A 115,343-nucleotide genomic window follows, 5' to 3' on the forward strand; every position below is an offset into this window, starting at 1 on the left:
GTTCTACATCCGGAAACAACTGACGAAACTGATTGGCAGCCAACCAGTGAGTAGCACACTTTCTGCCTTTTAACAAACCTGTAGAAGCTAGCAGAAAAGCTCCCAGACACAAACTTGCAACTTCTGCGCCTTGTGTATATTGCTCTTTAATCCAGGGAATAAAATCCTTGTTCTTTTCCAATGCTTCCTGAATATCGCCATCCAGAGCTGGAATAATAATCAGATCAGTCTTTTTCACATCGCTAAAAGTCATATCTGCATTGGCTGTAAATAATCCGCCACTTAAGGGTGTTTCCTTTGATAACCCCACTAACTGAACATGAAACAAAGGCTTTGCGCCTCTGGCTTTCATAAATGTATTTACTTGTGTAAGTAGCTGGCGAGAACCTTCCAGACTACCCAGAATGGCTCCCTGTGGTACTAATATCGATATGTGTTTCATACAATAAAAATACAAAAAAGCACTATTGAGACCAACTCTTTCTTTCCCAAAGGAAACTTGTTTTATGAGGTTTTACTCTTCTTTTCTTTTTCAATTTATTTTCTCTTTTGTATATAGCCTTCTACGTTTACATTAACTCTTTTTTTGGAATAAATAGCACAAAACATATTGTTACTTTATGCCAAAAACTCTACTACTACTTTTGACTCTACTATCTTATATTACAACAAGTGCATGCGCCAACGAATACCATGTGCTCTTAAATGGTCAAAAAATCGAGACAAGCGGTATAGAAATAGCAAATGGATATGACCTTACGAATCCAGAGCAAATCAAGCAGTTTGAAACAGATTTAATAAAGCTTGACAGTATTTGGAAATATATACATGAGATAAAAGCCTATTCCGATTATGGTGTTACACTTATGTATTTAGGAAGATACAATGAAGCTAAAGATGTATTTACTGCTATAGAAAAGACACATCTTGATTTATACACAACAGCTTCCAATTTAGGAACAGTCTATGAATTGCTTGGAAAGAACGACTCAGCTTACTACTGGATACAGAAAGATATTACACTTAACCCGAAATCACATAATGGCTCAGAATAGTTACATTTGAAAATTCTGGAAGTAAAGTTAAAAGGATTATCCTATCTAACGAGCCAATTTATGCTGGGAACAGACTTAGGTAATGATACAACACCAAAATCTTCCTTAACTACTGAAGAGCTTACAAAACTTCGTAACCATATATCATATCAGCTAAATGAACGTATGATGTTTGTCAAAGCACCAGAGCCCATTGTTGCCTTCCTGTTATTTCAACTCGGTAACATCAAAGCCCTCACAGAGGATGTAACCAAAGCATTACTAACCTATACAGATGCTTATACTTATGGATACAGAAGTGTATTACTTGCTAAAAGATATCTCAAATTTAAGCAGCTACACAAAGATAGTAATACAAAATTAGATAAAGACGCTCTTACAGATCAACAACTGCAAGTAATGCTTCATGTCGAAGAAGATTCCGCCCTAACCTTAGCTATTAACAAATTATCTTCTTTCAAAACGTATCTGTCAGCAGCTATCCTACTGCTAGGTCTTAGCTGTGTCTATATTGTATTTAGGAACAAGGTCTAGTATTATAAAACATCTATTTATTTTCAGAGTTATGAAGAGATTTAATATTTATTTTCTCATGGGTTTTCTATTTACTGGTCTCTCAGCCATGGCTACCACCTGGGATGAACCCTGGCAGGATAAGATCATACGAGAAGCGGATAGTTTTGTATTAGCCAAAGTTCTTTCGTTTGACGAAGAAAAAGGAGTAAAAATCAAAATTCTAAAAAATCTGGCAGGAAAAGAACTGCCTGTGGAAACAAAGATTACAGGTTTTTATCTTCTTCATCTCTGTAGTCGCTCAGGAAATGAAGGGCCTGAATTTTATTTTAAAGGAGTGGATAGTTGTTATTTTTTTCTAAAAAAGAATGAAAAAGGCAATCTGGGTATTGCAACTCCCACTTCAGGATATGCAGTTCTAAAAGATGGAAATGTATATGCTACCTATCGTCATAGCTATCATCAGGCACTTGTTCTCTCAGATACATATGAACAGACAATGACCGCTATATTCAATAATTATCACGGGTTGACATATGATAAAAACTTTATTAAATCCTATGTCGAAAAATATCTATCATTGAAACCTGCAGGCTTTAGCAAAGACGAGATTCCAACTTTTTGTGCACAACATGTAGCCTTGGAATCTATTTATCATCTCCAGCTAACCGAGTATTACAATCTTATCTTGCCATTCCTTTATCATGCAGAGAATATGCATAATCAAATTTCTGCTGCCAGAGCCTTAACATGGTATTATTCCAAAGAAGCTCAGGAAGCACTACTCAAAATGATCGAAGATAAAAATACAAGTATATTTGTGCAAGTTATGTGTATATGGGCGCTTGAAGACTCCAAACCAGTGGCCCAAAAAGAAAAACTTACCAAGATAGCAAAGGATGCGTCTACTGAAGAAAACGGATTTGGAGGAAATATCATGGATCCACGTGTATGTACATCCTTTCCTACTGTAAAAGGAGCGCTCAATGCTATGATACAAAAACTTTAATCTATAAAAGGGAATAAAAAATAATATTCTTAATCATTTATGCAAACCCAGGAAATAATTGTTGAATATCCCTCACTTTTAAGGAGAATCCAGTCTTCTGTCATTGACATACTAGTGGTGATGTTGTTTATGGTAATCTGTACCCAGATTGCAGATAGCTTTGAAAATTTTCCAGTTTGGCTACGGGTAGTATTTATGTTTGCGATTGTTTTGTATGAACCTGTCTGTATTACCTATTTCAATACATTGGGGCAATATCTGTTAGGGATACGTGTCAGAGACAACGATTATCCATCAGAACGTATCCCTCTTTTTAAATCCATCATTCGGTTTGCACTCAAAACATTTCTTGGATGGTTTGCATTTATCTCAGTTTATAACAACAAACGCAGAAGAGCTTTGCACGATATGGCAGCAGGTAGTATTGTAGTTTCACGTAAATCCACCCAATAATATTGGAATAAACGAATTTTCTTCCATTACCCAATAGGATAAGTTTCTGAAGAAATAACTTGCCCTATCATATTTATAGAAGCTTCTTCTAATACAACAGTCACCCGAAGCGCTTTTAATCCGGATACTCCCTGAAGTTCTTCCAGCTCCAGAAACTCTACCTTATTTTCCAGCAAGCCCAGGTTTTGCAAATAGGTAATGTATTCCAGATATTCCGTTTCCTCTTTTTTAGTCAGATATACAAGAGCTATTGTATCTGGTTGAGTAAGACGTTCGGAAGTGTTTTTGATGTGGACTTTATCAATTCGTTTTTTAATGATCTGGTATCGGATATTATAGGCTCCTTCTACATCAAACTTTCGTTCGTCGTTTCTAAAACTAATATCGATAGCAGCAGAACGAATAAAAATAAGTTGAGTGGTCCGTAATGGTTTTTCCAGTTGTGGCAATAAACGATGTGTCATACGGGCAATGGAAACCATTGCATTCAACTGACCTAATCGTATATTTTTAAGATATAGTGTATTGAAAGGTTTATCAGGAGTAATAGCCTGTCCGATATAGATATCATATTCTATACCATCTGTACGAAACTTCTCAAAATAACAAGGATAAGCGCCCTGCAACTCCGTCTGAAACTGATCCAGTTGTTGACTAATTGCAGCATTGATAGTTTGCATGGAGGTTTCCAGCATCCGCCTGTTTTTGTAGGCAATCCCTGTTTCTTCATCTGTTGCCTTCCAATAGGAATCTATTACCGAACGTAGCGTTGGGTTATTTTCGCGGAAGTAGGTAAGAAACGGCACGATCTCCTCTTCCAGAAATTCGCTGATACGAATATTATCTTCTCTGACTGTTTTGGTTTCTATTGCCTGTATCCAGGTGGAGCACTTGAAAGTCAGACTATCTACAATAGGTATTGAGACTTGCTTTTTTATCTCTTTTAGAATCTCAATTACTAACTGACACTGCACAATCAGGTCAGCAACCATAGCTTCATTCCTCTCTATAGTGGAATTACGGATATCGATTCCACCATACAGAGGATATACTTCTTTGAATATAATCTTGTCTGTATATTCTTTCAGATTATGCTCCTGACTATACATAAAATAACGCCATGCCTCTTCTTTAAATCTCCATTCAACGGCTGATTGCAGTGAGGTAAATCTGTTTTTTATAATCTCTTCAATCTTTCTGTTAAAACCATCAATCGTATGTTGTAGAAACTGAGCTAAAACAGGCATAGCCGCATCCAACCTCGCTAAAGCGGAAATAGTAATACTATCCTTTTGTTTTGAATACAATTCGAGTATACCTACCATATCTTGTCCATTATAGACAGGTAGCAAAGCATAAGATTCGATATTATTTTCCAGCAAATGTTTCATATAGACATTGTCTGGATTTTCTTCCATCATGCGACTATAAAAAACAATCTTAGGCTTTTTTACATATTCTTCCAGCATCCCTGGTAAAATTTCAATTTCTCCCTTTCGGGCAAAAGCCTTTACCATTACATTATATTGAATATTCTCTTCTGTGAGTACAAGTTTATTATTAATCCGAAAGAAGGGAAGTATGCCAAACTCTACTGTATTATTTCGGATGAGAACTTTCAATGCACTTACGACTTCTTTTCTATAATACTCATCCGAGTCACCCGGATGCATATGAATAATAGCATTCTTGATATTTTCAATAGATTGTTGTCCGGTAATATCGGTAAGCGTAAGTACCGAAAAACCCGAAAAAAAGAACTCGGAAAGAGGAAGAAAATTCTTCAATTTCTGCTTATCAAAGTCTTTTCCATCTGTCTCATTCAGCAATGCCATGATATCCTGTTGTGATACAGGACTTTTTGATTTTACTTCCAGAAAACGGGTGTCAATATTGATTCGAAAGTAACTAATCAAGCTTGTTTCTTCATCTGGAACTCCAAATACTATTTCAGCTTTAAATAGTGAAGGTATTCCATATATTTTTTCCAGTATTAGGGAATACACCATCTTCATTCTAATTTTCTCTGTCTCCTTTGTTGTGATAGTTTCTATTACTTCATTTCTGGGCTTTCCGGTAAAACTACTTCTTACCAAAGAATAAAAGGTATCTGTCCCAAAGAAAATCTGTGGCCGTAATGGAGTAGCCAAAGCCAAATGTTGCTCATTTTCTTCTGATAAGACAGGCAACAATAGTGTAACAATGAGTTCAAGCTCTTCCTGGATTTTCGGAATATCAGAAAGACTCACAGGCTCTGCCAACAATGGATTTGCTTCTAGTTTAGCAAGTGCATGAATCAGAAATATATTTCGAATTTCTTTTTCTGCTTCTACTTTCTTGCGTAAATATTCAATAAAACAACGAAACGACAAGACGGTATCTGCTTTTTCCAGATCCGTAAAATTGTCACTTGTGAGCTCAATCAAAGTTGCCTGCATATCATACCAAAATATAAACTCAAAGCTACATAAAGATTGAATTTTTACAACATGTATATAAAACGGTTCAGGAACTGCTGTATACTATTCTAAAAAATAACTGGCAATAGCTTCGCCTTCTTTCAGATTTATAGATACACCACTCATATTGGCTGCAATAGCTAGAAATATTCCCTGATCAGGATATACTAACACAAATGTTCTTCCACCTTCCACAACTCCACCATGATGAATCACACGACGGCCCTTGGGATCAGTTCCCATGCGCCAACCCATACCATATTGAGTATCTTTGCCATCAAATAATTTTTGCGAAGTAAACAACATATCTACAGTTTCCTTATCCAGAAACTGCCCATTCAACACTTTAGTCGCCATTGTAACCAAATCACTTGGAGTAGATAATAATCCTCCTCCAGCCCACTTATAGCTATTGTCAACCATGGGTGCATTAACCAGCTTTTTATCGGCATGTTCATAAAAACGTACTCTGTTAACAACAATACTATCACTATAATCAGCTATTGTATTTTTCATCCCTAAAGGAACGAATACTTCCTGCTTCATATAAGTGATAAAGTCTGTTTTGCTTGCACCCTCTATTACTGCACTTAGAAGATTATAACCATATGAGGAATAATTAAAAGCAGTTCCTGGCTTAAACAAGAGGCTATCATCCTTAAAAATCATAAGTCCATCTGCAACTTTCGCATACCGTTTAGGATAGTTGATAGGATCTGTACCTCTATAATGCCGAATACCAGCTGTATGAGTAGCTAGTTGGCGGGCAGTAACAGGATATTTTTTTTCCGGAAAGGCAGAGGTATATCGTTGAATTGAAACATCCAGATCCAGTTTACCTTGTTGGTACAACTTAGCCATTGCCAGGGAGGTTAACGCTTTGGATACAGATCCTATACGAAAACGGGACTGAGTAGTCACACCTACTCCATTTTCCAGATCTGCATAACCAAATCCCTGTGCCCAAAGAATCTTTTCCCGGTTTCCAACACAGATAGAAATACCCGGAATGTCCTGTTTGGCTTGCAGTGAATCAATGTATTTCTCAGCTTTCCGGAAGGCATTTCTGGCCTGTTTATCAACAATAGCATCTTTGCTATGTAAAATCTGAGCCCACAAGTTGCCGGAAAGGAGAAATATCCAGAGAAAAGCTAATGGTTTCATAGATGTAGGGCTTGAGTAGAAAGAGAAATAAGAAATAATTTAGATATGATAATTAACTTTCATCTAAGGAAAGTACTAAGAATAACATATTAGGTCTAATAAAAGATAATTCTTTAAAGCATTAAATTACTTTCCCAAATTATTCTAAAATATCTCAGTTTATTCTTTATAGTCCTACTGTATTTTCTTATAAACATATGATAAAATAGGGCACAAATCTGAGTAAGACTACACCTTAAAGATTGCAGCAGAGTATACAGATCTACAATAAAAAACAGACCTGTTTTTGCCTAGAACAAAAGAGGTCTGTTTTTTATAGCTTATGCTTTATTTTGTTATATACCTGTTAATACTGCTGGCAAAATATAACGTTGCATAATCTTATCTACCTGTGGATGTGCATATGGAGTATTATAAGCAGTTGCAGTAACCACTACTACCAATCCCACTTCTTTGAAAATGAATATTTTGTTTCCACCATTTCCACTACAGTAATATGTTTCATAAGAGGCATTACCAACCTGATAGGTTTTATTCCAGAACAGATAGCCATAAGACCCACTTCCATCAGGTAAAGCTACTTGCTTTGTCAAAGAAGAATTCACCCATTTTTGCGGAAGAATCTGTTTGTTATTCCATTTGCCTCCATTTAGATAAAGTTGTCCAAAGCGAGCGAAATCTAGGGAAGCAAGTTGTATTCCACCAGCAGTATTGGCTACATGCTGTGGAGTATATTGCCATCTATAGCTTTTTATTCCCAATGGTTTAAACAATTTTTCATCTGCGTATTTTTCAAGTCCACCAGGTACACTCTTGTGTACTACATCTCCCAATACCACCACACCTGCTGTAAAATAATCCCAATTCTTCTCCATCACTTTGGATTTGTCCATTGGCAGATCCAATGCAAACTTTACCCAATTGTCTGTAGGATACATATTCTCTTCATTACCGGGAGACTCCGAATTACTATCTGAACCATCAAATCCGGAGCTCATCATCAGTAAACTGCGTAAAGTCACACTGTCTTTTCTGGCTGAATAATTACTAAACTCCTTCAGGTTATAGAATTGACTTAGTGTTTGATTCTCATTTTTAATGTATCCATCTTTAATGGCAATCCCCATCGCTGCAGAAGCAAAAGTTTTTCCTACGGATCGGGGATCATGTAATGTGGTTCTGGTTGCTCCATTGAAATACTCTTCCAACACGAGTTGTCCATCTTTAAGAACTACGATGCTGGTAATCTGCTTGAAGGTTTTCTCTTCAATTTTCTGATTGAGTTCTTTTATTTTCTCTTTGTCGTATTTTAAACTCGAGAGCGAAAACCCACTACCTGGCTGAATAGCTTGTGGCTGTAGTTTAGCCGGATCTACTTGTGGTTTAATAATAGTTAGATTGATTTCCCCTTGAGCAATGATATTACCTACTACCAGTTCCGGATTCTTTACATAGGGACGAATTTCTATTTTTAGCAAATGCGGTTTTCCTACAGTTAGGGCATCTTCACCTCCATAGGCCATAAATCTTCCCCAAAGATATCGACCCCAGGAATCTTCGTTTTTAGAACTTATAAGAGGTATCTGAAAAACTGTTTTTGTCTTTTTGTTTTCGGGAAGACCTGCTCCAGGGTGTAAATTTTCTTTATAGATCAACGAATTGTCTACATAGAAACTAAACTGATAGTTGCCCAACCCATTTACTTCATCTGCGGTTAATTTAGGAGCCAGCGGATGAAGATAATTGGTGAGTGAATTATCCAGATAAGTCCGCATATTTAAATCAACACCTTCCTTTAACTGAAAAGCCTGCAGGAAGTCTGTTTCTTTATATTCCTCAATGGGAATAACTTTTGACATAAAAGTAATATGACCTACATTGGACTGATGCAAAGGACTGGTAATCCCTTCAGACTTTACTAAATCTGTAGATTGTCCATAAGCTAAAGATTGAACAAACATGCATGAAAAGCAGATCAATTTAATGATCAGGAGGTTGAAAGTTTTTTTCATAGGATTCATAGTTAGAAAGACACAAAACTATGTGTACATTCACTAAAAAAATAGAATAAAATTAACATGGCGTCACCTTAGCAATGTTCGGTATTGAGAAGGTGTCATACCATTGAACTCTTTGAAACACCGCAAAAAATGGCTCTGATCTGCAAATCCGCAATCCAGAGCTATATCAGTCAGAGACAAGGTCTTATCTGAAAATAATTGCAACGCTTTCTCTATTTTTATTTTCCGCAAATAATTTCCTAATGTACACCCAAAGTATTTTGGAAACTGACGGGATAGATGAACAGGATGTATCTGTAAGGTATGTGCAAGGTCCTGAAGGCTTTGATTTTCGACTCCATTGTAATACAATAGCTCTTTTATCTGATTCACCCATACAGGTTTCTGACCTGTTATAGTGTCCTGATTTCGTTGCATCTCAGCAAAGACCTGTATTAATAAGGTCTGAATAACCAAAGGAGTATTGCTATCAATAATCTTGGCCTCTTTGAATAGCTGGTAGAACAAAAGTTTTATTTCTGGATTATCAATATGCAGGCTACCTTCGGGAATAGTGAGTCCCGAGAAAATACTGTCTGAAAAATGTTTGTTTAGTTCAATATGAAATCCTCTTGTAAACACATCTGGTTTACAATTGTAGTGAGGTTCTTGCCAATGGTGAAATAGCAGGCTGCCGCTGGTACAGGTATACACTTCCTTCTTGTTGCCTTCAATTAAACCCCCTTGTAGAATAAATGTAAAGTAAGCATTCTCATGATAATGCCAGTCTACTTTGGGCAGAGTATATACAGTATCTGTGAGTGTAATACCTTCCACTGAAAGCTTCTGGTTTGTATCACCATAAAACTGTCCTGTTTCTCGATAGTTCATTTGAATGGGAAGGCTTTCAATAATAATTTGTAGTCGTTATCAGTAAATATATCATTCTCTGATATGCTCCCTATCCTTTTGGTACAAGCGGTTAAAGAATCGTATGACTTCCCATTAGTAAACAACATCTTCTGGCATTGTTTTTTATCTGATAGTATTGATAATTTATGTTCTATATAAATAGTACGATTATGAAAAAGTACGGAGAAAAAGCTCAGGAGAAAGTACATGAAGCAATGCATGAGATGAAAGAGGGTACTCTCAAATCGGGCAGAAGCAACAAAAAAGTGACTGATAGAAAACAAGCCATTGCTATAGGTCTTTCTGAAGCAAGAAAAGAAGGTGGAAAAGTACCAAAGAAAAAAGAAAAGAAATCTTAATTTAAGTAACGCATAGGTAGAACTGCTTTCATGATAGGAATTCCATGAAAGCAGTTTTTTATTTTTCGTTTATGCTTAATCGTATTGCTTGTTCTACAGGTGAATAAAACCCATCCTCACGATCTAACTGAAAAGGTTTCGATGGGAGTAAAGGTGGTTGAGCCATAAACTTTGGATTTGTTCCATGATGTGCCTGAGCTCCATGTACCAGAAATGGATGACATAAGTACACAGTTCCGGCTGTTCCGGTTGCCAGATGGAGCGGTCTGTCCAGTGCAGGTTCTATCTGTTGCGCCAGTTCCATAAACGACAATCCCTCTTCCCCTTTTGTTTTTAATAATGCAGCAATATCCAGATGAGAACCTGCCAGAATACGAGTTGGGGCATCGGCTTCTGTTACATCTGAGAAGAGAAATAACATCAACAAAGCTCTTCCTTTGGAAAAAACATTTATTCTCCAAGCAAAAAAATCATTTACATCCGCTCCTGGAAAACTAGCGTCTACATGCCAACCTGTATCACCAGGGTCTTGTATATGAGGAAACCGAACCGGAAAAGAGCCTAAACTCTGCCGGGGTAGCCATCTTTGCTCTCCGACTAATTGATTATAGGCCGCCTGTAATACTGGAGTATTGGCAGCTTGCCTAAATGGCTCCTGACTGTATTCTCCCAATCGAACCACAGGTTGTGTCCATGTAGAAGTGTCTTGTGGATCACATCCTGTATCTTTCCATAGGATAGTTCTACATTGTGCAGCTAGTTCTGAGGAGAAAGCATTCTCAATGCGAACATAACCACGCTGAATAAAATCATAAATCTGATTTTCTGTTAGCATAATTTCCATTTTATAGTATTCAAAAATCACCTAGGAGCAATGTCCGTCAGTGAACACATGATGACCGATAATGAACATTGTCAGTACTTATTTATAGAGAAAATCATCATTTCAGCCTAATTATACGGTTTGGCACCTAAATGGATTTGCTTATTTATTCACTACATCTTAAATCCTGTAATTCATGCTTCATAACTATCTCATAATTGTTCTCCGAAATATAAAGAGAAACCAAATTTTCTCTTTCATCAATATTATTGGGTTAGCAGTTGGAATGTCTGTAGCCATACTCATCGGACTTTGGATGTATGATGAATTTACCTTTGATCAGTATCATTCCAATTATGAACGCATTGCCCAAGTAATGCAGCATCAAACTGTCAATGGAAATAAGGGAACACAAAATGCTATACCCAGACCCTTAGAGATAGCTCTGAGAAGCTCTTACAACAATTACTTTACACATCTATCTATGGCAACCTGGACAGGAGAGCATATTCTTGCCTATAGAGAGCAGAAACTATCCAGGAGTGGAAATTATATGCAGCCATCTATCACCGAGATGTTATCTCTGCAAATGATACAAGGCAAACGCAATGGCCTCCAAGACCCTTCCTCAATATTACTCTCAGAATCAACAGCTAAAGCACTTTTCGGAGACACTGAGGCAATGGGCCAAACAATTAAAATAGATAATAAAGATTTTGTAAAAGTAGCAGGTGTTTACAAGGACTTACCTTATAATACAACCTTTAGAGACCTTGAATTCATTGCACCATGGGACCTTTTTGTTCGTTCTCAGGAATGGGTACAAAGAGCAGCAGATCGATGGGGAAATAACTCATTTCAACTTTTTGTACAGCTGTCACCTTCAGCAGATATTGAATCAGTATCTGAAAAAATAAAGAAAGTAAAAGCCCAGGCAGATCCAGATGAAGTTCCATTTAAGCCTGAAATTTTTCTGTACCCAATGAAAGACTGGCACTTGCGTTCAGACTGGAAAGATGGTCGAAATGCAGGTGGCCGCATACAAATTGTGTGGATGTTTGGTGTCATTGGCGTATTTGTATTGCTGCTGGCCTGTATCAATTTCATGAATCTCTCTACAGCTCGCAGTGAAAAACGGGCGAAGGAAGTAGGTATCCGTAAATCTATTGGATCTGAACGCAGACAACTCATAGGGCAGTTTTTAGGTGAATCACTACTCATAACAGGGTTCTCATTTTTCCTGGCATTGGTACTTGTTCAACTTTCTCTGCCTCTGTTTAATGATATTAGTGACAAAAAGATTTCCATTTTATGGACAAATCCGTTGTTTTGGCTATTTGGTGTTGGTTTTAGTGTATTAACAGGGTTGATTGCAGGAAGCTATCCAGCCTTATATCTTTCCTCTTTTGATCCTGTAAGTGTATTAAAAGGAACCTTTCGGGCTGGCGGACAAGCATCCTTGCCTCGTAAGATATTGGTAGTTGTCCAATTCACAGTATCTGTTAGCCTCATTATTGGAACTATCATAGTGTATCGCCAGATACAGTACTCAAAAGACCGTCCTATTGGATACAACCGGGATGGGTTAGCGATGGTGATGATGAGTACACCTGACTTTCAGGGAAAATTTAGTGTACTTCAACGTGACCTCAAAAAATCAGGTTCCATTCTTGAAATGGCAGAGTCTTCCAGTCCGCTTACCAGTGTGTGGTCTAATAATGGAGGTTTTAGCTGGAAAGGTAAGCATCCTGATCTCCAGACAGACTTTGCAACCATTTGGGTATCACCGGAATTTGGTAAAACAGTTGGCTGGAATTTTACACAAGGCAGAGACTTTTCAAAAGAGTACTTAACCGATTCTACAGGAATTGTTCTTAATGAGGCTGCGGTAAAATTTATGGGTGTCAAAGATCCCGTAGGAATGGAAATTGATTGGGGTGGCGATGTAAAACTACATGTTCTTGGTGTTATTAAAGATATGCTAATGCAGTCTCCTTACCGTCCTGTAAAACCGACAATTTACCTGATGAACAAACTTGATGCGAACTGGCTTATTCTAAAGCTCAACCCTGCACATTCAGCCAGTCAATCAATGAAGCAGATTCAAGCAGTATTTACAAAGCATATTCCTCAAGTACCTTTTGAATACAAATTTGCAGATGCAGAATATGCCACAAAGTTTAATAGTGAGGAGAGACTTGGCAAACTGGCGACATTTTTTGCCACACTGGCTATCTTTATTTCATGTCTGGGTATTTTTGGACTGGCTTCTTTTACAGCCGAGCAACGGCGTAAAGAAATTGGTATTCGCAAAGTATTGGGTGCTTCTATATTTAATTTGTGGCAGTTGTTATCCAAAGAATTTGTGGTATTGGTTCTGACATCTTTTGTTATTGCAACTCCTATTGCCTGGTACTTTCTACAAAGCTGGTTACAGAACTATACCTACCGAATCGAAATATCATGGTGGATTTTTGCCATTGCAGGAATGGGAGCTCTTATGATTACGTTAGCTACTGTGAGCTATCAGGCAATCAAAGCTGCTATTGCTAATCCTACCAAATCTTTACGTACAGAGTAGGTTGCATTCTATGCATGGTAAACTCTTTGTTTGAGTTTACCATGCTCTTTTCCTATACACTACCTTTCTCCAATGAAGTAATACAAACAAAAGTGCAAGAAGTATCATCAGGTTATTAAATCCTTTAAAATTCACATACACAAAAGCATATAATATCTAAATTGGAAGCATCACACTACCTATTGATTTCCGTCTTACCTGATGCACAGAAGACAATTCCCCAAAATGCATGTTGCCAAAAAGATTATAAAGGTAAGAGTACATAATAACAAGACCCATAGATGGCTTTTGAAAAATAGTGGAAACAACAATGTCAGAAAACTACCTGAGACATGTAAAAACTTGCGGGAAATTTCAGAATTAACATGCAGTTTTTTATGCAACCATTCGGTAATCAGGATCAATAAAAGAAATGCAGTAACGAACAGGATGGATAAATGCAATTCTGATATTTGCATCATATACTAGAAAGAACCATCTTTGAAATTGGAGAGGCGAGTTGCCTTTCAAACACAACAAAGATATTATTAATACTAGTTTTAGGGTATTTTAGACATTTATTTCCTACAATACGCACTGTTTTAATGAGAAACCATCTACCTATAATATTCTTCCAAATATGAAATCCCATTCATTCTGGACTATTCCTAATATCTTATCATTATACAGGATTATCATATTTCCGTTTATACTCTATCTCATTTTAACCCAACAAGAATTCTTATTCTCCATCTTTATCACCATCAGCTTAGTTACTGATATTTTAGATGGGTGGATAGCCCGAACTTTTAAATTACAGACAGAGATTGGTGCAAAACTTGACTCATGGGCAGATCTTGGAACCTATATTCTTGCATTCTTAGCTATCTATATATTTAAATGGACTGATATTAAACCACATAGCCTGATTCTTATTCTGTTTTTCGTCTTCTGGCTAGTATCCTATCTATATGTATTCTACAAATTCAAAGGACTTATAGGACTTCACACCTATATGTTCAAGCTTACAGGATACTTTCAGGGCGGATTTATTGTCTATCTATTTCTGTTTGGCTTCCAGCCTGTTATTTTTTACTTTGCGTTAATCTGGGGAACAATAGCCTGCATCGAAGAAATCATCATCATTGCACTATTGCGGAAACCTCAGACAAATGTCAAAGGGCTGTATTGGGTACTTAAACATCTTTCCAAAAACACATAGTGCATCCGATCATTATTTATCTCTTATCCTTCCTGATCCTGGGAGGAATAGGGATGTATATATCCAGTAGAAAAGCAGATATACCTACTCAAAAACAAAGGTGGCTCAAATATATCACCTACATCATTATTGTAACGAGTATCATAGTCTCCACTATCTATTATTTCTTTTATTTACTTGCGATTCTTATTGTGTGTGTTGGTCTTTTTGAAATACTAAGAAATCGTAAAGCCAGTCTGTATATAAAAGTAATTTCCTTGCTTTCTTATACTGCGATTAGTTTACTTTTTATATTATACTCGTATACTATTCCAGTAGCATTTTTGTTGTACATATATTTTCAGATTGCCATATTTGACGGATTTAGTCAGATAGCAGGACAATTGCTGGGCAAACACAAATTAGTTTCCCACATTAGTCCCAATAAGACAATTGAAGGACTAGCAGGTGGTATTTTGTTTACCACCCTTGTAGCCTTTTTAACAAGAGATTGGGTACAGGTATCTGCACAGAAAGCTATCCTATATGGGCTTTTGACTAGTCTGTTCGCTCTCTCAGGTGACTTGCTAGCCTCTTATTTCAAACGGCTCAATCATATCAAAGATTACAGCAACATTCTTCCTGGCCATGGTGGATTCTTGGATCGGTTTGACAGTTTGATGATGACAGGAGCAGCCTATTATCTCCTACTCTATCAAACGGATAGAATAGTATAGCCTGTACATTACTACTCACAAAGGATAGGTTCAATACTGAACAAGTCTACATAAACAGGCATAGCTTGTGTTTCTTTCACGAAACCTTTTAATGCACAAATACCAACATATCGGGGATTGATCATCAGATCACGACTCACAACTTCCTTGAACGCAAAAATATCAGAAGCTCCTGTCGCATATAAAAATCGGAAATGGCGCCCATTCTTTTCGATGCGAAGTGCAGACCGCTGTAGATTATTTTTAATTATTGTGGACTGAGTAGGCTCAACACTGAAAAGAGATACATGAGCAATCTCCTCTGGCTTACTAAATCCTCCATGTATAGAACTGATCGCTTGAATTAATACCTCACCTGGTCTGGAATATCCACCAAAGAAACCATTGTACCCAATTGTTAGCCGAGCACTTCTACTTAGTAAGGTAGTATCTTCCATAAGAATGATTCCAGCCTGTTGCCAGTTTTGTCCTGGAACAAAGTTGTCCAGATGTATTTCGGTTGAGAAACAATCTACATCTAATTTCTTTACTAAAAGATTTTTCACTCCTAGTCGCCTTGCAGAATCTGGGTAGGTATCACCTTCCAGTGTAAATAGAGTCAGATATCCGTTTTTTGGATTCCGCTTGTTCCAAAAAATTGTGTCAATATTTTTTAGTATCCACCCTTTATGTAAGAGAGAATCTATACTTGTACTGTTAAAGTTCTCTGTAAACTTCTCAGACTTTGACACCTGAGAAAATATATAGAAACAGGCAAGGGCAATCATGATTACTAGTATACCTATTCCCCAAAGAATTTTTCCAGAATTCCGGTTAGCAGCAGTGATAGATGAGGTGCTATCTTTTATCTCCTCTTTAACAGATATTCTTTTTAAAATTTCATCTCTATAAGCATACCAATAGGGAAAGTGAGATTCGTTGCGCTTTCTATTTACTTCATCTGTTTTGGGAGCGGCTGTTATATAGCGGGCTAATGTATCCAATGTAGCGACCGAAGGGTTCTCTTGTTTCGCAGTAGAATCCTTCAAAATAAAGAAGGAATAATTTTTCAGCGTTTTCCAACCAATTATCAATCCTGTCTGCTCCTCAATCTCGGAAGAGAAATATCTGCTATCTGCTTCAGAAAGTGGAACTGTCAATTCTTTGTCAAAACATTTATTGTATGCATCTCCGAATAATTTACAGAAAGCTTTTTCCTCTGAAGGACTCATAAGGGTGATAAGACTGGGATTAACTATTCGTAATTCACATTTACGCCACGTTTACGCCTGATTTCTGATTATTGTTCTCGTTTTGAGAGACTTTTGAATGATCAAAAATCAACCTTCATCCTCAATTTATTTTACTAAAGGTATGAAAAAGACATTCATTCTTCTTCTATTGTTTAAAGTCGGTTTATTGTTTAGTCAGGATCTACAACTGCATTATGATTTCAGACATTCGGTAGATCCCAAACATAACACTGCCAATTTTCCAATGATTAGCTTTCAGTATTTTAAAGATGTAGATACCAATGCTACAGGTTCATTCCTGTTGAAAGTCCAGTCATTTTTGAGTGGAGATAAAAATAATACAGGCCAAACATTTATTCAAATTTCTCAAACTTTGAAATTCTGGAAACCAAAAGTCTATTTCTCGCTGAATTATACCGGAGGGCTTGGTATTGCACCACCTTCTTTTGGTTACTATCTGACGAATTCATTTGGAGCAGGAATTTCATATCCATTTCAATGGAAAGGAGCCTGGCTAAGTGCAAATCTACTGTATCGATACAATGCCTTTCACAAGCCCAGTCATGACCCACAATTTACCTTCTATTTGGGAAAGTTTTTTGCGAATTATAGAATCTTTATTGAAGGAAGTATAGTTGCCTGGACAGAAAACAAAGATCAGGGAATAGATTATACCAAAGGCCAAAAAGGAAAGAAACTTGCTTTTTATGGAGATCCACAGATATGGTTTCGAATAAAAAAAGGATTCTTTATTGGATCAAGAATTAGTCTGTATTATCATCTCATTAGTCAAGACAATAAAGTGCAGGCATATCCGACAATAGGTACCAAGTATCAATTTTGATATGGTTGAATTAGAGAATCATCTATTTCAGTATCAGAGTTTGTTAAAAAATATTAAAAATAATAATCCCCGATATCTGTTTTTTAACTTAGAGTACTCACTGTATCTGATCAGTTCTAAATATGAAAACACTTTTTATATCCATTGTTTTTGGACTCTCTATCTGCACACTGTATGGTTATCCCATTACACCTCGTCCATTACGAAAACTAATTTCAGAAAGTGAGTATTGTATTGCAGGAAAAGTAGTAGATATTAAACACATAACAAAAACGAGATATTATTCTCGTTCATTTTGGAGAAAGCCCCAAAGTTATCAGCAAGATGATTATTATGCTCAAATAGTTGTCACAGAAACTCTTCAAGGTACTATTATCTCAAAAGATACAATCTATGTATCCTTTGAGCCAAATGTTATTTGTCCTTCTCCTGCCATGTATTTTAAAGACACAGATGTTCTTGTATTTCTAGACGCGATTCTCCAGGATACATGTTATACTCCCCATGCTCTTTCCTATGGATCTAAGATTATATCTTCTAATGAAGAATTACAAGTATATAAAGATAGAATACGGGAGATGCAGCAAATTTTAACTATCAGGGATACAACCTTACAACACTTAGAAACACTTGAGTGGCTTATTCGATGTGCAGAAAATCGATATACCCGCTGGGAAGGTGTATATGAACTATCTCCAGAAAGTGACTTTATATCTCAATACGATGATGACTTGTCTGGTAAATATATTTTAGAATCTGCACATACATCCTATAAAGAACGATTATATAAATCTCTTATTAAGATTGATACACTATGCTATGCAGACTTTGGACTAATGAATCTGGTGTTGGATTATAATCCAGAGAAGATAAAAAACTTTCTAAAAATCCATATAGACAAAATAAACAATCATTCTCAATTGTGGTATGCACCTGATTTAATGTACAGATATGCTGTTCTCACCAAAGATGATCAGATAGCGTTCTGTGCCGAAGAGTTGAAAGACTTACTTTTTGGAATACATCCTGACCCAAAAATTGCCCGACAAATATGGAATACGTTCTATTATCAGGTAAAAACAACCCTTAATCCTGATAATAGCTATATTTTCCCATTAAAAAATTAGTTTCAAGAACTCAAAGTATTCAAATAGATTTTTGCAGATTGTATCAGGCTTTCCAGATCTGAAACCTGGGTAATGGAATATCGTTCACATACGATGTCGATATTCCCTTTTCTCCAAAAGCCATCCGGACAAGAAACCAGTAATTTTCCGGAACGGGCATACAATCCAAACTCCAGCATAGAAACAGGTGCTTTAGTAGTTGGCTCAAAGTAAATAAGTATTAGATCTGCCCGTTCTAATCCTTCCAATTCCCAACTTACCTGGCCTTTAAAATCCGGGTTAGAGATAGTTTGCTCCCAATCTGCATTCCAGGCAGCTCTTCGTGGATTCAGAACAGTTACATTTGTGTTATCTATGGCCGTAATGACCTTCTGTTGCCAATCCTCTGCTTTTCCCATCTCAATGCTTCCTGCCAGAAATATAGAGGTATGATTAGCTGGAATATGTATAGAATCAGGAGGATATATAACAGGCATATGATAGAATTTATAGATCTAATTGTTTTATAAGCGCACTATCACTCAGAGTATAAATATCTTCTTTGGGTACTATCAACTCACCGATTCCACTTGTGTCCATATTTTTCTTCTGTTCTATGACAAAGTCTGTAATATCTTCAATATCCAGAATCCACTTTTTGGCAAACTGTTCTGCCATTTGTCCTTTTAGTCCCAATTGAATAGCTTTTCGATTCAACGTCTTCCCATTTGGATAATGGTCAGGGTCCCATTGTATTCTTACATCAGATTGTTTCATTGCGGTGTTCCAATCTTCACTAGAGGGATAGATAACTGGCTTAAAACTGGTGTGCACAGCTTGTTTCAGAATAGTTTCAAAATGAGATCTTCCTATAGATATTGCCAGGATTCTCTCCTGATTTTCCTGGGTTGCCCATCCTGACCGAAACATCATCCAGATAAAACCAGGCTTTATCCAGGTCATTCGGGTATAGCTATAATCCTTGCCACCAAGGAATTTATTGGTAACAGCAAAGTTTGCAATAGAAGGTTTATATGCCTGATATACTATTATTTTCTCCTCATCAAACTGTCCAATGATCTGTTTTCCATTGGTAGGAAGTCTTTCTTGCTGGTCTGTATATTTTTCTGTCAGTAATTTCATTTTTTGTTTATGTCCCAGCACTGATTACTCAGCAGTTACAATCTCAATTCGGGTAGGTTCAATACATTCAGGAGGCAATATATTATATCCACTCATTGCCAGTAGTACCTGAGCGGCGTTGACTACATCTAATGCACAATAACGAGCTATCTTATCCAGGTCATGCTCTTCATAGTATACCTCATGCACCAGACTTCCATCCATTTCTTCTTTACTGGAGGGTATATCAAAAACAGCCGCCAATAAGTCTAGCGAGGTAAAGTTTTTAAAATCACCAAACTTCCAAAGGTCCATCGTATCAATATGCTGGATCTCCCAAGGCTTTTTGCCCTGCATCTGCAAAGGTCCAGGCAGAGGAAGTCGGTTAATAAGAATGCGTCTGGCCAGATAGGGAAAGTCAAATTCTTTTCCGTTATGGGCACAAAGTTGTATGGGCCGACGAGAAGAGTACTCACCATTCTGACGATTGATATGCAAATCAAAACGTTTCAGATAGTCATTGAACTTTTCCAGCATGGCACGTTCATCGTCAGATACCAGACTGGTAATGGATAGAACTGTCTTCCCTTTCTTTTCGATCAGATAGCCTAAAGCAATGGAAACAATCTTTCCAAATTCAGCCAGAATTCCACCACGCTGCCTGAAAAGCTCGGTATCTGTTTCGGTTCCAGCCTTTCGGTATTGATTGGCTTTCTTTGACCACAGGTATTGCATTCGTTCATCCAGTTGCTCGTAATGCTCTACTCCTGAAACAGTTTCAATATCCAGGAATACAATATTGGTAAATTGTCGTAAGTCGTCTGTCATCTATACTATGTGGTTTCTCAACAAAAATAGTATCTTTTCAGCTGAATTATCTTGCTATTCTGTTTTTCCGTCAATCAACATAGTAAAAAAGCTATTTTGCTTACTCAATAGTATCTTCTGATCGGTTAATAAAAGAAATATTACGGAGGCTAAGAATAAATCCTGACTTTTCAAGATATTCTAACTCCAGCTTCTCTTTCAGGTTCAGTTCCTCATTTTTGGTTCTCAGATAGAAGCTTTTACGTTGTGTAGCAGTATAGGGATATTTTAACGTAACATATTTTGTACTCTTCTTTTTCATTTGGGTGTCAGTTGACACATCATCCAGACAAGCAACGGTTTGTAGCTTATTTTTAAGTCCGGACCGTAGATCTTCTTTGAGTCGCCGTATATCCCAGCTTAGCCAGATCCATGACAAAACGCCTAAACCTATATATATACCCAGACTAATCTTCCAGGCTCCAGCCCAGGTAAGAGGTAAAAACATCCGGAGCAGAAAAAATGCACCGATCACTATACCTACCAACAATATCCACATCCCCCACCGCGCCTGATACAAGTTATGAATCTCAGTGCGTAATGTATCCTGATCACTGGCGCTTAGTGGGAATACTTCAAAATGAGGGCTATTTTCATCCTTGTTCCAGAAACTCATTGTTTTAGTAGCAAATCGGGTTATTCTTTATTGACATCATAGTTTTCAAACAGTACGTTCCCAAAATCTTTTGTTGTTTTAACTTTTGTTTCTACTTTGTCAGGATCAGAAGTATGAAATGAATCTGACCCATCTTTGTGCAGGTACCACTTTTTATCAGTTGGATTGTACTTAAATGTTATAATCCGGGTCCAGCGCCAACTGCTACCTCCATAATGCTCAATCGAAAAATAACCATTTTTGATAGTAATATCAGAAAACGGATCACCAAAAACACCACCACACTGATAACATAAGACAACCTTGTCGTTTCGGGCAACCTGCTTTAGCTTTCCATCTGGCTGCCGGATCAGAATAAGTAATGGGCGGGGAACTTCTTCTTCTGTTTTTTTATCCTCATCTTTTACTTTTAAGATAAGCAAGCAATCTGATTTGCCATCTTTATTCAAGTCACCATTTTCCTTATGTAGCATTTCATATCCTTTTACTATAAAAGGTTTGATCTCTGCATCTGTCTGTGCATTACAGAGTATAGAAAAGGATATAAATATTAAAAATAACAGACTTTTTTTCATGACATATTTTCTTAATATTCCCATTTGTTCTGAACCAACGTTGTTGCGATTTCTTCGATAAAAGAATCAGCAACTAATTTGTGCTTCTCTCCTTTAGGCAGAAAGTGCCATTTAATCCCATGTATATCCGTTATGCGCTTGGCCCACTTAATCCCTTCTGCATCTTCCGGAGAACCAATAATAAACTTTCTCCGTTGCGGACTTTTCAGATATTCCTGTAGGTAATACCCCAGTTCGAACCGGGTAGTGGGTCCAATGTTAGGCGGAAAGTTTTCAGCTACTTCTGGTAACCAATAGGTAGGTAACCAGAATGCAGTAATATCACATAAATTCAGGTATTGCCATTCCCAGGGAACCTGCTTATTCAATACCTCTGTTAATTTTGAATTTCCTGCCACATCAATGTCAGACCAAATACCACTTTCCGGTTCAGGAGCAACCACCACCATACTAGGATCAAGTCTCTCATCCCTTTCCAATGTAGAAATAACAGTTCTCCTCCACCCTGTTGTCATCGCCTCACCACCCGGAGGAGTAGGCCCTCCCAGAAAAACTCCTAACTTCGGAAAAACAGTTTGGTGTTGTCGGGCATACAAGACTCTGATTTTTTCTCTTTCCATAAAGTATACTTAGCTTCTTTGCTGGTTATCTGATTCTTCTATGCACCTATGCTTTTTCTCATATCCTCTAGTTCCTTTTCAAAACCTCCTGACAAAATCGGGAAGCGACACCATGTTTTAGGGTCTAAGCTATGATCATCCACATGGAATCCAGGAGCATATCGTTCCCGTTTCCATTGGTTACGGCTCCACAATCGGAAAAATCGTTCAATAGACTTGATAATTATCTCCTCTGCATAGATACCCTCAAACTTGTATTTCATCAATGGCAATATATCCTTAGGCATCTTCTTATCACGTATGGCAGCATCTTCAATAGCATCCAGCAAAGCATATGGCATCAGATCTTCCTCATCTGTTTGCTTTTTATCCTGAGGACGTAATTCAGCAGTAGGTTGCAGACTATTCACTGCTTTCAGCCCTGCAAAACGAATTCGTCCTTCCAATCCATCGGTTTCCAGCCAACGCAGCCATTGACGAATAAAATGCTTGTTGATACCTGCAATCGGACTGATGCTACCAGCAGTATCCCCATCCATAGTGGCATAACCAACAGCCGCCTCAGATCGGTTACTGGTAGAGAGTAACAGCGCATTTTTCACATTAGCTAGTAACCAGATACTTGGAGCCCGGACCCGTGCCTGGATATTTTGCAAAGGAACATCATCTGTCTCCCAGGAAAGTTTACGACCCAAGCCACCTTCTATTAAACTACGGTATTCTTTTACCAATGTGTCAATACTGATCTCAAAGTATTCAACGTCCAGATCTTTTGCCAGCGTTTCAGCCGAGTTACGGGTATCATCCGAACTATTTTCTGTGGCCTGGTAAACACATGTAATCAATGTAGCTGCTACATCTGCTTCTGTCAGGCAATTTTGAATATCTTTCTGATAAAACAGCTTTTTCTTTAAGCCTTCCAAACCTATTTCTTCTATACAAAGTTTAATTGCCAATCGACATAAAGAAGCAATAGCAGAGGAATCAGCACCTCCGCTCAGAGAAATTACCCAACCATTGGAACGGCTCTTACGCAGGTAGTCAAATAGGGCCAATGCAATACAACGGGCAAATTCTTCTTCTTTGGTGTACTGACTTTTTTCCCAACTCTCTAACTCATAACTATAGGGTTCATAGGCAGCTTTGTACCATACAAAAGGCACTTTAACAATCCCAAAATCATTCTTAATCAGTGGAACACGATTCTGTATCTGTGAAAGTCGGGTATTGTCTACATCGATAACCGCAGATACCAGTAGAAAATCTTTATAGCTAAACCGACTTCCAGAAGCCAGTCCTACAGCAGAAGAGGTGATAAACGCATCCCCATCAAAGATAGCTCGTCCGGATTCATTTCCGAGTAGGTTCACATATAAATAGGTAGCGCCAAATGCCCGGGAAGCATCCATGACAAAACGTTCTCGTAAGAATGATTTGCCAAACTCAAAGTGACTGGCACTAGGATTGAGAATAATATCTACTCCACGTAAATACAATTCACGCCCTGGACGATGGGCAATCCAGGCATCTTCACATATCTCATAACCAACCCGGATACCCTGCACTTCAAAAATCAGATCTCCAGCTGGGTATTCCTGCCCATTGATTTCGATAGATGTAACTACTCCTGCTTCCCAGGCATGAAACCAGCGTGGTTCGTAATAGATGCTATTTCCAGGAAGATTTTTTTTACATACAAATCCCTGAATCTTCTTATCTGCAATGAAGCATGCGGTATTATACAAACGGTGATTATAACGAACAGGTAACCCAACTGAAACCATAATTCCTTCACTCGCGTCTGCAATAAGCTGAAGCATTTCACCTGCAGTTTGTGTAACTCCGGGTGCATAAAACATATCTTCACATCCATATCCGGATATACTCAATTCTGGAAAACACAACAAACTTATATTTTGCTTCTTGGCTTCTGCTATCGCATCCAGATGATGTTGCACATTACGTTTCCAGTCCAAAGGAGTCTGGTTTACCACTGCTGCCGCAATTTTAAGAGGATTCATATCTGTTAATGTTTTTAAGTATGTTGCACCACGAAAGCATAGACTACGCTATACTCCCGCATTTATTTCTTTTCTTCAGTATAAACTTCACTTAGTAATTTCTTTTTCTTTTTTTCAATCCACTTTCCCTTTATCAGTTTTCCATCTATGATATAACAATATTCAGTTCCATCTTCTTTTGTATGTGTACAGTCTTCCTGATAACGAGCAACCAGGATCAGTTTACCATTGATATACTGATAGGTATCACGTCCATGATCACAACAACTTCCCCTCCAGGAGCTATGAATAGTTTTCGTTTTTGTATCAAACTCCGGACTGGTAATTTCAGAAAGAGCCAGATCAAACTCAAACAACTTTGTTTTCGGATTATACAAATAGATATTGTGAGGGATATTCGGCCCTGCAGGAAGAAACATCATGATATGAATATCCGGATACCCATCAAAATTACAGTCCTGCACCTGTATGCAATTATTCACAGGATTAGTAGGTGTAGCCCCTAATCGATCTATAACTTGTAAAGTAGCACCTGTTTCTACTGACTTTATACGAATAGCTTGTGCTACGGCAGATTCTAAATCGCCTTCAGTTGTATCACTCCAGGCAACATCAAATGCATACTCATCTGTATGCTGTTGTTGTTTAATCCAACTACCTGATTGCAATTCTTCTTTCGAAAGCCATCCATGTGTAATCCTAGCATTTACAGAAACCTGCTCAACCTCATACCAGTTAGTTGCTTCCTGCAATACTGCTACATATTCTCCTCCATATATCGAGTTCATTTTTCGACTAGCAACATCTGGATTCTGATAGAGAGAGATACTGTCCACATTGATTTTTTGGATATCAATATAAGGTCTGGCATTTCCTAAATAAAAAGGGCTTATAGGATAAATTACTGTTTGATAACGGGTAGTAATAACCGGAAAAACAGTTTTATCCATATGTAAACTATCTGTCAGTACTTTGGGTGTACCAGCCAGAAAAAACTGGTCAGGATAGATCCGAAAGTAATAGCCAGCATACATCTGAATACTCCGAAAATCATATCCACTGTTTAGATCACCTCCCCAAACAGTTGTGTCCATTGCAGTTTGATATTGTCCTGCATGCGCTTCAAGTTTGGGAGTATATCCATATACAGTTCCATTATAAGGCTCTGGATTTTTGGCAAGGAACAGAAACTTTATAGTTTTAGCAGAAGTATCAACCGAGACCATTGCATACGTTATCTGTAGTTTTTCATCCAGATAAGGTTCAGCTCTTTTGTTCGTATGATAACTCTCACCACTATACTGGGGAATCGGATAAGGAAATGGATAGGAAGGCTTTATCTCATAGATTCCTGCTTTTGGAACCTGTGCTGTCAGTAGAACAGAAGTCCAGAATAACAGAATAAGATATGGTATTATGTATCTTTTCAAGGAACTGATATAGCTGATTATAAGATACTATCTTCACAAAGTCTTCATCAATATAGTTAATGTTTTTCTATCTCCTGCCTGAATAAGGATGCAATGGACTTAACCCGAAGGAAGTCTCCCTGTAGTTGAACAGCATTGGGATGGCTATCGGTACTTACAACACATTCAAACAAACCACTTGCTTTAATTTTTTCTAAGCCATCTTTACTAAAAAGGCCATGTGTGGTTACAGCAGCAATTTTAGTAGCTCCTGCTTCTTTGTATGCTCTGGCCGCATTGATTAAAGAACCACCTGTCCGAATCATATCATCATAGATGATTACATATTTACCTCTTACATCTGCACTGATAGAAGTAATTTGTGTTTCATCTCCACTAATACGCCTCTTAAATACAAAGGCCCCATTCACATTCATATCATTGGCAAGAGACTCTACCCACTTAGCTCTACCTGCATCTGTAGATGCCAGTACAAAATCATTACCGGCAATTTCCCGGCAAGCTTCCATTATGGTAGGCTTTGCATACAGATGCACAGGCCTTGTCTTTCCTTCAAAGTAGTAAGGTACTCCTTCTGTATGAAGATCCAGAAGAAACACACGATTCCCCATTGAACTTGCAGGAATCTTGGATAGTAAAAAGGCTCTTGTCTTGGCAGTTACTACCTCACCTTTTTTAACAGACCGTTCCATTGTAGCATATCCAAAATAGGGGATCATCAGCAATAATGACTCTGCTCCCATCGATACCAGTGAATAAGCCAAATCAAAAAGTTCCAATGTATCTGCATCAGAAATAGTACCACCAATCAGCACAACCTCCCGGCAATCCACACTGGTAAGAATGCGTTGATATCGTTCTCCATCCGGAAAATTCTTTACTTCAACCTCACCACACTCAAAACCGGTGGTATGACATAATTCTTTCTGTAAATATTGATATGCCTGAGTACTAAAGATGATCTTATTCACGCGTATTGGGTAGTCTGTTTAATTTTTTACTTTCCGTTAAATTTCCGCAATTTTAGAATTAAATCTGTTTTGAAATCATACAAACCTTTTTCCAATCCTACAGGATATAAGTGAGGGTTTACAAAACGTCTGATACTTTCATGAAATCCGCTTAGTTGATCTTCTACACGTTTCTTTACATCCTGTATCTCGGGAAGATTATATACAAGTTTTCCTTCACGGAATACAGGCACCAGCAGATCTTCATGAGGAGTCGCATTATCCAGTTTACGCCTCTTGGTATAATCCATAGGATCAATCATGATTTCTTCCTCTTTCTTCTGGAACCCTTCTGTATTATAAATCATATCCGCTATAAAACCATTGGCATTCCGATAACGTCTTACCTGCTGGATACCGGGAGTAGAAATCTTTATGGTTTGCTCAGATAACTTGATTTTATATTCCCATTCATCATCTTTATCATTTCTCATCGCTGCCAGCTTATACACTCCCCCTAAGGCTGGCTGGTCATACGCTGTTACCAGTTTGGTCCCTACTCCCCAGACATTAATAGTAGCTCCCTGATCTTTCAAACTCTGAATGATATTTTCATCCAGATCATTGCTGGCAACAATAGCCGCATCTTTGAATCCTGCAGCATCCAACAGCTTACGAGCTTCAATGCTGAAGTAAGCAAGATCACCAGAATCGAGCCGTATCCCTCCTAATTTATAACCTTTTGCTTCTAGTTTCTTACCTGTTTCAATGGCTTTCTTAACTCCCTCTAATGTGTCAAATGTATCTACCAGGAAAATACAGTTATTGGGTAATACTTCTGCATAGGTCTCAAATGCTTCTTCTTCAGAGTCAAATGACATAACCCAGCTATGTGCATGAGTACCTTTTACAGGAATACCAAACAAACGACCTGCTAGTACATTGGAAGTAGCATCAGCCCCACCTATATAGGCAGCCCGGCTGGCAGTCACACCTCCATCCATACCCTGAGCTCTTCGTAAACCAAACTCTAGTACGGGTTCACCTTTCGTTACCTGCTTGATACGAGCAGCCTTGGTTGCTATCAGCGATTGAAAATTGATCAGGTTCAATAAAGGTGTTTCCAATATCTGGCATTGCAAAATTGGTCCACGTACACGTAAGAGTGGCTCTTGAGGAAATACTACTGTACCTTCAGGAATCGCATCTACTTCACCTGTAAATCGTAATTCTTGTAAGTAGTCCAAAAAAGCAGCTTCAAATAAAGGCTGTCCATCACTACCAGTCAGTGTTCTTAAATAGGCTGTATCTTCTTCAGAAAAACGAAAATTCTCAATAAAATCAATGGCTTGCTCTAAACCAGCAGCTACTGTATAACCACCACCAAATGGATTTTTACGAAAAAATAGATTGAATACGGCTTCTTTTTCAGCTGTGCCAGACTTCCAATATCCATAGGCCATTGTAAGTTGATATAAGTCTGTAAGTAAACTTAACGACTGACCATATAATTGCAGATGTTTATTCACGTGTCAGAATTAAATTGGTGATAAAATTACTTGTTAGTGTAAATATTACGCTAAGATAATTTTATTTGGTTTTATTTTCCAAATAAAGCCGTAAATAATTTTTATCAGGTTTGTTGTTTATTTGTTATTATGCTTTGATCTCCCGTAATACAGCTCCTATAATACGTTTCCAGAGAGGATATTTTTTTACATGTTCATTCACATTCACAATTTTCAAAGCACCAGTTCCTATTTCACCTGATTTCAAATGAACAGGTCTTTTCTCCAGATCGTCAAACCATGTATAACGAGTTTCTTTTCCAAATATATAATCTACATCTTCATCTGTGATCTGATTTAGAAATGGCATAATACCTGTTAGTGCAGCTAGTGAAACACTTCCTTTCTTTATCTCGCGATTCCAATGCGAAGATCCTGTACGACGATGAAGATAATGGGTATCAGCCATTTTTACCAGTTTACATCCTACTCCCAACTGACGTATGGTAAAAGTCCAGGAATCAAGGGTCTGATTGATCAATGTGGGTTCAAAATAACGACCAGCTTTAAGCCAGCTTTGTTTTGTATATAAATAGTTACCGCTTTGTCCAATAAAGTAGTTCACACTTAATGCATCTGCCAACTTATATACTCCAGATTTAAATACGGTTTTATATACCAGCTTTTTACTTCCATCTTCTCCATCTTTGAAAAAATGGATCTCTCCAAAAGCTGCAGCATCTGCCTGATTATCCAGCATATACTTTTTAAGTTTAGGTACACTTCCCGAGGTAAGAACATTATCTGCATCTACACAAAATATTAACTCATGTTTTGCCTGTTCGATAGCAGTATTACGACCAGCTGCTGCTGTGCCTTTATTTACCTGGTGGAAAAACAATCGTATGGCAGGATATTTTATTGCAAGTTCTTTTAATACATGTACAGTAGAGTCAGTAGAAAGATCATCTACAATAAGAATCTCATCTCCTTCTTCAAAGTTCTGATCAAAAATAGATTCAATGGTTTCGATGATTGTATCCTGACAGTTATAAGCAGGAATAACAAAGCTGATATTCATATATAAATAAAACTGATTTTACAAAAATTGCTGTAAAAGTGGGGATTGCCACCGAATAAACAAAGTCCAGAAAGTATTTTCGGAGCTTTGGCATTTAAAAAAACTTAGTTTATAATCTAATCTTTGTTTATTGAAACTATTATAACAGGAATTTTAAGTTTATTATTTTTGTGTAAATTATACTATACTAAGATGGTGCATCTATTAATAATTTACCCAAAAGACCAAAACAACTTATAAAGCTGAGCTTCTTATAATAGTATCAGTACATATGTTTATTCGACAAGTTAATCCCACGAAGCCTTAAAATAAAAAAGAGTAGCTTTTTCTTCATTTCTGGTAAAAAGCACTACATTCTATCCGTTTTATTATTTGAAAAGTGTTCATAAGGTTGTCTACGACTTGCTTAGATCATTTTCACTACTCTGGTACAGAAATTTTTTCATTCTTGTTGTTAGTCTGAATAGGTCAGTAGAACTGGTTTAAGATAATGCCTGCACAAGTTAGTAAGAGTAAGAATGTATAGTATAGATTGATAGGTTAGTAGCAGAGTGAATAAAGTATCTTAAACCAGAATAGGAATGAGTTATCTGTATTGAGCAATCTTTAGGATAACGTAAGACTAATAAGAGGTTACCCAAGTGGTAACCTCTTTATGTATTTGTTTATCTCTGACACCTTAATCTGATACTAAACCCTCCTTAGTCAGGTATGAAAATATATGACGCACTGATTATCGGAGCTGGGCAAGCTGGAGTGCCACTGGCTAAAAAGCTTGCTCAATCTGGTAGAAAAACACTTCTTATAGAAAAACGAATCTTGGGTGGTACTTGTGTAAATGATGGATGTACCCCTACAAAAACACTGATAGCGTCCGGACGGATTGCATACTTAACCAGGCATAGTAAGGAATGGGGAGTGAACAAAGATAGTATCTCAATTGATATGCCATTTATTAAAAGGAGAAAAGATTCTATCATCTTGGGGTCACGCCAAGGGTTGGAAGAAGGAGTAGAAGATACTAAAGGATTGGATCTGTTGTATGGAGAAGCTGTGTTTACAGATTTCAAGACTGTTTCTGTTCAAGGTCGGGATGGTCAATCACAAGAAATCAAAGCTGAATACATCTTTATTAATACAGGTGCAACTCCTGTTATCCCAGAGATTGAAGGGCTTTCTAGTATACACTATTTCACATCTACCTCTATCTTGGATCTGGAGCAAGTGCCTGAGCACTTACTCATTGTTGGAGCTGGATATATTGCACTGGAGTTTGCTCAATTGTATAGAAGGCTAGGAAGTAAGGTAACAATTCTGGAGAAAAGCAACGCATTTCTTGCGAAAGAAGATGAAGATGTGGCAGATGAATTGCGAAAGATATTAGAAGAAGAAGGTATTCAGATAGAACTTAATGCTGAAATAAGTCAGGTGAAACCGTCAGGAGAAGGAAAGATACTTGCAACACTTAAAATAGATAACCAGTCCAATGAAATTGCCTGCTCACATTTGTTACTGGCCAGTGGACGAAAACCTCAAAGTGGGAGCTTGTCTCTTGATAAAACAGGTGTCAATATGGATGAGAAAGGACATATCGAAGTAAATGACCGATTGGAAACAAATGTTAGTGGAATCTATGCCTTGGGGGATGTAAAAGGTGGTCCGGCATTTACCCATGTTTCCTACAATGACTATGTGATTGTAAGTAAAAATCTGCTGAATAATACTAAACTAACTACTCAGGAGAGATTGATACCATACTGTATATTCACAGATCCTCAGTTAGGGCGGGTAGGACTATCAGAAAAGCAAGCACGTGAAAAAGGGTATGATATTAAGGTTGCTAAACTACCTATGGAACATGTGGCGCGAGCTCGGGAAACTGGGGAAACACGTGGTTTTATGAAGGCAGTCGTAGATGAAAAAACGAAACAAATACTAGGTGCTGCTATAATAGGAGTAGATGGAGGAGAAATTGTGTCTGTATTGCAAGTAGCTATGATGGGTAAGCTCACATATGAGCAAATACGAGATGGGGTTTTTGCTCATCCCACATTTTCCGAATCATTAAACAATCTCTTTATGTCGCTAGACTAAGAACACCTGGTTATTCATACATAATTCTTATATACTATGTTAAGCTCAAACACGAAAGATTTTTTGCAGGCGGCTATTATTGGGGGAATGGCTGGTTCAAGGACCAGTAGCGCACCTGCTGTTACCAGTATCTTATTGTCAAAAAATCCAACTAAAGCTTTTGCCCCTAAACTGATCCGGTTTTTAGGTAATCAGTCTGTGTCGCAAGTAATGCAGCTAATGGCGATTCCTGAACTCATCATTGATAAAGTTCCAACCGTTGGAGACAGGATTACACCTATGGGCGTTGCTTGTCGTATGGTGTCAGGAACCTTGTGTGGTGCATTACTTTACAGGTCCAGAAATCAGGATGTAGTTAAGGGAATGCTTATTGGAGGATTAGCTGCACTCGTCTCTACATATGCCTTATTCTATACCCGAAAGAAATTAGCAGAGAAAACACAAATACCTGATGCATTGTTGGGTACTGCAGAAGATGCTATTGTGGTTGCAGGTGGTAAATGGCTTGTAAATTCTGCATAAAGTCATATCACCTCTTCTAAAAATTATATATTAAATTAGAAAGCCCTGATATAGTTTCAGGGCTTTCTTCATATACATATTTCATCCTTAATTCTATTCCGTCTGTTTTTAATCCATTTTTGTCATACTGACAATTATCTTTTTTATCTATCTATTTATATAATGTAATCAATTTTTTCAGGCAGTATCGTATAATATTACTATTTGTACTATAAATGTTTTATTTTTAAAATTTTTTATAAATGCTAAAAATAGTAATATTGTATCTACACAACAGCCTGTTATTGTTCAAATGGTTACCTCTCTTATAAAAAGTTTAGACTTTAACCATTATAGTACTGACAAAACGGCTGAACAGTAAATACAAGGACCGCTTAACCATAAATAGTGCTAAAGTATGTTCCAAAGAGGGAAATCAAAGTCCGTTAGAAATATTGGGGACGCAGGCTCCAATGCATACGAACTACTTGCTGATGAGCAGCTATGGCAAAAATGTAAATCAGGAGATCGCCAAGCATTTTCTCAGATTTTTCTGCGATACTATAAACCTCTTCATACATATGGCGTAAGCCTTTATCCTGATAAGGAGTTAATTAGAGACTGTATTCAGGAAATTTTTCTGGAGATGTGGTTGTATCGGGAGTCTGTGGCAGAGGTTGATTCCGTAAAGTTTTATGTATTTAAAAGTTTCCGAAGAAGGGTTTTTAAACGACTGGAAACTATTCGGAAGAATCCTTTTTTCGAACTTAATGAAATATCAGAACTGACTATTGTTCACTCGTTTGAAACACTGCTGATACAGGAACAAAGTGAGGAGGGACAAAAAAACTATCTTCTAAAAGAACTCTCCGGTTTGCCTAAAAGACAACAGGAAGCTATTTATCTAAAGTTTTATCAGGATCTGAGCTATGAAAAAATTGCAGAGATGATGTCTCTTAATTATCAATCTGTCAAAAATCTGGTTCACAATGGCGTAAAGTCTATTCGGGAGAAACTTCTGCAAAAAGATATTTTTACAATTCTGTGGCTAACAGGTACATTAGTATGGCTCTTTTTTTGAGATCAGTACTAAACAAACTATTGTTTCTTTTCTTTATTTTTCTGCATCATTACTCCTAGTAGTAGTTTGGCTATTTGCTATCTATATAGAGTCTGAAGTCTTTACTATTTTCATTACTCACTTTCCTTCTTATTTTCTGTCCTTTTCTCCTACATGAAGCTAGATCATGAGACAGTTTTAGCTTGAATAAGATACTAGATAAAAATAATTGATTTTTTTTAAGTTTCCATGAGTACGCTTTTCAAAAGCCCTTCTCTTTTACTACATAGTACAAAAGATTTATTTTTCTACCTTTTTGATACATTCAGTGAAATACACTAATTATTCTGTTGAAGATTTTGTTGCTGATGAATTTTTCCAGCAATGGGTAAAAGCTCCACAGCCAATTCACCAATCATTCTGGTCGGAATGGCTTAAAGAGAATCCACATAAGGCAGAAGAAGTAGAAGATGCTCGCAGATTAGTAGCAGCTTTCATAGTTGAAGCAGATAAATCTTTGGATCAGCAGGCAAAAAATGACCTTGGTGTACTATGGAACAGGATTGATGATGCAGATGTTCGTTCACAATCTTCCCTCCAGTCAGGATGGTTAAAAATGGCAGCTGTATTCATCGGATTTCTTGTTATAGCAGGAGTAGCTATATTCTTTTATTCACGTTGGAGTATGGTGCAATATGCAACGGATTTTGGAAAGACTCAGAAGTTTATTTTGCCAGATGGCTCCGAGGTGGTTTTAAATGGTAATTCACAAATCTCCTTTTCAAAAGATTGGACAGCCATGCAAGATCGTGAGGTTTGGATACAAGGTGAGGCATTTTTTCATGTTGCCAAACAAAAGACTCATAGTGGGTATCGTAAATTTATTGTACATACTTCTAATGTGGCAGTAGAAGTATTGGGAACTCAGTTTGATGTAAATAATAGAAGGGAACTTACCCGGGTAGTGCTTAGTGAAGGATCTGTTAGGTTACAACCTAAGCAAATCACGAAGCCTTTTCTTATGGTTCCGGGAGATTTGGTTGAATTATCAAAGAAACATTCCCTGATGCACAGAAAAGTCAATCCAGGATTGTATTCTGCTTGGACACAGGGTGAATTAAACTTTGAAAAAGAATCATTGGCAGATATTGCTCAGTTGCTGGAAGATAACTATGGATATCAAATACTATTTAGTGATTCCACCATTTCTACCAGACGATTCAGTGGATCGGCATCAGTTACCAATATCAATAATTTATTAATCAAGCTTTCTAAATCACACAATTTACGGATTACAAGGCAGGGAAAAACAATTTTTCTGGACAATAATTAATGTCATTTGTTTTGAATGCTGCCTTTCAGTGCAAGAAAAGAGTAGTCAATTCACTTATTAACCCTCGTTAAGCATGCGAACTTACGCTTTGTGTGCAAAGAATCTGGTATTCTTTGCGACAGTTATCCTTTTGCCTGAACTTTCCCCGGGACAGGTATTAGCCCTGTTTCCTAAATCAAGGCCTGTAAAAAGTGCTGGTACTCAAAACCAGGGCAGTCGTCCTCTCTATCTGGTTTTAACGGAAATGGCTAAACGCTATAAAGTAAAATTTAACTATGATCCGGACTTGATTGGAAGTCAGATGGTAAGTGTAGAAAAATCCAGTCTAAATAATCCTGATCCGGAAGTAGTATTAACTCAGATCCTGAAACCATTAGATCTGTCTTTCGAGAAGGTACAGAAAAATGACTATATTATTTTTCCTGGTAAGAAGAGGAATAAGGAATCAGATCCTAAATCTCATTTAAACCTGATTGAAGGTATTCATATTGAAAGTTCTCTGGCAACTGCAACTATACAGGCTAATCCTGCCACAACACGTGCTATTACACTGAGTACTGTAAGTGGTACAGTTACTTCTGGAGATACAGGAGAGCCTCTGCCAGGTGTAAGTGTAAGTCTGAAAGGAACTACTCAGGGTGCTATTACAGACAAAGATGGAAAATATACACTCAACATACCTTCTGGACAAGAAAATGGTATTCTGGTATTTAGCTCGATTGGCTATCTCTCTGAAGAAATTCCTCTGAATAACAATACAATTATTGATGTAAAGTTGGCCACAGATGTTAAATCACTGGGTGAAGTAGTCGTGGTTGGGTATGGAACGCAGAAAAAAGAATCAGTGACAGGTGCAATCTCCAGTGTTACCAGTAAAGATCTGGAACACGTACATGGGGCTACAGTAAGTGCCACATTGGCTGGTAAAATTCCTGGTGCTTCTTTTCGTATGGCAGATGGACGGCCTGGAGCATGGGCTACTGTACAAGTTCGTAATTTGGGAGACCCTCTATATGTAATTGATGGAATCCAGAAAGATGCAGGTCAGTTTAATAACTTATCCCCCAATGATATCGAAAGTATGACTGTATTGAAAGATGCTTCTGCTTCTGTCTATGGATCTAGGGCGGCCAATGGTGTTGTGATTGTAACAACCAAAAGAGGAAAAGCCGGAAACAGTAATACGATCAATGTCGATGCCTATTATGGCTGGCAGAACTGGACCCGTTTTCCTAAAACAGTAAATGCAGCAGAGTGGATGACAGGGAAAGTGGAAGCTGATATAAATGGATTAAGCCGTCACACAGACATTACTCCAGAAGAGTTAGCTAAGTGGCAGGCGGGTACCGAAAAAGGCTATCAGAGTTTTGACTGGTATAAGTTTATTGTGAAACCTAATGCTCCTCAGTCGTCTGTTAATATTAATGCAACTGGCGGATCTGATAAAATCAATTATTATTTGTCCCTGACCCGGCTGGATCAAAGTTCGGTACTTGGTCGAGAGTTTACCTTTGCACGAACCAACATACAGTCTAACATAGATGCGAAAGTAAGTAATCGGTTCAAGGTAGGCGTTCAGATTAATGGACGTATTGAAACTAGAGACCAGCCAGGCGTGCCAGGTGCAGATGACTACTGGGCACCTCGCTTTGCCCTCTTTCGCAACCGTCCCACAGAACGTCCCTATGCGAATGATAATCCGAAGTATGTAGCTGATATTGGCCATAATGACACCAACTGGGGAATTATGAATAAGGCTATTTCCGGATATTGGCGTGAAGACTGGAGAGTATTACAAAGCAACTTTACAGGAGAATATCAGTTGCCACTCAAAGGTCTTGTGGCTAAAGGAATGTATTCATACTATATCGCAGACCGGGTAATGAATGGACATGAATATACCTATGATGCTTATACTTATGATGCACAAAAAGACGAATATATCCGAACAGGTGGTAGCACAAATCCATGGCGGGAACGTGGTGTAAACAAGGTCCTTGAGAAAGTAATACAGGGACAATTGCTTTATAACAACACCTTTGGCAAACATACAGTTGGGGGTACTTTTGTTGTAGAAAGAATCGAACGTAATGAACTGGAATCTTGGGTGCACTCAGTACCTCAAACGAATGCTCTTCCTATCTTACAGTTTCCAGATATGGATACATATAATGATAAGGATGTGGTACAGGCGCGTATTGGATATGTTGGTCGGTTTACTTACAACTATGCTGATAAATACTTTCTGGAAATTGCTGGACGACGAGATGCGTCCTGGAAGTTTGCCCCTGCTAAGCGTTGGGGAGTATTCCCCTCTGTTTCTGCGGGATGGCGTATCAGTGAAGAGGGATTCTTTAAGAATTTAGATTGGAATGTGTTGAGCGATCTGAAATTACGCGCCTCATATGGTGAACTGGGAGATGACAATATTAACATGGGGATTAATGCAGACGATAGCAGGTTTATAAGAGACCCTATGTATATTCCAGGTTACAGATATGCCACTTCCAGGGTTATTCTGGATGGACAGGTTGTAACAGGTGCCAGAGATAAAGGGGTGCCTATTACTAATTTGTCCTGGTTTACAAGCAAGATTACAGACATTGGTCTGGATTATGCGTTCCTGAATGGAAGGATAACAGGTGCAGTTGACTATTTCTATCGTAAACGTACTGGATTACGAGGTATAAAATATGACATTCTGGTTCCTAGTGAAATAGGGTATTCTTTACCTGAAGAAAACGTAAATACGGATGCTCAGGTAGGTGGAGAGATATCTGCACTTTATAGTGGCAAAGTCAATCAAGTGACGTTCTCAGTAGGTGGCAATATCTCCTATTCAAGAAGCCGTTTTATTTCCTCTTACAAACCCAGATTTGGCAACTCATGGGATCAATACCGGGGTTCTGCTGAAGATCGCTGGAGTGGTACCTATTGGGGATATGAAGTAATAGGGCAGTTCCAATCTCAGGATCAAATCAATGACTATGCAGTAAATATTGATGGTCAAGGCAATAAAACTTTATTGCCAGGAGATTTAATATATAAGGATGTCAATGGCGATGGTGTAATCAATGGAGATGATGAGAGGCCTATTGGATATGCAAGAGATAAAAATCCTATTGTAAACTATGGTCTCAGTCTTTCTGTCGCATGGAAAGGATTTGACTTGAGAGCCGATTTCTCGGGAGGTACTATGTACTCCTATAATCGACAATATGAGATGCGAGTTGCTTATCAGAATACAGGTAATCTGCTGAAAGAATTATATGATGATCGCTGGCATCGGGCAGATCCATACAATATCGATAGTGAATGGATTCCGGGAAAGTATCCAGCTCTTCGCTTTAACGAAGGCGGACACAGCAACTACCGGAACTCTACTTTCTGGCTAACCAATGTCAAATACCTGCGTCTACGTACAATGGAAATTGGATACTCTATTCCCAAAGTGTGGACTGACAAGATTAAAATACAAAGAGCTCGCATCTATGTGAATACCTATAATCTGTTCTCTATTGATAATGTACGTCATTTGGGAGTAGACCCGGAGATTATGGATGAAAATGGCTTGCAGTATCCACAAAGTAAGCTGGTTAATATTGGGGTTAATCTTTCCTTCTAAACAAACGCACTTTACCATGAAAAAATATACGCTTCTTTTTTTGTTGCTCTTCATTACCTGGGGGTGTAACGATGAGGATTTTCTGAATAGAGAACCTAAAGATATTCTCTTGGATGAACAGGTATGGCAGGATAAAGGATTGGTCTTCTCTGTACTGGCTGATTTGTATGACCGCTATCCAGACTATCAGACAATTGAAAACTGGGTAGAGTTTACCAATTTTGATGAAGCATTTGCTTCTGCTTCCCCAGATTATGGTCGTCATAAAAATCAGAATTATGGATATGGAGACTGGAGCTATTGGGATTATGGATATATGCGGGAATTGAATCTATTTATCCAGAAATGTGAGGCAGCAGAGAAGCTGGACCCTGCAGACAGATCCCGTTTTGCTGCTGAAGCTCATTTTCTGAGGGCAGCAGCTTATTTTGAGATGGCAAAACGCATGGGTGGCGTTCCCTTGATTTTGGAGCCTTTAGAATATGATTTTAATGGAGATCCTACCTATTTGCAATATCCACGGGCAAAGGAATATGAAGTATATGATTTTGTCCTTGGTGAGCTGGAAACCATCAGCACACAATTGCCTGATGATCCAACTATTAAATCAAGAGCTACCAAAGGTCTTGCGTTAGCTATGAAGGCCCGTGCTGCTTTATATGCAGCTTCCATTGCCCGTTATGGTGTAAATACCCCACAAGTATCACTCCCTGGTGAAGAAGTAGGTATTCCGGCCGGTAAGGCTGTAACATATTATGAAGCAGCACTTGATGCAGCACAGAGACTTATTGCTAGTGGAAAGTATTCTTTGTACAATAAGAAGCCTGATCTGGCAGATAATTTTGCTAGTCTGTTCTATGACAAAGGAAATAACCCTGAAGTCATCTTTGTAGAAGATTACAAACTGAAAAGCGGACACGTGCATGGATGGACTATTTCCAATCAACCTCGTTATCAAGCAGAAGAGCAACAAGGAGGCCGCTTAAACCCTTCACTGAATCTGGTTCAATCATTTGAGAAACTTGATAATACGTTTGCGCCACTTACTGCAACTGATTCAAAAGGTTTCTTACTTGGAGCCAATAATCAGGTGGCCTATTTTAATAATCCCCAGGATTTGTTTGCCGGACGGGATGCCCGTTTGTGGGGAACTGTAATTCTGCCAGGAACACAATTCAAAAATAAAGATGTAGATATTTGGGGTGGATATATGCTTGCCAATGGTTCTGTTATCACTTCAGATGTGTTGGGAGGTAAAAAGAAGTTATCAGAACAAGGGGAATTACAACAGGTAGTAGGCTTTAGCGGACCTATTGATAATCTGGAATTTAGTGCACAAACAGGCTTCTATGTACGTAAATACCTGGATCCCGCTATAGGATCTGGTCAGTTAGGTACACAAAGTGAAGTCTGGTGGATTCGTTATCGGTATGCAGAAGTCCTGCTCAATGCAGCAGAAGCTGCCTTCGAATTAAGTCAGCCTGAGTTAGCTGCAACATATATCAATCAGGTAAGAGAACGTGCCGGATTCACCATTCCACTTACTGCTAATCAAATTACGTTTGATCGGATTGTACATGAACGTAAAGTAGAACTCGCTTTTGAAGGACACCAACTGTGGGATATGAAACGCTGGCGTATAGCTCATATGGTATGGAATGGGGTAAGTACAGACCTGACCAGTAATCCTGGTAAAGCTACAGAGTCCAGTACTCGTCCGTTTGGTTTGTGGCCTTACAAAGTATACAATCCAGGAAGCCCTAATGATGGTAAATGGGTATTCAAAAAGATTATTCCTGGACCTGTCACAAATGCAGATTGGTTTCGAATGGGAAATTATTATTCACAGATTAATAATGATATCCTGAACAACAATCCTAAAATCGTTAAGAATCCCAACCAGAATTAATACTTCTTCCTATGAAACAGATATTATTTTATCTTACTTGTATCATGGTGAGCATAACTGTAAGTTCTTGTGCTTATGACAACTACGATGCTCCTGATACGTATCTCACTGGTCGGATTGTATATAATGGTGAGCCTATCAATGTAGCCTATGACAATGTGAATTTTGAACTGTGGGAACCAGGCTGGCAAAAAAGAATTCCTATTAATGTGCCTGTTGCCCAGGATGGTTCCTATTCAACCATATTGTTTAAGTCAACATATAAACTTGTTTTTCAATCCGGGCAAGGGCCTTTCAGAATGCTTCAGAATGATCAGACAGGGTCTGATACTCTTATAGTTGATCTTAAAGGAAGCCAGACATTAGATATTGAGGTAATGCCTTACTATATCATCCATAATGCACAGTTGACAGGCACTACAGATGGAAAAGTCATAGGTTCCTGTAGTGTAGAAAAAATCATTACAGATGTGTTGTATGCAAAAGATATAGAACGTGTATCACTTTACATTAGTAAAACACAGTTTGTTGATGGTCGAACCAGTGTAGCCAATCAGGATATAGCGGGTAGCGATATTACAGACCTAAACAATATCAGTTTAAGTGTGACTGTACCTTCATCTGCTCCTGCTCAGGATTATGTATATGCCCGAATTGGAGTAAAAATTAGTGGAGTAGAAGATATGATCTTTTCTCCAATTCAGAAAATTGAACTTTGATTGTGAATATGTCATCAAAGTTATAATATGTTTATTATCCATTTTTCAAACCATATCCTTAAATCACTTACTTTATAATGATGAACAAATTTTTCTTTGTTTTTACAAGTTTACTACTCTCTCTGGCTTGCATTCAGCTACAAGCTCAGGAACTTCGTTCTCCCGCAGTCCCGTTAATTACTATTGATCCCTATACAAGTGTATGGTCTTTCTCTGATAAACTTTATGATGAACCTACCCGCCATTGGACAGGACGTCCACATCGGCTAACAGGAAAGATACGGGTAGATGGCAAAACACTGGACTTTATGGGAGCACCTGTAGCTTCTCGTAAGACCATTGTTCCAACAGGTTCTCAAAAGCCTTACGCTGTGAATTATACTTTTGAAAATCCAGGTGCAGACTGGATGAAACCTACTTATAATGCGACTTCCTGGAAGACAGGTCAGGGTGGTTTTGCACCAGATGTAGACCAGACAATGCGAACCAAATGGAATTCAAACGATCTGTGGGTAAGAAGAGAGGTGGAATTAAAGGATCTGAACTTTAATAAATTGTTGTTATTGTTGAAGCATGACGACAATATTGAAGTATATATCAATGGTATCGAAGCCTATACCTGTAATTGCTGGACAGACGAGTACAAGGCTATACAACTTTCTGATCAGGTTAAGTCTTCTTTGAAAAGAGGAAAGAATCTAATCGCCGTTCATTGTGCTAATACTGCAGGTGGACAACATCTGGATTTTGGGTTAGCAGATGAAATCAAACCTGCTATCGCCAGTCAGCCTGCTACACAGAAATCTGTCATTGTGAAAGCTACTCAAAGTATATATGACTTTACATGTGGTCCAGTTGATCTGAAAGTGACATTTACATCTCCGTTGCTAATGAATAACCTGGATATTCTTTCCCGGCCGATTTCCTATGTGACATTTGATGTACATTCTACTGATGGAAAACCACACGAGGTACAACTCTATTTTGACGCTTCTGCAGAATTAGCAGTAAACAATCCTGAACAAGCAGTAATTGGTAAACGATCGTCTAATGAAACACTACATATTCTAAGTGCAGGTACTCAGTCACAAAAGATGTTAGAGACTAAAGGGGATAATGTGCGTATTGATTGGGGGTATGTCTATGTGGCTGCTGGAAAATCACCACAAACAACTACTGTGATTACAGAGGCTCCTAAGGCACATGCTGCTTTTACTCAGACAGGAGTTCTTCCTAAAATAGATGATGCCTTGACGGCCCGTGAAGTTGGAGGTCAACCAACTGTATTGGCTATTAGCTATGCACTTGGAAAAATCACTAATTCACCAGTTTCTACTCATGTGCTGGTTGGATATGATGATATTCAATCTGTAGAGTTTTTTAAAACGCCTTTAAAGGCATGGTGGAGACGAAACTCAGGAACTAGCTTTGAGAAAATGTTGGTTTCTGCGGAGAAAGAATACAAACAACTTGTACAGGAGTGTACAAGTTTTGATCAGCAATTGTACAAAGATGCCCTTCAATCTGGTGGTGAGGAGTACGCACAATTATGTGAGCTAGGCTATAGACAAGCAATTGCCGCCCACAAGCTGGTAGCGGGTCCGGATGGAATACCTTTCTTTTTCTCAAAGGAAAACTTTAGTAATGGCTCTATTGGAACAGTAGACGTAACCTACCCATCTGCGCCTTTGTTTTTATTATATAATCCGACTTTGTTGAAGGGTATGATGGACCCTATTTTTTACTACACCGAAAGTGGAAAGTGGACAAAGCCCTTTGCTGCCCATGATGTTGGTACGTATCCTCAAGCGAACGGACAGACATATGGAGAAGACATGCCTGTAGAGGAAAGCGGTAATATGCTTATTCTGGCCACTGCTATTGCTGAGGTAGAGGGAAATGCCGACTATGCTAAAAAACACTGGAAAGCATTGACTACCTGGGCCGAATACCTGAAAAAAGCGGGACTTGATCCTGAAAACCAACTATGTACAGACGATTTTGCAGGCCATCTGGCTCACAATGCTAACCTATCCATCAAAGCCATTCTGGGAATAGCAGGTTACGGAAAGCTGGCAGCAATGCAGGGTGATGCCAGTACTGCTACAACCTACAATGCGTTAGCCAAAGATATGGCACAAAAATGGACTCAAATGGCTCAGGATGGAGACCATTACAGCCTTACTTTTGATAAAAAAGGGACCTGGAGCCAGAAATACAATTTAGTATGGGATAAAATGCTGGGATTGAATATATTCTCCCCTGAAATTGCAAAAAAGGAAATTAGTTACTATCTGACAAAACAAAATAAGTTTGGACTTCCTCTGGATAGCCGGAAAAGCTATACCAAGTCTGACTGGATCATATGGACTGCTACTCTAACAAATTCACCAAAGGATTTTCAGCAGATTCTTCATCCTGTATATGTTTTTGCCAATGAAGGTCCTAGCCGTATTCCATTGAGTGACTGGCATGAAACTACCAATGGCGAGTCAGTAGGATTCCGGGCAAGATCTGTAGTCGGAGGGTATTATATTAAATTGTTAGATGACTATCTGAAAAAGAAACAATCCAAAAATTAAGATTGCCTGATCGCTGTTCATTTTGATTTTTTAACAGCCAAAGCCATCTTTTGGAGTAATTCCGAAAGGTGGCTTTGAGGTTTTATAAATAAATACAAATAGCTTCTTCTCTATTAAGTGTCTGGCTTTCTGTTTTGTAGTGTAACTGGATATTCTCCTGCAACTTTCTGTAATAACTGATTTTTTTTCAATTATTTCTTTGAATACATAGATAATGATACTATGTTTATCTATGTATTCAAAAGATCTGATTAGAGGTACCCTTACCCCTATTATCCTGAAGTTACTATATCCAGACAGGAAGATGTATGGATATGAAATCTGCCAAAAAGTAAAAGAGTTGACCAATGAGGACTTAATTATAAAAGAAGGTTCTCTGTATCCTGCGTTGCATAAGCTGATGGATGATGGCTTAATCAACGTTGAAGAGGTTTTGATCGGAAACAGACCCAGACGTTATTATCAACTCACAGCAGAAGGGAAGCTAGAAGCAGAACATAGAACAACCGAGTTAAACCGATTTCTTAAAACGATGCAGTTATTTCTGGAAAAAGCTACTAATTCTCTATAGCTATGTTAACAGACAAACAGATAGACATAATAAAGAAAGATCTTAATCGGAATGGCATTAGAATGCCAGGGCTAGAGAATGATTTACTGGATCATTTGCTCTGTAGTATTGAAGTATATATGAGCAAAGGGTACTCCTTTGAGGAAGCTTATCGCTGTGCATCGTATGATCTTCATGGAGAATCTACAATCATAACTATTCAACAGGAAACTATTCATCTGATAAATGAAGGTAGGAGTAGAGTAAAGAATCTGATTTATTATGGTTGCCTGTTAAGTTTTTTAATTGCTCCTTTCAATTTATTTACAACGGGTGTAAATCCCGGATTGATTTTGGTTTGTATCTCTTTATCGATCTTTTTTATGTATCACAGTATATTTCTACACAGAAAGCAAAACGATCTTAGACGTAATCTGTTCCTATTTACAATCATAACCAGTCTTGCTGTACTCAGCGTTTTTATTTTTCTATTCATTGAGTTTGAAGGTAAAGGATTGTTAGGAATGCTATTATGGGTCAGTCTGATTCTAGCCATAGCTATTCCTTTTTATTTAAAAGCAATAAAGAGAAGTCTTTCAATGAATAATACAATGATAGACTTCTTTTCCTTCGCATTGGAGCTTACTGCAGTTATCAGTTTGTTGTGGATTCCACTGGCATTATCTATAAAGTTGTTCAGATCAAATGTAGCTGTCGTATTCTTTCTGGATGACCTCGTTTTAATAGCAATTTGCGCCTTCAGTGTATCTATTATGCTGAAGAAGGCAGGAGAGTTGAAACTGTATCTACAAAAATACCTGTAACTGATTGGAGTATGAATGTAATTGAGACAAAAAATCTGAGTTTCGGTTATAAGAAAGAGAATATACTTAGAACTCTTAATCTTAAGATACCTGAGAATTCAATTTTTGGCTTTTTAGGGATCAATGGCGCAGGAAAAAGTACTACCATCCGACTTCTTCTTGGATTGCTTTCTGCACAAAAAGGTTCTGTATTTTTGTTTGGAAAAGAGTTGTCAAAGAATAAACCAGAGTTATTACATAAGGTAGGAGCGCTGATTGACCATTCTACCTTTTATCCTCATCTATCTGCCCATAATAATCTAAAAATTCTTGCTGTATTACTAGGTATAAGTAATAGTAGGATTGAGCAAACACTTGAATTAGTGGGATTAAGTACAGAAGGTGATAAACGAGTAGGGAATTATTCTGTAGGAATGAAGCAACGGTTAGGGCTTGCAATGGCCTTGATTAATGATCCCCCTTTACTAATTCTGGACGAACCAGCTAATGGATTGGACCCTCTTGGTATCATTGAACTAAGAAATTTATTGATTACTCTTCATAAAGATCATGGCAAAACAATTTTTCTTTCCTCACATTTATTGGATGAGTTAGATAAGATCATAACAAATGTAGCTGTTATTCATAAAGGTGAAATTCAATTTCAGGGAACAAAGGAAAAGTTGATCGAACAATCTGGAAATCTGGAAAAATCGTTTCTAACTCTTACTACTTAATAGAGATGCATGATTATTTGGTTCTATTTCGTAACGGATTTATTTCTGAGTTTTTAAAACATAGAAATACTTTTCTTTTATGGTTTGTTCTGTTGGTACCTTTTGTTATCACTACTATTACTTTTCTGACTGTTTGGACTGACCAGGCATTAGATGTCGTAAATCCCTGGCGTTGGTACATTGTCTTTAACTACAAGCCTTACTTTCATATTTTCGTTTTTCTTCAGATTCTTTTGATATGCCATGTCAATTATATAGAACACAGAAACAATACTTGGAAAAATCTGAGGGTCTTATCAGTGCCATTTGAAGTTGTATTCTTTTCAAAAGTTGTATTTTCCTATCTTATTTTAACTGTCAATGTACTGGAGTTCTATTTTTTAATTATGCTAAGTGGTGATCTATTGTCAAAATTAAGACCGGAACTAGGTTTTCAGGATACTAACTATTGGATAGAAGGATTTATTCCTTCCTGCAAGTTTATAGCTGCATCTACCTGTCTTACTTCAATTCTGTATTGGGTCAGCTATTATATCAAATCCATAATTATTTCCATTATCATTGGGTTGCTGGGATATGTGTCTGCCCTTGTTCTCTTCTTGTATACAAGCAGATCCGGATATACAGGATTTCCTTATGCTGAATGGCATCCCTTTAATTTTTCTGCATTGGCATTCAATTCCTTTGGCACTGGGAATCATCTTCTTACCATGGAGTATGTTTACTATGGTCTTATAGGAGGAATAGTAATTTTAAGTATGCACTATGTGTGGACTCGTTACAAGAGTGTGTTATGAACAGGCTTTATTATTACTTCTTATTATTAATCATATTTCTATTGTTTCCTGCTTGTAGTAAGTATGATCAGGATCAGGGGAATTATAAATATGGAGTTTCAAGTTGGCAGGGTACCAATGTATACTCAGGAAGATATAAAGGAGCTATAGAAAGGGCCAGAAAAATAGTGACTGAGTCAAATCGAGGTAGTGGTTTGCCTGGAGCTCAGGTTGCAATAGCTATAGATGGCCAAATATGCTGGTCTGAGAATTTTGGATTTTCTGATATTAGCAAGGGTACACCTGTAAATTCCACGACTATTTTTAGAATTGCCAGTGTATCCAAGTTGTTTACAGCAAGCGCACTAGGCAAATTGATTGAAGAAGGAAAAGTACATTTGGATTCAACCATCACCTATTACTTACCAGATTTACCTGAGCATTATTCCTGTATTACAATCAGGCATTTGGTAAGTCATCAATCAGGAATACGGCATTATTATGGGGCTGACAAGTCAGAGAAAACAGAGCATTATACTCATATAGAAGACGCCTGTATGCTTTTTGCTGATGCTCCTTTGTTGTTTCCTGCCGGGCAGAAATGTGAATATTCCTCTTACAACTTTTTAATAGTAAGTGCTATTATTCAACAGGTTTCCGGCAAATCATTTTTAAAGTATTTACAAGATGAGATTTGGATTCCGGCTGGGTTGAAGAATACCTTTGGTGAGATTCCAGTGAGCCGGATCAAAGATGTAACTAAGTTCTATATAAAAAGTTCTTCTGATGCGAGTTGGGTGGATGCACCCTTTCAGGATTTAAGTTTCAATTGGGGCGGTGCAGGGTTGAGTTCCAATGCCAACGATCTGGTATTATTCGGAAATGCATTGTTAACAAACAAATTGTTTAGTAAAGAAACAATGAAGATGATGTGTGCGCCTCAACTAACCTCTCAAAAAGACACTACAGGTTTTGGAGTTGGATTTATTTTGTATGAGACAACAGATAATGAAGTAATTATAGGTCATGGAGGATTTATGCCTACTGCAAAGTCATACATATTGCTATTTCCTGAATCCAATGTTGTTATTGCATTTACTTCAAATACCGCAATGGTGAACTTTGCCGATGAGACATTGGTAGAAATTGCTCATATTTTCTTAAAAGAAAAAAAGAATGAAAATCATTTCCTGTTTAGCAAGATGTTAAATCAGCATTGGACTGGTTTGTGGCAGATCAAAATTGAAAATGGAGATGAAAAATATGATAATGCCTATTTATATTTCTATGAAGTCTCCAATATGTTGAAAGGATCCATACTTTTTGATAACAGGGAACCTGTACCATTAGAAATAACAGAATTAAAAGAAGATTCTATTCAACTGATAGCTCCTCTGAGATCACATACAGCTATGATTCAGTTGGTACTAAAAAATGGAAAGATATCTGGTAAAAGCTATTATAATAAACCCTTAACCTACCTTTTCAAAAAACAGTTATCAAAGGAGTCTGAACTGGCTAAAATGCTTAAGCCGAAAAATATACGAGATGGGATACGGTTAAATTAATTAGTCCTTTCAAAATTACTGATAGAAGCCCTGATAGTTCATAAAATTAGTGTGAACAATTTCAGTTTTAATCAAAATACACAACAAGTATTTACCAATATGACATATTATAATCAACAGGTTTTGCTAATCAGAGAACAGTATTATCCTAAGCCCTATATCATAGATCGGTTAATACAGGCACGTAAGCTGATAGATCTGCATTCGGGTTCATCTATTTGTATAGGTTCTATGTCAGATAAGGTCTCCTTATCGAAATTTCATTTCATCCGTTTATTCAAACGTTGCTATGGCCGCACTCCTCATCAGTATCTGATAGAACGCAGGATCAGTGAAGCAAAGATTCTATTAAGTAAAAATATGTCTGTTATGGACACCTGTTTTCAGATAGGTTTTGAGAGTCCGACTTCATTTTCTCTTTTATTCAAAAGATACACTGGTTTAACACCTTCCGACTATCGTCAAAAAAGCAATTTTCGATAAGCGACTTAGATGCTTAAACGGGATATTTGCTGGCACAAACCAACAGAGAAATCATGAGAATTAGCTTATTGAGTGTCCTCGTCGATGACCAGGATAAAGCGTTAAACTTTTACACCACTATATTGGGATTTATCAAAAAAACAGAAATTCCAATGGGAGAGCATAAATGGCTTACTTTAGTTTCAAAAGATGTACTCGATGGCGTAGAGCTTGTTCTGGAGCCTATAGCCTTTGAACCAGCAAAGATTTACCAGAAAGCATTGTTTGAAGCCGGGATTCCTTTGGTTGCTTTTCAGGTAAATGATGTAGATGCTGAATACAGCCGATTAGCGTCCTTAGATGTTGTGTTTAGTTTGCAACCTACACAAATGGGGACTGCAAAAATTGCGGTTTTTAATGATACTTGTGGCAATCGTATCCAGATTTTTCAGGTACTTTAGCAAGTCCAAAATTTTTCTATCTACCAGAGTCAGAGTACTATTTTAGCATAAAAGCTAAAATAGTACTCTGACTCTGGTCTTTTTAATATACGTTAGAAAATTTGCAGATGTATTTGTTTAATTCAATTTAAGATATTTTTTTTTATATTTTGTTGCAAATCTTACATTTGTGTTACTAAACCTGGTGTACAAATGCAACCTTCTGAAAAAAAACATGATGAAGTTCTATTTCAACACCTGCAAAATGGGGATAGTGACGCATTTGCAGAGTTGTACCGCAGATATGTAAAGGTATTGTACAATTATGCCTATCGCCTGAGCGGGAGTAAAGACAAGGCGCAGGATGCTGTACAGGACACATTTGTTGAAATTTGGAATAGAAGAGAATCAATCGGAAAGATACAGAATGCAAAAGCCTATTTGCTAAGCTGTACCCGACGTCGGTTAACCCTTGTGGTTCAGGAGCACAATTTTGTAAGTTCGCTCTCCGTATCAGAAAGTTATCTTGATTTACTGGTCGCAGAACATACTGTTGAACAGTTTATAATTACAGAAGAAAACTTCAGACAGAGTGTATATTTACTAAAAAGTTGTTTGCAAGAATTGCCCAAACGTGAATATGAGTGTCTGCACCTTCGTTTTTTTGAAGAACTGAGCTATGAAGAGATTGCTCAGGTTATGAATATTACCACCCAGTCTGCACGAAATACTACCGGAAAAGCTTTAACAAAACTCAGACAGCACTTCCCAAAATCTTTGCTGATTTCACTATTACCCTATGTTTTTCTGCTAATAGTATAATTTTTAAATTTTTTTTATAAATGAAGGGTTAAAAACTATTTTTTCCTCTCTATACCTTTAGTAAGAAAAAATATAAGTTAATCCGAAATGCCTTTTGAAGACTATACTCCTCAGGACTTCGTAGAGAATGAGTTCTTTTGTCAGTGGGTTTTACATCCTACTGAAGATACATCTGCTTTTTGGGAAATGTTCCTGAGCTTACATCCTGAGAAATATCAGGATATTCTGAAGGCTAAAGCATTAATTCTGGCAATAAAGGAAACGCCTGCTATAGTACCTGATGAAGTACAGATTGAACAGATGTGGCAAAATGTAATAACACGTACAATAGCAAAATCAGAAAAGGAGGACTTTCAGAGTGACTCGATTTCACGTTCATTGTGGCGAACCTATCTAGGCTGGGTGGCGGCATCTTTAGTGATAGTAGTGGGTGGAATATGGTTATACAATAAGCCCATATTGTTTCATCCTAATACAATTACCTATCAACATCTAATAGAATATCAACCCGAAAAGCTTTCTGAAACCAGAAATATTTCTTCTGACAGTCTACAGATATCCTTACCAGATGGTAGTTCTGTCATCCTTACCAAAGGAAGTCGCTTAAGTTATCCTCCTTCTTTTGGAAATATTCGCAAAGTATATCTGGAAGGAGAGGGTTTTTTTGAAGTAAAAAGAGACACAGCAAGACCATTTGTGGTATATGCAGGACAGATAATAACCAAAGTCGTAGGTACCAGCTTTTGGGTAAAAGCACACGATGAAAAATCAGACATAGAGGTAGATGTGCGAACGGGTTGTGTAGCCGTTGCTGTAGCTCATTTTGTAAATGAACCTTTGTCAGAAATAAAACCTCAGTTTCTGTTAAGTGCCAATCAGCGTGCTTCTTACTCGCAGCTTGACAAAAGGCTGGAGCGTTCACTAGTCAATAATCCTCTGCCAGTAATTAGACCGAAAATTGTAAGTGAAATTGTGTATATGGATAAGCCAGTAGTCGAACTATTTGAAGAACTAGAGAAGACATACAATGTAGATCTTGTATTTGATGCAGAGACCTTAAAAAATTGTCGTATCAATACCAGCTTTTCCAATGAGACCTTTTTTGAACGTCTTGAGATTATCTGTAGAGTATTGAATACCAACTATCAGATAGTAGAAACACAGATTATTGTGAAAAGTAAAGAGTGTAGTTAACAGTTGAACTTCTTCTGGCCTCAATCAAATAACCTAAATAAAATCACTTTAAAAGCCACTTACATTATGAAACAACTACCACCTTAATACAGAATGACAAGAGCCGATGAGGGTCGAGACTCATCAGCTCCAAAAATTCTATCCTTTCTAACCGGTTCGCCAAAACCAGAAAGGATGGTTTTGCCCTAACTAATCCTAATCAGTTCAACAAAACGCACAAATGTATGCATTTTTCTTTACATCCATCCTTACTGTGGATAATTATGCGCATCACAGTAATACAACTACTTATTGCCATATGTTTTGCCAGCATAGCTTCTGCAACAGATAGCAAAGCTCAATCGGTGCTTGAACAGAAAGTTTCTATTCATGTAGAAAATCAGACTGTTGAAAGCGTACTTGCCAGAATTGAGAAGCAGGCAAATGTGCGATTCTCGTATCAGACAAATGTATTTGCCAGCCGTGAACGTATTACACTGTCAGTCACAGACGAACAACTATCCACGTTGTTAAACAAAATCCTGTTACCATTACAGGTATATTATGAAGCCATCAATGACAAACGTATCATATTGCACAAACAGCCTTCAGGATCATCACTGATTGAGCAGTCGAACGATATGCTTGCTGAAGCTGCTCATGTAGTATCAGGAAAAGTTACAGATGAAAACAATGCAGGTATACCCGGTGTAAGTGTAAGTATAAAAGGAACTACTGTAGGTACATCCACAGACAAAGATGGAAATTATACGCTGTCTGCTCCGGATGGAAATGGCACACTGGTTTTTTCATTTATCGGATATGCAACTGAAGAGATTGCTATTGGTAATCGTACGTCCGTAAATATAACGTTGGTCCCAGATATCAAAGCCTTGAATGAAGTAGTAGTAGTAGGATATGGTACGCAGAAAAAAATTGATGTAACAGGTGCAGTTGCCAATGTCAGTGGAGAAGAATTACTAAAAGCTCCTGTTAATAATGCATTACAGGGTTTACAGGGAAAAGTAGCTGGAGTAAATATCTTTCTTAATTCCGGATCTCCTACTGGTAGCCCAAGAGTAGTAATTCGTGGTGCTGGATCTATCAACTCTACATTGAGTCCTTTGTATGTAGTGGATGGCGTAGTAATGGAGGATATACGATTTTTGAATCCTAATGATATTGAAAGTATTGATGTATTGAAAGATGCTTCTTCTGCTGCTATTTATGGTGCAAGAGGTGCCAATGGCGTTATTCTGGTTACAACCAAGCGGGGAACTAAAAAAGAAGGAATTAGTGTAGGATATGATGGATATATCAGCATAGGACAACTACGTAAAAAAATGGATTTGCTGAATGCGAAAGAATGGATGGAAGTAGTAAAGACTGGAATGGAGCATACATCCAAATATCGTCCGGGACAAACAGCAACTTTTACAGCAAATGATCCACGTCTGTTTGATGCTAGTGGTAATCCATTGTATGATACAGACTGGCAAAAAGAAGCTACTCGTACAGCAGTATCCTACAATCACCAGATTTCTATTCAACAGGGAGGACAAAACTCTTCTTTCGGCGCATTTTTAAATTATTCCCGCATGGAAGGGATTATGCTGAACAGCTGGCTAAACCGCTTAAATGGAAAAATTGCGTTTGATGCAAATCCTAAAAAGTGGTTATCCATTGGAATGAACGTCTTAGCAAACTATACCGTCGAAAATGAGGCAGAAGAAGGTGGTGGACATCAGATGCCACGCCGTACGATGATTGAAATGCCTCCAATTTTCCCAGTAAAATTCCCTGATGGAACGTGGAGCAATAGCTCAATGGTGACAGATGATTATCGTCTGGAAGGCATGGCAAATCCTGTGCATGTACTTGAAACACAGGAAAGAGGAAGAAAACGTACACAGTTATTTGGTAACCTGTTTACGACCTTCCACATTTTGCCAGGATTAGATCTGCGTACCCAGTTTGGATTTGATAAACACAACCGCAATTTCCAGGAGTATTATCCTACCGACCTGTTGAATATTTCTTCGCCACTAGGTAGGGCCTATCTGGAAAGTCAGCAGGTAAACTACTGGCAAGAAGAGACATATCTTACATACAACAAAACATTGGCAGAAGTACACAGAGTTAATGCTATGCTAGGTTTGAGCTGGCAAGAACGCACTTATCAGCAAAACTCAATACAAGCGGAAGGCTTCTCTGATAATTTCTTTAAATACAACCGTATTCAGGCTGCCAGCAAGCCAGGTGCTCCTAACTCCGACTTTGATAAATGGTCTATGAACTCGTATTTTGTTCGTGCGGGTTATACTTATGCAGATAAATATCTGGTTACCCTAACAGGTCGTGTGGATGGTTCTTCCCGATTTGGTGCCAATAATAAATATGGTTTCTTCCCATCACTGGGTGTGGGTTGGGTGCTATCAAATGAACCTTTTCTGCAAGGTCTTTCTGCTATTGATGAGTTAAAGTTGCGTTCCAGCATTGGGGTGACTGGTAATACAGAGATTCCTTCGTACGGTTCACTGGCAACTGTTGCCTCTGGTACTGTACTTATCAATGGAAATCGTGCTTCTGATAGTTATGTAACACGTTTGGCAAATCCTAATCTAAAATGGGAACGTACTCGTACCTTTGATGTGGGAGTAAACTTATCTATGTTCAAGAGTCGGTTGTCTGTTGAATTAGACTATTACCACAAGTTGACTACTGATCTGTTGTTGGACAGGCCAGTTCCTCATACCACTGGTTTCCAAACTGTACGTGATAATATCGGTTCTGTATCCAATAGAGGTTTTGAAGTGTTGTTAACTGGTGCAATCGTAAGAGGTGGTAAGTTTTCATGGCAGAGTTCATTAAACTTTAACTACAATAAAAACCGGATTGAAAAACTGGGTGAAAATAATGAAGATATAGAATCCGGGCCTTACTGGGTTTCTGGTAGCCAGACTATTTTGCGTGTAGGAGAATCTTTGAGTTCTTTCTGGGGATATGAGAGATTAGGTACATGGAGTACTGCTGAAGCAGATGAAGCTGCTCAACGTGGTTACTTACCTGGTGAAGCTAAACGCTCTGTAAATAAAAAGATCTTAGGCAAAGGTCTACCTGATTGGACTGGCAGCTTTATCAACAACTTTACCTACGGCAATTTTGACTTGTCAGTTAATCTGCAATTTGTATATGGTGTAGATATCCTTCAGCAATTCTATCACTCTACAGAGGACCGTTCAGGTATTGCCAATGGCCTACGCTCTATTCTGACAAAAGGATGGACTCCTGAGCGTCAAAACACAATGGTACAGGAAATCCGTAACCAGGCTTATGCTGGTCAAAACAGTGAGATTGATAGTCATTGGATTGCAGACGGTTCTTATTTGCGGGTAAATGCCATTACTGCTGGCTACAATTTCAGCAGTGACATGCTTACACGTTTACACCTGAAAACATTGCGTATCTATGCAAGTGTGCAGAATGCTTTTGTATTTCATTCCAAAGATTTTCAGGGATATGATCCAGAGGCGACCTCATGGAGTGATCAACAGTGGGGACAGAATATGGTATTCTTCCAATATCCTAAGCCGCGGACATTTACACTGGGTGTAAATGTGAAATTCTAATCCACCTAAACGGACATCAATATGAAAAAAATACATATAGTAATTGCATTAACTGCTTTTCTTTCATTCTCCTGTGATAGCTTTCTGGAAGAAAGGCCCCTTGATGAACTAAGTTCACAACAAAACTTTAAAGAGCCAAGCCATGCTTATAATGCAGTAAACTCTCTTTACCGGAATGGAGCTCCTCAATTGTTTGATGGTTCTCATTATGGTGGTGCAGAAGCGATGATAGGGAACTATATGTCAGGTTTTTTTGACAATGAATACAAAGGCCAGGAAATACATGTACAGCATACCCAACAATTAACCCTGAACGGAAATAACCTTTCCAGTTATTTGGGTGGCATCTGGGATGATTTATATTCTGGTATCTCAAGAGCCAATAACGCGATTAAATATATTCCTACTACTCCTGGTTTAGCCGAAGCCGAAGCAAAGAAATTGTTGGGAGAAGCCAGATTTTTCCGGGCTTATGCTTATTTCTACCTGGTTCGGATGTTTGGTGGAGTTCCTTTGGTAACAGAACCTTATGAATCTCTGGAAAATCTGTATGTAAGCCGGGCTTCTGTAGCAGATGTATATGCTTTGATTGAAGAAGATCTCAAATTTGCAGTAAACGAGGCAGGACTTGCAGAGACGTCAATGGTTACAAATGGCAAACGTGTTACAAAAGGAGCTGCTGCTACGTTGCTTGCAGATGTATATCTGAATATGAGTGGATTTCCTTTGCAAGCTAACCGATATGCAGATGCAGCTGCAATGGCTAAAAGCGTTATTGAAAGTGGTACATATAGTTTGGAACAACATGAAATGTCAGGTGGTAGTGTAGTAATGGAGAATAGCGCTTATAACAAACTGCGTAAGAGTGATGCATCTGCTACTGAATATGTATTTTTTCATGAGTATGCCGTGGGCATCGCTGAAACGATCTATCCTGTATGGAGCTATACTACTTCTAAACCATCAACTGTTAAGTATGCCATTACCAATGGTGCATATGCGCCCAGGAGTCAGTTTTTGTGGGGATATGATGCCGCTAATGACCTCAGAGCGCAGGAGAAGCAATATTACCATTCATCTATTGTCATAAATGGTGAGACCAAAACATTTCCTCCTACTCCTTATTTCTGGCATGATGATCAGGCATTGTTTGAGACAGCTAGTTCTGGAAAAGATATTGAAATGTATGGATATGCAGATGTGCTTTTAATTGCAGCTGAGGCTATTGCGAAATCAGAAGGTGTAACAGCAGAAGCTGCAGAGTATCTTACTCAGGTTAGAAGCAGAGCTTACTGGAAATCCAATGCCGTAACAATTAAAAGCGGATTACAAGGTCTATCCGCAAATAACTTTGTGGAAGAAGTATGGAAAGAACGCTATCGTGAACTGGTGTTTGAGTTCAAATTGTGGTTTGATATGATACGTACGCGTAAATACCCTGAAACAACGCAGAACGGAAATGGAGAAATTACATTTGTAGATTTGATAGGCCATACCAATACATGGGGCAAAACTTTTGAAGAAAAACATCTTCTTTTTCCTATATCTGAATTGGAAAGACAACGAAACAAAAATCTAGGGGAACAGAATCCAGGTTATTAACAAAACATAATAATTGTGTTGATTCTCATAAAAAAGCTGGCATTACTTAATGCCAGTTTTTTTATTGTCTTTGCTGTATTGAACTCTGATAATTTATTCAAATTTTATTTTTCGTTTCTTTTTTCCAGGATTGTTAATCAGGTATGTTAACTTATCAATAACCATCGAAGTACATGTAGTGTCACTGCTAAAATCATAGGTAAGTACAATAGTATTATTTCTAATCTTCATATTACCAAAGTGTCCACCGCACCCATTAGCTTCTGCATAAGTAGATACATAGATAATATCTTCTATATAACGAACTTTTAATACGTTAAGCTTTTGCTCGATTTTATTTCTTTGATATTTATCATCCAAATACTCTGCAATGTATTCAGACTTAAATCCTAACAAATCTTTATGTCTGATTGGTTGAGATGATTGTTTCTGCTTACATGAAATAGAAAATGAGAGAATAGCTATAATAAGGGCATTCTTCAGTATTGTGATTTTCATTCAGTCTATATTTTACAAGATATATATTATCAGGATTTCCAATATTGGAAAATAGATTTATGATATACAATAAGCAGGTTCTTACGGAATATTCCCCAATACTAGTTTTTTAGAAACGCTATTCTCAAATCAACTATCAGAGTTACATACTCTGCTTGTAAACAATAGCAAATTCTTTCGCAAAGTCTGTAAATTTTCGTTTGCCAAACACAAGAGGTTTGTTAGTATGATAATGTGAAAACAAACGTCCTTCCCGTATAGAAACCCCAAGTTCTGCAAATTTGGATGCCATATGGCTGGAGAATCCGTTCTGTGTCATTGCTTCCTGCAGTTTTTCATCTGGGAACACAATCCATTGCAGATCAGGCTTATTAATTGCTTCCCCTAGAGCTTCTGCTATTTCTGTTCCTCTCTTTTCATCACTTACAACATATTGGACCTCTTTTCCTGTAAAAGAAAGTTTGTCCAGTGCTTCTGTTGCGACATCGGCAATATCATATGGATGAGTCATCGCTAACGATAAGGTTCCATCAAAATTATTTCCAATGATATGCATATGTTTTATCATATCTATATTTCCATAAAAGTTGGTATAAAACATCCCTGCACGTAGATGCAACACATTGGTTGATGACAGCTGATTCAGTTGTTCTTCTTCATAAAAGAACGTTCCGGATGGGCCATTGCTATCTGGATTATGTGCTCCAATACTGCTCAGGTTTACTACATAAGAAACTTCGGCTAAGCGAATCGTCTGAGCATAGGTCTCACCAATTTCTGTTACAAATTTTTGATAATCATGAGTATGATAATTAGGAGGAACCATTGTATATACTGCATCTGCTCCCGAAAATGTTTGAATGAGGAAATCAGCATCTTCTATTAAACCAATGGCTGCAGTAGCACCAATTTCTTTAATAGCTTTAACTCGGGATGAATCATGGCTTATGACAGTAACTATATGTCCTTTTTGGATTAATTGTTCTGTGAGTCTGCGGCTTACATTGCCTAATGACCCTGTAATAATGATCTTCATGTTTTTATAGTATTTGTTGGATTGTATACCAGCAAAAGTATTTTTGCACTTACTTTTCTACAAGTACTTACCCTAAAGTATGTATCCATGACAAAAGTGAAAGAAGCTTCAACTATCCAGGAAAATAAGAAGATTGCTTACGCAGAATGTCCTATAACCTATGTGATGGAAAAAATAGGAGGATATTGGAAACCTATTATTCTATTTCAACTTCTTACAGGTAGTAAAAGATATAGCGAATTAAGAAAAGGTATTCCTGCTATCACAGAAAAAGTGCTGATCCAGCATTTGAAGCAACTAGAGGCTGATAATCTTATACATCGAGAATCTAAACCTGTTGTTCCTCCTCAGGTTACCTATAGCCTTACTGATTCTGGTATAGCATTGCGACCTGTTTTATATGCAATGGCAATCTGGGCAGTGGATGACAGCAAAGAAAATGCGGATACTTTTTCCCGAAAGCTGGAGGACTTTCCTGCCGCTTAACCTTTTGAAGAAAAAGAGAAGTTATTCAGAATTTAATCTTATTTAATTGCTATACAGGTATTTATGACGAATAAATGAGGCATGAATTTTTGAATAAAAAGTTCATGACAATTAGTAGATAACTTCTATCATCTTATTTTTTATCAATAATGGAGCTTCAGAAATCTTCTTTACTTAAGCTGGCAATAGGTGCAGGCATCTTGTGGGCCGCAAAATCATGGATTCGGATGCGTCGGTCTTTCAATGTTGAAGGCAAAGTAATTGTGATTACAGGCGGAACTCGTGGCCTGGGTTTATCTATTGCCAGAGAACTAGCTTCTCAGAAAGCAAAACTAGCTATTTGCTCTCGAAATATAGAGCAACTGAAAGATGCAGAAGAAGAATTGAAAGACTATGGTATAGATGTGCTTGCTCTGCGTTGTGATATTACCAAACAAAGAGACGTAGAAGAAATGATGGAGCAGGTTTATGATCATTTTGGACAAATAGATGTATTGATTAATAATGCTGGAATTATAGAAGTAGGGCCATTAGACAATCAGGCAAATACGGATTATGAGGAAGCTATCCGTACACATTTGTATGCTTCTATCTATACAGTATATTCTGCATTACCCTATATGAGGCAAACAGGTAGAGGACGCATTGTAAATATTTCCTCAATAGGAGGCAAAGTAGGGGTTCCGCATCTGGCACCTTATTCTGCCAGTAAGTTTGCATTGGCAGGCTTCTCTAAAACTTTACGGGCAGAATTATTACGTGAAGGGATTATTGTAACAACTGTATATCCAGGACTGATGCGTACAGGTAGTCCAAGAAATGTTACCGTAAAGGGACAACATCAGAAGGAATATGCATGGTTTAAGACAAGTGCATCTTTGCCACTTCTGACAGCTAGTGCGGAAAATGCCGCATTACAAATTGTATCTGCTTTAAAAACTGGACGTGCAGAACTTGTCATTACGTTACCAGCTAAACTGATATCTGTTTTGGACGAATTATTCCCTGAGTTATCTGCTGACTTTTTTGCTTTGATGAATAGATTTCTTCCAGCTGCTTCTCCTGAAGGCCAACATAGTCTGGGGCGCAAAGGGTATGAAAGCGAAAGTGCTGCATCGCAGACTGTTTTGTCTCGACCAAGTGATCAGGCAGCCGTGCAGAATAATGAACTTTAAGTATCTCAGTTCCTGAATAATAATACAAAGCCTCAGAATTTTCTATAAATTCTGAGGCTTTGTATTATTATTAGTGGCCTTATCTATAGATACCTTCTTTACAAAATTGATTTTATACCCCGGCGGTTTCTTGTATGATGCACCCATGCATAGGTAGCAATACCTGCCAGAATTGCCCCACCAATCATGCCTAATACTTTAGGCAGCGGATCTGCAACAGGAGGAGGTACAAAATCTACACCTTGTTCACTAAAGCGGGCAGGTTCCTGTACATACCGACCTTTAGCCGGAAGTGCCTCCTGTGAAAAATTTTCAGCCAGTTGATGTAATGCCTTTAGCATAAACGGACCTTGCATAGGTAATCCGTGTCCTGTAGCAACAACATTGGGCTCTAAACTTGCCAGTGTTTCTACGGAACGTCTGGCTGCCTCCCAATCTTGGGTGAAATAAGCAGGTGGTCTGTGAATTTCTTGTTTTTTAGTAACTGTTGCAGCCCAAAACGATTCTTGGTTGGTTGTTACAAAAGCATCTCCAGCGATCAAAACCCGATCTGATTCTCTGAAAAGAGAAATGTGTCCTGGTGCATGTCCTGGTGTATGGATAATACGCCATCCTGGTAATTCTTCTAGTTCTCCATTCGATGGGATCAATCGGACACGATCTTTCAGATCAATGGGCTTGGTCGGAAATAATCGGGCTATTTCAGTCATGAGACCTCCTCCTACTGTAGGATCAGGAGGAGGATAACTAGCCTTTCCTGTCAGATAGGGTAACTCAAGAGAGTGAGCATATACAGGCACATCCCATTCTTTTACTAATGTCTCCAATGACCCTATATGGTCAAAATGTCCATGTGTTAATACAATAGCTTTGGGATGTGCTCCTTCCCCAAAACATGTCTCTGCTGCTTTTTTTATGCGTTTAGCATTTCCCGGCAAACCTGCGTCAACTAGTACCCAATTGTCTTTGGTGCCAATCATATAGGCATTAACAATAAGAATAGGTATTCCTACAACTCCTGGTGCCACAGGTTTGAGGGTTCCCCATTGTGGCGGTTTAACTAGAGTGTTTGTTTCCATACATCTGAATGTGTTTTGTTTATAACATACTGCGGCTATATAGTTAGTAAAGCCACAGAAAGATTTGTAAGCAGCTAAAAAAATATGCCCAGAATAGAGAAATGACAACTTTCACACACAAAGAATTTTTACAAACAACTATACTACCTTATTACAAGAGCATCATAGAGATACTATATATTTCTAACCTTTACAGTCTGACTATTATGTATTTATAGTACTTAGTAGAGCTTCTTGTAAGTATTGTAAAAGAAAACATAGAAATTGTTACAATGTAAATATTCCTATATTTTCTGTAAAAAAGCAATTGACCGTATAAAAAACTGTTAAAATATTTTTATTCAAAATTTTTATCGGTATTTGAGGTATAACTCAAATTTATTATCATTGCAAATCACAAATTAATTAAACCTAATTCAAAAAGTAAAACACAAGCAGTATGCAGAAAAATGTACTCTTTTTTACTTGTTTGATGCTTATTCTCGGTATAAATACTACTTTGATGGCTCAGACAAGAGCAGTAACTGGCAAAGTTATTGCTGATGACGGAAGTGCTCTTCCAGGCTTAAATGTGTTAGTAAAAGGCACAACTATTGGAACTACCACCAATGTAGAAGGACGGTATAGTATCAGTGTTCCTGAGAATTCTGTTTTGATTTTCAGCTTTGTAGGGATGAATACAAAGGAAGTTGTGGTAGGTAGTCAAAGTGTAATTGATGTTACAATGACTTCCGATGCAAAGGCATTGAGTGAAGTAGTGGTTACTGGGTATGGGGTTGCTCAGAAAGCAAAAGATTTGACTGGATCAGTCTCAACTGTAAAAGGAAGTACAATTGAGAACTTGCCTATGCAAACTTTTGATCGGGCATTGCAGGGGAGAGCTGCAGGTGTACAGATAACAGCAGCAAGTGGTGCACCTGGAGGTGCCATCAATGTTCGTATACGAGGTATTGGTTCAATTAATGCAGGTACAAGTCCATTGTACATTGTTGATGGTGTACAGGTTGCTGATGGATCTCTAGGTTCCCAGGCGTCTACCAATGTGCTGGCCTCAATCAATCCTAATGATATAGAGTCAATAGAAGTGCTGAAAGATGCAGCTGCGAGTTCTATTTATGGTGCTCAGGCTGCAAATGGTGTTGTAGTTATCACAACAAAGAAGGGAAAAGAAGGAAAGACTATATTTTCTTTATCGGCCCAACATGGTAAGGTTGAACCGATTGGAGTTTATGATGTTTTAACAGCATCTGAATTTGCGACATTGAAAATCGAATCATACGTTAATCGGGCGGTCAGGACAGGGACTGATGTAGCAAAGGCAAGAACAGACGCTATTGCTGCCTATGGGGACCCTGCGACAGTACAGAACACTGATTGGCAGGATGCCGTTTACAGAACTGCACGTATACGCTCATACGATTTATCTGCAAAAGGAGGTAACGATAAAACACGGTTTTATGTATCCGGATCCTATAACTTTCAGGAAGGACAAATCATAAAGTCTGATTTTAAACGGGGAACGTTCAGACTTAACTTAGAGCATAAAGCTAATGATAAACTATCGTTTGAAGCAAAAATAAACTTGGCCTCTACTGTTCAGAATGGTGCTATTGCAGATGGTGCATTTATTAATAGCCCATTTTTTGCTGCTGCACTTATTCTTCCTAACCAGCCAATCTATAATGAAGATGGTACTTTGCGTAGACCAACCGGCACATTCAGTTATAATCCAGTGCAAAATGCCTTGTACGAAACTCGTTTAACGAAGACAAAGCAAACTGTAAGTAGTTTTGCTGCAGTTTATCAGATATTACCAGGTTTAAATTTCCGGTCTTTCTATGGTATAGATTATGCTGTTAATAATGATGAAAACTTCCGTAGTCCTTTATCTCCAAATTTCTCGTCTACCAATGGTTCCGGAAGTAATACAAACCGTAGCACATTAAACTGGAATACAAACCAAACGTTAAACTGGGCACACACATTTAAAGATGTTCATAATGTAAGCGGTGTTGTTGGTGCAGAATTCAGACAAGAAATCAGAGAAAGCTTCACAGCCGCTGGTAATCAATTTCCTGCAAACGGGTTATTTACTACATTGGCAGCAGCAGCTACTCCAACTTCAGCAACAGCTACTTATACCACATGGAAGATTGGGAGCTTCTTTGGACAGGCTAAGTATGATTACAAAGACAAATACTTATTTACCGCTACTGTAAGATATGATGGATCTTCCAAATTTGGTAAGAATAAAAGATGGGGATTATTCTATGCCGGATCTGCTGGCTGGAGACTGTCAGGTGAAGAGTTCTTAAAAGATGTCACATTTATAGATGATTTAAAAATTAGGGCTAGTTATGGAACAAGTGGTAATTCTCAGATCGATAACTTTGCATCAAGAGCTCTTTATGGATTGGGTGGCCAATATTTGAGTTCTCCAGGGATTCGTCCAAGCCAACTTGGAAACGATGATCTAACTTGGGAAGAAGCAAAAACTGTAGATCTTGGCCTGGATTATTCTTTCTTCAATGGACGTGTTTATGGCTCTTTTGACGTTTACAGAAAACGTAATGAAAAGCTTTTACTGCAAAAGCAACTTCCAGGAGATAGTGGATTTGAATCTATTATGCAAAATGTTGGTGTAGTTCAGAATGATGGCCTTGAAATTCAGATTGGAACTGTTAATATAAATTACAATGGTTTCAAATGGGCTACTGATTTTAATATCAGCTTTCAGCGAAATAAAATTGTTGAATTAAATGATGGGTTAAAAAATATTGGTACTTCCTATTGGGTAGGGCAACCTGTTCTTATTAACTGGTTACCAACTTATGCAGGTGTTAACCCTGCCGATGGACGTGCTATGTGGTTGGATACATTAGGGAATATTACATATAATCCTGTAGCTCGTGATTCTAGAATACAAGGAAGTCCCATTCCTAAATCATTTGGTGGTTTGTCCAATACATTTTCCTATAAAGGCATCACATTAGAAATATTCTTCCAAGGTCAGTTTGGTAATAAGGCATTGAATAATAACGGATTCTTTCTGGAAAACTCTGCCAGTGGTGGTTGGAACAACATAAGTTCTCAATTAGAGAGATGGCAAAGCCCTGGAGATATTACCAGTGTACCTCGTCCTTATGAAGGTGGAACAGAACCAGGCAGTGCTAACTATGCTGGTATTTTCTCCAGTAAACATATCGAAGATGCTTCTTACATTCGTTTAAAACAACTTACTGTAAGTTATGATTTTCCGGTTGGGTTAATTTCGAAAGTCAGGTTGAGTAAAGTTCGGCTATTTGTGCAAGGTTTAAACCTGGTGACCTGGACAAAATATAAAGGTCTAGACCCTGAATTAGTCACAACAGAATTGGGAAGATATCCTCAACCTCGCCAATATACTGCAGGCTTACAAGTTGAATTTTAATTCAAAATTACTTACTGATATGCTTATTCATAAACAAAATATATTCGTTATTTTTCTAATAGGGCTAATATTATTCTCTACCTCTTGTGGAGATTCGTTAGATACAGAGCCTAAACAATCTATTAGTTCTTCTCTTGCTCTCAATGATATAGAGGGTGCCAGATCATTATTAAATTCTGTTTATGATCGGCTACAGCCTTCTGCATACTATGGAAGAGATCAAATGTTACAGCCTGAAATTATGGCAGATAATATGCGACTTACAAACTCTAATTCCAACCGGTATGTGGGAGAGCGGCAAAATTCACCAGGTTCTCATATGAACAGATGGATCAATAGTTATGCTGCTATCAATGAAGCCAATTCTATCATAACTAATATAGATAATATATCTGCTTCTGCAACTGATAAGGCTCAACTAAAAGCTGAATCTCTCTTCTTAAGAGGTCTTCTTTATTTTGACCTAGCAAGAATATATGCATATGAGCCAACTAAAGTTGTTAATGGATGGAATAATGGTGTTATAATTAGATTGACTCCAACTCTTACGATTACAGATTCTGATTTAAGAGCTCGTTCAACTGTAGAAGAGGTCTATTTGCAAATAGAAAAAGATTTGAAGGATGCGATTGATCTTTTTCCTGCAGTTACATCAACAACTTCCAGATATCGCGCAAATAAAACAGCTGCACAAGCATTGTTAGCACGAGTATATTTGTATTGGGAAAAGTATACCAGTGCAATCCAGTATGCTACCGATGCATTAGCTTCTCCTATTGCTTCATTAGTTCCAGGTACAGGTTTTGCCAATGCATTTCAAACTGCACCTAATCCTGAATCAATGTTTGAGTTAAGTTATGTACAAGCAACAGAAAATCTTTCTGCAAATGATTCACCTCAATCTTTAACTAATAATAACTTGGTTGGAGCTTGGGGAGATGCAGTTCCAACAGATGAAGTCTATAACCTGTATGAGGATGCTGATTATAGAAAAACTTTATTTAAAGAAGCTACTAAAGGCTCTGAATCTGTCTTCTACTTACAGAAATATACAGGAGCAAGAGGAGCCTGGACTGATAATATTCCAGTGATTCGTTATGCGGAGGTTCTACTGATTCGCGCAGAAGCATATGCTGAGACTGAACAACTTGAATTAGCATTAAAAGATCTGAATACTATACGAGAAAGAAGTGGTGCTTCTTTAATTGTTTCAGATTCGAAAGAAGGTGTCGTAGATGCAATTTTGACTGAAAGAAGACTAGAACTTTTATTTGAAGGCCATCGCTGGTTCGATTTAAAGCGGAAAGGGCGTGATATTACTAAAGCCGGCCTATCTGCAGTTGTTCCATATGATGACTATCGCATCTTGGGACCTATACCTACTGGTCAGGTTACATTTAATAATAAACTAAAACAAAACCCTGGTTATTAATTAAACAAGAGAGCTGGTTCACCTTATAGGTGTGTATTCAAATAATAAGGTGAACTATATGGAATATAAATAAACGAACTTAGATTTCTCAATCATGAAAATTAACTATATAGCCATAGTATTACTTGCAGTAAGCAGTATCTTAATGAGCTCCTGTATGGAAGAGGAAGACTTTCACTACACTGATCCTACTTTAGTTGAATTTAAAAATGATAGATTCGGATTGACCGCTCAGCCTGCAAATAACACTGCAAATACATTTAATTCCAGAACTGTAAAACAGGGATTGGTTCGGGATAGTATATTAGTCCAACTTGTAGGGCCTCAAAAATCTGTTGAGACAGAAATTAATTATGTGGTGGATGGACCTAATTCTAGTAATGCAGTTACAACTGCTGAAGAAGGTATAAATTTTAACTTTGAAACTACAAAAGGAAAGGTAATTATACCTGCAAATAGTAGCTTTGGATACATTAAACTAAGTTTACTATCTGGAATTGCAGAAGGAGAGACACAAACAAAGAGAATTGTCTTCACTTTGATGGGCAATGAAGATATAGGACCCAGCCAGAATTATAAAATTTTTACTTACACTATTACAAGATAATTGTAGTGTGGTCTATTTATTGGTTAGTAAAAATTCTTGATATTCACTTTGAGAATGCCTGGCTTGATAGTCAGGCATTTTTTATATACAATCGATTGTATCAGGTTTATACAAAACTGAATAGTTTATCACTTGTTTTTCTTATAAATATTTTTCAATAGAGAATTTTTGTATTTGTAGGGTTACTATTCTTTACTATTTACATAAAGCTACATAAGTAAATTATTTGCAAGCTGTTCATTATGAGTATTATATAATAGTTATAACTTAACTCTGATAAAAGATGCAAAAAGTCATACTACCTTTCCCGATCAATGAGAGCAAACTCGCTAGTGGCAGTATTGAGTATGTTGATTTTGGTTCAAAGACCTTTAAAGTTTGCATTCCACCTAAGGCAAGAATAGGCCAGCAGTTAAGGCTGAGAAATTTTGCAGGAAACATTGATAAGAGTTTCGGAGATCAGGACGTAATACTGATTTTACAAAGAGAAACTCATGTATTTACTTCTTTACAAAGGGATATACTTATTGAACTTCCTATTGATACTGCTAACCTTAGCAGAAGTACTATCACAAGAGTTCATTTACTGGATAAAGAGTACGATGTAAAAGTTCCAGTTTCGGCCAGAGATGGACAGACATTGCGTATGAAGGGATTAGCAGAAAGATTTAACGGTGGATATCCGGGAGATGTTTTACTAAAGATATTAGAACGACCCAAATTTTATAAAGGTAACTGGCATACTATCATCGGAAATTTTGTGGGATTTGGTATGCCGCTGACAGGTTCTAAATTCAGCATTACTTTTAAGCTCCCCTGGCTATTTGAGGTCTCCAATGAATGGCATTTCAGATCTTCAGACACCCATTTTCATGGACACTATTATTAAAATATCAATGTATACTATAATTGTTTGATGATTATGCAGGTAATATAAAAAAAGTATGTTTACTAATGTTTGTTAAACATATTAATTTATGTGCTGGCTTATACCGTCTATTGCTGCCATTCGCACTTTTAGAAAAGATTAATAATTTTTTGAGTGCCTATACCACAGGTATACTGTTTGGTACTTGGCAATCTGCTTACTATAAAAATTGTACAAAAAAGTGGTCTAATAGAATTTTGTAACCCAGAGCTTTAAGGTTTGAAAAATTTAAAGTCGTAAGTTAAATGGATTATACTTTCTTTTTTGTATAACATTCAGCGAAAACCCCAAGTCACTCTCTGTAAAAAAAAATAGTATGCCTGATACAATCCATATCAGGGTGTTATTCCGTATGTATAATTGATTATAGGAATAACAAAGTCACTACTATGTCTTTTTTATCTCTCGTACTTAACATACTTAGCCTAATAATCAAACCATAAAATCTGAATTTAGATGAGCCGTATTGTCCAGCTGGATGGCCTCCGTGGCCTTTTTATCATTCTTATTACTATTAATCATGTTAATACACCTCTAACTGAGTTTACTTATCAGCCTCTGGGATATGTCTCTGCAGCTGAAGGTTTTGTCTTTCTATCTGGTTTGGTAGCAGGATTGGTTTATTACAAGAGGCTAGCCCGAACCGGACTAAGAAAGGTTGTTGTCGGAGCTATTCAGCGGGCGCGAACCATTTATATTTATCATCTCATCTCACTTTTTATTGTTTGTGCTGTAGGTTATTACTCTATTATTCACTATCACTATTGGACAGAAGTGCTAACCCGTTTTTTTCAAACCCCTGTCCAGTCACTTGTCCTAAGCCTGTTTTTACTTTATCAGCCTGATTTTTTAGATATTCTGCCGTTATACTGTCTATTGCTACTTTCTCTTCCTTTTCTGATGTACCAGTTCCGCAAAGGGAATAGTCGCTGGGTATTAGCAGTTAGCATAGGTATCTGGGGAATGAGCCAGTTGGGACTTGGGCTTAGCTATAAGGCCACCAAACTACTTGCAAGCTATCTGCCTGGTGCGGAATTGAGTTATATGGATATTTTTGCCTGGCAGATCCTGTTTGTAGCAGGTGTATATCTGGCATATAGAAGAGCCAGTGGCAATGAATTGCGTGTCCCTTCCTATATGATATGGCCGGCAATTGCTATCATCACTGTATTAACTTTGAATAGATTTAATGTACTGGGTAAAACTGAAGATATGTGGTGGAATTTAATTGACAAGCATCGCCTAGGTCCCTTGCGCCTGATTAATTTTGGGGCATTGGTAATTGTCATCGATTTTTTAATGCGATCCTACAGGGGATTATTTGCCCAATCCTGGCTGGTAATACTAGGTAAACATTCTTTACAGGTATTTTCGCTTCATATTGTTTTAATATTTTTATTATTACCTATGGTCGCTTATTATAGTGATAATAACTCAATAGCCTTATTAGCATTGGTTGGATTTATTCTGGTATGTTTATACCTATTGGCATGGGTACGGGAGAGAAAAAAACATGTGCAAAAAGTAGCAGTACTGGCATAGCTAGCCAAATTTCGGACCTGTAGAGCCGTGCCTGAAAAATAAAAAATATAAGTAGAATATCTCCTCTGAAATTTTGACAACTCTACTGACATAGGGTTGTCACTGGGGTGTAGTTTCTTTGTAAGGTAAACTAAATGACAACATTTAAACCCTTATGACTATGGCTACTACCAACATTCAGACCCAGGAAGCAGATCTGTCAACACTTGTAATTACAGCTGAAGAGCTATTGAATCACTGGCAAGGACATCGCCGGGTTACCCGCCGGGTAATAGAAGCATTTCCGGAAGATAAGTTATTTACGTATTCTATTGGCGGTATGCGCCCTTTCTCTGAACTGGTTATGGAGATGATTCATATTGCTGGTCCAGGAGTAAAAGGTGTGGCAACCGGAGAATGGAAGTCATTTGGAGAAGAAGACGAGTTTACAGGTGCTGCGCCTCAAACCAAAACAGAACTTTTGGCTCTTTGGGATAAAGTGACTGCCGTAATTGATTCTGTATGGCCTCAGATCCCGTTACATCGCTTTCATGAAGTAGAGGCAGCTTTTGGACAATATGAGGACTCTCTTTACTCAAGTGTTCTTTACTTTATCGACAATGAAATTCATCACAGAGGACAGGGATATGTATATCTGCGTTCACTGGGAATAACTCCTCCGGCTTTTTATGACAGAAGCTAAGTAAAAAATTCTCCATACAACATTCTCCGGTTACCCTATAGGGACTGGAGAATGTTGTATGGAGAGATAATAGAACAATTTGACTATACTGTTACTTTCTGGAAAATAGTAGGGCGGATCTGTTTCAATGGGACATCCATATTTGTTATAGATTCAGAGTGCCCCAGGAAGAAAAAACCTCCTGGTCTTAACTGCGTACACAAACGATTGAGTACCTGTTCCTGGGTAGCTTTATCAAAATAGATGATAACATTCCTGCAAAATATAATATCAAAGACCGGCAACGAATTGAAATCATCTTCCATAAAATTCAAGCGATCAAACTGAACTTTAGACCGTAAAGATGGAGCAACCCTCACAGTTCTATTAGTTGTATCCTTGCTTTTAAGAAGGTATTTCTGGCGAAGTAATAATGGAATAGGTGCAATTTTATCCTCTGTATACACCGCAGTGACGGCCTTTTGCAATACCTGTGTGGAAATATCTGTTCCATGAATATGAAAAGAAATAGGCGTGTGAGTACATGAATACTCACTTAATACCATTGCCAGTGTATATACTTCTTCTCCACTAGAACAACCTGCACTCCATACCCGTAAGGGATATGTACGATAATGCTTGTCTATAGAAGGTAATAATTGGGATTGGAGGAACGAAAAATGATTGGGCTCCCGAAAGAAATCTGTTTTATTGGTTGTGACCTGATCAATCATATGCACTAATTCTTGTTGCTTCCCCTGATCGCTGAAGATATAGTCACAATATTCCTTAAAAGATCCCATTTGTAAAGTGCTTAATCTTTTCTGTAAGCGACTTTCAAGCATTGTTTTTTTTATGGGAGATAACTTAATACCAACACGTTCATAAATAAATGCTGATAATCTGTTAAAGTCTGCATTGGTTAACTTTAGAGTATGGGTAAGTATCATGCTGGTTGTGAGTTTGAAAATGTAGCTGCTTAGTATAGTGGAATGATTATGACTATCTGATAACATCAAATCAGGAAAGATCTATTGTCCTTCCTGATTTGATGTTTGTTTATATCTAAGTCTTAATATTTCTCATATGATTCGTCAAGGGTATCTGCATGCATATTTAGCTGAACTCCCTTTACAAACTTATCTGATTTTTGAGTGGAATATACTTGTGACGGAGTAGCAGACTTATATTTGGATGAAGTCTCACGGTTACTTTTATTTCGGCGAGTTGTCTGATATTGATCTATTTGAAAGAAAGAGATTGCATCTTTGAGCGACTCTGCCTGAGACGAAAGTTCTTCTGCACTGGTTGCCATCTCTTCAGAAGATGCGGCATTTTGCTGAATTACCTGATTTAATTGTTGAATTGCACTATTAACCTGTTCTGCTCCTGCATTCTGCTCCATACTGGAAGCTGATATCTCTTGTACCAGCCGTGAAGTTTTGCTGATGTTAGGTACAATTTGTATCAATAGCTTACCGGATTTTTCTGCAATAGCTACACTGGATTTAGATAAAACATCAATGTCTGTGGCAGCCAGTTGACTCCTTTCTGCCAGTTTACGGACTTCAGCCGCCACAACCGCGAATCCTTTCCCATGTTCACCCGCACGTGCTGCCTCTACTGCCGCATTCAACGCCAATAGATTCGTCTGACGTGCTATTTCACCTATGATAGAAATCTTTTCAGCAATAATTTTCATGGAATCTACTGTCTGATTCACAGCCTGACTTCCCTCCTTAATATCTTCTGCTGCCTGTAAAGCTATTTTTTCGGTTTGTTGTGCGTTATCAGTATTCTGCTGGATATTCGCGGTCATCTCTTCCATTGAAGAAGATACTTCTTCAGCCGAAGCTGCCTGTTCAGTTGCCCCCTGAGCTACCTGCTGAGAAGATGCACTCATTTGGTAACTGGCAGAAGCAATATTGTCAGATGCTGTAGTAACATACCCTATTACTTCTTTTAATTTTACTACCATGTTTTGTAAAAACTGAAGTAGTTCTCCTATTTCATCTTTACTATTTGTATTGATAGTAATCATAAGATTTCCTTCAGAGATTGCCTTAATCGCTTCTTTTGCTTTGTTCAGAGAATCCGTAATAGAACGTATAATCCAGATCGAAATACCTGCAGCCAATACTATACTGAAGGCAAGCAGAATAACCATGTTTGTTCTTGCATTCGAATAAATCTGATCTGTTTCCAGTTTAGTTTGTGCAAGAGCTGCTTCATTCTTCTTTACTAACTGGTTCACTGCTGCAATTGCATCCAATGCTGCTGCCCTGCCCGTAGTCTTAGAGAGATGATATGCTGCGGTGTTGCTTGAATCAGTGTTCATCACTACCGCTAATATCTTTATTTTGCCATAGATCTTCTGGTACTCCTGCCATTTTTGAAGAAATTCATCTATCTGTTCATTTCCTTTTTCATCCGAAATAGCTTTTAACTGCTCAATGCGTGTAGTAAAAATTTCCAGACGTGTATCAACATCTTTAACAAGGTCCTGTAAGGTTTCTCTATCTTGTTCCAGTATAAAATCTTTTTCCCGCTTTGTGATAAACTGAACATCTTCTGCCAGCTTGCTTGCCAGCATGATACCTTTGGCATTTGTATCTACAATCAGATTAAGACGGTCATTTATTGTAGAAGCATTGGAGTTACCCAGATAGTATATCATGCCGGATAACAGTATTAGAATACTGAAAGCGAGAATCAGCTTCTGTTTAATTGTGAGTTGCATAAGAAAACGTTTTTAAGTACACTATTGATCACAAGATTAATTAGCAATTGGTTAAGACAAACAGATATCTTTCTGATTATATTACATTGTATAGTAGGATATTGATTCTCTTTCTCTAACTAATAGACAATAACATTACAGAAGAAATCAGTAATAAGCTTCATTATACAACTTAGGTACTTATCCACAATATTTCCTCTGATCCAGCCACTAGTATTTCTAACATGAAGAACTTCCTGAAAAATACTTATAAATTAATTTTATGCATTTATCAGGAAACAAATTGGATACACTAAGATTGTTTCTTATTCTTTCTAAGAGTTGCACATTTGAGAATATAAAGGTCTGATATTCTTCAGCTATTTGGTAACCGATATAGACAAGAATACTACCATGTAACTTATCCGTTTTTTTTTATTAAGTAAACAGAGTGTCAGATAGGAAAGAAGAATGGTATATAGGGCTATGAAGAAGAAATGAGCGGCACTTTAGTGGAAAATGCTTAATATCTGATGTATATAAATAAGTATTTTTTGTGAAGATCCTGGGTGAGTGTGTATGACAGATTAAAGAAAAACTATAACAAATAGCTTTGATGTATTATTATTTTCCAGAAACGAATAAATATAGTAACCATTTGTATATGAATTATATACAGCCGAACCAGTATTTTCCTATGAAGTGATATCAATTAAGGGGAGTTATAAATGAGAAAGTATAGAGAAATAAATGGAGATGCTAGTACTGAAAAAAGTCGTAATCTACCCCTTATTATGTCTCTTTTTCACCCGCTCAAAAAGGATTGCCTTGAGTAACTTTGTTCTAACAAAACAAGGTAACTAACTCAAATTTTAACTCATATGGCAAACCAGATTTTCATCAATCTCCCAGTGAAAGATCTTAAAAAGTCAATGGACTTCTTTACAAAACTGGGCTTTTCGTTTAACATGCAATTTACAGATGATACAGCTGCTTGCATGGTGATTTCCGAAACTATCTATTCCATGTTACTTACACATGATAAATTTAAGGAATTTACCAGCACCGATATCGCTGATACAAGCAAAGTAAGAGAAGTACTTACCTGCCTTGCCGTTGACAGCAAGGAAGAGGTCAATGCGATTACTGAAAAGGCAATCCATGCAGGGGCTATTGAAGAAAGAGAGGCTAAAGATTACGGTTTTATGTATTATAGAAGTTTTGCAGATCTGGACGGACATGTATGGGAAATGATGTGGATGGACCCCACTGCGGAGAATGGAACAGAAGCACAGGCTGATGCTACCATGGATAGTCATTCATAAATGAATGTATCGGCATTAAACAGAAGAGAGTTATATTATTCTACAAACTAGGTATTTAAAATCTATAGCTATGACAAACACACAAAAAATCGTTCCGTTTTTATGGTTTAATCATGAAGCAGAAGAAGCAGTACACTTCTATACTTCTTTATTTAAAGATTCAAAGATCGGCACTGTGGTACGGTATGGAGAAGAAGCGTCCAGAGCTAAAAGCGCTGTGATGACAATAGAATTTCAGCTTAATGGCCAGGAATTTATCGCGCTGAATGGAGGGCCTGAATTTAAATTTACAGAAGCACTTTCTCTCTTTATTAAGTGTGAAACCCAGGAAGAAGTAGATTATTTATGGGACAAACTTTCTGAAGGTGGCGAAAAAAGCCAATGTGGCTGGCTTAAGGATAAATACGGGTTGTCGTGGCAGGTAGTACCTACTGCTTTGCTGAAGATGATGCGGGATAAAGAGCCACAAAGAGCCAAACGGGTAATGGAAGCAATGATGAAAATGGATAAGATAGAGGTATCAATATTGGAAGAAGCTTATAATGCACAGGCTGCACAGGCTTGAGAGTATATGGCCAGTAGAAATCTACTGGCCATATACTTTTATTGTAGAATATACTCTTTTTATGTAAAGTGAGAATATTGGTAAATAATTATTCAGTATATAACCTATTTTCCTCCACCAGGACAATTTTTTTGTAAAAACTGAGTATATAAAGTGACTAGATGCCTTCCGGTCCCTTCGCCTTCATAAATACCATGTGTACGATTAGGATAAGGCATAACTTGAAACTGTTTATTGTGCTTGATAAGCTCATTGATCAGCAATTCTGCATTTTGATAATGTACATTATCATCTCCTGTTCCATGAATATATAAAAGATTACCTTGTAAATTTTTGGCATAAAAAATAGGAGATCCTTTAATAAAATCTTCCTGATTCTCTTGTGGAAGTCCCATATAACGTTCCTGATAAATATTATCATAGGAAAGCTGATTAGCCACTGCAGCAACAGCAATACCTGTTTTAAATATTTCAGGGTACTGAAATAATAAGTTTAAGGTAGCTGAACCTCCCCCACTCCATCCCCATACAGCCACGCGTGCAGGATCAACATAGGGCAGCTGCAGAATTTTCTTTGCAGCCATAGCCTGATCCTTAATATTTATACGACCAATCTGGCGATAGATAGCCTTACGCCACTGACGTCCCTTAGGAGCTGGCGTTCCTCTGTTATCAAAAGAGATGTAGATATATCCATCATTAGCCATATTGCCTCCATATAGAAAATTACGTTGACGTCCCCAAACATCTGTAACTGTTTGCGAAGCGGGTTCACCATACACATGAAAGACAATTGGATATTTTTTGCTGGCATCAAAGTTTGCTGGCTTTACCATCCATCCATCCAGCTCTACACCTTCTTCTGTAGTGACTTTGATAAATTCGATATTGGAAGCTTTTTTTGCATCAGCAGAGATCTTTTTGGTAATATCAGCAGAAGCATCTAAAGGTTTATGAGTTGGTAAAGAAATCCATTCTTGGGCAGGACGCGTATAATAGTTTGAAAACTGATGGAATGCATACTTGCCATTGGGAGAGATTTCATATTCATGAGTTCCCTCTTCTATAGCAGGTGATACTTGTTGTGCCTGCCCTTTACCTGTAAGATTCACTTTATACAGATACTGTTGAGTTGCATTCTTAGGAGAGGCCATAAAGTAAATCACACCAGTTTTTTCATCAATCTGTTTGATTTGAATTACATCATAGTTACCAGTAGTAATCAAAGATTCTTTTTTACCATCTCTGGCTATCCTATATATATGCCTCCAACCATCTTTTTCGCTGACCCAGATAAATTCTTTTCCACTATTAATCCATTCCCAGCCACTAGGATCATCATCATTCCAACGAGATTTTATATCAATCCATGCTTCATCTGTTTCTGTATAGATAGTAGAAGCAACTCCTGTCTGTACATTACAGTACATCAACTTACTGATATTTTGCTTACGATTTAACTGTTGCAAAACAACTTCAGAAGCCCCAGCCCATTCCATACGGGGGATATAATGTTGCCGGGAATCACCAGGAACTGCCATCCATACTGTATTGCCAGAGGCAACATCTACCACTCCAATCCGGCAGGCAGATGGCATCTCTCCAACCTTAGGATATTCAACAGGGATTACCTGTGAATAAATAGAATCAGTTGTATTGAGCATGTAGTAATCACGGATTGTATTGGCATCAATCTGCCAGAAGGCAATTCGTTGTCCGTCCGGACTCCAGCGAAACCCATCTCTACACCCAAATTCTTCTTCATAAGCCCAGTCAAATGTTCCATTGATTAGTTTACGGGTTCCATTGGTGGACGTTAGAGCTGAACTCTTCCCTGTAGCAACATCTTCTACATATACATTGTGTTCACTTACATAGGCTACTTTATTTCCATCAGGGGAAAACTTGGCAAACATCAAAGAAGACTGAGGACGATCTTTTCCAATCTGAGTGAATTGCTTTGACTTTAGATCCATGATCCAATAATCACCACGTGTTTCATAACGCCATACACGTTTCGTATTGGTAAAAATCAAAGCCTTCTGACCATCTTCTGATAATGTAAAGCTTTTTACAGTAAGTGGTACAGCCGAACCTGTTGGAACCAATTGTTCTTTAGTTACCAACACAGTTTGTCCACCTGTAGCCAGATTGGTTAAACTTATCTGTGAATCTTCATAATCATAATAGCCATTCCCATCTTTAGACCATTGCAGCGATTGTCCTACCTGCCCATGAATTTGAATAATTGATAAAAAAAGAAATAGAAACAAACCTACACTTCTCCGAAAAAGAATCATATACAGCAATAAAAGTTGAAAGTTGATGAAAAGTATAATGAAAGGCTAAATTATGAATATCCTATAAATAATAAGCGACATGGGTATGCTTGAATGTCTCCAGAATTTTATTTACTTAAGACTACGAATCTAGATAGAACATATTTACTTAGAAATTAAAAAAGGAATCTAACTTCTCTCTGAATAATACTGGATCTATCTCAAAAGAACCATCTATTGAAGAACTCCCAATTATAGCATCATAGGAATATGCATATGTTTTAGATAGCCAGTAATAGTGATTAGGTGCATAATTCCCTGGAAATATTTCTAATAAATTCAACTCTCCACCTCTGCGAAAGATAATATTTGTTAAACCTGCACCATGTAACCCAACAATATAACGAGCCTTGGAAAAATAGGAGATTTGTTCATTAAAGTCTAAATCATCACAATCAACAATCTCAAATCCATACTCTTTTGCAATAGTTTCTATTAATAGTGCATTGACTAAGTATCGACCTCTACTTACTTTTCTTGTCAGATATAATTTCAGTTCACCATCTGCATTTATTTCAGGAATATTCAGATAGTCTAAGACTCCGTCAAATTGCTCTTTTGAAAATGGCATCTTCTGAACAAAATATACCTCATTAGTTTTAACAAAAGTATAACGATCCTGAAGTATCCATTTTCTTTCAGATAGCGTTTTACTTCTTTTCAACATCTCCTGAAAGAAAGGTTTATGATATGTTTCTTCTGGAATTAGAATAGGAATGTCTTGAGAGATACCTAAGCGATCTAATAAAATCAATTGTCCTAGTAAATCACCGAATACATGCCAATAATTAAGCCATCCTTTGGCCATCATACGTAAAGAAATAATTGGGATATCAATCAATAAATCTTTCTTGGATCTAAAATGATATCCTATCCAGGAAGGGTAAGGTTCTGCAATCAGACTTTGATATGGAATTGATGGATAAATCAGCTGATCTGTAGCGATATCAATAGCCCATCCTTGTTTGGGCTCAATTATACAAGGTTTACGATGCACAAAAACATATTCACTCAGATATCCGATATGAGTTGTATAAGATTTATTTACAGATCGAAATTGCTCTTGAATAGCAGGGTTCAGATATCCAATACCTTCTTCGAAAAAACTAGGTTTAGGAGATTCTCTATAATAAAAATAGAGCTGCTTACTGTCTGGATTAAATACTTTAAAGTAATTAAATGATCCATCTGTGATCTTGGAAACTACTAGGCGAATGAATTTTGCAGAGGTAGAGGATACAGAAATCTTCGCATAGAGTTTTGCCAATATTTTAAGAAGAATACCTTTGATACTAGTAATATTTTTTCCCACTTATCAGAAATTTTATTCCAAATGATTTTTTATAATAAATTATATACAGTGAAACTGGAAGTATGTCCCGGCAAAAGTAGAAAAATATACATAAATTAGAGGCTTACAATATGTTAAACAGTGTGTATCGATCAAATTATTTAATGATCAATATTCGCCTTTTTTATGACACTAAACACTGTATCGATTTTCCATTCAAGCAACTGCTCTCTAAAATGATGATGAAGCATTTTATCTATTGAGTTTCTCTCCTTACGAGAAAAGAATTTTACTTTATATGCATTCGTCCTGACTGCATTAACCTGACGATATACCAGCAAATGCTGCTTTTTGGGCGCCATTAATGTATCAACATCTTGCTGAATGCGTTCAATACGTTTCTTATTGTTGCCAAACAGAACTTCAAAAATATTTAGGTCCAGATACAGGTCTGCAGGCCCGTTCATAGTATAGGATCCACTTAGTTTAAATTCAGATATATTATTGTCAAGCTTTACTCCCGGAGTAAAGAATTTATCCTTGCTAAAAAGAAAATGTGCATGGACATCATTAAAGTACATATGCTCTGTTTTTTTCTTTTTCACAAAACGCAGAGCCTGCTGAAGAGGTACTACATTGATTAACTCCATATTTCGAATCAATGCACTGGAATACAGCGTAGTTTGAGATAGACGGGGCGCAAACGAATTATCCAGTTTGGTATGGACAGACAGATTACAATCAACTTCTCCTCGTATATTATGACTATGAAGCAGATCTAGATTTAATTCATCTGCAGCCTTAAATAAACTATACAGATTTATACGTTGCAGCTTTGCCCGCAAATGCACAGGAACTTCTCTGGCTCTGTTACTCCAGTTAATAGTTCCCTGTAAGGCTATTTTCCCATCAAATGCATTGATGCCAAAATCATCAACAACAGCATGACTTCGGTATATTCGTGTTTTAAAAGCTAACTCATACCCATTCAACTGATAATAGTGTAATCTCTCGGATCTTACTTCAAGATCTACCTGGTAGTTTGTTGGAAATATAATCCATGGTTGATAAACGGAATGAGATTTTACTGAAGATATATTCTTCTCAGCCTTACCGGGAATGCGGCGTGGTAACAAATGTCCAATTGCAGCAATCTGTTTCATTAACTTTTCAAGATTCAGGTAGTTGTATGTCAACTTAATAGAAAAAAGAGGATCTAAAATCTGAATTGAGTTTGCTGGTTGTGATAGTAAATGAAACTGTCCACTTCCAGATGCTTTTCCATTCAAAGTCGTCTCAAATTTTAGGTCTGATATATCTACGTGCTCATTTTCCTTTTGAATCTGCATCGTAAGCTTTTGAATATTCTCCTCTCCTGGTAATCGTAATTGGCTAACAGACAGAGTTACCCCAATATCTGCCCCTTGAATCAATGCCTGTAAATAAGGTGATAGTTCTTTATTTACAGAAGGATTATAAGATAAAGAAGAGAGAAAGTTTTTCTTACTGGATAATCTTTGTCCAATTGCACTTTTCAAATCAAGTTCTTCAATTTGAATAATTCCTTTTAAGCTACTTTGGTTAAGTTTATTCAAATCATTTGGTAAATAAAGTTTCCCCTCAAATTTTCCTTGCCTCCAACTCCCAGCCAGATGAGTGAAGTTTAAGGCAGTTTCTGTACTTTGTAAATGTGAATTAAGATTATATATAGTATCATTTCCGACTAATAATTTACTACACTGAACCTTTATATCTGTCTGAATAAATGGAGGAAGGAGAGTCTTTTGTTGTATCGGGCCAGTTCCAGACAAATGAAAAGTATGTACCAGAGCTTTCTTTTTAGAGAGTAAGATAGAAGATGATGCAACAAATAATCCCTGAAACCATTCTGTATTAATTTGTCTGGCATTTAATGTGGATATTATTTTAACGACAGGTTGAAAACCAGCTATATATGCTAACAGATTTTGTATTGTTCCAGAAGCTGAAACAGGCTGATTATGGATACGTCCGTACAAATTCTGTATGTGTAATAAATTATTGGCAAACTTCATATCAGCATTTACATGAGTTGCCTGAAAAGTATTACTTCCAGTCCAGGAACCATTTTGGATTTTCAAAGTACCATTCCATTTAAGTCTTTTTGAGAAATAACCAGCTATTGGAGAATGAAGGGGTCCTTCCATAGCCATATTCCCCATAATACTGCCTTGGTAAGAAGAGGGACTGGGTATAGCAACAATTGTAGCCAGCACAGGAATAGCAAGGTATCCTTGTATTGCTAGCTTGATAGATGGATAGTCAAAATTTGTTATCTGTAAATTACCATCTAGTGTATTAGAATCCGTTTGACAACGAAATGAAGAAATTCGAATATAGCTGGTACGAGGTGTTTGATCTTTTCCATTATCAAGTTCACCTCTCAGATCTATATGTTTCAGTTCAACAGGGCTTTTTGACCACGATATATTTCCATCCGCAACCACAAAAGCTAAATGTGTATGCGGACGTAAAGTAGGGCTACTATTTCCGGTAATGGAGTAGTGAAATTTCACCTTGCTGTTGCTGGATACCTGAGCAAGATAAGGTTTAAGTTTACCAGGTAACGCTTCATTCAGTAATTCTGTTAATCCTAGCTGACCCTGCAAATCTATAGCGAGTGAAACACCTTGTTTACTGCGCTTATGAGTCCCCATTATCGAGATTGTATCCTGATGCACCTGTATAGCACTCTTATATAGAGTACCTTTTTTCTCTTTTACATTGTATACATAGTGAGCTGTAGCAGTAAATGGCCATCCCTGAAAAAGTGTTATATTCTGATTCTTTATATATTCTGATTCTCCCTGAAGTGTGCCTTTTACTAAGAGACTATCACCTGCATAACTTGCAGATAAAGAGGCGTTTTTAACAAGAACAGAGAATGCACTTTGCTTATATTTATTCAGTGTGCGCACTTGCACATCTGAGATCTCAATTTGAGGAAATTCAAATCGAGCGGCAGTGGCAATAACTGATCCGGAGGTTTTACGCTTTTTGAAACGAAATCCCGTTTTATGTCCTACTGAATCAATCTCCTGATAAAAACGGATTCCTTTTAGTTGAATATTCTGCAGGGGAACTGTATCCCTCTTAATATCCTGTAGATTAACTGTAAATTTTGCCTGCTTAACTCCCAGTACCTGTAATGGAACAGAAAACGTTGTATCAACAACAGATAATTGTTCAAAAGTAAAAGTTACATGCGGAAAGTGAGAAAATAATGAAATACGAGTAGTGAAGTGCTGTAGACGCAGGTCTGAATACAAAGCAAATTGTTTCCTTAAATAGGAAGCAGCTCTTTCTTCATAAAAGCGAGGTAATGTCCATAATAGTACAGCAAGGATAGTTGTCAGAATTAACAGACAGTAAAAAAATATCCGAAAACCTTTGGCAACTGTCATAAAGATTCCTGTGATAGAATATCCGCTTCAGGAAGCACTATCTTTCAATAAAGATGAAACATAATTTTACATTCAGTATTTAGTGTTCTTTATTCATACTATAGAAACACTTACATACAAAAACCGTTGATATTTATAACGTAGTACCTATACATAAAGATACAAATCACTCTCCTATCTTCTGATTAATCCCAATAAAGAAAGATATGTAATTTGACTAACAAACATAAAAAAGGATTACCTCACAACACATGATAAATAACCATTGTGAGATAACCCTTTTACACTGAAATGCCAATGGTAAAAGATTAATTCTTTTTATTCAATATACTCTTTAACTCATTAAGTTTAAGCAATGCTTCAATAGGTGTCAGTGTATTTACATCTACTTTTTCCAAAGTATCCGCTACTCTTTGTAAAGTAGGATCTGCTTCAAACAAAGTAAACTGGACATTGTTTTTAGGTACTTCCCGAACACGTTCTTCAGCCTGTTGACGAATCTTGTCTGTCTCCAGATGGTGCATAATTTCATTTGCTCTTAATACTACATTTTGAGGCATACCCGCCATCTGAGCCACATGAATACCAAAACTGTGTTCACTTCCTCCTTCTTTTAACTTACGCAGGAAGACTACCTTATTCCCAACTTCTTTTACAGATACATTGTAATTTTTTATGCGTGGAAAATCCTCAGCTAGTTGGTTAAGTTCATGATAATGGGTTGCAAACAATGTTTTTGCCTTGTATTTAGGATGGTTATGCAAATACTCTACAATAGACCAAGCAATTGAGATCCCATCATATGTACTTGTTCCTCGTCCAATCTCATCCATCAGTACTAAACTCCTTTCACTAAGGTTGTTCAGAATACTGGCAGTCTCTGTCATCTCTACCATAAAAGTAGATTCACCACGAGACAAATTATCAGAAGCTCCAACACGTGTAAACACCTTATCTACCAGTCCAATAGTTGCTTCTTCGGCAGGAACAAAACTTCCCATCTGCGCCATTAATACAATCAGTGCAGTCTGACGTAACAAAGCAGACTTACCTGCCATATTGGGACCTGTAATTACAATGATCTGTTGTGTTTCGTCATTAAGTAATATACTATTAGGCACATAACTTTCTCCTAATGGTAGTTGCTGCTCAATAACAGGATGGCGACCTTCTTTGATATTTACTTCTTTGTTATCACGTATATGTGGTCGAACATAACGATTCTTTACAGCCACTCGTGCAAAAGATAGTAAACAATCCAGCATAGCTAATCCGAAGGCATTTTGCTGAATCTGAGCAGTATACTCACTGGCTGCCAGTACAAGTTCATTAAACAACTGCTGCTCAATCTGAAAAATCTGATCTTCAGCATTCAGAATTTTTTCCTCATATACTTTGAGTTCTTCTGTAATGTAACGTTCTGCATTGACAAGTGTTTGTTTACGCAACCAGGTGTTCGGAACTTTGTGCTTATGTGCATTACTCACTTCCAGATAATAACCAAAAACTTTATTATAAGATACTTTCAGCGAAGTAATACCAGTAGCTGCAATTTCCCGCTGTTGAATTTGTAACAGATAATCTTTACCTGAGAAAGCTAATTTATGTAATTCATCCAATTCAGCATTTACACCCTCTTTTAACATACCACCCTGATTAGTAACAGCAGGAGCATCTTCACGCAACTCTTTTTCAAGCCGTTCTACCAATGGCAAACAAGGATGTAATCGGTCTGCCAAACGCTTTAACTGAGGCAATTCACTATTCGCCAACCAATCTTTAATAGGCCCAATTTGAGTAAGGGACTTCTTTAACTGACATAGATCACGTGGATTTGCTCTACGAACAGCAACCCGGGAAATTAGTCGCTCGATATCGCCAACAGCTTTCATATGTTTCAGAACCTCCTCCTGTAAGTCTTCGTTCTGCACAAACTCATTCACAACTTCCAGACGTTCCTCTATCAGCTTTTTCTCTTTCAAAGGTAATACCAGCCATTTACGCATTAATCGGCTTCCCATTGGAGTAACTGTCTGATCCAGTACCTGAATCAAGGGCACTCCGCCCTCCTGTTGTGGATATACAAGCTCCAGGTTACGAATCGTAAATTTATCAAGCCATACATACCGCTCTTCATCCAGACGGGCAATATGAGCAATATGCTTGAGATTTTTGTGTTCCGCTTCAGCAAGATAATGGAGTACACTTCCTGCTGCAACAATGCCTTCCGAAAGATTTTCAATTCCAAATCCTTTCAGCGAGGTTGTCTTGAAATGTTGAGTCAATGTATTATATCCATGATCATGAGTAAATACCCAGTCTTCCAACGCATAGGTAATATATTTATCACCAAAGGAGTCAAAGAACTGTGTCTTCTGAGGTTTACAATAAAGAATCTCTGCAGGCAGAAATCCCTGTAATAGTTTTTCGATATAGTTCAGATCTCCTTGGGTTGTAAAAAATTCTCCTGTTGAGGCATCTAGAAAAGCTACACCAATAACTTCTTTGGCAAAGTAAATAGCAGACAAATAATTATTTCGTTTTGTATCCAGTACATTATCGCTGAAAGCAACACCTGGAGTTACCAACTCAGTTACCCCACGTTTTACCAAACCTTTGGCAAATTTAGGATCTTCCAGTTGATCACAAATGGCCACTCTTTGCCCAGCACGTACCAGTTTCGCTAGATATCCTTCCAGTGCATGATGAGGAAATCCAGCCAAGGGAACTTCAGAAGCCGCTCCATTGGATCGTTTGGTAAGAACAATATCTAAAATCTTACTTGTTTTAATGGCATCATCGCCAAATGTCTCATAAAAATCCCCCACTCTGAATAATAGCAATGCCCCTGGATATTTTACCTTAAACTGGTTGTATTGCTTCATCAGAGGTGTTTCTTCTGTCTTCATATTATAGGTATAGTGATTACAAGTGCAGGAACAGCAAATGCTGTACGTAATTTTTATCGTTCCATTTGTATGCTTGAAATATTAAACAGAAACTTGCAGTCTAATTATTCTTTACTTGTATGCGTAAGCTTTCAATGGATGAGCTTAACCGACCTTCGGTTGAAGCCTTCAAAAATACAAAAAAAAATCCCTTCATCCTCCTCCTTGACAATGTTCGTAGTGCTCACAATGTGGGCTCAGCCTTTCGGACTGCGGATGCTTTTGCGGTTGAAAAGATCATGTTATGTGGAATCACTGCTACTCCTCCTAACCGGGAAATTGCAAAAACTGCATTAGGGGCAACCGAATCTATTGCATGGGAGTATTCTGAAACCAGTGAAGAAGCAGTGAAAAGATTAAGAGATGAAGGCTATCTTATTGTAATACTTGAACAAACCGAAGGAAGTATAAATCTAAATCACTTTACGATTTCCTCTGATAAAAAGTATTGTTTTGTTTTTGGAAATGAAGTCTTTGGGGTAGACGAGAAACTACTTCCGTTGGCAGAAGTCAGTGTTGAAATTCCACAATTTGGAACTAAGCACTCCTTGAATATTTCTGTAAGTGTAGGTATTGTATTATGGGAGTGTTCTCGTCAGTTGTTATCATAAACCGATTTAATTGGTAGTAATAAGACAGAACACAGAAAATAATAGAATACTGAAGATAAAAATTACATAAATTAAGCTCATTAGTTGATTAATATCATTTGCTTAACAAAGTCCTAATCAATAGATTTGCTTCGGTACATTTAGTAAAACAGCAAAGTCATTCTACATTTAAAGCATATCCTTATGAAATCCAAGAAAGCTGGTAAAAAAGACATCGCAGCAAAAATTCTAGATAAAATCCAGGAAGTTGTAGCGGAAATCCATCCTAAAGTAGCCAAAGATATTAAGAAGTCTATCGAAAAAAGTGCAGTCAAGATAGCCAAGAAGGTTAGTAAAGGAGCCAAAAAAGTTAAAAAAGCAGAAAAGGCTGCAGAAGCGAAAATAAAAAAATCTGTAAAAGCAGCCAAAAAGGCAGCAATCAAAGCAGAACCTAAGAAGGAAGCAGTTGTTAGTACACCTGTTACCAAGACACCAGCACCAACAATAAAAGCTGAAAAGCCTGAGGTTGTACCCCCTGTTGCAAAAGAAGTAAAAACAGAAAAACCAGTTACTCCGGCAAAAGATAAACCAGTTCCGGCAGTTGCGACTAAGGCTAAACCAACAACACCTGCAAAAACAACTCCTGCAAAAAATACCAAGCCATCGACAGACACAACAAAAACGGCTTAAAAAGAAATAAATTCAAAAGCTCGCAAATGCGAGCTTTTGAATTTGTACAGGTATGTATCTCTTGCTATGTGAACCAATTTATTTAAAATGTTATTAGTTTTACAAGGCCAATAGCATGTCCAATTATTATCTTTTGCTATACAGATATGATACAACGTCCCTTCAACCTTCAAACCTGGATTGACGAAAATCGCCACCTTTTAAAGCCCCCTGTAGGTAATCAACAAGTATATAAAGCCAATGAAGACTTTATTGTAATGGTTGTTGGAGGTCCTAATTCCCGCAAAGACTTTCATGATGATGCCGGTGAAGAGCTTTTTTATCAACTGGAAGGTGAAATTACCTTAAAGATTGTCGAAAATGACCAGGTAGTAGATATTCATCTAAAAGCAGGTGATATGTTTTTGCTGCCACCTCATGTTCCCCATTCTCCCCGCCGGACAGCAGGCTCTATTGGCTTAGTAGTAGAACGTTACCGCAAACCTGAAGAACTGGATGGATTTCTTTGGTTCTGTGAAAATTGTGGACATAAACTTTACGAAGAATATACTCCTGTCAGTGATATTGTTGGACAACTGCCTGCAATCATGGACCGATTCTGGGCATCTTCAGAGTTACGTACCTGTAAACAATGTGGAACATTCATGGAGAAACCCAGTTAGTATCTGTTGTTATAAAAAGATATCTTCCACTTATCTATTTTAAATTCATATGCAGGCTACAGCACATACTTCATCAATCTGGACAATTGATAATTTTCTTTCTGTTCAGGAATGTGATGATCTGATTGCATTTAGTGAAAAAACAGGATATGATGAAGCGGAAGTAAGTTTATCATCAGGATCACAGATGATGAAGTCTCTCCGAAACAATTATCGGCTTATATACACAGATGAGATTTTGGCTCAACAACTGTGGGAAAAGATAAAGAATTATGTTCCTGAGCAGATAGAGGATTCTCAGGCAATTGGCTTGAATGAGCAATTTCGTTTTTATCGTTATGAAAATGACCAGCGTTTCAAACGACACATTGATGGACGTTTTCACAGAAATGATCAGGAAGAGAGTCGTATCACATTTATGATTTATCTGAATGACAATTTTACTGGAGGAGAAACTGCATTTGACAATATATCTATTCTACCTGTCAAAGGAAAAGCATTATGCTTTATCCATGAGCAAAAGCATGAAGGATCTCCCGTGACATCAGGTATCAAATATGTATTACGTTCAGATGTGATGTATAAAAGAATATAAAATCACCCTTTCTCTATGATATCCAGTATCACTTATGAAAATAGTCTCGATTTTGCTCAAAAAATGGATGCATTAGATTCATTAAAACAGTTTCGCAACTATTTTCATATCCCTCTTATACATAATCAGGAAGCTATTTATTTATGTGGTAACTCTCTTGGTTTACAACCCAAAGCAGCCCGGAATACGATTGAACAGGAAATGCTTCATTGGCAAACCCTTGCCGTAGAAGGTCATTTTCTAGGCAAACAACCCTGGCTTACCTACCACAAACAATTTCGTCCTCTCTTAAGTAATCTAACAGGCGCATTACCACATGAAGTAGTAGCCATGAATAACCTGACTACGAATCTGCATCTTATGATGATATCTTTCTATCAGCCTACTTCAGATAGATATCTCATCATTATGGAAGCAGGGGCTTTTCCATCTGATCAGTATGCAGTAGAGTCGCAGGTGCGCTTTCATGGTTTCGATCCCTCAGATGCTATTATAGAAATTAAGCCACGAGAAGGTGAGCATATCCTCCATACAGAAGATATAGTCCAAGCTATAATCAATCCTGAAAACAAACCAGCATTGGTTTTATTTGGTGGCGTAAACTATTACACTGGACAAGTTTTTGACATGCAGGCTATTTCTAAAGCAGCGCATGAAGCAGGTGCCTATGTAGGATTTGATCTCGCACATGCTATTGGTAATGTTTCACTACATTTGCATGATTGGGGAACAGACTTTGCAGTCTGGTGCAGCTACAAATACCTCAATTCCAGTCCCGGTGGAATTTCTGGCGCCTTTGTACACGAACGACATGCCAGCAATCCTGATTTGCCGAGACTTGCCGGATGGTGGGGATATGACGAAGCCACCAGATTTCAAATGAAAAAAGGATTTATTCCTCAACATGGGGCTGATGGCTGGCAATTAGCCAATGCGCCTATCCTACTAATGGCAGTTCATCGTGCTTCACTAGATATCTTTCAGGAAGCAGGTCTGGAAAACTTAAGACAAAAAAGTATTCTGTTAACAGGCTATCTGGAATTTCTTATTCAAAACGATCCTATACTCAATCAGACTCTACATATCATTACTCCATCTAATAGTAAAGAACGAGGTTGTCAGTTATCCATGCTAGCTGCGATAAATGGCAAACAAATTTTTGACAAGATTACAGATGCAGGAGTTATCGGAGACTGGAGAGAACCTAATGTTATTCGTTTGTCTCCTGTACCATTATATAATAGTTTCGAAGACATTTATCGTTGTGGCGAAACTTTAAGTAGGTGTGTACGGGAAGTAAACATTATATAAGTGATTGGTCAAATAGTACAGACTCCAATCAGTTCTATTATTTATCTAATTAAAAATCAAGTCATTGAAAAATATCACCATACTGGGAGCAGGCTTAGTAGGCTCTTTATTAGCAAGTTTATTGGCCAGAAGAGGACATCAGGTACAATTAATAGAAAAACGCCCCGACTTGCGAATTAAGAACTGGGAAGATGGACGTAGCATTAACTTGGCGATGAGTGAAAGAGGTTGGCAAGCCATGCGGGCAGTAGGCGTTGAAGAGCAAGTGAAAAAATTTGCTATACCTATGTATGGCAGAATGATACACGATACCAAAGGAAATCTTGCCTTTCAACCCTATGGAAAGGATAATCAATGCATTTATGCCGTTTCCCGAAGTCTGCTTAATCAAACATTAATGAATGAAGCAGAAAGACATGGAGTACAGCTTGTATTTGAACACAAATGTACCTCTATCGATTTGCAAAAAAACACATTGGAAATAACGCGTATTACACCAAATAAAGCAGAATCAGAGGAAAAGTCCACTCTTCAGCCTGACTTGATATTTGGATCGGATGGAGCCTTTTCTGCTGTACGATCAGCTATGATGAAAAGACCATTGTTTAACTACTCACAGGATTATATTGAACATGGGTATAAAGAGTTAACCATTCCTCCTACTGCAGATGGCAACTGGGCAATAGAACCCAATGCACTTCACATCTGGCCTCGTGGACATTTTATGCTTATTGCATTACCTAATCCTGATAAAACATTTACCTGTACATTATTTTTTCCTTGGACAGGGAATCCATCCTTTGAACAACTTCAAACAAAACAACAAATCCTACATTTTTTTGAAGAAACATTCTCAGACATCCTTCCTCTTATGCCAGATCTTACTGAGGAATTTTTCAGCAATCCGACATCTGCATTATTAACCGTTCGCTGTTTCCCCTGGACCTACAAAGATAAGGTGGCTCTAATTGGAGATGCAGCACATGCCATCGTTCCTTTTTTTGGACAGGGAATGAATTGTGGTTTTGAAGATTGTGTTGTACTGGATGAGATTATAGATCAATATAATAATGACTGGAATACAATTTTATCAGTATATGAGAAATCACGTAAGTCAAATGCTGATGCAATTGCGGAATTAGCTCTACAAAATTTTGTAGAGATGCGCGACAAGGTAGCAGATCCTCGCTTTTTACTTCGTAAAAAAATTGACGCTCACCTTAACCAGCTTTTTCCAGATCAATGGATACCATTATATACTATGATATCCTTTACTACTATCCCATATTTCGATGCACTGGAAGTTGGGAAACAACACGATGCTATTCTGGATAAAATTATGGAAATCGAGGGAATTGAAGACAAATGGCAAACTATTGACTATCAATCGTTATTAGGAGCTGACTAAAAAAAATAGGTTGTCCGAAACGAACAACCCATTCCCCTAACCAAACAAAAGTATATGAAGAAAACTTACTTTTTGCAAATGTATGTTGCCTGCATAACATTTCTGTTACTGTAATTTTAAATCTATATTATTTGTAAGATAATCCTTCAGAAAGTAACCATTATGCAGGAAAAAACTTTTATTTCAGAAAAAAATTCAATATGGCATCAAATATAGGACTTTACCAGGATGTAGTAATAGATACCGCATTATTATTACAGAAAAAAACAACCATCTTATATTCAATTTATTACATTACCTCATATAATAACCACGTATTAGCAATATCCTAGAACAAATCTAAATATTCCCCTTATTAATAACTCCAAGCAATAATAATGCCGCAAATATATAAGTTTGGCTATATGTATAAAATATAACCTGCCAGATTTATAGATAAATGAACTATCTATCAAAACTGATGTGTTTACAAAGAGTTAAAATATATAGATTGTTCTATAAACATAGCTAATAAAAATCCTTAAGCAACCCATTTAGTCATTTATGACTGGAAGGTTGTTACTGTTCATGTATGTTTCTCCTGTTAGATAACTTTGATTCATTTACCTATAACCTTGCAGATTACCTATTGCAATGTAGAGCGGAATATCATATTGTACGAAATAATGTATCGGTAGAGGAGATTATTCAACACGATTATGAAGCTATTGTGTTGTCTCCTGGCCCTGAGACCCCTCAAAAAGCAGGAAATCTCCTTCAAATTATAGATTATTATATATCCAGAAAACCAATTTTAGGAATTTGTCTGGGGCATCAGGCGTTGGGACAATACTTTGGAGCAAAGTTAGTCAGAGCAGAACAACCCATGCATGGAAAGCTTTCGTATATACAGTGTATTTCTGAAGACAAATTATTTACAGGTTTACCTACTTATTTATCTGTTGTAAGATACCACTCTCTAATTCTATCAGATTTACCGGAGGCATTGGAATTGTTGGCATGGACAGAAATGAATGAACCTATGGCATTTAAACACAAATCACTGCCTATCAGAGGCATACAATTTCATCCAGAAGCAGCACTTACCGAATATGGGTTGCAAATGATAAATAATTGGGTAAACTTTGTCCGGAATTATTGAAATATTGTCCTTTTGCGCTATTTTGCGCCAAACATTGAAAGGCAAATTGCGCAAAGTTTTTGTTTATCTACAACTATTTTCATATACTCAATTTGTCATTCATACATGATAGAATTAATGAACTGTTAACAACTGACTTATGAATTTTACCATTAAAGAATCAGCAGGATACCAGTATATTGACGAAGGCCAGGGAGAAGTACTGCTATTATTACATGGTCTTTTTGGTGCTTTAAGTAATTGGGAAGGGGTAATTAATGGATTTTCATCCAATTATCGGGTGGTTATTCCTCTAATGCCCATTTATGAGATGCCCTATAAAGAAGCTAGTGTTGATGGGTTATCAGAATTCATTGAAGGATTTATTGCCCATAAAGATTTGCATGACTTAACTTTGTTAGGAAATTCGTTGGGAGGACATATCGGATTGGTATATACATTGAATAACCCTCATAATGTAAAACGACTTGTATTAACAGGCAGTTCAGGATTATTTGAAAACTCTATGGGAGGTTCTTTTCCCAAGAGAGGAAGTTATGATTATATCAGAGAAAGAGTTGGATATACTTTCTATGATCCAAATACAGCAACAAAAGAGTTAGTTGACGAAGTATTTGAGATAACTAACAGCATATCCAAATGTATGAATATTGTGGCTATTGCCAAGTCAGCGCAGCGCCACAATATGGCAGAAGAAATACCGAAGATTACCGTACCAACTTTATTAGTGTGGGGTTTAAATGATACTATTACTCCTCCACATGTAGCACACGAGTTCAACAGGTTAATGCCTAACTCTGAATTACGTTTTATTGATAAGTGTTGCCATGCACCAATGATGGAGCAACCCTATCTGTTTAACAGGATACTTACAGAATGGCTAACTGTCGAAAAAAATGTTGAAAAGGTGCTTCACTAACAACTCGAAAATTATCTACCTGCGGCAAGGTTTTTGAGACATAATTCTATATCTTAACAAGTAAGATAAGCAGCACTGCAATCTAATTACATACAGTATTGGGATATGTTTTTATTAACAAATCCAAAAAATATTACGAATGAATTTTATTAGTGACAAACAACAGGAAATCAAGTAATTATTTAGTTAAGATTGTTAAAGGTTAATTCTTTGATCATGCTCGCTTATCCGATAGATATTACGCCTAAAACTATGATAGCCGAAGAGTTTCTCAACCGAATGATTCCCCTTTTAAAACCTACAGACTCTGCAACATTTGCGTTGGATTGGATGCAGGAGCTTCATTTGTTTCAATTGCCTGTGGTGAATGATGGTGAATACTTAGGATTAGTAAGTCAATCTGTATTAGTAGAGCAACCCGCAGCAAGCCTGGCAGAAATTACCCTGGAAGCTCAGGAAATATATTCATTTCGTCACGAACCCTACCTAGATGTATTAAAAACAGCAAAGCAGAATCATTTGCAGGTTATAGCTATTGTAGATACAGATCAAAGTTACGTAGGCACTATTGTAGTAGATGAAACACTTGCTTTCTTTGCACAGTCACAGGAACAAAGTCCTGGAAGTACACTTGTGCTTTTGATGGAAGAACGGGATTATTCTCTAACAGAGATTAGCAGGCTGGTAGAATCCAATGACGCAAAAATTGTGAGTAGTTATGTAAATACATATCCTTATGATAAATCTAAGATACAGCTAACCATCAAGATTAACCGGATGGACATTACACGTATTATTGCAACATTTGAGCGCTTTGAGTATGATGTAATTGCTAAATATCAACATGAAAGTGGGCATGATGAAGACAAAGAACGTCTTGATATGTTGCTAAAATATCTTAGCATCTAATCTTTTCCAATACTGACAATATCAAAAGTTTGTTTCATTTAGTATCCTGAGCAACATTTATACTATTAAATATCCCCAGTAATTTTTATTTGTTTATCCATTAGAGTGTATAACCAACAGGATAAGCAATAAACCGAAATACAGACAAATGAAGATTGTCATCCACGGAAGAAACTTTAAAGAAGAAACCAAGCCATATATTCAGGAGCTTTTTGATGAACTGACAGACCGTGGTGTTGAAATACAGTTATCTGAACCATTTGAGCTTTTTTTACAAAAAATGGGTATCCAGAAGAAAGAAACGGCTATATACAGCAGCCGAAGTCAGATCATGGACGCCGATTTTTTTTTCAGTATCGGAGGAGATGGTACATTACTGGAAGCTATCACTCATATTGGCTCAAGACAAATACCTATACTTGGTATCAATACAGGTCGTTTGGGCTTTTTAGCAACTACAGCACCTGAGAAAGCAGGAAATGCTCTTGATAATCTATTTAATGGTCATTATACATTTGATGATCGAACAATGATTCATCTGGAATCAGACAGAGATCTGTTTGAGGGTTTGCCATTTGGTCTCAATGAATTTACCATAACACGACGAGACACTTCTTCAATGATTACTGTCCATACATTCATTGATGGTGAATATTTAAATTCGTATTGGGCAGATGGCCTTATTGTTTCTACTCCTACAGGTTCCACAGCCTATTCACTAAGTTGTGGTGGTCCTGTAGTTTTGCCACAGTCCAGTAACCTGATTATTACTCCAGTAAGTCCTCACAACCTAAATGTACGCCCACTAGTAGTTTCTGATTCTAGTGTAATTTCATTTGAAATCGAAGGAAGAAGCCGTTATTATTTGGTTTCGTTAGATTCCCGTTCCCGCGCTGTAGATTCTACAGTGCAATTAGCCGTACGCAAAGAGAACTTTAAAGCACGTTTGGTAAAAATGAATCATGAAAATTTCCTCTATACTTTGCGTAATAAATTGAATTGGGGGTACGACGTAAGAAATTAACGTTTTATTTGAATTTTTAAAGAATTATATTTATAAATTGCGCTTTGAAATTCAGGTATATTGATAATCAATGCCTTTGCCTCATACAAGGCATTATCATATAATAGAACGATCTATGTTTAGAAGACTTTTACTCCTATGTTTGTTCATTAGCACACTCACTGTGAGCAAATTACACGCCCAGCGATTTACAAAAAGCAAACAATACTGGAGTATTGGGGGCAGCATCAATGCAATGAACTATTTTGGAGATATTACTCCTGCGGAGAACTTTACCAGTACAGATCTTAAGTTTACCCGTTATAATATTGGTATTCATGCCATACATCGCATGACACCTCGGTTCAGCACCCGATTTGCATTCAATTATGGTCGTCTTCGGGGTGATGATTACGAATCTCAAAAACCTACAGATAAAAATGCCATTTTCCGTTATCTGAGGAATAATTCCTTCAGAACTAGTATCTACGAACTTTCAGTTGTAGGGATGTTAGATCTTGTGGAAAACCGTCAAAGCTATCTTCGCAGGCCAGAGTTTGTGCCCTATCTATTTGGAGGAGTTGCAGGATTTTATTTCAATCCGAAAGCTCAGGAACCAGGCAATCCTGGAAACTGGGTAGCATTGCAACCTTTACAAACAGAAGGAAAATCCTATTCATTGTTTCAGATAGCCATTCCATTTGGAGTAGGTTTTCGTTATAAAGCTTCCACACGTTGGGATGTATCTTTTGAAATTGGTTATCGCTATTTATTTACAGATTACCTGGATGATGTGAGCGGCAATTATGCAGATCCAGCAACATTGAAAAGCGATCTTGCCCGCAAAATGGCGAGCCGTTCCGCAGACCCAAAATCAGCAGACGGAATTGATCGTCAACTAGGAGGAGATGGGAATACCATTGGAGTGTTGGATAGAGTAGGTTATAGTATATTACCATTTGAGAGTGGAAATATACAATATCAGGCAGTACAAGGATATGCAGCAGGAGATAAACGTGGCAGCCCAAAAGAGAAAGACTGGTATCTGATTACAGGTTTCCATATTAACTACATCCTTGTGAAAGGAGTAAGATGTCCTAAGTTTAGATAAGCAAGAGAGAATAACTATAAAACAAAAGAGGTCCCGCAATGGACCTCTTTTGTTTTATAACCTACACAATGACTTTTACATAAACCAAAAATAAAATATAGGCTCTTAAAATTTATTGATAGATTTGTCGTTGTAACTTACAAAAAGAAGCATATCTGTCAGACCAGAATTGGTTATACACAACAACTTGCTTATAGTTCATTTGATCACAAAACTTAGTAAAGCGTTGGCTCATTCTCACTCAACACATTCTATCAGCTCTCGATTGTATAAAATAGCGGTTTGTATATACGCAGTTTTGCTTATTTCCAGTATTAAAGTTCAGGCGCAACATATTGAAGTAGGTGGAGGAGTAGGTGCCATGTTATATAAAGGGGATATATTAACTAATATAGATCCCAGATATTCGAAATTAGGAGGACAACTGTTTTTACGCCATACACCAGGAAAAGCTGTAAGCTTCAAATATGCAGTACTGGCAGGAAGTATTTATGGATCTGATGAAAAAAGGAAGAATGATCCATTAGCACAAGCAAGAAATCGTACATTTAATAGTTCTATCCAGGAGCTATCGGTTACTATGGAATATAATTTCCTTGATTATCGCAGTAATATAAAACGGATGCCATTATCTCCTTATTTATTTGGAGGTCTGGCTCTATTTCACTTTGATCCAGCCGAAAATAAAAAACCAACGTACTCTCTTTCTGGCATTAGTATTCCGTTTGGAGTAGGACTGAAATATGTTTTATATAAAAACTGGAATCTAAATGTTGAATTTGGTGCCAGAAAGACATTTACAGATTATCTTGATAATTTAAGTGGTACAGATATTACCAATCCTACTCAAAACGGTAATCCTAAAAATAAAGATATGTACCTTTATACAGGTATTTCTATATCTTACACATTCTACAAAATTCAATGTCCTGAATTCTATTAATTTCATTCTGACATTCAGCCGTATGCCCTAATAGCATATCCAGAGTTTTACCTTCCTGATCCTTGCAGACAAATTATTTCTGAGACGTATTGTAAGATTTGTTAAAAAATCTTAAAAAAACCGGTAAATCAGTAGATTTTAGTAAATTGCGTCATTCATTCAATTCAGATTTAGCAAATTGCAGCCAGAGCATTCATTTCTGGTTTTTGTGGATCACAGCTTCAATTATTTGTGAAAGAGAAAATTAATACAGAAAAATTACCCCTTCACATTGCAGTTATTATGGATGGCAATGGGCGATGGGCCAAAAAGCAAGGGGCAATGCGTGTATTTGGCCATAGAAATGCCATCAAAGCCGTGCGGGATACAACAGAAGCCTGTGCAGAGCTAGGTATCAAATACCTGACTCTGTATGCATTCTCAACAGAAAACTGGTCTCGTCCTCAAGCTGAAGTGAATGCATTAATGGAGTTGTTAGTTTCTACAATACGTTCTGAAACAGAAACATTGATGAAAAACAATGTGCGGTTACTTGCCATTGGAAATATTCAGAATTTACCAAAAAATTGTCAAAAAGAATTAGCAGAGGCTATTGAGATCACTAGTAGAAATACAGGTCTTTCATTAGTGTTAGCACTAAGTTATAGTGGTCGCTGGGAAATCACAGAAGCAATTAAGCAAATTTCAACCAAAGTTGCATCTGGAGAATTATCTGTTAATGAAATTACAGACCAAGTAATCAGCCAGCACCTAACCACCAAAAATATACCCGATCCGGAGTTACTCATTCGTACTAGTGGAGAAATGCGTATCAGTAACTTTCTTTTATGGCAGATTGCCTATACAGAATTATTTATTTGTGATACTCTCTGGCCAGATTTCAGAAGAGAAAATCTGTATGAAGCAATATTAGCATATCAGCAAAGAGAACGTCGTTTTGGAAAGATCAGCGAGCAAGTCAATGCTTGATTGGCTTGAATATAATTTACTGTCCCTAAACCAGACATAACCAAAATTAGTCCAGGCTGGCCTTTATATAATCAGTATACACATATTTATAAATAATACTCCTCGCAACAGACCGAACGAGCCAAAGATTACTATATACAATCATGCGTAAAATTATTCTTCTGTTTTTCTCCTGCTGCTTTGCTGTAACTGCCTATTCTCAGATAGCTCCTTCAGGAAGTAGTACATCTAATAATGTCGATATTAACTATAATAGACCAAAAGAATATGAAATCGCAGAGATCACAGTAACAGGTATCCAGTTCCTGGATCCTAATTCTATGATATCCGTTTCAGGTCTGAAGGTTGGAGATCGCATTACTGTACCTGGTGATGATATCAGTTCAGCTATCCGGAAAATATGGGCATTAAGTTTGGTCGGAGACGTTGATATTAAAGCAACTAAAATTGAAGGTGATAAGATATGGTTAAATATCCATCTAACTGAACGAGCAAGGTTAGCGAAGTTTTCTTTTAGAGGAATACGAAAAGGAGAAAGTGATGCATTAACAGATAAAATAAAACTAATCAAAGGAAAGATTGTTACAGATGCACTTATTAAAAACACACAATTAGCAGTTCGCAAGTATTTTGTAGACAAAGGCTTCATGAATACTGTAGTGAAAGTAAATCAGGTACGTGATACAAGTCTTCCTGGAAATTCTGTAACTCTCATTTTCAATGTAGATAAAAAACGTAAAGTAAAGATCCACGAAATTGAATTTGACGGAAATTCTATCTTTTCAGATGCCAAGCTCCATAAAAAATTAAAAAAGACAAAAGAGAAAAAGATCTACCACATCTTTACCCCATCTAAATACATTGCATCTCAATATGAGGAAGATAAAGAAAAACTAGCTAATTTCTATAGTGCTAATGGTTATCGTGACTTCCGCATTATCTCAGACACAGTCTTTGCCCATAATAGCAAAACCATTAATATTCATATGAAGATAGAAGAAGGAAAGAAATACTACTATCGAAATATATACTGGGAAGGAAATTATTTGTATTCAAATGAACAGCTGGCAAGTATTCTTAAAATTAAAAAGGGAGATGTTTATAATATAGAGGATCTGGAGAAACGCCTTAGATTTAACCCAACAGGAGAAGACATCACATCCCTATACATGGATTATGGTTATTTATTCTTTGATATTCGACCTGAAGAAATTTCTGTTGTTAATGACTCAGTAGACGTATTGCTTCATATAAATGAAGGAGAACAAGCTACCATTAACAAAGTAACACTAGCAGGAAATACCCAAACCAGCGACTATGTAGTATTACGCGAACTTCGTACAATTCCAGGACAAAAGTTTAGCCGTCGGAATATTTTAAGAACACAACAGGAGTTAGGTGCACTACAATTCTTTGATCCACAAAAGATTAATCCAAATATCCAGCCTAATCCATCTGATGGAACTGTAGATATTGAATGGCAGGTCGAAGAGAAGCCAAGTGACCAGATTCAGTTATCTGGTGGCTGGGGAGGTGCTGTCGGATTTGTAGGTACTGTAGGTTTAACATTCAATAACTTTTCTAGTAGAAAAGTATTTGATCGTCAGGCGTGGAGACCTGTACCAAAAGGAGATGGACAACGGTTATCCTTACAGGTACAGGCTAATGGAAAGTCCTTCCAGAACTATTCTATCTCATTTAGTGAGCCATGGTTTGGAGGCAAAAAGCCAAATACATTAAGTTTTAGCGTTTCACACTCTATTAACAGCAACAACTTCGGTAAAACGCTTCAAAACTACTATGCAAGATTAGGAACCTCTGACGGATCTTATCGCGCATTGCAGATTACCTCATTTACAGTAGGTCTGGCAAAAAGGTTAAAAGTACCTGATGATTTCTTCTCATTGAGTACGTCATTATCTTACCTGATATACAATAATATTAACCAATATAGCCAAACCTATTATGGAACAAACTTCCCTAGTGGTGTATCACACAACGTTACATTAAATGCTACTCTATCCCGTAGCAGTATCAGTGATTTCCAATACCCTCGTAGTGGTTCTTCAATCTCTTTAAGTGCTACTTTCACTCCACCTTGGACTACATTGGGAGTATCGAGCGAGAGCAGTCGTCTGGTGGAATATCACAAATGGATGTTCGACTCTCAATGGAATATTAGCCTTATAGGTAAACTGGTATTACATACACGTGCACACATGGGCTTTATCGGACGTTATCGTTCAGATGTAGGCTATACACCATTTGAACGTTTCGTATTGGGAGGTTCTGGTATGGTTGGTATGCAGGGTGGTGGATTCCTATTAGGCCGTGATATCATTCCTCTACGTGGATATGATGAACAAAAAGTAGGTCCATTAAACAGTAGTGGAAACGCAACAGGAGGTATTGTATATAACAAGTATGTTACAGAACTTCGCTATCCTGTCACAACCAGCCAAACAGCAACGATTTATATGCTTGGATTTATGGAAGCTGGTAATAACTGGGGTTCATACAAAGAATTTAATCCATTTAACTTACGTCGCACTGTAGGAGTTGGCGCAAGAATATTCATGCCTGCCTTTGGCTTAATTGGTATTGACTTTGGACAAGGACTTGACCCTATTCCAGGTATATCAAACAATGGATTAAAAACATTTATATTCTCTATTGGACAACAAATCCGTTAATTCAGATAGTAGAAGGTCTTAAGTTACCGTCAAAGGCTTTCTACTATAAAACACTAGTTAAAGTAGAATAAAAATACGCTGTTAACGTTAGTTAATTCGATAAATAAGCGTAAATATCCGTTTAAAGCGTATGCAAAAAATAATATTTGGTCTCATATTTGCATTATTAGTTGTATCAGATGTACTGGCACAAAAGTTTGGCTACATTGATACAGATTATATACTAAGCAAAATGCCAGATGCTCAGAAAGTCCAAGGTGAACTAGACGCAGCTTCAACCAAATGGGAAAAAGAGATAAAAGATCGTCAGATGGAGATAGATAAAATGGAGCAGGACTATCGGGCAGAGGAAGTACTTTTGACAGATGCTATGCGTCAGGAAAGAAAACAATCCATTGAAAATAAACGAAAGGAAGCGATGGATTACAACAAGAAAGTATATGGTCCGGAAGGATTATTATATCTGAAAAAGAAAGAGCTAATGACACCTCTTCGGGACAAAATATTTGAGGCGGTTAATAAAGTTGTGAAAACCCGAAAACTGGAATTCATGTTTGACAAAGCAGCTGATTTAATAATGATCTATGCAGATCCCCGACATGATTATTCAGATTATGTTTTAGAGGAATTAGGACTGGGAGATAAAGATGATAATCCAAATAAGAAAAAATAGAGTACTATACTTAGATACAATAAACCAGCACACAATCAATTATTTATTATACTGAACGCTAAATTTAAAATCAGTTATTACCCTTTCACTCAATTTTAATTTATTCCAATGAAAAAAACATTCATTATTCTTGCTTCGATGTTGTTGGCACTGGGAGGAAGCATCATCACTCAGGCACAAAACCTTAAAATTGGCTACGTAGATTCTCAATCTGTATTGGAAAAGCTGGACGAAGTCAAAGCAGCCAACGCTCAATTACGTGAATTTGCTGCTATTAAAGATAAAGAATTAAAAAAAGACGCAGATGACTTTCAGGCAAAAGTAAAAGATGCAGAAGATAAGTTTCAGTCTATGACACCTCAAATGCAAGCAGCTACTCAGAAAGAGCTACAAGCCTTACAAGAAAAACTTCAGATTAAACAACAATCTGCACAAAGTGAAATTTCTAATAAAGAGAAACAATTATTCGAGCCTATTCAAAAACGTATTCAGGATGCTATTAAACAGATAGCAACAGATGGTAGCTATACATATGTTTTGGATAAGCAAGTTCTATTCCACTCCCCTACTACTGATGATTTATCAGATGAGGTAGTGAAAAAACTACAGGCTACTAAACCTCAAGCGGCAGCAACTCCAGCCACAACAAAACCTGCTACAACACCAGCAACAACTAAACCAACTACAACACCTAAAAAATAAGCCAGGTATTGAAGGCGGTTTCAAAGAGTGAAAGATCTCTTTAAACAAAAACCACAAGATTTATTCTAATAATCTTGTGGTTTTTTTATTTTTACAAGAATGAGCAACAAATACAAGTAAAAATATGTTTCAGATAAACTAGAACCCATCGCTTTTAGTAGCATACATGGATAGATTTTTACTATGGCTTACAAATCCGAGCAACAATCCGCAGCCAAGCCTTCACTGCCAGGACTCTTTACACACCGTAAAGACCCTTATCAGTTTATGCTATATCTGGGATTTGGTGGAAGTAGCCTGATATTTTTATTGCTTGTAATATTATATATCATTCGTAAAGGAACTCCTGGTTGGTTAAGTTTTAACATCCCCTCAATTTTCTGGATCAGTTCAACGTTTATTATTTTAAGTAGTGTCTCACTCCATTTGGCAAACAAAGCATTTAGCCAAGATCGCTTTACACATTATAAATGGTTTCTAGCATCAACACTTGATTTAGGAATTCTATTTATTATTACTCAGATAATAGGCTGGAAGACATTGTTTCAGGAAGGCATTGTTATTCATAAAAGTACAGCAGGAGCCTTTTTATATATTATATCAGGACTTCATCTACTCCATGTACTGGGTGGGCTTATTTTTCTAAGTATTTTATTGGTCCAGGCTCTCAAACGAACCACATATATAGATAGTTTTATTTATAGTGTGAACCCTCCCAACCAATTCCGCTTATTACTTATCAGCCAGTATTGGCACTTTGTCGATATTTTATGGATACTACTTTTCCTCTTTTTCTTATATCAGCAATATTTCTGAAAATCTATCGATTTTGAAATAACCAGATAAGGAGTTAATATTGGAGCTATTTTCATGGTTTGTTTGGTATATTTATGTTAGCATGTATACTTTTTCTTAATTACTTCTTACTCTTTCTTTCTACTTACCCTATACTAAAAGTCCGATCATTTCGAGTCGTACTTCTAATTGCCACAATTGGCTGGTCTACCCAACTAATTCTTTTTACAGAAGTTCTGAGCCTATTTCATTCTATTACATTCATTAATGTGTTAATTTGTTGGCTCAGCTCATCTATACTATTGATATTCTTTTTAAGAAAAACATTCTTCTTAACACTTACAGAGTTTAAGGGGTATATTATTCTTTTATATAAGGCTCTCTCTATCTATGAAAAAGTACTTATTTTTTCTATTGGAAGCTTATTAATCTTATTATTTGCAATTGGTTTGATGACCCCACCTAACACCTGGGATTCAATGACTTATCACATGGCAAGGGTTATGCACTGGATTCAGAACCAAAGTGTAGATCATTATCCTTCTCACATTATACGACAACATTATCAACCCCCCTTTGCGGAATATATCATTCTTCATCTCCAGTTACTAAGTGGAACGGATCAGTGGGCAAATTTGGTACAATGGAGCTTTCTTATAGGTATTCTTATTAGTGTCTCTCTTCTTGGAAAAGAACTTGGAACAAATAGGACTACTCAGATTGTCAGTATGTTTCTTGCAATAACTTTACCATTAGCAATTCTGGAAGGCAACAGTACACAAAATGATTTAGTCAGTTCCTTCTGGGTATTAACTTGCGTGTATTTTATATTGCAATTACGCAAACTTTCTTCTTTTGTTTTAGCAGCTATATGTACAGGTTTAGCCCTTAGTATTGCAGTATTTACAAAATCAACATCTTATTTATGGTTATTTCCTTTCTGTTTTTGGATGGGCTTTTATCTGCTATTTATTCAAAAACAGTTCAGGTATGTCATCTCCCTGATAACAATACTATTAATAAGTATATTACTCATTAACACGGGCCATTTCTATCGAAATCACAAAATTTATGGACATATATTAGGAGGGACTTCTCAAGAAAGAGCATCTTATGTAAATGCATCCCATACTCTTCCTAAATTAACATCGAATGTCATTCGAAATATAGATCTCCATCTACGAACTCCTTTTTACTACTGGAATCGGTCAATAAGATTAGCCACATTAAAAATACATCACTGGCTAGGCTTAACAATGCATGATCCTGATATTACTTATTTTAGCAGTGGTAATTTGCCTTTTTATGAAAGCTGGCGTGATTTTGATGAAAGTGCCTCTGGAAACTTCTTTCATTTTCTCTTACTAATCTTCACATGTTTTGCCTTCCTGAAGTATAAGAATGATCTATTCTCTAGCAACAGGATAGCCTATCTTTATCTGGGAAGTTGTATTATCACATTTTTTCTCTTCTGCATTTATTTAAGATGGCAAGAATGGCATGTGCGGTTACATTTACCATTATTCTTATTATTTATGCCATTGTGCGCAATTATAATAAGTCAGCGAAAAGCCATCAACACTAGCGTAATTATTGTATTATTGTTTTTTGCTCTACTCTGTATCCTTTTTAATAATAATAAGCCCATTATTCCGAATAACTACAACCAGTACTACACTATCTACCGAAAAAGCTACAAAGAACTTTACAATAAACAAAGCCATCAATATCAGAAAATAGGAAACTATATTTCATCCTTGGGTGTGAATAAAGTTGGATTGATTTTGGGTATCAATGATGGAGATTATCTTTTCTGGATTTTTTTACAAGATGCGTCAAAATCACAAATAACTATAAAACATATTAACATAGAGAATCCAAGTAAAGTACTTGAAAGTACTGCATTCATTCCAGATTGCATAATATCCACGAAGAATGATACAGATACAATCATTGTTAGAAATGAGGTTTATTCAAAAGTAAAAGACATTGTTCCTGCTCATATATATAAATTAATAAAGTGATTATTGTTCGACTAAATGGAGGCCTGGGAAATCAATTATTCCAGTATGCCTTAGGAAGGCATTTATCCATAAAACATAAAGTTCCTTTTAAATTAGACATTAGCTGGTATAAAAAAGGTATTAGAGAATATGGACTTATCCATTTTACCATATCAGAAGAGATTGCAACACAAAAAGAGATTGCATCTGTTACTCATATGACCAAAAGTTTATGGAACCGTTTAAATCGAAATCTGATTCAACCTATACTTCCATATTATAAAAGATACATTGTACTAGAAAAACAATTCGCTTTTGATCCCAGAATACTAAATACAGCTTCAACTATATATTTGGACGGATATTGGCAAAATGAAAAGTATTTCAAGGATATTGAAGATCTTCTGCGAAAAGACCTTCAGTTCAAAGAACCATTGGATCAGCAAAATCGTATAATTTCTGAGACTATCACTCAAAAGAATGCGGTTAGTCTGCATGTAAGACGTGGTGACTATGTGTCAAACCCAGAATATCAGCAAGTATTTGGAACATGTGATATTGATTATTATCATAAAGCTATCCACTGGATAAAAGATAATGTATCTGATCCTCATTTTTTCATTTTTTCAGATGACATTGAGTGGACTGTCAATAATATAGATATACCTTTTCCATTTACTGTTATCAATCATAATAAAGGTAGCCAAAGCTATAAAGATATGCAACTGATGAGTTTATGTAAACATCATATAATCGCAAACAGTACTTTTAGTTGGTGGGGAGCCTGGCTAAATCCAGATAAAGAGAAAAAAATTGTTGCTCCTAAGAAATGGGCAAATATAGATAGTGAAAGATCTACACATATAGTACCACTTGACTGGCATCAACTCTAAGAGAATGTAATTACATATTGGTTGTTAACAACACAATTCTGAAAAAACTCTAACTACAAAATTCTTATTGATTGACACAAATACAGAAAATACTAATTTCAGTTGTTATCGCAACCCATAATCGAGATTTTTATCTTGACAAAGCTATTTATAGCCTATCTATTCAAACATTAGCAAAGGAAAGTTATGAAGTAATTATTATTGATAATGCTTCTACAGATAAAACAAAAGAAATTGCTGAAAAACATCTTACCAGCAATAGTCTAAATCTGCATTATGTCTATAGTTCAGAACCAAGTGCAAACAAAGCCCGTAATATAGGCTGGCAAAAAGCTCAGGGAAAGTACGTAGTATTTATGGATGATGATGCAATAGCTGTACAGGAATGGCTTGAAAGAATAGTTTCTGGCTTTCAGAATGTCTCTCCCTCTCCAGGCATTATAGGTGGTAAGGTTGTTCCTATCTGGGAAAAGGAACCACCAGACTGGTTACACCCCAAATTATATGGAGCATTGTCTTTAATTGACTACAGCCCAGAGAAAACTTTCCTTGATAAAAAGCTCCCTTTTAGTGTTAATATGAGTTTCCAAAAAACGTTACTTGCACAATATGGCGGATTTGATATAGCACTAGGTCGTAAAGGAGATAAATTGCTTTCTGGTGATGAAACAGCAATAGCTATCAGAATACGTAATGCCGGCTATAAGGTTTACTATGACCCTGCTATTGAAGTAGGTCATCATATACCCAGTGGCCGACTTAACCAATCATGGTTTACCAAACGATATTACTGGGGTGGCTACTCAGATGCTCTTATGTGGAGAATACTGGAAAAACCAACACCCCTTCAATGGGTAAAACAATTGGGTACATATATCTATGGTTTCCTACGTAATCCATCCCATATTTTTTATATAAGAAAAGAAACATACAACCCGGAAGTATTTTGGTTCAAATGTATAGTATATGCACGGATAGGCTATATTCGCGGATTGTTTGACTCCAGTAAAAACTCATAGCTTGAAAACGCCTGTATTATTAATGATATTCAACCGTCCGGAAACAACAGCTCAGGTTTTTGAAGCTATCCGGAGAGCAAAGCCCAGGCAACTGTTCATAGCTGCTGACGGCCCTCGACCTGATAAAGAGGGTGAAAGGGAATTATGCCAAAAAACACGGAAAATAGCAACCCAGGTAGATTGGGATTGTGAAGTACAAACTTTGTTCAGAGAGGATAATTTGGGTTGTGGTGTTGGTCCAGCAGAAAACATAACATGGTTTTTTAAGCATGTAGAACAAGGCATCATACTGGAAGATGATTGTTTACCAAATCCAAGCTTCTTTTCTTTTTGTGAAATCCTTCTGGATTATTACGCTGACAACCTTACAATAGGGCAAATAGGAGGGTATACATGCCTGCCTCATCAGGCAATAACAAATGGATCTTACTATTTCTCTAAATACTTTCTTATCTGGGGATGGGCAACATGGAAAAATCGCTGGCAGGAATATAGCTTTACAATCAAGGATGCGGATGCGATTGTAAAGCAAAACATTATTGAAAAGAAAAGCGCATCTCAGGCAGAGAAAGCCTTCTGGCACCGAAAACTGGAGATGTTAAAAGGTGGAAAACGAAAAGATATCTGGGACTATCAATGGATGTTTGCCAATTGGTATTTGAACAGAATTTCCATATTTCCTACTGTAAATCTGGTGTCTAACATAGGATTTACAGCTGATGCAACCCATACGACACAGGTTAATAAACAAATTGCCTATCTTCCTACTCAATCAATGGAACATATCACACATCCATTTACGATTACAGAAGATAAAAAAGCTGATTATTTCACTTTTCATAAATCTGGTTTCTTCTTCCTTCCAACCTGGAAAGACAAATTACGTTGGACACTAAAAAAGATATTGCCTGCAAAGGCGAAAAACGCATTAAAACAAGTGACTAAATGAAGATTGGATTCGCGGTACATTTCTTTGATTTCCGTAATGATGTCAGAAAAGTTATTCAACTCGTAAATCAACAACATGAAGTAGTACTATTTGTAAGAAAAGCTGATGAAGATATTATTCGACAGCATGCTGGTAATGCAGAGATACGTATAGTAGATGAGCATAAAAATAGCTTTATCAATAAAATATGGGACAATCTGTTTCGATTCTTTGGAAAACTTCCTAAAAGTCGTCAGAACTTTTATCTGATGGAGTATTTTAAGATCTCATTAAGCGAAAAAGAGAATGTGCAACAGAAAGCTTATTCGAGACTTAATCTGAGTATGAAGCTCCCCCGATTTCTTAGCTATGATACCTATTTGAAAAATATCAGTTACAAACGAAATACTCAGATTGATGATATCGATCAGTTTATCTGTTTTACTGATATCAGTGACAGTTACTTTTTTTCCCGCTTGATCCAGGAAAACAAAAAAGTTAAGGTATATGTATACAGCTGGGACCACCCTTGTAAACATGTAAAATACTCGGAACAGGTACGTTATCTGGTATGGCATGAAGGATTAAAGCATGATCTGATTGATTTGCAGAATATAGAATCGGCCAAAATTCAAATTTCAGGATCATCTCAGTTTGCTTATGTTTATGAGTTTCTGCAACAACCACCTGCCCCAACTCCTTATGACTTTAACTATATCTACTTTGGTTGTGCAATTGGTATCCCAGTGTTAACTGTCAAAGAAATCCAGGTTATTGAGCAGATAAGTCGCTGGCTCCAAGAAATGCAATCCCCTTTAAAACTAGTGGTTCGCCCCTACCCTGTCTTGACTAACTGGAGTTATTACGAAAATCTGAAAAAGTTACCCAATGTAGTTCTGGATGATCAATTCCGTTCCAAGAATCTCTCAGTTGGGGAAGAACAGATTTATGAAAAGTATAATAAGATTACACATGCAGAAGCATTCATCCATTTAGGGACTACCATGGGACTTGAAGCTTGCTTTATCAATACACCTTCTGTAATCCTGGATTTTCCAGAATTTTTAGGCGGAGGTATCTTATCCCTTCATAACTTTGTTCATCAGTTTCAGAACGATAAGTATCTGATGAGCATGAACGCGCCCAATATTGTTCACTCTGCAGAAGAATTTAAGGTATTTGTTCAAAAGCTTCAAACTAACAAACAAGACTTGCTTACCTACAACAAGCAGGTAGTAAAACAGATTAAACTTAAAAGCTTTGGAGAATTTGCACAGGACCTGGTAGCAGGATAATCTATTAGGGTTTGATCTATTCTCATACAATACACATGATCACATCATTCAAAATATTTCTTGTTGCATTCTGGAATTACTTGCTCAATAGATGGATTATGTTTATTCCTTTTCATAGTATACGAATGTTCTTTATCCGACGTGTGCTTTTGAAAGTAGGCAAGAAAAGTAACGCACTAATGGGGTTGGAAATTCGTAAAGGGAAAAATATCTCTATTGGTGATCATTGTGTGATTAACAGGAATGTACTCCTGGATGGCAGAGGAGGACGACTTACTATTGGCAACAATGTAGATATTGCACAGGAAACCAATATCTGGACACTGGAGCATGATGTACATGATGATTATCATCGGGATAAAGGTGGATCTGTGACCATTGAAGATTATGTATGGATTGCCTCACGTGTCACCATTCTACCTGGAATTACTATTGGCAAAGGGGCAGTTGTAGCGTCAGGAAGTATAGTCACAAAAGATGTCCCAGCTATGAGTATTGTAGGGGGTATACCAGCCAAGGTTATTGGGCAACGTAACAGCAAATTATTGTATCAATTGCATCACCAACCCTGGTTTCAATAATTAAGAGCAGCTTAATGAACAAAAAGATACTTTTTCTTCCAGACGCCGGGCCAAATAATCCCTTTCAGTATCAACTCATCGACTTTTTAAAGAAAGATGGCTTACAAGTTGCCAAAGCGCCTTCCGGGCGTTTTCTGGCTACTTGGAAGGCTATCCGTATTCATAAACCAGATGTTGTTTACTATGACTGGATACAAAGTTTTATTCTGGGCAAAACACTGCTTATTACACTACTGAAATGTTTCCTATTCTGGTTTGAAATTCAATACCTTATTCATATACGAAAAACACCAATTCTCCACACTCTACATAACATGCGTAATCATGCAGGGAGATGGACAAAGATAGAGCATGTTATATATAGATATTTTTTGCGTCGGTGTTCCAGAATCAGAGTATATTCTGATTCTACCCGTCTGAAAGCATCACGATTTTTCAAGATTCCGCTGGATAAGATATATGTCATTCAGGATGTTCCTTATCATCACTACTATCCCAATACAGCTACTCGGAAAGAAGGACGTACTAATTTAAATTTTAGCGATACAGCCTTCATTTATCTCTTTCTGGGGATGGTAAAACCGTATAAAGGACTGGAAGAATTAATCAAAGCATTCAAAGAGTTGGAAGGAGAAGATACCTATCTGGTTATTGCAGGAAAGGGAGATTCAGTTTTATATGAAAAAAGTATTGAGCAACAAATTGACAGTCACCCACGCATTGTATTTCATAATGCATTTATTGCCATTGACCAGGTACAATACTATATGAATGCGGCCAATGTGGTAGTGTTACCTTTCAAAAATATTGAACACTCGGGATCTGTTGATCTGGCCCTTTCGTTTGGTAAACCAGTCATTACCAAAGAAACTATATTTCTACAAAGGCTATTGCACCATCAGCAGGAACTGTTTTTCAGAAAAGGTGGAAAAAGTCTGTTGAAAACCTTACAAAAAGCGCAACAAATCGATATAGCAAAGGTTGGACAAAAAAATTATCAGGTAGCAGAACAATCTAATTACAAAGACCTTCTGAAGTTTTTCCGCGTATAAAGTCCGTATGAATATTTTTTGTGAAAAGAAACAGAGTACTTGTTATGGATCTTCCAGAGTATACTCAATGGCAACCACTTTCTGTTTATTCCATTCAGTCACTGTTGGGTAAACTAGACTGGATCTTAGCAGGAGGGATTGCGTTAGAACAGTTTCTAGGTTATACCTATCGTCCTCATGGAGATATTGATATTCTTATTAAAAGAGAAGATCAGTCCTTACTAAAAAACTATATTTCTTCCGAACGGATCTTTGTAGCAGATGGACAGGGTCATCTCCTCCCCTATCAGTCTGAAACATATTATACTCATCCTATTCAGGATATATGGATACTGGATGAAACTCACATCAGTTGGTGTCTTCAAATAATGTTGATTGATATAAAAAATTCCTGCTGGGTCTATAAAAGGAATACCCAGGTTCAATTACCCTATACAGATATCTTCTTTGAGAAAGATAGACTTAAGATCCTAAAACCAGAAATACAACTTCTCTACAAATCCAAAGCTATTCGGGGTAAAGATCAACTGGATTTCGAAAAAGTGTTCCCCCAACTAGCTCCCACAGCCAAACAATACTTACAGAATTCTCTTACAATCTGTTATGGAGATAATCATCCCTGGCTACAAACAAAATAGAGAGCTATCTTTACAGATAGCTCTCTATTTTACTATTTCGTGACAATAAAGTCATTAGGCCATTCCCAGTTCTTGTCTTAAGAATATTGCGGTATGGCTTTCTTTGTTCTTTGCCACCTCTTCTGGGACTCCCTGAGCGATAATACGTCCACCGGCAGCTCCTCCTTCCAGTCCGATGTCCACAATATGGTCTGCAACTTTGATAACATCCAGATTGTGTTCAATAATCAATACAGTATTTCCTTTGTCTGTTAGTTTATTAAGTACATCCAGCAGATGCTGTATATCCTGAAAATGCAAGCCGGTTGTAGGTTCATCCAAAATATACATGGTTTTACCAGTATCCCTCTTGGAAAGTTCTTCTGCCAACTTCACTCGTTGTGCTTCTCCTCCAGACAGAGTAGTTGCATGTTGGCCCAGTGTGATATAGTCTAGTCCAACATCTTTCAGCATCTGTACTTTACGAAGAATTTTCGGTTGATTTTCAAAATACTCTACAGCCTGCTCTACGGTCATATCCAGTACATCGGATATAGACTTTCCTTTGAAGCGCACTTCCAGTGTCTGCCGGTTATATCGTTTCCCTTTACATGTTGGACAAGGGACTACCACATCCGGCAGGAAGTCCATTTCGATCATCTGCACACCTGCACCTTCACATGTTTCACAGCGTCCGCCTGCCACATTGAAAGAAAAACGGCCAGGTTTGTATCCTCTGATCTTTGCTTCTGGTAGTTCAGAAAATAACAATCGGATATCTGTAAAAACACCTGTATACGTTGCGGGGTTACTACGAGGTGTACGTCCGATAGGTGACTGATCAACTTCTATCACTTTGTCCAAATGCTCCAGGCCTTCGATGGAATCATATGGCATAGGCTCGCGACGGCTATTGTAAAAATGCCGGTTCAGGATTGGAAACAACGTTTCATGAATCAATGTTGATTTACCACTCCCCGAAACTCCTGTTACACAAATCATCTGTCCCAAAGGTAGGTTTAGTGTTACATTTTTCAGGTTATTTCCTCTGGCATTATGGAGTGTCAAAAACTTACCATTTCCTTCTCTTCGTTTTTCTGGTACTTCAATAGCTTTCTTTCCACTTAGATACGCAGCTGTAGTACTTGGCTGTTTAAGAAACTCTCTTGGAGTTCCGGCAGCTACTACATGTCCGCCATGACGACCAGCCCCCGGACCTATATCCAAGATATAATCCGAGTCCAGCATCATATCTTTATCATGCTCAACTACCAATACGGTATTGCCTATATCCCGAAGCTGCTGCAAGGATTTGATCAACCGAACGTTGTCCCGTTGGTGTAATCCGATACTGGGTTCATCGAGAATATATAACACTCCTACCAACTGAGTTCCTATCTGCGTAGCCAACCGTATACGTTGAGCCTCTCCACCAGAAAGTGTTTTCATTGGACGATCCAGCGTCAGGTAGGTTAATCCGATATCATATAAAAACCCGATACGTTTGCGAATTTCCTTCAATACTTCTGTAGCAATAATCTTTTGCCGTTCTGTTAATCGGGTCTCTACATCACTAAACCATTCCGATAGCTTATTAATATCCATCCAGGCTAGCTCAGCAATGTTTTTATCAGCTATTTTGAAATATAAGGCTTCTTTCTTTAATCTGGCTCCATTACATTCCGGACAGGTTCGTATGGTTTTATAATCTTGTACCCACTGCATTGTCTTTTCTGAACCGAATTCTTCTTGTTGTGTGAGGTAATGGATTACACCTTCATATTTGTACTCGTACATGGTTCCAGCATGCTTCTCACTGGGTATCTTATATGTACTGTCAGAACCGTACAATAGGTCTTTGATAGCCTCTTCTGAGTATTTGTTTAAAGGCGATGATAATGTCAGTTTATGCTTTTTTAATACGGGTTCCAGCTTCTTAAAGAACCATATATCTCTGTATTCGCCCAAAGGAGCTATAGCTCCTCGGGTAATACTTAGTGAATGATCAGGCAGTACGGCATTCGGGTCTATCTCTTCAATATTTCCCAAGCCATTACAAACCGGACACCAGCCATACGGGGAGTTAAATGAAAATGTATTGGGAGCAGGCTCATCATACGACAAACCACTGGAATCCATCAAAAACTGAGAGAAGGGTTGTACATTTCCACTCTCATCCTGTGTAAAGATAATTCCTTTTCCTTCTGTCAATCCTTTTCCAATGGATTGAGACAAACGATACCGGTCTTTATCTGTAACAATAATCCGGTCAATCACAATTTCAATATCGTGAATAGCATACCGATCCAGTTGCATCTTTGAAACAATATCCTGAATCTGTCCATCTACTCTAACTTTAGTATATCCTTTCTTGGCAATCTCCACAAACAACTCCCGATAATGCCCTTTACGCCCTTTTATGATTGGCGCCAGGATAGTTAGTTTTTGTCCATCAAAATGTTCAAGAATATGCTCAATAATCTGGTCCTGCGACTGACGGGTCATTTTCTCGCCTGTTTGATAAGAAAATGCCTCACCTGCCCGTGCATAGAGAAGGCGCAAAAAATCATAAATTTCTGTTACTGTTCCTACTGTAGACCGTGGGTTACGGGAAGTAGTTTTTTGCTCAATAGAAATAACCGGGCTTAATCCATTGATCTTATCTACATCCGGACGTTCCATATCTCCAATAAACGATCTGGCATACGCAGAGAAGCTCTCCATATACCGCCGTTGTCCTTCTGCATAAATCGTATCAAAAGTAAGAGAGGATTTGCCACTTCCACTGATACCTGTCACCACAATAAGTTTGTTTCGGGGAATGGTTACATCAATATTTTTTAGATTGTGTTCGCGGGCACCATATACTTCAATGCTTTCATAGCCAACCAGATCAACTGGAGAATTTGTATGTATGTCTGTTCCGTTAGAGGATATTACTTCTGTCAACTTTGGATTTTGTTTCTTTGCCATAATGTTCGTATTTCAAACAAGCCAATATAAGAGACAACTCTGAAATTATCAAAGAGGTTCGTATGATTATACGAATTGTCCTGAAAAGTTCTCTCTTAATCAGGTTATTAATAACTTATGTATTTGGCTAAAGCAAGACCAAAATGAAAATACCGTATTTTTCCCGTATATACGGGAAAAATACGGTATTTTCACACCTATTCAAATAAAAAATACTGAAAACCAGACACTTATAATATCTTAAATCTATCTACTTCGTCAGAGATGGCTCTGTCCTATTGCATCAGTCATATTTCTTTCTAATTTCACACCGAGCCTATCTATAATTACTAATCCCATTTATTCGCTCTATGCAAAATTACGAATTCAGTGTCAGAGACATGAAGGATCTGATTGCAGATGCATCCGATGATGATTTTGTGGTGATATCTGTTCAGTTTATGAGAGATCCCAATCTTCCAAGAAAAGAATTTTTGGCAAAAGTCATAGCGACAGTTTCATCTTCATCTAGTCTTGCAAAAGATGGAGGTGGTGGAATCCTTGGCTGTCCAACCCCTCCGGGCTGTGGTTAGTCATTGACTGATGTCTTTTCATCCAGTCAACATCCTATTGGCTGGATGAATGGTAGTTTTTAGTTGCTATGGAATATTGTTAATTCAATGTCATTTAAAGTAATCTTTTATCTAGACGTTATTTCTCCTTTTATACTTCTTTTCTTTGCATCACTCCGAAAAGTAGTATTCAGGAATGACTATGTGCTCTACTATATCCTGTTGCAGATTCTTCTGAATCTGGTAGCTAGTGCGGTAATAGACCTTTTTCACTATGAAAACAATTTATATGTGTACCATCTCAATTGTTTAACCTCATTTATAATTCTTTCTCTGTACTTCCATCAAATATTCAGGCATCAGAATTATAAGAAAGTAACGTTGATCCTATTAGGACTCTTCTTTGTTTTCTTTATAATCAATGTGTCATTATGGGAAAGCCTTGACGTCTTCAACAGTAACTCATTTTCTGTTGCAAGTTTTATTCTCACTATTTACAGTTTAATGTATTATCTTGAGAATCTAACATCTCCCCCTACTGAAAATATTCTCAAATCAAAAACATTCTGGTATACAACTGGTCTCTTTACCTATTATACTTGTAACTTCTTTATATTTATTACTTACCGGAAGCTTACCCAGGATAATATTACAGATACTGGTTTTTTGTGGCGCATACATAATATCGTATTTTTGATTATGTGTGTTTACGTTTTTATAGGGATATTATGCACACCCTCTCTGAAGAAATAAAAATAGTCCTAGCGATTACAGTCCTATTATTCGCCATCACTTTTTTTGTCATTGTATTTGTGCTAATCAGCCAGCACCAGCACAACAAATACCTACATGAAAAAGAAGAGTTGAAGAATATCTATCAACAGGAGTTATTACGCACCAGACTTGAAATTCAGGAACAGACATTACACTATATTTCTCAGGAAATTCATGATAATATTGGTCAGATTCTGTCACTGGTCAAACTTAATCTCAATACGGTTGGCCCAGTAAAGGATGAAAAGCTTCAATCCAAGCTCATCAATACAAAAGACCTTGTTGGAAAAGCATTACAGGACTTACGGGATCTATCTAAAACATTAAACACAGATATTATCATTCAGAGCAACTTTTCAGAAGCCATCGAATTCGAACTGGAATCTATTCAAAAAACGGGAGCCTGTACAACCTATATGGAAGTAAAGGGAGTAGAACGTAAATTGGACGCGCAAAAGCAAATTATTATATTTCGAATTGCTCAGGAAGTCCTGAACAATATTATAAAACATGCCAAAGCGCAGGAGATACAAGCATTTATTGATTATAGGTTAGATTCTTTTGAATTAATCATCAAAGATGATGGAACTGGCTTTGACATGGAAGAATTAAAAGGAGCTGATCTATATGAAAAAGGCTCGGGTATCAATAATATTTATACCCGAGCGAAAATGATACAGGCCGAAGTAACTATTAACAGTATTATTCAGGAAGGTACTACATTCAGACTTTTTATTCCAACGACCTCAACGATTTGAATATCTGATCATGCAACAACCTATAGGACAAATCCAGGTAGCACTGGTAGATGACCATAAATTATTTCGCCGGGGTTTGGTTGAATTAATCAATGGATTTACAGATTATAAGGTAGTATTGGAAGCTACCAATGGGAAGGAATTTATTCAGAAATTATCATCAGAGCCTCTTCCTGACTTAGTCTTGCTGGATGTCAACATGCCCGAAATGGATGGATATGAAACAGCAACCTGGCTACGAAAGAATCATCCTTCTATTAAGATACTGGTACTTTCCATGTATGATTCCGAAACGGCTATCATAAAAATGTTGCGTATTGGTGTAAGTGGCTATATTCTGAAAGATGCAGAAACTCATGAGTTAAAACATGCATTGGATGATCTGATTCAGAAAGGATTTTATTATTCAGATCTTGTCAGTGGTACACTGGCAAAGAGCATAGCCAAACCTATGGTAGAAACTCATGTGCAACACATTCACGGATTAAATGACCGGGAAATAGAATTTTTGAAGATGGTATGCACAGAGCTTACCTATAAAGAAATTGCAGATCAGATGTGTCTGAGCGTACGAACCATAGACGGATATAGGGAACATCTGTTTGAAAAATTAAATGTTCGAAGCCGTGTTGGACTTGTACTCTTCGCTATCCGAAGCAAAATTATAAGTGTATCGTAAATCTTAGTTAGTACAAGGAACTACTGACTAAGATTATACTGCATACGGAAGCCAAACCGTGTATCAGACCGAGGATAGGAAGTACTCACAACTGGTCTGTTCACATTGCGTTCAAAGTATACAGTTATATTCACACGTTGGTTAATTGCATACTGAATCGTTGGTTTGACTGATACCTGAAAGTTTCCAGCTACAGGTGTATTGACTCCCTGGAACCTGCGCTGAATCGTTTTCGAATCCAGGAATCGCACATCACATCGGAACTGCACATCGTTTTTCAGTACCCGTTGTTCTCCCTGCACCCGGAAAGGCAGTTTCAGATTGTTTTTGGTATATCCTATACTCACTGTCACATCCTGATTGGTAATCTCACTTACCTGACGACTAGATGTTATCAATGAAACTGTTCGCTCCCGGTTATAGGTAATGCCGGCTTTTATTTTACTGGTGGTCTGTACATCTATTCCAATCAGTGGCGAAAAACGTTCAGTAATAGTTACACGATCTGTAATATATACAGGAATATATGCACTATCATTCTCTACATCAACAATAGAACCTAATACATCCAACGACCCATTCAAACTCACCAATCCAGAAGAGGCATATTCCTGTGAAGTCCGGTAACTTCCTACACTATAGGTTGAAGAATAGGAATGTCTGATACTAAAAGAAGAAAATATTTCTTTAAATACTACCAATTTAGATAAACCTGCATAGGTAATATTCCAGTTAGGTAATGGAATCTTTGGGAATGCAGTTAACTTGGTTCTGTTCAAAGACTTTCCTGTATAGGCAGCAATAAATGCAGGAATAGCTACATCCTGTGAGGTGGTATCATATCTACCTTCACCTGTATTGAGCGAATTCAAGCGCCCTTTTAAAGCTATTGCATTAGACTCAAACAGATTAAAGACCTCTCTTCCATTTTTAAAGGCAGTGCCAATACTTACAAAAGAGATAGAATAGGAGCCTGAATTTACTGCATTCTGGCTGTTAT

96 protein-coding genes (2 of these 96 running past the window's edge) are annotated in these 115,343 nt (G+C 37.3%); 67 read left to right on the forward strand and 29 right to left on the reverse strand.

Going from position 1 to position 115,343, the window contains the following annotated elements:
- Window positions 1-442, reverse strand: the 5' portion of a protein-coding gene (locus QNI22_RS27050) for a GlxA family transcriptional regulator (RefSeq protein ID WP_313986770.1). 539 nt of this gene lie to the left of the window's left edge; the window shows 442 of its 981 coding nt (coding positions 1-442); its start codon is at window positions 440-442; its stop codon lies beyond the left edge, outside the window.
- 178 nt (window positions 443-620) lie between these two features.
- Between QNI22_RS27050 and QNI22_RS27055 the strand changes: the two genes are divergently transcribed.
- From QNI22_RS27055 to QNI22_RS27070, 4 genes are all read left to right on the forward strand, one after another.
- The gene (locus QNI22_RS27055; protein WP_314515579.1) at window positions 621-1,055 is read left to right on the forward strand and encodes a hypothetical protein; all 435 of its coding nucleotides are present in this window, start codon (window positions 621-623) and stop codon (window positions 1,053-1,055) included.
- A gap of 6 nt (window positions 1,056-1,061) precedes the next feature.
- Entirely contained in the window at window positions 1,062-1,589 is a 528-nt protein-coding gene (locus QNI22_RS27060) for a hypothetical protein (protein WP_314515581.1), read from the forward strand.
- Between the two features lie 88 nt (window positions 1,590-1,677).
- Entirely contained in the window at window positions 1,678-2,577 is a 900-nt protein-coding gene (locus tag QNI22_RS27065; protein ID WP_314515582.1) for a HEAT repeat domain-containing protein, read from the forward strand.
- A 39-nt stretch (window positions 2,578-2,616) separates the two neighbouring features.
- Window positions 2,617-3,030, forward strand: coding sequence for an RDD family protein (locus tag QNI22_RS27070; RefSeq protein ID WP_314515584.1), 414 nt, complete (start codon window positions 2,617-2,619; stop codon window positions 3,028-3,030).
- Window positions 3,031-3,056: 26 nt separating this feature from the next.
- On the opposite strand, the gene QNI22_RS27075 is transcribed toward QNI22_RS27070, so the two are convergent.
- From QNI22_RS27075 to QNI22_RS27090, 4 genes are all read right to left on the reverse strand, one after another.
- Window positions 3,057-5,456: a GAF domain-containing protein gene (locus tag QNI22_RS27075; protein WP_314515586.1), complete on the reverse strand. Its 2,400-nt coding sequence runs from the start codon at window positions 5,454-5,456 to the stop codon at window positions 3,057-3,059.
- A 96-nt stretch (window positions 5,457-5,552) separates the two neighbouring features.
- A complete protein-coding gene (locus QNI22_RS27080) occupies window positions 5,553-6,653 on the reverse strand; it encodes a serine hydrolase domain-containing protein (RefSeq protein ID WP_314515587.1) in 1,101 nt (366 codons plus the stop codon).
- A gap of 335 nt (window positions 6,654-6,988) precedes the next feature.
- A complete protein-coding gene (locus QNI22_RS27085; protein ID WP_314515589.1) occupies window positions 6,989-8,614 on the reverse strand; it encodes a serine hydrolase domain-containing protein in 1,626 nt (541 codons plus the stop codon).
- A gap of 123 nt (window positions 8,615-8,737) precedes the next feature.
- Window positions 8,738-9,544 carry a helix-turn-helix domain-containing protein gene (locus QNI22_RS27090; RefSeq protein ID WP_314515591.1) on the reverse strand — a complete coding sequence of 269 codons (807 nt, stop codon included), beginning with the start codon at window positions 9,542-9,544 and terminating at the stop codon, window positions 8,738-8,740.
- Window positions 9,545-9,711: 167 nt separating this feature from the next.
- Here QNI22_RS27090 and QNI22_RS27095 point away from each other — a divergent pair, with 167 nt between their 5' ends.
- Window positions 9,712-9,924 (forward strand): DUF6496 domain-containing protein, encoded by a 213-nt coding sequence (locus tag QNI22_RS27095; RefSeq protein ID WP_314515592.1) that lies wholly within the window; start codon window positions 9,712-9,714, stop codon window positions 9,922-9,924.
- A gap of 58 nt (window positions 9,925-9,982) precedes the next feature.
- Here the strand turns inward: QNI22_RS27095 and QNI22_RS27100 are convergent, their stop codons facing one another.
- Complete coding sequence (locus QNI22_RS27100) at window positions 9,983-10,759, reverse strand: phytanoyl-CoA dioxygenase family protein (RefSeq protein WP_314515594.1); 777 nt, start codon at window positions 10,757-10,759, stop codon at window positions 9,983-9,985.
- Window positions 10,760-10,943: 184 nt separating this feature from the next.
- Here QNI22_RS27100 and QNI22_RS27105 point away from each other — a divergent pair, with 184 nt between their 5' ends.
- From QNI22_RS27105 to QNI22_RS27115, 3 genes are all read left to right on the forward strand, one after another.
- Window positions 10,944-13,328 carry an ABC transporter permease gene (locus QNI22_RS27105; RefSeq protein WP_314515596.1) on the forward strand — a complete coding sequence of 795 codons (2,385 nt, stop codon included), beginning with the start codon at window positions 10,944-10,946 and terminating at the stop codon, window positions 13,326-13,328.
- Window positions 13,329-13,947: 619 nt separating this feature from the next.
- Window positions 13,948-14,529 carry a CDP-alcohol phosphatidyltransferase family protein gene (locus QNI22_RS27110; RefSeq protein WP_314515597.1) on the forward strand — a complete coding sequence of 194 codons (582 nt, stop codon included), beginning with the start codon at window positions 13,948-13,950 and terminating at the stop codon, window positions 14,527-14,529.
- Window positions 14,530-14,582: 53 nt separating this feature from the next.
- Window positions 14,583-15,245: a phosphatidate cytidylyltransferase gene (locus QNI22_RS27115; RefSeq protein WP_314515771.1), complete on the forward strand. Its 663-nt coding sequence runs from the start codon at window positions 14,583-14,585 to the stop codon at window positions 15,243-15,245.
- An 11-nt stretch (window positions 15,246-15,256) separates the two neighbouring features.
- On the opposite strand, the gene QNI22_RS27120 is transcribed toward QNI22_RS27115, so the two are convergent.
- Window positions 15,257-16,456, reverse strand: a complete 1,200-nt coding sequence (locus QNI22_RS27120; protein WP_314515599.1) for a hypothetical protein — start codon at window positions 16,454-16,456, stop codon at window positions 15,257-15,259.
- Between the two features lie 142 nt (window positions 16,457-16,598).
- Between QNI22_RS27120 and QNI22_RS27125 the strand changes: the two genes are divergently transcribed.
- Together QNI22_RS27125 and QNI22_RS27130 are read left to right on the forward strand one after the other, a co-directional pair.
- Window positions 16,599-17,321, forward strand: coding sequence for a DUF5020 family protein (locus QNI22_RS27125; RefSeq protein WP_314515601.1), 723 nt, complete (start codon window positions 16,599-16,601; stop codon window positions 17,319-17,321).
- 122 nt (window positions 17,322-17,443) lie between these two features.
- Window positions 17,444-18,448 (forward strand): hypothetical protein, encoded by a 1,005-nt coding sequence (locus QNI22_RS27130; protein WP_314515603.1) that lies wholly within the window; start codon window positions 17,444-17,446, stop codon window positions 18,446-18,448.
- 2 nt (window positions 18,449-18,450) lie between these two features.
- On the opposite strand, the gene QNI22_RS27135 is transcribed toward QNI22_RS27130, so the two are convergent.
- The 11 genes from QNI22_RS27135 to QNI22_RS27185 all read right to left on the reverse strand — a co-directional run bounded on the left by QNI22_RS27135 (window position 18,451) and on the right by QNI22_RS27185 (window position 29,217).
- Window positions 18,451-18,924, reverse strand: coding sequence for a nucleoside 2-deoxyribosyltransferase domain-containing protein (locus QNI22_RS27135; RefSeq protein ID WP_314515606.1), 474 nt, complete (start codon window positions 18,922-18,924; stop codon window positions 18,451-18,453).
- 10 nt (window positions 18,925-18,934) lie between these two features.
- Entirely contained in the window at window positions 18,935-19,570 is a 636-nt protein-coding gene (locus QNI22_RS27140; protein ID WP_314515608.1) for a DUF4291 domain-containing protein, read from the reverse strand.
- Window positions 19,571-19,594: 24 nt separating this feature from the next.
- Entirely contained in the window at window positions 19,595-20,377 is a 783-nt protein-coding gene (locus tag QNI22_RS27145) for a ribonuclease H-like domain-containing protein (protein ID WP_314515610.1), read from the reverse strand.
- 100 nt (window positions 20,378-20,477) lie between these two features.
- Complete coding sequence (locus QNI22_RS27150; RefSeq protein WP_314515612.1) at window positions 20,478-21,032, reverse strand: hypothetical protein; 555 nt, start codon at window positions 21,030-21,032, stop codon at window positions 20,478-20,480.
- A gap of 20 nt (window positions 21,033-21,052) precedes the next feature.
- Window positions 21,053-21,607 carry a hypothetical protein gene (locus QNI22_RS27155; protein WP_314515614.1) on the reverse strand — a complete coding sequence of 185 codons (555 nt, stop codon included), beginning with the start codon at window positions 21,605-21,607 and terminating at the stop codon, window positions 21,053-21,055.
- A gap of 11 nt (window positions 21,608-21,618) precedes the next feature.
- Window positions 21,619-22,227, reverse strand: coding sequence for a hypothetical protein (locus QNI22_RS27160; RefSeq protein ID WP_314515616.1), 609 nt, complete (start codon window positions 22,225-22,227; stop codon window positions 21,619-21,621).
- Between the two features lie 38 nt (window positions 22,228-22,265).
- Window positions 22,266-24,248: an NAD(+) synthase gene (nadE, locus tag QNI22_RS27165; RefSeq protein WP_314515617.1), complete on the reverse strand. Its 1,983-nt coding sequence runs from the start codon at window positions 24,246-24,248 to the stop codon at window positions 22,266-22,268.
- A 62-nt stretch (window positions 24,249-24,310) separates the two neighbouring features.
- On the reverse strand, window positions 24,311-25,678 hold the full coding sequence (locus QNI22_RS27170) for an XAC2610-related protein (protein ID WP_314515618.1): 1,368 nt from the start codon (window positions 25,676-25,678) through the stop codon (window positions 24,311-24,313).
- 56 nt (window positions 25,679-25,734) lie between these two features.
- Complete coding sequence (locus QNI22_RS27175; protein WP_314515620.1) at window positions 25,735-26,649, reverse strand: ribose-phosphate diphosphokinase; 915 nt, start codon at window positions 26,647-26,649, stop codon at window positions 25,735-25,737.
- Window positions 26,650-26,675: 26 nt separating this feature from the next.
- On the reverse strand, window positions 26,676-28,157 hold the full coding sequence (locus tag QNI22_RS27180; RefSeq protein WP_314515623.1) for a nicotinate phosphoribosyltransferase: 1,482 nt from the start codon (window positions 28,155-28,157) through the stop codon (window positions 26,676-26,678).
- Window positions 28,158-28,284: 127 nt separating this feature from the next.
- Window positions 28,285-29,217: a glycosyltransferase family 2 protein gene (locus QNI22_RS27185; RefSeq protein ID WP_314515626.1), complete on the reverse strand. Its 933-nt coding sequence runs from the start codon at window positions 29,215-29,217 to the stop codon at window positions 28,285-28,287.
- A gap of 711 nt (window positions 29,218-29,928) precedes the next feature.
- Here QNI22_RS27185 and QNI22_RS27190 point away from each other — a divergent pair.
- From QNI22_RS27190 to QNI22_RS27280, 19 genes are all read left to right on the forward strand, one after another.
- Window positions 29,929-31,311, forward strand: a complete 1,383-nt coding sequence (locus QNI22_RS27190) for a mercuric reductase (RefSeq protein ID WP_314515627.1) — start codon at window positions 29,929-29,931, stop codon at window positions 31,309-31,311.
- A gap of 36 nt (window positions 31,312-31,347) precedes the next feature.
- On the forward strand, window positions 31,348-31,833 hold the full coding sequence (locus QNI22_RS27195) for a DUF4126 family protein (protein WP_314515629.1): 486 nt from the start codon (window positions 31,348-31,350) through the stop codon (window positions 31,831-31,833).
- A 397-nt stretch (window positions 31,834-32,230) separates the two neighbouring features.
- Window positions 32,231-32,893: an RNA polymerase sigma factor gene (locus tag QNI22_RS27200; protein WP_314515631.1), complete on the forward strand. Its 663-nt coding sequence runs from the start codon at window positions 32,231-32,233 to the stop codon at window positions 32,891-32,893.
- A 307-nt stretch (window positions 32,894-33,200) separates the two neighbouring features.
- Window positions 33,201-34,205, forward strand: coding sequence for a FecR family protein (locus QNI22_RS27205; protein ID WP_314515633.1), 1,005 nt, complete (start codon window positions 33,201-33,203; stop codon window positions 34,203-34,205).
- 73 nt (window positions 34,206-34,278) lie between these two features.
- Window positions 34,279-37,830 carry a SusC/RagA family TonB-linked outer membrane protein gene (locus tag QNI22_RS27210; protein ID WP_314515634.1) on the forward strand — a complete coding sequence of 1,184 codons (3,552 nt, stop codon included), beginning with the start codon at window positions 34,279-34,281 and terminating at the stop codon, window positions 37,828-37,830.
- Between the two features lie 16 nt (window positions 37,831-37,846).
- Window positions 37,847-39,739, forward strand: a complete 1,893-nt coding sequence (locus QNI22_RS27215; RefSeq protein WP_314515636.1) for a RagB/SusD family nutrient uptake outer membrane protein — start codon at window positions 37,847-37,849, stop codon at window positions 39,737-39,739.
- Window positions 39,740-39,750: 11 nt separating this feature from the next.
- Window positions 39,751-40,458, forward strand: coding sequence for a DUF3823 domain-containing protein (locus tag QNI22_RS27220; protein ID WP_314515639.1), 708 nt, complete (start codon window positions 39,751-39,753; stop codon window positions 40,456-40,458).
- Between the two features lie 77 nt (window positions 40,459-40,535).
- On the forward strand, window positions 40,536-43,040 hold the full coding sequence (locus QNI22_RS27225; RefSeq protein ID WP_314515641.1) for a glutaminase family protein: 2,505 nt from the start codon (window positions 40,536-40,538) through the stop codon (window positions 43,038-43,040).
- A 232-nt stretch (window positions 43,041-43,272) separates the two neighbouring features.
- Window positions 43,273-43,611, forward strand: a complete 339-nt coding sequence (locus tag QNI22_RS27230) for a PadR family transcriptional regulator (protein ID WP_314036356.1) — start codon at window positions 43,273-43,275, stop codon at window positions 43,609-43,611.
- A 2-nt stretch (window positions 43,612-43,613) separates the two neighbouring features.
- On the forward strand, window positions 43,614-44,414 hold the full coding sequence (locus QNI22_RS27235; RefSeq protein ID WP_314515643.1) for a hypothetical protein: 801 nt from the start codon (window positions 43,614-43,616) through the stop codon (window positions 44,412-44,414).
- Window positions 44,415-44,425: 11 nt separating this feature from the next.
- Complete coding sequence (locus QNI22_RS27240) at window positions 44,426-45,130, forward strand: ABC transporter ATP-binding protein (RefSeq protein WP_314515646.1); 705 nt, start codon at window positions 44,426-44,428, stop codon at window positions 45,128-45,130.
- A gap of 5 nt (window positions 45,131-45,135) precedes the next feature.
- Window positions 45,136-45,927 carry an ABC transporter permease gene (locus QNI22_RS27245; RefSeq protein WP_314515648.1) on the forward strand — a complete coding sequence of 264 codons (792 nt, stop codon included), beginning with the start codon at window positions 45,136-45,138 and terminating at the stop codon, window positions 45,925-45,927.
- A complete protein-coding gene (locus QNI22_RS27250; protein ID WP_314515650.1) occupies window positions 45,924-47,474 on the forward strand; it encodes a serine hydrolase domain-containing protein in 1,551 nt (516 codons plus the stop codon). The genes QNI22_RS27245 and QNI22_RS27250 overlap by 4 nt, the downstream gene beginning before the upstream one ends.
- Window positions 47,475-47,573: 99 nt before the next feature.
- Window positions 47,574-47,957: a helix-turn-helix domain-containing protein gene (locus tag QNI22_RS27255; protein WP_314515653.1), complete on the forward strand. Its 384-nt coding sequence runs from the start codon at window positions 47,574-47,576 to the stop codon at window positions 47,955-47,957.
- Between the two features lie 53 nt (window positions 47,958-48,010).
- Window positions 48,011-48,397, forward strand: coding sequence for a VOC family protein (locus QNI22_RS27260; protein ID WP_313999245.1), 387 nt, complete (start codon window positions 48,011-48,013; stop codon window positions 48,395-48,397).
- 192 nt (window positions 48,398-48,589) lie between these two features.
- Window positions 48,590-49,198 (forward strand): RNA polymerase sigma factor, encoded by a 609-nt coding sequence (locus tag QNI22_RS27265; RefSeq protein WP_314515656.1) that lies wholly within the window; start codon window positions 48,590-48,592, stop codon window positions 49,196-49,198.
- Between the two features lie 87 nt (window positions 49,199-49,285).
- Complete coding sequence (locus tag QNI22_RS27270) at window positions 49,286-50,392, forward strand: FecR family protein (RefSeq protein ID WP_314515659.1); 1,107 nt, start codon at window positions 49,286-49,288, stop codon at window positions 50,390-50,392.
- 224 nt (window positions 50,393-50,616) lie between these two features.
- Window positions 50,617-54,000, forward strand: a complete 3,384-nt coding sequence (locus tag QNI22_RS27275) for a SusC/RagA family TonB-linked outer membrane protein (protein ID WP_314515662.1) — start codon at window positions 50,617-50,619, stop codon at window positions 53,998-54,000.
- A 21-nt stretch (window positions 54,001-54,021) separates the two neighbouring features.
- Window positions 54,022-55,602 carry a RagB/SusD family nutrient uptake outer membrane protein gene (locus tag QNI22_RS27280; RefSeq protein WP_314515665.1) on the forward strand — a complete coding sequence of 527 codons (1,581 nt, stop codon included), beginning with the start codon at window positions 54,022-54,024 and terminating at the stop codon, window positions 55,600-55,602.
- Between the two features lie 93 nt (window positions 55,603-55,695).
- On the opposite strand, the gene QNI22_RS27285 is transcribed toward QNI22_RS27280, so the two are convergent.
- Complete coding sequence (locus tag QNI22_RS27285; RefSeq protein WP_314515667.1) at window positions 55,696-56,100, reverse strand: hypothetical protein; 405 nt, start codon at window positions 56,098-56,100, stop codon at window positions 55,696-55,698.
- A gap of 142 nt (window positions 56,101-56,242) precedes the next feature.
- A complete protein-coding gene (locus QNI22_RS27290; RefSeq protein ID WP_314515668.1) occupies window positions 56,243-57,136 on the reverse strand; it encodes an NmrA family NAD(P)-binding protein in 894 nt (297 codons plus the stop codon).
- 87 nt (window positions 57,137-57,223) lie between these two features.
- Here QNI22_RS27290 and QNI22_RS27295 point away from each other — a divergent pair, with 87 nt between their 5' ends.
- On the forward strand, window positions 57,224-57,622 hold the full coding sequence (locus QNI22_RS27295) for a winged helix-turn-helix transcriptional regulator (RefSeq protein WP_314515670.1): 399 nt from the start codon (window positions 57,224-57,226) through the stop codon (window positions 57,620-57,622).
- 149 nt (window positions 57,623-57,771) lie between these two features.
- Complete coding sequence (locus tag QNI22_RS27300; RefSeq protein ID WP_314515674.1) at window positions 57,772-58,797, forward strand: SDR family NAD(P)-dependent oxidoreductase; 1,026 nt, start codon at window positions 57,772-57,774, stop codon at window positions 58,795-58,797.
- A 98-nt stretch (window positions 58,798-58,895) separates the two neighbouring features.
- On the opposite strand, the gene QNI22_RS27305 is transcribed toward QNI22_RS27300, so the two are convergent.
- A complete protein-coding gene (locus QNI22_RS27305) occupies window positions 58,896-59,876 on the reverse strand; it encodes an MBL fold metallo-hydrolase (RefSeq protein WP_314515677.1) in 981 nt (326 codons plus the stop codon).
- Window positions 59,877-60,315: 439 nt separating this feature from the next.
- Here QNI22_RS27305 and QNI22_RS27310 point away from each other — a divergent pair, with 439 nt between their 5' ends.
- The 6 genes from QNI22_RS27310 to QNI22_RS27335 all read left to right on the forward strand — a co-directional run bounded on the left by QNI22_RS27310 (window position 60,316) and on the right by QNI22_RS27335 (window position 68,497).
- Window positions 60,316-63,306: a SusC/RagA family TonB-linked outer membrane protein gene (locus tag QNI22_RS27310; RefSeq protein WP_314515680.1), complete on the forward strand. Its 2,991-nt coding sequence runs from the start codon at window positions 60,316-60,318 to the stop codon at window positions 63,304-63,306.
- Between the two features lie 19 nt (window positions 63,307-63,325).
- A complete protein-coding gene (locus QNI22_RS27315) occupies window positions 63,326-64,738 on the forward strand; it encodes a RagB/SusD family nutrient uptake outer membrane protein (protein WP_314515682.1) in 1,413 nt (470 codons plus the stop codon).
- Between the two features lie 94 nt (window positions 64,739-64,832).
- On the forward strand, window positions 64,833-65,345 hold the full coding sequence (locus QNI22_RS27320) for a DUF4843 domain-containing protein (RefSeq protein ID WP_314515685.1): 513 nt from the start codon (window positions 64,833-64,835) through the stop codon (window positions 65,343-65,345).
- 283 nt (window positions 65,346-65,628) lie between these two features.
- On the forward strand, window positions 65,629-66,234 hold the full coding sequence (locus QNI22_RS27325; RefSeq protein ID WP_314515687.1) for a DnaJ C-terminal domain-containing protein: 606 nt from the start codon (window positions 65,629-65,631) through the stop codon (window positions 66,232-66,234).
- Window positions 66,235-66,729: 495 nt separating this feature from the next.
- Window positions 66,730-67,815, forward strand: coding sequence for an OpgC domain-containing protein (gene opgC, locus QNI22_RS27330; RefSeq protein WP_314515688.1), 1,086 nt, complete (start codon window positions 66,730-66,732; stop codon window positions 67,813-67,815).
- 160 nt (window positions 67,816-67,975) lie between these two features.
- A complete protein-coding gene (locus QNI22_RS27335; protein ID WP_314515690.1) occupies window positions 67,976-68,497 on the forward strand; it encodes a DinB family protein in 522 nt (173 codons plus the stop codon).
- Between the two features lie 83 nt (window positions 68,498-68,580).
- Here QNI22_RS27335 and QNI22_RS27340 read toward each other — a convergent pair whose 3' ends face one another.
- Window positions 68,581-69,426 (reverse strand): CheR family methyltransferase, encoded by an 846-nt coding sequence (locus QNI22_RS27340; protein WP_314515693.1) that lies wholly within the window; start codon window positions 69,424-69,426, stop codon window positions 68,581-68,583.
- A gap of 122 nt (window positions 69,427-69,548) precedes the next feature.
- Window positions 69,549-71,216: a methyl-accepting chemotaxis protein gene (locus QNI22_RS27345; protein ID WP_314515695.1), complete on the reverse strand. Its 1,668-nt coding sequence runs from the start codon at window positions 71,214-71,216 to the stop codon at window positions 69,549-69,551.
- Window positions 71,217-72,076: 860 nt separating this feature from the next.
- Between QNI22_RS27345 and QNI22_RS27350 the strand changes: the two genes are divergently transcribed.
- Window positions 72,077-72,520: a VOC family protein gene (locus tag QNI22_RS27350; protein ID WP_314515697.1), complete on the forward strand. Its 444-nt coding sequence runs from the start codon at window positions 72,077-72,079 to the stop codon at window positions 72,518-72,520.
- A gap of 70 nt (window positions 72,521-72,590) precedes the next feature.
- Window positions 72,591-73,085, forward strand: coding sequence for a VOC family protein (locus QNI22_RS27355; RefSeq protein ID WP_314515699.1), 495 nt, complete (start codon window positions 72,591-72,593; stop codon window positions 73,083-73,085).
- Between the two features lie 104 nt (window positions 73,086-73,189).
- Here the strand turns inward: QNI22_RS27355 and QNI22_RS27360 are convergent, their stop codons facing one another.
- From QNI22_RS27360 to mutS, 4 genes are all read right to left on the reverse strand, one after another.
- Window positions 73,190-75,385, reverse strand: a complete 2,196-nt coding sequence (locus QNI22_RS27360) for a S9 family peptidase (protein ID WP_314515700.1) — start codon at window positions 75,383-75,385, stop codon at window positions 73,190-73,192.
- Window positions 75,386-75,533: 148 nt separating this feature from the next.
- Entirely contained in the window at window positions 75,534-76,691 is a 1,158-nt protein-coding gene (locus QNI22_RS27365; RefSeq protein WP_314515703.1) for a glycosyltransferase family 61 protein, read from the reverse strand.
- Window positions 76,692-76,876: 185 nt separating this feature from the next.
- The gene (locus QNI22_RS27370) at window positions 76,877-80,158 is read right to left on the reverse strand and encodes an AsmA-like C-terminal region-containing protein (protein WP_314515706.1); all 3,282 of its coding nucleotides are present in this window, start codon (window positions 80,156-80,158) and stop codon (window positions 76,877-76,879) included.
- A 308-nt stretch (window positions 80,159-80,466) separates the two neighbouring features.
- On the reverse strand, window positions 80,467-83,067 hold the full coding sequence (mutS, locus tag QNI22_RS27375; protein WP_314515707.1) for a DNA mismatch repair protein MutS: 2,601 nt from the start codon (window positions 83,065-83,067) through the stop codon (window positions 80,467-80,469).
- Between the two features lie 119 nt (window positions 83,068-83,186).
- On the opposite strand from mutS, the gene QNI22_RS27380 reads away from it, so the two are divergent.
- The 25 genes from QNI22_RS27380 to QNI22_RS27500 all read left to right on the forward strand — a co-directional run bounded on the left by QNI22_RS27380 (window position 83,187) and on the right by QNI22_RS27500 (window position 108,629).
- Window positions 83,187-83,717, forward strand: coding sequence for an RNA methyltransferase (locus QNI22_RS27380; protein ID WP_314515708.1), 531 nt, complete (start codon window positions 83,187-83,189; stop codon window positions 83,715-83,717).
- Window positions 83,718-83,900: 183 nt separating this feature from the next.
- Entirely contained in the window at window positions 83,901-84,386 is a 486-nt protein-coding gene (locus QNI22_RS27385; RefSeq protein WP_314515711.1) for a hypothetical protein, read from the forward strand.
- A gap of 146 nt (window positions 84,387-84,532) precedes the next feature.
- Entirely contained in the window at window positions 84,533-85,048 is a 516-nt protein-coding gene (locus tag QNI22_RS27390) for a 3-hydroxyanthranilate 3,4-dioxygenase (RefSeq protein WP_314515712.1), read from the forward strand.
- A 49-nt stretch (window positions 85,049-85,097) separates the two neighbouring features.
- Window positions 85,098-85,643, forward strand: coding sequence for a 2OG-Fe(II) oxygenase (locus QNI22_RS27395; protein ID WP_314515713.1), 546 nt, complete (start codon window positions 85,098-85,100; stop codon window positions 85,641-85,643).
- A gap of 15 nt (window positions 85,644-85,658) precedes the next feature.
- Window positions 85,659-86,954 (forward strand): kynureninase, encoded by a 1,296-nt coding sequence (kynU, locus tag QNI22_RS27400; RefSeq protein WP_314515716.1) that lies wholly within the window; start codon window positions 85,659-85,661, stop codon window positions 86,952-86,954.
- Window positions 86,955-87,018: 64 nt separating this feature from the next.
- Window positions 87,019-88,362, forward strand: coding sequence for an FAD-dependent oxidoreductase (locus tag QNI22_RS27405; RefSeq protein WP_314515718.1), 1,344 nt, complete (start codon window positions 87,019-87,021; stop codon window positions 88,360-88,362).
- A 571-nt stretch (window positions 88,363-88,933) separates the two neighbouring features.
- Window positions 88,934-89,503, forward strand: coding sequence for an anthranilate synthase component II (locus tag QNI22_RS27410; RefSeq protein WP_314515721.1), 570 nt, complete (start codon window positions 88,934-88,936; stop codon window positions 89,501-89,503).
- Window positions 89,504-89,642: 139 nt separating this feature from the next.
- Complete coding sequence (locus QNI22_RS27415; protein ID WP_313982777.1) at window positions 89,643-90,422, forward strand: alpha/beta fold hydrolase; 780 nt, start codon at window positions 89,643-89,645, stop codon at window positions 90,420-90,422.
- Between the two features lie 252 nt (window positions 90,423-90,674).
- Entirely contained in the window at window positions 90,675-91,331 is a 657-nt protein-coding gene (locus tag QNI22_RS27420) for a CBS domain-containing protein (protein ID WP_314515724.1), read from the forward strand.
- A 148-nt stretch (window positions 91,332-91,479) separates the two neighbouring features.
- Window positions 91,480-92,355, forward strand: coding sequence for an NAD kinase (locus QNI22_RS27425; RefSeq protein ID WP_313982774.1), 876 nt, complete (start codon window positions 91,480-91,482; stop codon window positions 92,353-92,355).
- 163 nt (window positions 92,356-92,518) lie between these two features.
- Entirely contained in the window at window positions 92,519-93,445 is a 927-nt protein-coding gene (locus tag QNI22_RS27430; RefSeq protein ID WP_314515726.1) for a DUF6089 family protein, read from the forward strand.
- A 202-nt stretch (window positions 93,446-93,647) separates the two neighbouring features.
- Window positions 93,648-94,388, forward strand: coding sequence for a type IX secretion system protein PorG (gene porG / locus QNI22_RS27435; RefSeq protein ID WP_314515729.1), 741 nt, complete (start codon window positions 93,648-93,650; stop codon window positions 94,386-94,388).
- 282 nt (window positions 94,389-94,670) lie between these two features.
- Complete coding sequence (locus tag QNI22_RS27440) at window positions 94,671-95,357, forward strand: isoprenyl transferase (RefSeq protein ID WP_419836247.1); 687 nt, start codon at window positions 94,671-94,673, stop codon at window positions 95,355-95,357.
- Between the two features lie 143 nt (window positions 95,358-95,500).
- Window positions 95,501-98,050 carry an outer membrane protein assembly factor BamA gene (gene bamA / locus QNI22_RS27445; RefSeq protein ID WP_314515735.1) on the forward strand — a complete coding sequence of 850 codons (2,550 nt, stop codon included), beginning with the start codon at window positions 95,501-95,503 and terminating at the stop codon, window positions 98,048-98,050.
- 130 nt (window positions 98,051-98,180) lie between these two features.
- A complete protein-coding gene (locus tag QNI22_RS27450; protein WP_314515738.1) occupies window positions 98,181-98,723 on the forward strand; it encodes an OmpH/Skp family outer membrane protein in 543 nt (180 codons plus the stop codon).
- Between the two features lie 108 nt (window positions 98,724-98,831).
- The gene (locus QNI22_RS27455) at window positions 98,832-99,425 is read left to right on the forward strand and encodes an OmpH/Skp family outer membrane protein (protein ID WP_314515739.1); all 594 of its coding nucleotides are present in this window, start codon (window positions 98,832-98,834) and stop codon (window positions 99,423-99,425) included.
- 183 nt (window positions 99,426-99,608) lie between these two features.
- Window positions 99,609-100,241, forward strand: coding sequence for a cytochrome c oxidase subunit 3 (locus QNI22_RS27460; RefSeq protein WP_314515742.1), 633 nt, complete (start codon window positions 99,609-99,611; stop codon window positions 100,239-100,241).
- A gap of 281 nt (window positions 100,242-100,522) precedes the next feature.
- Window positions 100,523-102,244, forward strand: coding sequence for an ArnT family glycosyltransferase (locus QNI22_RS27465; protein WP_314515744.1), 1,722 nt, complete (start codon window positions 100,523-100,525; stop codon window positions 102,242-102,244).
- Window positions 102,241-103,116 (forward strand): alpha-1,2-fucosyltransferase, encoded by an 876-nt coding sequence (locus QNI22_RS27470; protein WP_314515747.1) that lies wholly within the window; start codon window positions 102,241-102,243, stop codon window positions 103,114-103,116. Before QNI22_RS27465 ends, QNI22_RS27470 begins: the two co-directional genes overlap by 4 nt.
- A gap of 71 nt (window positions 103,117-103,187) precedes the next feature.
- Window positions 103,188-104,135: a glycosyltransferase family 2 protein gene (locus QNI22_RS27475; protein ID WP_314515749.1), complete on the forward strand. Its 948-nt coding sequence runs from the start codon at window positions 103,188-103,190 to the stop codon at window positions 104,133-104,135.
- Window position 104,136: 1 nt separating this feature from the next.
- Window positions 104,137-105,084, forward strand: a complete 948-nt coding sequence (locus tag QNI22_RS27480) for a nucleotide-diphospho-sugar transferase (RefSeq protein ID WP_314515750.1) — start codon at window positions 104,137-104,139, stop codon at window positions 105,082-105,084.
- Complete coding sequence (locus QNI22_RS27485) at window positions 105,081-106,358, forward strand: hypothetical protein (protein ID WP_314515753.1); 1,278 nt, start codon at window positions 105,081-105,083, stop codon at window positions 106,356-106,358. Before QNI22_RS27480 ends, QNI22_RS27485 begins: the two co-directional genes overlap by 4 nt.
- A gap of 35 nt (window positions 106,359-106,393) precedes the next feature.
- Window positions 106,394-106,939 carry an acyltransferase gene (locus QNI22_RS27490; RefSeq protein WP_314515755.1) on the forward strand — a complete coding sequence of 182 codons (546 nt, stop codon included), beginning with the start codon at window positions 106,394-106,396 and terminating at the stop codon, window positions 106,937-106,939.
- Window positions 106,940-106,953: 14 nt separating this feature from the next.
- Window positions 106,954-107,991: a glycosyltransferase gene (locus QNI22_RS27495; RefSeq protein ID WP_314515756.1), complete on the forward strand. Its 1,038-nt coding sequence runs from the start codon at window positions 106,954-106,956 to the stop codon at window positions 107,989-107,991.
- 44 nt (window positions 107,992-108,035) lie between these two features.
- Complete coding sequence (locus QNI22_RS27500) at window positions 108,036-108,629, forward strand: hypothetical protein (protein ID WP_314515757.1); 594 nt, start codon at window positions 108,036-108,038, stop codon at window positions 108,627-108,629.
- Window positions 108,630-108,683: 54 nt separating this feature from the next.
- Here the strand turns inward: QNI22_RS27500 and uvrA are convergent, their stop codons facing one another.
- Window positions 108,684-111,581 carry an excinuclease ABC subunit UvrA gene (uvrA, locus tag QNI22_RS27505; protein WP_314515760.1) on the reverse strand — a complete coding sequence of 966 codons (2,898 nt, stop codon included), beginning with the start codon at window positions 111,579-111,581 and terminating at the stop codon, window positions 108,684-108,686.
- Between the two features lie 350 nt (window positions 111,582-111,931).
- On the opposite strand from uvrA, the gene QNI22_RS27510 reads away from it, so the two are divergent.
- The 3 genes from QNI22_RS27510 to QNI22_RS27520 all read left to right on the forward strand — a co-directional run bounded on the left by QNI22_RS27510 (window position 111,932) and on the right by QNI22_RS27520 (window position 114,343).
- Window positions 111,932-112,153 carry a hypothetical protein gene (locus QNI22_RS27510; RefSeq protein ID WP_314515762.1) on the forward strand — a complete coding sequence of 74 codons (222 nt, stop codon included), beginning with the start codon at window positions 111,932-111,934 and terminating at the stop codon, window positions 112,151-112,153.
- A gap of 707 nt (window positions 112,154-112,860) precedes the next feature.
- The gene (locus tag QNI22_RS27515; protein WP_314515764.1) at window positions 112,861-113,664 is read left to right on the forward strand and encodes a sensor histidine kinase; all 804 of its coding nucleotides are present in this window, start codon (window positions 112,861-112,863) and stop codon (window positions 113,662-113,664) included.
- Window positions 113,665-113,674: 10 nt separating this feature from the next.
- Window positions 113,675-114,343, forward strand: a complete 669-nt coding sequence (locus QNI22_RS27520; protein ID WP_314515765.1) for a response regulator — start codon at window positions 113,675-113,677, stop codon at window positions 114,341-114,343.
- A gap of 20 nt (window positions 114,344-114,363) precedes the next feature.
- Here the strand turns inward: QNI22_RS27520 and sov are convergent, their stop codons facing one another.
- Window positions 114,364-115,343 carry the 3' portion of a T9SS outer membrane translocon Sov/SprA gene (gene sov / locus QNI22_RS27525; RefSeq protein WP_314515774.1) on the reverse strand. Its footprint extends 5,410 nt past the window's final position, so the window shows 980 of its 6,390 coding nt (coding positions 5,411-6,390); the start codon falls outside the window, past its right edge; it ends in the stop codon at window positions 114,364-114,366.

The organism is Xanthocytophaga agilis (assembly GCF_030068605.1).
GTDB lineage: Bacteria > Bacteroidota > Bacteroidia > Cytophagales > 172606-1 > Xanthocytophaga > Xanthocytophaga agilis.

Coding starts and splice junctions, on each gene's coding strand:
- QNI22_RS27380 (WP_314515708.1), top strand. CDS start 83,187: ATGCGTAAGCTTTCAATGGATGAGCTTAACCGACCTTCGGTTGAAGCC.
- QNI22_RS27095 (WP_314515592.1), top strand. CDS start 9,712: ATGTTCTATATAAATAGTACGATTATGAAAAAGTACGGAGAAAAAGCT.
- opgC (WP_314515688.1), top strand. CDS start 66,730: ATGAGCCGTATTGTCCAGCTGGATGGCCTCCGTGGCCTTTTTATCATT.
- QNI22_RS27265 (WP_314515656.1), top strand. CDS start 48,590: ATGCAACCTTCTGAAAAAAAACATGATGAAGTTCTATTTCAACACCTG.
- QNI22_RS27335 (WP_314515690.1), top strand. CDS start 67,976: ATGGCTACTACCAACATTCAGACCCAGGAAGCAGATCTGTCAACACTT.
- QNI22_RS27390 (WP_314515712.1), top strand. CDS start 84,533: ATGATACAACGTCCCTTCAACCTTCAAACCTGGATTGACGAAAATCGC.
- QNI22_RS27295 (WP_314515670.1), top strand. CDS start 57,224: ATGACAAAAGTGAAAGAAGCTTCAACTATCCAGGAAAATAAGAAGATT.
- kynU (WP_314515716.1), top strand. CDS start 85,659: ATGATATCCAGTATCACTTATGAAAATAGTCTCGATTTTGCTCAAAAA.
- QNI22_RS27515 (WP_314515764.1), top strand. CDS start 112,861: ATGCACACCCTCTCTGAAGAAATAAAAATAGTCCTAGCGATTACAGTC.
- QNI22_RS27185 (WP_314515626.1), bottom strand. CDS start 29,217: ATGAATATCAGCTTTGTTATTCCTGCTTATAACTGTCAGGATACAATC.
- QNI22_RS27130 (WP_314515603.1), top strand. CDS start 17,444: ATGAAAACACTTTTTATATCCATTGTTTTTGGACTCTCTATCTGCACA.
- QNI22_RS27230 (WP_314036356.1), top strand. CDS start 43,273: ATGTATTCAAAAGATCTGATTAGAGGTACCCTTACCCCTATTATCCTG.
- QNI22_RS27320 (WP_314515685.1), top strand. CDS start 64,833: ATGAAAATTAACTATATAGCCATAGTATTACTTGCAGTAAGCAGTATC.
- QNI22_RS27080 (WP_314515587.1), bottom strand. CDS start 6,653: ATGAAACCATTAGCTTTTCTCTGGATATTTCTCCTTTCCGGCAACTTG.
- nadE (WP_314515617.1), bottom strand. CDS start 24,248: ATGAATCCTCTTAAAATTGCGGCAGCAGTGGTAAACCAGACTCCTTTG.
- QNI22_RS27055 (WP_314515579.1), top strand. CDS start 621: ATGCCAAAAACTCTACTACTACTTTTGACTCTACTATCTTATATTACA.
- QNI22_RS27105 (WP_314515596.1), top strand. CDS start 10,944: ATGCTTCATAACTATCTCATAATTGTTCTCCGAAATATAAAGAGAAAC.
- QNI22_RS27270 (WP_314515659.1), top strand. CDS start 49,286: ATGCCTTTTGAAGACTATACTCCTCAGGACTTCGTAGAGAATGAGTTC.
- uvrA (WP_314515760.1), bottom strand. CDS start 111,581: ATGGCAAAGAAACAAAATCCAAAGTTGACAGAAGTAATATCCTCTAAC.
- QNI22_RS27065 (WP_314515582.1), top strand. CDS start 1,678: ATGGCTACCACCTGGGATGAACCCTGGCAGGATAAGATCATACGAGAA.
- QNI22_RS27450 (WP_314515738.1), top strand. CDS start 98,181: ATGCAAAAAATAATATTTGGTCTCATATTTGCATTATTAGTTGTATCA.
- QNI22_RS27255 (WP_314515653.1), top strand. CDS start 47,574: ATGACATATTATAATCAACAGGTTTTGCTAATCAGAGAACAGTATTAT.
- QNI22_RS27500 (WP_314515757.1), top strand. CDS start 108,036: ATGGATCTTCCAGAGTATACTCAATGGCAACCACTTTCTGTTTATTCC.
- QNI22_RS27090 (WP_314515591.1), bottom strand. CDS start 9,544: ATGAACTATCGAGAAACAGGACAGTTTTATGGTGATACAAACCAGAAG.
- QNI22_RS27150 (WP_314515612.1), bottom strand. CDS start 21,032: ATGAGTTTCTGGAACAAGGATGAAAATAGCCCTCATTTTGAAGTATTC.
- QNI22_RS27215 (WP_314515636.1), top strand. CDS start 37,847: ATGAAAAAATATACGCTTCTTTTTTTGTTGCTCTTCATTACCTGGGGG.
- QNI22_RS27070 (WP_314515584.1), top strand. CDS start 2,617: ATGCAAACCCAGGAAATAATTGTTGAATATCCCTCACTTTTAAGGAGA.
- QNI22_RS27485 (WP_314515753.1), top strand. CDS start 105,081: ATGAAGATTGGATTCGCGGTACATTTCTTTGATTTCCGTAATGATGTC.
- QNI22_RS27455 (WP_314515739.1), top strand. CDS start 98,832: ATGAAAAAAACATTCATTATTCTTGCTTCGATGTTGTTGGCACTGGGA.
- QNI22_RS27520 (WP_314515765.1), top strand. CDS start 113,675: ATGCAACAACCTATAGGACAAATCCAGGTAGCACTGGTAGATGACCAT.
- QNI22_RS27220 (WP_314515639.1), top strand. CDS start 39,751: ATGAAACAGATATTATTTTATCTTACTTGTATCATGGTGAGCATAACT.
- QNI22_RS27355 (WP_314515699.1), top strand. CDS start 72,591: ATGACAAACACACAAAAAATCGTTCCGTTTTTATGGTTTAATCATGAA.
- mutS (WP_314515707.1), bottom strand. CDS start 83,067: ATGAAGACAGAAGAAACACCTCTGATGAAGCAATACAACCAGTTTAAG.
- QNI22_RS27325 (WP_314515687.1), top strand. CDS start 65,629: ATGCAAAAAGTCATACTACCTTTCCCGATCAATGAGAGCAAACTCGCT.
- QNI22_RS27315 (WP_314515682.1), top strand. CDS start 63,326: ATGCTTATTCATAAACAAAATATATTCGTTATTTTTCTAATAGGGCTA.
- QNI22_RS27510 (WP_314515762.1), top strand. CDS start 111,932: ATGCAAAATTACGAATTCAGTGTCAGAGACATGAAGGATCTGATTGCA.
- QNI22_RS27345 (WP_314515695.1), bottom strand. CDS start 71,216: ATGCAACTCACAATTAAACAGAAGCTGATTCTCGCTTTCAGTATTCTA.
- QNI22_RS27275 (WP_314515662.1), top strand. CDS start 50,617: ATGCATTTTTCTTTACATCCATCCTTACTGTGGATAATTATGCGCATC.
- QNI22_RS27145 (WP_314515610.1), bottom strand. CDS start 20,377: ATGACAGACGACTTACGACAATTTACCAATATTGTATTCCTGGATATT.
- QNI22_RS27440 (WP_419836247.1), top strand. CDS start 94,671: ATGGATGGCAATGGGCGATGGGCCAAAAAGCAAGGGGCAATGCGTGTA.
- QNI22_RS27260 (WP_313999245.1), top strand. CDS start 48,011: ATGAGAATTAGCTTATTGAGTGTCCTCGTCGATGACCAGGATAAAGCG.
- QNI22_RS27245 (WP_314515648.1), top strand. CDS start 45,136: ATGCATGATTATTTGGTTCTATTTCGTAACGGATTTATTTCTGAGTTT.
- bamA (WP_314515735.1), top strand. CDS start 95,501: ATGCGTAAAATTATTCTTCTGTTTTTCTCCTGCTGCTTTGCTGTAACT.
- QNI22_RS27285 (WP_314515667.1), bottom strand. CDS start 56,100: ATGAAAATCACAATACTGAAGAATGCCCTTATTATAGCTATTCTCTCA.
- QNI22_RS27495 (WP_314515756.1), top strand. CDS start 106,954: ATGAACAAAAAGATACTTTTTCTTCCAGACGCCGGGCCAAATAATCCC.
- QNI22_RS27225 (WP_314515641.1), top strand. CDS start 40,536: ATGATGAACAAATTTTTCTTTGTTTTTACAAGTTTACTACTCTCTCTG.
- QNI22_RS27420 (WP_314515724.1), top strand. CDS start 90,675: ATGATAGCCGAAGAGTTTCTCAACCGAATGATTCCCCTTTTAAAACCT.
- QNI22_RS27125 (WP_314515601.1), top strand. CDS start 16,599: ATGAAAAAGACATTCATTCTTCTTCTATTGTTTAAAGTCGGTTTATTG.
- QNI22_RS27210 (WP_314515634.1), top strand. CDS start 34,279: ATGCGAACTTACGCTTTGTGTGCAAAGAATCTGGTATTCTTTGCGACA.
- QNI22_RS27410 (WP_314515721.1), top strand. CDS start 88,934: ATGTTTCTCCTGTTAGATAACTTTGATTCATTTACCTATAACCTTGCA.
- QNI22_RS27280 (WP_314515665.1), top strand. CDS start 54,022: ATGAAAAAAATACATATAGTAATTGCATTAACTGCTTTTCTTTCATTC.
- QNI22_RS27340 (WP_314515693.1), bottom strand. CDS start 69,426: ATGATACTTACCCATACTCTAAAGTTAACCAATGCAGACTTTAACAGA.
- QNI22_RS27190 (WP_314515627.1), top strand. CDS start 29,929: ATGAAAATATATGACGCACTGATTATCGGAGCTGGGCAAGCTGGAGTG.
- QNI22_RS27100 (WP_314515594.1), bottom strand. CDS start 10,759: ATGCTAACAGAAAATCAGATTTATGATTTTATTCAGCGTGGTTATGTT.
- QNI22_RS27140 (WP_314515608.1), bottom strand. CDS start 19,570: ATGAAATTACTGACAGAAAAATATACAGACCAGCAAGAAAGACTTCCT.
- QNI22_RS27250 (WP_314515650.1), top strand. CDS start 45,924: ATGAACAGGCTTTATTATTACTTCTTATTATTAATCATATTTCTATTG.
- QNI22_RS27135 (WP_314515606.1), bottom strand. CDS start 18,924: ATGCCTGTTATATATCCTCCTGATTCTATACATATTCCAGCTAATCAT.
- QNI22_RS27115 (WP_314515771.1), top strand. CDS start 14,583: ATGTATATATCCAGTAGAAAAGCAGATATACCTACTCAAAAACAAAGG.
- QNI22_RS27240 (WP_314515646.1), top strand. CDS start 44,426: ATGAATGTAATTGAGACAAAAAATCTGAGTTTCGGTTATAAGAAAGAG.
- QNI22_RS27290 (WP_314515668.1), bottom strand. CDS start 57,136: ATGAAGATCATTATTACAGGGTCATTAGGCAATGTAAGCCGCAGACTC.
- QNI22_RS27490 (WP_314515755.1), top strand. CDS start 106,394: ATGATCACATCATTCAAAATATTTCTTGTTGCATTCTGGAATTACTTG.
- QNI22_RS27160 (WP_314515616.1), bottom strand. CDS start 22,227: ATGGAAAGAGAAAAAATCAGAGTCTTGTATGCCCGACAACACCAAACT.
- QNI22_RS27300 (WP_314515674.1), top strand. CDS start 57,772: ATGGAGCTTCAGAAATCTTCTTTACTTAAGCTGGCAATAGGTGCAGGC.
- QNI22_RS27195 (WP_314515629.1), top strand. CDS start 31,348: ATGTTAAGCTCAAACACGAAAGATTTTTTGCAGGCGGCTATTATTGGG.
- QNI22_RS27110 (WP_314515597.1), top strand. CDS start 13,948: ATGAAATCCCATTCATTCTGGACTATTCCTAATATCTTATCATTATAC.
- QNI22_RS27350 (WP_314515697.1), top strand. CDS start 72,077: ATGGCAAACCAGATTTTCATCAATCTCCCAGTGAAAGATCTTAAAAAG.
- QNI22_RS27360 (WP_314515700.1), bottom strand. CDS start 75,385: ATGATTCTTTTTCGGAGAAGTGTAGGTTTGTTTCTATTTCTTTTTTTA.
- QNI22_RS27120 (WP_314515599.1), bottom strand. CDS start 16,456: ATGAGTCCTTCAGAGGAAAAAGCTTTCTGTAAATTATTCGGAGATGCA.
- QNI22_RS27415 (WP_313982777.1), top strand. CDS start 89,643: ATGAATTTTACCATTAAAGAATCAGCAGGATACCAGTATATTGACGAA.
- QNI22_RS27310 (WP_314515680.1), top strand. CDS start 60,316: ATGCAGAAAAATGTACTCTTTTTTACTTGTTTGATGCTTATTCTCGGT.
- QNI22_RS27305 (WP_314515677.1), bottom strand. CDS start 59,876: ATGGAAACAAACACTCTAGTTAAACCGCCACAATGGGGAACCCTCAAA.
- QNI22_RS27370 (WP_314515706.1), bottom strand. CDS start 80,158: ATGACAGTTGCCAAAGGTTTTCGGATATTTTTTTACTGTCTGTTAATT.
- QNI22_RS27085 (WP_314515589.1), bottom strand. CDS start 8,614: ATGTTTGTTCAATCTTTAGCTTATGGACAATCTACAGATTTAGTAAAG.
- QNI22_RS27395 (WP_314515713.1), top strand. CDS start 85,098: ATGCAGGCTACAGCACATACTTCATCAATCTGGACAATTGATAATTTT.
- QNI22_RS27385 (WP_314515711.1), top strand. CDS start 83,901: ATGAAATCCAAGAAAGCTGGTAAAAAAGACATCGCAGCAAAAATTCTA.
- QNI22_RS27200 (WP_314515631.1), top strand. CDS start 32,231: ATGTTCCAAAGAGGGAAATCAAAGTCCGTTAGAAATATTGGGGACGCA.
- QNI22_RS27460 (WP_314515742.1), top strand. CDS start 99,609: ATGGCTTACAAATCCGAGCAACAATCCGCAGCCAAGCCTTCACTGCCA.
- QNI22_RS27425 (WP_313982774.1), top strand. CDS start 91,480: ATGAAGATTGTCATCCACGGAAGAAACTTTAAAGAAGAAACCAAGCCA.
- QNI22_RS27155 (WP_314515614.1), bottom strand. CDS start 21,607: ATGAAAAAAAGTCTGTTATTTTTAATATTTATATCCTTTTCTATACTC.
- QNI22_RS27235 (WP_314515643.1), top strand. CDS start 43,614: ATGTTAACAGACAAACAGATAGACATAATAAAGAAAGATCTTAATCGG.